General features: G+C 41.0%; 91 protein-coding genes and 1 tRNA gene (1 of these 92 running past the window's edge). 38 read left to right on the forward strand and 54 right to left on the reverse strand.

What is annotated here, in order from left to right; genetic code table 11:
• The first annotated feature begins 199 nt into the window (after window positions 1–199).
• The 4 genes from B3297_RS15320 (at window position 200) to B3297_RS15335 (ending at window position 3,415) form a co-directional block, all read left to right on the forward strand.
• On the forward strand, window positions 200–976 hold the full coding sequence (locus B3297_RS15320) for a hypothetical protein (protein ID WP_286779108.1): 777 nt from the start codon (window positions 200–202) through the stop codon (window positions 974–976).
• Window positions 977–1,087: 111 nt separating this feature from the next.
• Window positions 1,088–1,663 (forward strand): Crp/Fnr family transcriptional regulator, encoded by a 576-nt coding sequence (locus B3297_RS15325; protein ID WP_286769702.1) that lies wholly within the window; start codon window positions 1,088–1,090, stop codon window positions 1,661–1,663.
• A gap of 74 nt (window positions 1,664–1,737) precedes the next feature.
• Window positions 1,738–2,556, forward strand: coding sequence for an alpha/beta hydrolase (locus B3297_RS15330; protein ID WP_286779109.1), 819 nt, complete (start codon window positions 1,738–1,740; stop codon window positions 2,554–2,556).
• Window positions 2,543–3,415, forward strand: coding sequence for an EamA family transporter (locus B3297_RS15335; RefSeq protein ID WP_286769704.1), 873 nt, complete (start codon window positions 2,543–2,545; stop codon window positions 3,413–3,415). Before B3297_RS15330 ends, B3297_RS15335 begins: the two co-directional genes overlap by 14 nt.
• Here B3297_RS15335 and B3297_RS15340 read toward each other — a convergent pair.
• Window positions 3,396–3,821, reverse strand: a complete 426-nt coding sequence (locus B3297_RS15340) for a hypothetical protein (RefSeq protein WP_146753040.1) — start codon at window positions 3,819–3,821, stop codon at window positions 3,396–3,398. The two genes, B3297_RS15335 and B3297_RS15340, sit on opposite strands and share 20 nt — an antisense overlap.
• 360 nt (window positions 3,822–4,181) lie before the next feature.
• Here B3297_RS15340 and B3297_RS15345 point away from each other — a divergent pair, with 360 nt between their 5' ends.
• From B3297_RS15345 to B3297_RS15375, 7 genes are all read left to right on the forward strand, one after another.
• A complete protein-coding gene (locus tag B3297_RS15345; RefSeq protein WP_286769705.1) occupies window positions 4,182–5,360 on the forward strand; it encodes a FecR family protein in 1,179 nt (392 codons plus the stop codon).
• Window positions 5,361–5,545: 185 nt separating this feature from the next.
• Window positions 5,546–8,974, forward strand: coding sequence for a SusC/RagA family TonB-linked outer membrane protein (locus tag B3297_RS15350; protein WP_286779110.1), 3,429 nt, complete (start codon window positions 5,546–5,548; stop codon window positions 8,972–8,974).
• A 17-nt stretch (window positions 8,975–8,991) separates the two neighbouring features.
• Window positions 8,992–10,647: a RagB/SusD family nutrient uptake outer membrane protein gene (locus B3297_RS15355; RefSeq protein WP_112374474.1), complete on the forward strand. Its 1,656-nt coding sequence runs from the start codon at window positions 8,992–8,994 to the stop codon at window positions 10,645–10,647.
• Between the two features lie 55 nt (window positions 10,648–10,702).
• On the forward strand, window positions 10,703–12,226 hold the full coding sequence (locus tag B3297_RS15360) for a sulfatase-like hydrolase/transferase (RefSeq protein WP_286779111.1): 1,524 nt from the start codon (window positions 10,703–10,705) through the stop codon (window positions 12,224–12,226).
• A complete protein-coding gene (locus B3297_RS15365; RefSeq protein ID WP_286769707.1) occupies window positions 12,223–13,713 on the forward strand; it encodes an arylsulfatase in 1,491 nt (496 codons plus the stop codon). The genes B3297_RS15360 and B3297_RS15365 overlap by 4 nt, the downstream gene beginning before the upstream one ends.
• Before the next feature lie 199 nt (window positions 13,714–13,912).
• Complete coding sequence (locus B3297_RS15370) at window positions 13,913–14,506, forward strand: RNA polymerase sigma factor (RefSeq protein WP_070569769.1); 594 nt, start codon at window positions 13,913–13,915, stop codon at window positions 14,504–14,506.
• A 751-nt stretch (window positions 14,507–15,257) separates the two neighbouring features.
• The gene (locus B3297_RS15375; protein WP_046675860.1) at window positions 15,258–15,848 is read left to right on the forward strand and encodes a riboflavin synthase; all 591 of its coding nucleotides are present in this window, start codon (window positions 15,258–15,260) and stop codon (window positions 15,846–15,848) included.
• Window positions 15,849–15,937: 89 nt separating this feature from the next.
• Here the strand turns inward: B3297_RS15375 and B3297_RS15380 are convergent, their stop codons facing one another.
• Entirely contained in the window at window positions 15,938–17,737 is a 1,800-nt protein-coding gene (locus B3297_RS15380; RefSeq protein WP_070569765.1) for a chloride channel protein, read from the reverse strand.
• A gap of 6 nt (window positions 17,738–17,743) precedes the next feature.
• On the reverse strand, window positions 17,744–18,682 hold the full coding sequence (locus tag B3297_RS15385) for a hydrogen peroxide-inducible genes activator (protein ID WP_046675858.1): 939 nt from the start codon (window positions 18,680–18,682) through the stop codon (window positions 17,744–17,746).
• A gap of 226 nt (window positions 18,683–18,908) precedes the next feature.
• Between B3297_RS15385 and B3297_RS15390 the strand changes: the two genes are divergently transcribed.
• A complete protein-coding gene (locus tag B3297_RS15390; protein WP_201639396.1) occupies window positions 18,909–21,071 on the forward strand; it encodes a S46 family peptidase in 2,163 nt (720 codons plus the stop codon).
• A 160-nt stretch (window positions 21,072–21,231) separates the two neighbouring features.
• Here B3297_RS15390 and B3297_RS15395 read toward each other — a convergent pair whose 3' ends face one another.
• The gene (locus tag B3297_RS15395) at window positions 21,232–22,410 is read right to left on the reverse strand and encodes a MalY/PatB family protein (protein WP_286779112.1); all 1,179 of its coding nucleotides are present in this window, start codon (window positions 22,408–22,410) and stop codon (window positions 21,232–21,234) included.
• 203 nt (window positions 22,411–22,613) lie between these two features.
• Here B3297_RS15395 and B3297_RS15400 point away from each other — a divergent pair, with 203 nt between their 5' ends.
• Entirely contained in the window at window positions 22,614–23,006 is a 393-nt protein-coding gene (locus tag B3297_RS15400) for a diacylglycerol kinase family protein (protein WP_286769711.1), read from the forward strand.
• Here the strand turns inward: B3297_RS15400 and B3297_RS15405 are convergent.
• Window positions 22,980–23,468 (reverse strand): hypothetical protein, encoded by a 489-nt coding sequence (locus tag B3297_RS15405; protein WP_286779113.1) that lies wholly within the window; start codon window positions 23,466–23,468, stop codon window positions 22,980–22,982. The two genes, B3297_RS15400 and B3297_RS15405, sit on opposite strands and share 27 nt — an antisense overlap.
• Window positions 23,469–23,734: 266 nt before the next feature.
• Between B3297_RS15405 and B3297_RS15410 the strand changes: the two genes are divergently transcribed.
• On the forward strand, window positions 23,735–23,923 hold the full coding sequence (locus B3297_RS15410) for a hypothetical protein (protein ID WP_112374468.1): 189 nt from the start codon (window positions 23,735–23,737) through the stop codon (window positions 23,921–23,923).
• Window positions 23,924–24,066: 143 nt separating this feature from the next.
• Here the strand turns inward: B3297_RS15410 and B3297_RS15415 are convergent, their stop codons facing one another.
• From B3297_RS15415 to B3297_RS15455, 9 genes are all read right to left on the reverse strand, one after another.
• Window positions 24,067–25,800, reverse strand: coding sequence for a thiamine pyrophosphate-dependent enzyme (locus B3297_RS15415; RefSeq protein ID WP_286754425.1), 1,734 nt, complete (start codon window positions 25,798–25,800; stop codon window positions 24,067–24,069).
• A gap of 302 nt (window positions 25,801–26,102) precedes the next feature.
• Window positions 26,103–27,884, reverse strand: coding sequence for a DUF4091 domain-containing protein (locus B3297_RS15420; protein ID WP_286769713.1), 1,782 nt, complete (start codon window positions 27,882–27,884; stop codon window positions 26,103–26,105).
• Between the two features lie 129 nt (window positions 27,885–28,013).
• Window positions 28,014–28,796, reverse strand: coding sequence for a zinc-dependent peptidase (locus tag B3297_RS15425; RefSeq protein ID WP_286769714.1), 783 nt, complete (start codon window positions 28,794–28,796; stop codon window positions 28,014–28,016).
• 1 nt (window position 28,797) lies between these two features.
• Window positions 28,798–29,559 (reverse strand): hypothetical protein, encoded by a 762-nt coding sequence (locus B3297_RS15430; protein ID WP_139145087.1) that lies wholly within the window; start codon window positions 29,557–29,559, stop codon window positions 28,798–28,800.
• 164 nt (window positions 29,560–29,723) lie between these two features.
• Window positions 29,724–31,007, reverse strand: a complete 1,284-nt coding sequence (locus B3297_RS15435) for a glucose-1-phosphate adenylyltransferase (protein WP_070569746.1) — start codon at window positions 31,005–31,007, stop codon at window positions 29,724–29,726.
• Window positions 31,008–31,013: 6 nt separating this feature from the next.
• Window positions 31,014–32,426 (reverse strand): glycogen synthase, encoded by a 1,413-nt coding sequence (locus B3297_RS15440; protein ID WP_286754422.1) that lies wholly within the window; start codon window positions 32,424–32,426, stop codon window positions 31,014–31,016.
• Window positions 32,427–32,461: 35 nt separating this feature from the next.
• A complete protein-coding gene (glgB, locus tag B3297_RS15445) occupies window positions 32,462–34,420 on the reverse strand; it encodes a 1,4-alpha-glucan branching protein GlgB (RefSeq protein WP_286779114.1) in 1,959 nt (652 codons plus the stop codon).
• 3 nt (window positions 34,421–34,423) lie between these two features.
• Window positions 34,424–36,883 carry a glycoside hydrolase family 31 protein gene (locus B3297_RS15450; protein ID WP_286779115.1) on the reverse strand — a complete coding sequence of 820 codons (2,460 nt, stop codon included), beginning with the start codon at window positions 36,881–36,883 and terminating at the stop codon, window positions 34,424–34,426.
• Window positions 36,884–37,031: 148 nt separating this feature from the next.
• On the reverse strand, window positions 37,032–37,505 hold the full coding sequence (locus B3297_RS15455) for a Dps family protein (RefSeq protein ID WP_286779116.1): 474 nt from the start codon (window positions 37,503–37,505) through the stop codon (window positions 37,032–37,034).
• A 335-nt stretch (window positions 37,506–37,840) separates the two neighbouring features.
• Between B3297_RS15455 and B3297_RS15460 the strand changes: the two genes are divergently transcribed.
• The gene (locus tag B3297_RS15460) at window positions 37,841–39,520 is read left to right on the forward strand and encodes an RluA family pseudouridine synthase (protein ID WP_286768266.1); all 1,680 of its coding nucleotides are present in this window, start codon (window positions 37,841–37,843) and stop codon (window positions 39,518–39,520) included.
• Between the two features lie 376 nt (window positions 39,521–39,896).
• On the forward strand, window positions 39,897–42,419 hold the full coding sequence (locus B3297_RS15465; RefSeq protein WP_286779117.1) for a DUF5686 and carboxypeptidase-like regulatory domain-containing protein: 2,523 nt from the start codon (window positions 39,897–39,899) through the stop codon (window positions 42,417–42,419).
• Window positions 42,420–42,825: 406 nt separating this feature from the next.
• Here the strand turns inward: B3297_RS15465 and B3297_RS15470 are convergent, their stop codons facing one another.
• Window positions 42,826–44,508 (reverse strand): protein-disulfide reductase DsbD family protein, encoded by a 1,683-nt coding sequence (locus B3297_RS15470; RefSeq protein WP_286779118.1) that lies wholly within the window; start codon window positions 44,506–44,508, stop codon window positions 42,826–42,828.
• A 99-nt stretch (window positions 44,509–44,607) separates the two neighbouring features.
• The gene (locus tag B3297_RS15475) at window positions 44,608–45,675 is read right to left on the reverse strand and encodes a PLP-dependent cysteine synthase family protein (RefSeq protein ID WP_286779119.1); all 1,068 of its coding nucleotides are present in this window, start codon (window positions 45,673–45,675) and stop codon (window positions 44,608–44,610) included.
• Window positions 45,676–45,835: 160 nt separating this feature from the next.
• Here B3297_RS15475 and B3297_RS15480 point away from each other — a divergent pair, with 160 nt between their 5' ends.
• Entirely contained in the window at window positions 45,836–46,294 is a 459-nt protein-coding gene (locus tag B3297_RS15480) for an Lrp/AsnC family transcriptional regulator (protein WP_046675839.1), read from the forward strand.
• Between the two features lie 77 nt (window positions 46,295–46,371).
• Here B3297_RS15480 and B3297_RS15485 read toward each other — a convergent pair whose 3' ends face one another.
• From B3297_RS15485 to yihA, 3 genes are all read right to left on the reverse strand, one after another.
• Window positions 46,372–48,048 (reverse strand): PNGase F N-terminal domain-containing protein, encoded by a 1,677-nt coding sequence (locus B3297_RS15485; RefSeq protein ID WP_286779120.1) that lies wholly within the window; start codon window positions 48,046–48,048, stop codon window positions 46,372–46,374.
• 80 nt (window positions 48,049–48,128) lie between these two features.
• A complete protein-coding gene (locus B3297_RS15490; protein ID WP_286754414.1) occupies window positions 48,129–48,983 on the reverse strand; it encodes a UbiA-like polyprenyltransferase in 855 nt (284 codons plus the stop codon).
• A gap of 15 nt (window positions 48,984–48,998) precedes the next feature.
• Window positions 48,999–49,628, reverse strand: coding sequence for a ribosome biogenesis GTP-binding protein YihA/YsxC (gene yihA, locus B3297_RS15495; RefSeq protein ID WP_046676372.1), 630 nt, complete (start codon window positions 49,626–49,628; stop codon window positions 48,999–49,001).
• Between the two features lie 413 nt (window positions 49,629–50,041).
• On the opposite strand from yihA, the gene B3297_RS15500 reads away from it, so the two are divergent.
• On the forward strand, window positions 50,042–50,977 hold the full coding sequence (locus tag B3297_RS15500) for an ABC transporter ATP-binding protein (protein ID WP_115048061.1): 936 nt from the start codon (window positions 50,042–50,044) through the stop codon (window positions 50,975–50,977).
• Entirely contained in the window at window positions 50,970–52,295 is a 1,326-nt protein-coding gene (locus B3297_RS15505) for an ABC transporter permease (RefSeq protein ID WP_286754413.1), read from the forward strand. The genes B3297_RS15500 and B3297_RS15505 overlap by 8 nt, the downstream gene beginning before the upstream one ends.
• Before the next feature lie 164 nt (window positions 52,296–52,459).
• Here the strand turns inward: B3297_RS15505 and B3297_RS15510 are convergent, their stop codons facing one another.
• The gene (locus B3297_RS15510; protein ID WP_286754412.1) at window positions 52,460–52,987 is read right to left on the reverse strand and encodes an Mpo1-like protein; all 528 of its coding nucleotides are present in this window, start codon (window positions 52,985–52,987) and stop codon (window positions 52,460–52,462) included.
• 141 nt (window positions 52,988–53,128) lie between these two features.
• On the opposite strand from B3297_RS15510, the gene B3297_RS15515 reads away from it, so the two are divergent.
• A complete protein-coding gene (locus B3297_RS15515) occupies window positions 53,129–53,779 on the forward strand; it encodes an HAD-IA family hydrolase (protein ID WP_070569715.1) in 651 nt (216 codons plus the stop codon).
• A 334-nt stretch (window positions 53,780–54,113) separates the two neighbouring features.
• Here B3297_RS15515 and rny read toward each other — a convergent pair whose 3' ends face one another.
• The 4 genes from rny to pheT form a co-directional block, all read right to left on the reverse strand.
• Window positions 54,114–55,667, reverse strand: a complete 1,554-nt coding sequence (gene rny / locus B3297_RS15520; protein WP_286754411.1) for a ribonuclease Y — start codon at window positions 55,665–55,667, stop codon at window positions 54,114–54,116.
• A gap of 348 nt (window positions 55,668–56,015) precedes the next feature.
• Entirely contained in the window at window positions 56,016–56,306 is a 291-nt protein-coding gene (locus B3297_RS15525) for a cell division protein ZapA (RefSeq protein WP_046675831.1), read from the reverse strand.
• 54 nt (window positions 56,307–56,360) lie between these two features.
• Entirely contained in the window at window positions 56,361–56,666 is a 306-nt protein-coding gene (locus B3297_RS15530) for a hypothetical protein (RefSeq protein WP_286779121.1), read from the reverse strand.
• 40 nt (window positions 56,667–56,706) lie between these two features.
• The gene (gene pheT / locus B3297_RS15535) at window positions 56,707–59,103 is read right to left on the reverse strand and encodes a phenylalanine--tRNA ligase subunit beta (protein ID WP_070569976.1); all 2,397 of its coding nucleotides are present in this window, start codon (window positions 59,101–59,103) and stop codon (window positions 56,707–56,709) included.
• A 725-nt stretch (window positions 59,104–59,828) separates the two neighbouring features.
• On the opposite strand from pheT, the gene purL reads away from it, so the two are divergent.
• A complete protein-coding gene (purL, locus tag B3297_RS15540; RefSeq protein ID WP_286754409.1) occupies window positions 59,829–63,560 on the forward strand; it encodes a phosphoribosylformylglycinamidine synthase in 3,732 nt (1,243 codons plus the stop codon).
• A 37-nt stretch (window positions 63,561–63,597) separates the two neighbouring features.
• Here the strand turns inward: purL and B3297_RS15545 are convergent, their stop codons facing one another.
• Both B3297_RS15545 and B3297_RS15550 read right to left on the reverse strand, forming a co-directional pair.
• Window positions 63,598–64,044, reverse strand: coding sequence for a DoxX family protein (locus tag B3297_RS15545; RefSeq protein ID WP_046675828.1), 447 nt, complete (start codon window positions 64,042–64,044; stop codon window positions 63,598–63,600).
• A 206-nt stretch (window positions 64,045–64,250) separates the two neighbouring features.
• Window positions 64,251–65,165, reverse strand: a complete 915-nt coding sequence (locus B3297_RS15550; RefSeq protein WP_112374454.1) for an AEC family transporter — start codon at window positions 65,163–65,165, stop codon at window positions 64,251–64,253.
• 108 nt (window positions 65,166–65,273) lie between these two features.
• Between B3297_RS15550 and B3297_RS15555 the strand changes: the two genes are divergently transcribed.
• Window positions 65,274–66,104 carry a helix-turn-helix domain-containing protein gene (locus B3297_RS15555; protein ID WP_286769725.1) on the forward strand — a complete coding sequence of 277 codons (831 nt, stop codon included), beginning with the start codon at window positions 65,274–65,276 and terminating at the stop codon, window positions 66,102–66,104.
• Window positions 66,105–66,158: 54 nt separating this feature from the next.
• Here B3297_RS15555 and B3297_RS15560 read toward each other — a convergent pair whose 3' ends face one another.
• The 12 genes from B3297_RS15560 to B3297_RS15615 all read right to left on the reverse strand — a co-directional run bounded on the left by B3297_RS15560 (window position 66,159) and on the right by B3297_RS15615 (window position 81,191).
• Entirely contained in the window at window positions 66,159–68,558 is a 2,400-nt protein-coding gene (locus B3297_RS15560) for a mechanosensitive ion channel family protein (protein WP_286769726.1), read from the reverse strand.
• A gap of 64 nt (window positions 68,559–68,622) precedes the next feature.
• Entirely contained in the window at window positions 68,623–70,026 is a 1,404-nt protein-coding gene (locus B3297_RS15565; RefSeq protein WP_286769727.1) for a radical SAM protein, read from the reverse strand.
• 11 nt (window positions 70,027–70,037) lie between these two features.
• Window positions 70,038–70,277, reverse strand: a complete 240-nt coding sequence (locus B3297_RS15570) for a hypothetical protein (protein ID WP_286769728.1) — start codon at window positions 70,275–70,277, stop codon at window positions 70,038–70,040.
• Between the two features lie 5 nt (window positions 70,278–70,282).
• Window positions 70,283–71,035 (reverse strand): prolipoprotein diacylglyceryl transferase, encoded by a 753-nt coding sequence (locus B3297_RS15575; RefSeq protein WP_286769729.1) that lies wholly within the window; start codon window positions 71,033–71,035, stop codon window positions 70,283–70,285.
• Window positions 71,036–71,170: 135 nt separating this feature from the next.
• Window positions 71,171–72,331, reverse strand: a complete 1,161-nt coding sequence (gene lysA / locus B3297_RS15580) for a diaminopimelate decarboxylase (protein ID WP_286779122.1) — start codon at window positions 72,329–72,331, stop codon at window positions 71,171–71,173.
• A 15-nt stretch (window positions 72,332–72,346) separates the two neighbouring features.
• Entirely contained in the window at window positions 72,347–73,660 is a 1,314-nt protein-coding gene (locus B3297_RS15585; protein WP_286769731.1) for an aspartate kinase, read from the reverse strand.
• Window positions 73,661–73,784: 124 nt separating this feature from the next.
• Complete coding sequence (locus B3297_RS15590; protein WP_046675820.1) at window positions 73,785–74,732, reverse strand: D-2-hydroxyacid dehydrogenase; 948 nt, start codon at window positions 74,730–74,732, stop codon at window positions 73,785–73,787.
• A gap of 144 nt (window positions 74,733–74,876) precedes the next feature.
• Entirely contained in the window at window positions 74,877–75,947 is a 1,071-nt protein-coding gene (gene serC / locus B3297_RS15595; RefSeq protein WP_070569687.1) for a 3-phosphoserine/phosphohydroxythreonine transaminase, read from the reverse strand.
• Between the two features lie 186 nt (window positions 75,948–76,133).
• Complete coding sequence (locus tag B3297_RS15600; protein WP_286769732.1) at window positions 76,134–76,391, reverse strand: hypothetical protein; 258 nt, start codon at window positions 76,389–76,391, stop codon at window positions 76,134–76,136.
• A 55-nt stretch (window positions 76,392–76,446) separates the two neighbouring features.
• Complete coding sequence (gene icd / locus B3297_RS15605; protein WP_286769733.1) at window positions 76,447–77,709, reverse strand: NADP-dependent isocitrate dehydrogenase; 1,263 nt, start codon at window positions 77,707–77,709, stop codon at window positions 76,447–76,449.
• 25 nt (window positions 77,710–77,734) lie between these two features.
• Window positions 77,735–79,858, reverse strand: a complete 2,124-nt coding sequence (locus B3297_RS15610) for a cation:proton antiporter (protein WP_286769734.1) — start codon at window positions 79,856–79,858, stop codon at window positions 77,735–77,737.
• A 115-nt stretch (window positions 79,859–79,973) separates the two neighbouring features.
• Window positions 79,974–81,191: an ABC transporter permease gene (locus B3297_RS15615; RefSeq protein ID WP_286769735.1), complete on the reverse strand. Its 1,218-nt coding sequence runs from the start codon at window positions 81,189–81,191 to the stop codon at window positions 79,974–79,976.
• A 151-nt stretch (window positions 81,192–81,342) separates the two neighbouring features.
• On the opposite strand from B3297_RS15615, the gene fmt reads away from it, so the two are divergent.
• Complete coding sequence (fmt, locus tag B3297_RS15620; RefSeq protein ID WP_286769736.1) at window positions 81,343–82,260, forward strand: methionyl-tRNA formyltransferase; 918 nt, start codon at window positions 81,343–81,345, stop codon at window positions 82,258–82,260.
• Here the strand turns inward: fmt and B3297_RS15625 are convergent.
• Complete coding sequence (locus tag B3297_RS15625; RefSeq protein WP_046675813.1) at window positions 82,257–82,478, reverse strand: helix-turn-helix domain-containing protein; 222 nt, start codon at window positions 82,476–82,478, stop codon at window positions 82,257–82,259. The two genes, fmt and B3297_RS15625, sit on opposite strands and share 4 nt — an antisense overlap.
• Window positions 82,479–82,867: 389 nt before the next feature.
• Between B3297_RS15625 and B3297_RS15630 the strand changes: the two genes are divergently transcribed.
• Window positions 82,868–83,728 carry a sigma-70 family RNA polymerase sigma factor gene (locus B3297_RS15630; protein WP_028068906.1) on the forward strand — a complete coding sequence of 287 codons (861 nt, stop codon included), beginning with the start codon at window positions 82,868–82,870 and terminating at the stop codon, window positions 83,726–83,728.
• A 129-nt stretch (window positions 83,729–83,857) separates the two neighbouring features.
• On the opposite strand, the gene B3297_RS15635 is transcribed toward B3297_RS15630, so the two are convergent.
• The gene (locus B3297_RS15635) at window positions 83,858–86,713 is read right to left on the reverse strand and encodes a M16 family metallopeptidase (RefSeq protein ID WP_286769737.1); all 2,856 of its coding nucleotides are present in this window, start codon (window positions 86,711–86,713) and stop codon (window positions 83,858–83,860) included.
• Window positions 86,714–86,957: 244 nt separating this feature from the next.
• Here B3297_RS15635 and xerD point away from each other — a divergent pair, with 244 nt between their 5' ends.
• Together xerD and B3297_RS15645 are read left to right on the forward strand one after the other, a co-directional pair.
• Entirely contained in the window at window positions 86,958–87,860 is a 903-nt protein-coding gene (xerD, locus tag B3297_RS15640; protein WP_070569672.1) for a site-specific tyrosine recombinase XerD, read from the forward strand.
• 278 nt (window positions 87,861–88,138) lie between these two features.
• A tRNA-Arg gene (locus B3297_RS15645) sits at window positions 88,139–88,210 on the forward strand.
• Between the two features lie 45 nt (window positions 88,211–88,255).
• Here B3297_RS15645 and B3297_RS15650 read toward each other — a convergent pair.
• The 3 genes from B3297_RS15650 to B3297_RS15660 all read right to left on the reverse strand — a co-directional run bounded on the left by B3297_RS15650 (window position 88,256) and on the right by B3297_RS15660 (window position 91,654).
• The gene (locus B3297_RS15650; protein ID WP_286769738.1) at window positions 88,256–89,335 is read right to left on the reverse strand and encodes an acyl-CoA dehydrogenase; all 1,080 of its coding nucleotides are present in this window, start codon (window positions 89,333–89,335) and stop codon (window positions 88,256–88,258) included.
• Window positions 89,322–89,939, reverse strand: a complete 618-nt coding sequence (gene pnuC / locus B3297_RS15655; RefSeq protein ID WP_070569668.1) for a nicotinamide riboside transporter PnuC — start codon at window positions 89,937–89,939, stop codon at window positions 89,322–89,324. Before pnuC ends, B3297_RS15650 begins: the two co-directional genes overlap by 14 nt.
• Before the next feature lie 215 nt (window positions 89,940–90,154).
• Window positions 90,155–91,654, reverse strand: a complete 1,500-nt coding sequence (locus B3297_RS15660; RefSeq protein WP_070569666.1) for a malate:quinone oxidoreductase — start codon at window positions 91,652–91,654, stop codon at window positions 90,155–90,157.
• Window positions 91,655–92,167: 513 nt separating this feature from the next.
• Here B3297_RS15660 and fabG point away from each other — a divergent pair.
• Together fabG and B3297_RS15670 are read left to right on the forward strand one after the other, a co-directional pair.
• Entirely contained in the window at window positions 92,168–92,911 is a 744-nt protein-coding gene (gene fabG, locus B3297_RS15665; RefSeq protein WP_286779123.1) for a 3-oxoacyl-[acyl-carrier-protein] reductase, read from the forward strand.
• Window positions 92,912–93,185: 274 nt separating this feature from the next.
• Window positions 93,186–94,166 (forward strand): acyl transferase, encoded by a 981-nt coding sequence (locus tag B3297_RS15670; RefSeq protein WP_201639401.1) that lies wholly within the window; start codon window positions 93,186–93,188, stop codon window positions 94,164–94,166.
• Between the two features lie 149 nt (window positions 94,167–94,315).
• On the opposite strand, the gene B3297_RS15675 is transcribed toward B3297_RS15670, so the two are convergent.
• On the reverse strand, window positions 94,316–95,185 hold the full coding sequence (locus tag B3297_RS15675; protein ID WP_070569662.1) for a KPN_02809 family neutral zinc metallopeptidase: 870 nt from the start codon (window positions 95,183–95,185) through the stop codon (window positions 94,316–94,318).
• A gap of 279 nt (window positions 95,186–95,464) precedes the next feature.
• On the opposite strand from B3297_RS15675, the gene B3297_RS15680 reads away from it, so the two are divergent.
• Window positions 95,465–96,046 (forward strand): PhnA domain-containing protein, encoded by a 582-nt coding sequence (locus B3297_RS15680; protein WP_046675805.1) that lies wholly within the window; start codon window positions 95,465–95,467, stop codon window positions 96,044–96,046.
• Between the two features lie 85 nt (window positions 96,047–96,131).
• Here B3297_RS15680 and B3297_RS15685 read toward each other — a convergent pair whose 3' ends face one another.
• Window positions 96,132–97,058, reverse strand: coding sequence for a polysaccharide deacetylase family protein (locus B3297_RS15685; protein WP_070569659.1), 927 nt, complete (start codon window positions 97,056–97,058; stop codon window positions 96,132–96,134).
• A 268-nt stretch (window positions 97,059–97,326) separates the two neighbouring features.
• Entirely contained in the window at window positions 97,327–97,890 is a 564-nt protein-coding gene (locus B3297_RS15690; protein WP_115048048.1) for a hypothetical protein, read from the reverse strand.
• A gap of 209 nt (window positions 97,891–98,099) precedes the next feature.
• On the opposite strand from B3297_RS15690, the gene B3297_RS15695 reads away from it, so the two are divergent.
• The gene (locus B3297_RS15695) at window positions 98,100–98,675 is read left to right on the forward strand and encodes an NADPH-dependent FMN reductase (RefSeq protein WP_070569655.1); all 576 of its coding nucleotides are present in this window, start codon (window positions 98,100–98,102) and stop codon (window positions 98,673–98,675) included.
• A gap of 33 nt (window positions 98,676–98,708) precedes the next feature.
• Here the strand turns inward: B3297_RS15695 and B3297_RS15700 are convergent, their stop codons facing one another.
• Window positions 98,709–99,575 carry an aminotransferase class IV gene (locus tag B3297_RS15700; RefSeq protein ID WP_046675801.1) on the reverse strand — a complete coding sequence of 289 codons (867 nt, stop codon included), beginning with the start codon at window positions 99,573–99,575 and terminating at the stop codon, window positions 98,709–98,711.
• A 19-nt stretch (window positions 99,576–99,594) separates the two neighbouring features.
• Window positions 99,595–100,641, reverse strand: a complete 1,047-nt coding sequence (locus tag B3297_RS15705; RefSeq protein WP_046675800.1) for an RluA family pseudouridine synthase — start codon at window positions 100,639–100,641, stop codon at window positions 99,595–99,597.
• An 18-nt stretch (window positions 100,642–100,659) separates the two neighbouring features.
• On the opposite strand from B3297_RS15705, the gene B3297_RS15710 reads away from it, so the two are divergent.
• The 7 genes from B3297_RS15710 to B3297_RS15740 all read left to right on the forward strand — a co-directional run bounded on the left by B3297_RS15710 (window position 100,660) and on the right by B3297_RS15740 (window position 107,415).
• The gene (locus B3297_RS15710; protein WP_239468705.1) at window positions 100,660–101,607 is read left to right on the forward strand and encodes a 1-aminocyclopropane-1-carboxylate deaminase/D-cysteine desulfhydrase; all 948 of its coding nucleotides are present in this window, start codon (window positions 100,660–100,662) and stop codon (window positions 101,605–101,607) included.
• 188 nt (window positions 101,608–101,795) lie between these two features.
• Entirely contained in the window at window positions 101,796–102,359 is a 564-nt protein-coding gene (locus B3297_RS15715; protein WP_046675799.1) for an NADPH-dependent FMN reductase, read from the forward strand.
• A gap of 78 nt (window positions 102,360–102,437) precedes the next feature.
• Window positions 102,438–103,016, forward strand: a complete 579-nt coding sequence (locus tag B3297_RS15720; RefSeq protein ID WP_070569652.1) for a DJ-1/PfpI family protein — start codon at window positions 102,438–102,440, stop codon at window positions 103,014–103,016.
• 10 nt (window positions 103,017–103,026) lie between these two features.
• Entirely contained in the window at window positions 103,027–103,404 is a 378-nt protein-coding gene (locus B3297_RS15725; protein WP_046675797.1) for a hypothetical protein, read from the forward strand.
• A 243-nt stretch (window positions 103,405–103,647) separates the two neighbouring features.
• On the forward strand, window positions 103,648–105,717 hold the full coding sequence (gene ppk1 / locus B3297_RS15730; protein ID WP_046675796.1) for a polyphosphate kinase 1: 2,070 nt from the start codon (window positions 103,648–103,650) through the stop codon (window positions 105,715–105,717).
• 124 nt (window positions 105,718–105,841) lie between these two features.
• Entirely contained in the window at window positions 105,842–106,522 is a 681-nt protein-coding gene (locus B3297_RS15735; RefSeq protein WP_286754395.1) for a M15 family metallopeptidase, read from the forward strand.
• Window positions 106,523–106,524: 2 nt separating this feature from the next.
• A complete protein-coding gene (locus B3297_RS15740; protein WP_286769741.1) occupies window positions 106,525–107,415 on the forward strand; it encodes a helix-turn-helix domain-containing protein in 891 nt (296 codons plus the stop codon).
• Here B3297_RS15740 and B3297_RS15745 read toward each other — a convergent pair.
• From B3297_RS15745 to B3297_RS15770, 6 genes are all read right to left on the reverse strand, one after another.
• Window positions 107,398–108,105 (reverse strand): HAD family hydrolase, encoded by a 708-nt coding sequence (locus tag B3297_RS15745; RefSeq protein ID WP_070569646.1) that lies wholly within the window; start codon window positions 108,103–108,105, stop codon window positions 107,398–107,400. The two genes, B3297_RS15740 and B3297_RS15745, sit on opposite strands and share 18 nt — an antisense overlap.
• Before the next feature lies 1 nt (window position 108,106).
• Window positions 108,107–109,096 (reverse strand): lysylphosphatidylglycerol synthase transmembrane domain-containing protein, encoded by a 990-nt coding sequence (locus tag B3297_RS15750; protein WP_204990742.1) that lies wholly within the window; start codon window positions 109,094–109,096, stop codon window positions 108,107–108,109.
• Window positions 109,089–110,039 (reverse strand): CDP-alcohol phosphatidyltransferase family protein, encoded by a 951-nt coding sequence (locus tag B3297_RS15755; RefSeq protein WP_286769743.1) that lies wholly within the window; start codon window positions 110,037–110,039, stop codon window positions 109,089–109,091. The genes B3297_RS15750 and B3297_RS15755 overlap by 8 nt, the downstream gene beginning before the upstream one ends.
• A complete protein-coding gene (locus B3297_RS15760; protein ID WP_231585333.1) occupies window positions 110,020–110,904 on the reverse strand; it encodes a hypothetical protein in 885 nt (294 codons plus the stop codon). Before B3297_RS15760 ends, B3297_RS15755 begins: the two co-directional genes overlap by 20 nt.
• Before the next feature lie 13 nt (window positions 110,905–110,917).
• On the reverse strand, window positions 110,918–111,643 hold the full coding sequence (locus B3297_RS15765; RefSeq protein WP_286769744.1) for a nucleotidyltransferase family protein: 726 nt from the start codon (window positions 111,641–111,643) through the stop codon (window positions 110,918–110,920).
• Between the two features lie 167 nt (window positions 111,644–111,810).
• Entirely contained in the window at window positions 111,811–113,139 is a 1,329-nt protein-coding gene (locus B3297_RS15770) for an inositol-3-phosphate synthase (protein ID WP_070569637.1), read from the reverse strand.
• 636 nt (window positions 113,140–113,775) lie between these two features.
• Here B3297_RS15770 and B3297_RS15775 point away from each other — a divergent pair.
• Window positions 113,776–115,343: the 5' portion of a CocE/NonD family hydrolase gene (locus B3297_RS15775; RefSeq protein ID WP_286769745.1), read on the forward strand. Its footprint extends 292 nt past the window's final position; only the first 1,568 of its 1,860 coding nucleotides appear in the window; the start codon lies at window positions 113,776–113,778; the stop codon falls past the right edge of the window.

The raw sequence follows: 115,343 nt of genomic DNA on the forward strand, positions 1-115,343 counted from the left end.
TTCGAATCCCAGCGGGATCACAAAAGAAAAGCTAATCGCAAGATTAGCTTTTTTTGTTTTAAAGCTATTAGGATTCGAAAGAAAGGTCGGCCGGATTCAATCCTTTCGAGGCTCAGCAATATTAAAAATCACTATTTCCATTGATTTTTTTACAGAGCTAATTTAATAGCTTTGTTAGGCACATTAAATAGCAAAACGGATGAAAAATTTTATTTTACTTCTTTTAACCTTTTTATGTATTCCTGCTCATGCCCAAGATAAATTAGCCTCAACAGATTTGGCGTATCCTGATTTAATTCCGACACTCATGCAGAACAGCTTATATGGCTACTCTGACAAATCGCTAAACATTAAGATAAAAGCGCTTTTTGAAAAGGCAGAATTATTCGAGGCTGATTACAATTTCCAACTTTTCCATGTGAATAATGCCGAGATCATTAAATATGGAACAGCAGACTATGCCTGGGTTCTATTCAATGGTGAGCGATACCGCATCGATAAAAAGGGTACACGAGTATATAAATACAATCCAACCGATTTTAAAACAGGTGAAACAACCATTTATCTGTATAAAAATTCAACTGTTTATTATAGCGACAACATAGATCAAAACACACTCTTTCAACACATCAGAGACAACCGGAACGGAAAACAACTATTTCCGGACGAGCAATCCATTCAGGAATTTCGAACAAAAAACAAGGAGTTGATTGAAGAAGGTGTTAAATTGGTTTTTCAGCCCAAACGAAAAGAAATACCCTACATAGATTTTACCAGTGAACACACTTTACTGAAGGGAATAAAAAATAGCGAAACCAATCAGATCGTTGTTAAAGCAAAGTATGCGAATATCGAGGAACTTTATAATAATCCACTACGTGAACAGCAGTATCCGCTATTTATTGGCTATCGCGGTGACCTCGATAGGGAAATCTATGTCGGCTTAAATGGAACAGAGTATTACATCAAAGACTAGTGTAAAAATCATTAATTTCCAAGTTACAGTCCGTAAAGACACTATTGCAGCTGTCATTTCACTAACTTTGTTAATAAGACAGACCAGCATGTACAAAAACAATTGCCCCAGATGATAGAAAAACTACTCTTCGAAATGAATACTTATGCTGCGCTCAGTGCAGAAACAACAGACATTTTGAAAACTATCTTTCAGGTGAAGCAGTTCAAAAAAAATGAACATATTCTACGTGCTGGAGAATATGCCAAGTACTATTATTTTATCTGCAAAGGATTATTAGGCTATTATAAATTAGACGCTGATGGTAATACCATCTATAAAATGTTTTTTGAAGAAAATAGCTTTTGTGCTTCCACCGCCGCCATCATCACAGAAACACCGAGCGCGTTCAACATCGTTGCACTCGAAGATGTTGAGTTGATTCAGTATTCTGCCAAGGCTTTCCGTGAGCTTGTCCGGACAAAGCATGATTTAGCACTCTTTCAGATAGCCTACCTGGAAAAGAATTGGGTGGTCAAAAAAGAACCACTTGAAATCGATTTGAAATGGGAATCTGCGAAGGAACGTTACCTTGAACTTCATCAGAATCAAGTGCTTTTCAAACGCCTCAAACAGCATCATATCGCCTCCTATCTTGGTGTAACTCCCACGCAATTAAGCCGCATCCGTAAGGAATTAAAAGAATAATTCCATCAACATCTGTATACGTTTTTAAAGATTATACTCTTGAATTTTGCCTTATAAAGATAAAATTTTAAGCTATGAAAACAGTATACACCCTCCTATTTTCTGCCCTTAGCCTACCACTGGCGGCACAAAAAGTCGTTAAGACAAAAATCCATAGTGCCAAAATGGACAAAAACATTGAAACCATTATAATTACACCCGACATGCAAGACGGGATCAATTATAAAACAGTTTATATACTCCACGGTTATAGCGGCAACCCCACCCGCACAGTGCAAGAAGATATTCCCGACTTAATCCAAAAAGCAAAAACATTTCAGACTATTTATGTGCTCCCAAATGGCAACTTCAATTCTTGGTACGTAGATAGCCACATCGATCCACATTCACAGTACAGCACCTTTATCGGAAATGAGCTAGTCAATTACATCGATCATCACTACCCGACGCAACAAAACCGAAATGCGCGCGGAATACTGGGCTGGAGTATGGGTGGCTACGGAGCATTGCACATCGGCATAGCCTACCCACAAACATTTTCGATCGTCGGAAGTTCATGCGGCGCACTTGATTTCGACCGCTTTGGACAAGCCTACCAGCAATATCAGGTAGACAAGGTATTGGGCGATTTCAAAAATCTGAACGATGTAGACCGCATCTACAGCAACGAAGATAAAATGAAGCACAATAAACAACGCTATATCCTCGATTGTGGAACGGAAGACCTGCAAATGCTGGAAATGAACCGGACATTCCACAAGCATCTGACCAACAAAAACATCGAGCATCTTTACATCGAATCAAAAGGCGGACACGATACTGCTTATTGGAGCAAATCACTATCACAACAGTTGGCTTTATTTCAAAACTACTTTCAACATGAAGGACTATAAATCGACACTCTATGTTGCTGCAGGCGCTTGCAGCTATGGACTCCTCGCAACGATCGTGAAATATGCAAACCATTTAGGGATACACACAAGTCTGTTGACCTTTCTGCAGTTTATGTTTGGTTTTCTCTTTTTGCTGGCCTTTAATCTGTTTTCAAAGCGTAGTGCAAAAGAACATAACGTTATCAAATTTTCATCAAAAATAAAACTGATGGTATGGGGCATTTCATTGGGCCTAACAACTACACTTTACTATCTCTCCATCCAATATATCTCGGTATCTGTTGGAATTATTTTACTGATGCAATCCATTTGGATAAGTTTGGTTGCAGAAGCAGTGCTGTTGAAAAAGTTTCCTTCAAAAGGCAAGATAACAGGAGTTATTATCGTTTTGCTCGGAACGACCTTAGCAACCAATCTATTCCAAAACAATAATAACCTTGATTACAGAGGAATAATACTGGGTTTCGGAGCGGGAATAAGTTATGCGCTGGCAATTTATGCTTCAAGCACAGTGGAGAAAGAGCTGCCGAGTTCGGTACGAAGCCAATTCTTGGTTTTAGGCGGACTGCTGCTCATCGTCGCATTTTGGAACATGGATATTATTCGGTATATGCAAGTTAATGCAATCCCCTGGGGATTACTGATTGCCATTTTTGGAACGATCCTACCGCCTTTATTGTTTACAAAGGGAATCCCGAAAACTGGAATAGCGATGGGAAATATTATTTCAAGTCTGGAAATCCCCGTTTCAACCTTATCTGCCATGTTGGTTCTGCAGGAAGTTGTTTCAGGATTCCAATGGTTGGGCATACTCCTGATTTTAATGGCTGTCATCATAATTAATGTTGGTAAGTCGTAGTAGCCAGCCAATGACTAAATCTATTATATTGCCATAAGATCAGCCCCCAAACCGGAACTATGGTTGCAGCCATGTGGAGCATTTCAAATATATTAGAGGCTCCACCAGTTTGGATCAGAAAGGATGAAAACAATAGACTAATAGCAGCGGGCAATAAAACAAAGGATAGTGCCCGTGCAAGCCTACTGCTTCTGAATTGCTTATTTAAATTTAGAAAAATAGATATCGTACCAATCGCAATACAGAGTGTCACGAATGAAAGCAACAATTCTGTAAAAAAGGGCATGTAGCAACGTGCTCTTTTTGCCGCCTCATTATTTGCCTGAAGTATGGCTGTAAGGACAAAGGTCGTCGACACACTAAACCCTATAATTCGCAGAAAAATAAAACTTAGCTTTCTTTTCATCGGCACAATATTTTAAAATAAACAAAACCGCGAATAGGCCTGAACTTCTCGTCCCCTCCTATTTTCCCTTAATAAATTTCGACCAGGCCCCTTCCGAGCGCCTCAATTTCAAAACCGAATTCAAGGCTGACTTCTCACATAGCATAACTGCTAAACCCGCGTAACCTTTAAACGACAAGAATCTTTTTAAAGATGCAAATTAATCCTTGAAAGATAAATGCCAAAGCACTATTGGACGTGGTCCTGACGATATTTGACGGATGGACCTTAATATTTGTCGGCATGCTACACCTGAATATTTTTTCATTTTTTTACTAAGGTTTATCCTTCCTGTTACGTATCTATCTAAAATTATACACCATGAGATTGACTGATGATATCAAACAACTAATCATAAAGTACATCGGCGACAACTTAACGTCGGATGAAAAGACCGATTTAAAGCTATGGTTGGACGAATCAGCAGAACACCGTATTTTTTTTGAAGACCTTTTAGATCGCGATGATTTTATCAACGATTTAAATCAATGGAGCCTACTCCAGGCCTCAGATACGATGGATTGGAACGAAAGGTTAAAGACAAAGACCCTAGAGACCATTCGAACCTCCGCCATTAAACCATCTCCTATAAGAAACCTAAAGCGTTTGCTACCCTACGCTGCAGCTTTAATAAGCCTAATTTTAGGTGGTCTGATGTATTTCATAGTGGTAAAAAAACAGGCTACACCGATCAGCGATCGAATGGTCTTAAATGATGTAGAAGCACAGAACAACAACGCTGAAATACGACTTTCGAATGGCAAAGTACTCCAGGTATCGAGTCAGAAAGGAGCCCTTGTTTCAGGAGATAAATTGACCTACGAAGACGGTACTGTTCTACAAAACGAATCTTTAAGAGAAGATCTGATGGCCACAGTTAATACCCCCGCCGGCACAATGCTGAAACTCCAATTGGAAGATGGCTCGGAAATTACACTCAATGCGAAAACAACACTCAAATACCCGCTTCATTTTGCAAAAAACAAACGTGTTGTTGAAGTTGACGGTGAAGCCTATTTCAAAATTGCAAAAAATAAAAAGGTTCCATTTCAGGTCGTTTCCAATGGACAGCTCATCGAAGTCACCGGTACCGAATTCAACGTAAACACCTATTCGAAATCCCAAAGTAGTACCACGCTTGTGGAGGGAAGCATCAATCTATCGGCGCAAGGGCAAACGTTACAGCTCAGACCCAACCAACAAGCGCTCTTAGCTTCGGGTCAACTATCCAAAAAAGTGGTCGATCCCGCTAACTACATCGCATGGCTCGACAATAAATTCTATTTTAATGAAACGGACCTTCATACTGCCCTACAATTGATCGGTCAATGGTATGACCTGCAAATCATCTACACGCAACCGATAAAAGAAACTCTATTATATGGCGAAATTCAACGTACGAAAAGTCTATCGGCAGTCCTAAAAATTTTGGAACGCAGCCATATTAAATTTGAATTGATCCAAGAAAATGGCATCCGTAAACTCTTTGTTTCAAACTAACCAATTATCCATGAAATAACCCAAAAACAACAATTATGAGAAAACCAACCTAAGGAGACAAAACGAGATACTAAAAAAAGCCGACCAATGCTACGAACATTAATCGGCCATAATAGCGATCTCCATTTTTGACCGATTTACCCAATCAGTTTAACAATAGATTATATCCCTAATTCAACAAATTTATGAATTTTAAATTTCTTGTTCATAGAAATCGAATTGCTGTGAACATCCCCAAGCAATGGAAGACCAAAATGAAGCTGAGCGCATTTTTTACTCTTGCATGTGTTGTTAAGCTGTCTGCAGCCAGCTACGCACAATCAATCACGATTAACGCCAAAAAAATGTCATTGGTGCAGGTACTACGTACCATCCAAAAACAGAGTGGCGTCCCCTTTCTATTGAATGGTAAAGAACTTGCTGAACTAAAAATTGAGGCGCAGGTTCGCAATATGCCTTTAGAAAAAGCTGTACCGATCCTCTTAAAAGGCCAACCTGTGGATTGGAGTTTTCAGGATAATATGCTTGTCGTAACGAAGTTAAAAACAAACCACCTAACGTATGACCTTCCAAGCAATTACGTCTTAGTGCAACAAAACCGCACCATCAAGGGAAATGTTCACGATAGCAAAGGAACCGCGCTCCAAGGTGCAACAATTATGATAAAAGGTTCGACAAAAGCAACTACTACAGATGCAAGTGGTAACTTTCAGATTGAAGCAAATAATAACGCCGTACTTGTCATTAAAATGATCGGCTACCAAACCAAGGAAATCCCGTTGGCCAACCAGCCCTACCTCAATATTGAACTTAGCCAGCATATCGACGCATTGGAGGAAGTCGTCGTCGTAGGCTACGGTACGACAAAAAAGAAAGAACTAATCGGTTCGGTTTCCCAAGTTGATGGGAAACAACTCGCCAAACGCTCCGTTCCCCAGCTTGCTCAGGCCCTCACTGGTCAAATGCCGGGCGTGACCGTCATACAGCGATCTGGCCAACCCGGGGCAGCAAACAATACGATACAGATTCGTGGTGTGGGATCATTCGGCGCCAGTACCGACGCACTTATTTTAGTTGATGGTATCCCCACCAATTCCTTTAATGATATTGATCCAAATGATGTTGCCTCGATATCGGTATTGAAAGACGCCTCCTCAGCAGCCATATATGGAGCTAGAGCCGCAAACGGCGTTATTCTGGTAACAACAAAAACAGGCGCAGCTGGCGGAAAATTAACGGTCAATTACAATGGTTATTATGGGATCCAAAAGCCAACAGCATTCCCCGAATTTGTCAACTCTTGGGAGTACGCTTCCTTACTCAACGAAACCACAAGTGGTGGCGGTGGTTATACGGCCGAAGAAATCCAAAAATTTAAGGATGGCTCAGATCCTGACAATTATCCCAATGCCAATTATATGGCAAGCTCATTTAAGTCGCAAGCAACACAAACAGGCCACAATTTAAATATATCCAATACCACAGATAAAATACAATACACCTTATCTGCTGGTTTTTTGAATCAAAAAGGTATTGTCATCAAAAACAATTTTGACAAATACAATGTCCGCCTCAATCTCATATCAAACCTCAATGACAAGCTCAAATTAACGACGCGGGTAGCAGCAATTCAGACCGAAACAGACGAACCGGCAGCACCGGCAACGCTCGACTTCTCCCGCATGACGGATATCATTTCTCAGGTGATTCGCTATCCCGCCATATACCCTATTCGGTTGAGCAACGGTGACTGGGGCGCAGGAAATAACCTGAAAGGGACACCCGTATCTTTCCTGGAGAGCGAATCCTTCTACAAAGAAAAAGTATCCAATATCTCGGGAAACGCAAAGCTCGATTGGAAACCGATTTCAGATCTGACCTTATCCGCTATTGGCGGGTATACGCAGACGAATGGCCGTACAAAACTTTTCAGAGCTTCGCAACGGATCAACAATTCCATAATTCTGGGCCCCTCAAATCTGAACCAAAGTGCGCCCTACGACACTTACAAAACTTTTCAAGCTTTAGCAGACTACACGAAGACTTTCGGGTCGCATAACCTGAAAATATTAGGTGGTTATTCTTTCGAAAAAGGCTACAGCGAAGGTTTAAGCGCTTACCGCCAGAATTTTCCCAGCAATGATCTTACCGAGTTAAATGTAGGTTCACCAGATGGGCAACAGAACGCTGGGACAGCCTCAGAGTGGGCATTAGAATCATTATTTGCACGCGTACAATATAATTATGCCAAGAAATACCTTGTCGAGGGTGTTGTTCGATACGATGGGTCATCCCGTTTTCCAACCGATAAAAAATATGCGACCTTCCCTTCGATTGCAGTAGGTTGGTTGCTGAGTGAAGAATCGTTTATAAAGGACCATTATAGTTGGATCGACGAATTGAAAATCAAAGGATCTTATGGGGTACTTGGAAACCAAAATATTGTCGGTAATATACAACAGCGCGTTGTCTCTAACTACCCATACCAGGATGTTTTAAATCCGGGTTATAATTACCCTTTTGGAAATACCATTTCTCCAGGGGTCGCCAGAACAACAATTGTTGACCCTACGCTACGCTGGGAATCAACCCGAACGGCAGATGCGGGCATGGAAGTGGCTTTATTTAAAAATTTATTGACATTCAGTAGTACATATTATAACCGATATACTTACGATATTTTGGTGAGCCCAGGTTCTAGTGTTTCCAAAGTTTTGGGGTTTGAAGTAGGCGTACAGAATTCTGGAAAACTTCGAAATAGTGGCTGGGAATTCACCTTGGGACATCAAAAGAAGTTGAACGAATTTTCGTATAATGTGAATCTAAACTTCTCTACCGTCAAAAATAGAGTCGTCGATTTGGGTGTCGGCAATATCAACCAGCCAAATGGCTTAGTTGGAAATGGTTCAACCCTATTTATCGGTTACCCCATACAGGCTTACTATGGCTACCAAGCCGATGGCCTATTTATCGATGCTGCTGATATTGCAAGCTGGGCCAATCAAACCAGCATCAACCCAAAGCCACAGCCAGGCGATATCCGATACAAAGACATTAGTGGCCCCGACGGCATACCTGATGGAAAAGTAGATGCCACATATGACCGAACTGTTATCGGATCACGTATCCCCAAATACACCTACGGGATGAATATCGGGATGAGCTATAAAGGTTTTGACTTAGGAATACTTCTTCAAGGTGTAAGTGGTGTTAAAGGCTTATTGGACAATTATGCTGGATTTGCGTTGACACAAAACGGCAATATCCAACGCTGGCAAGCTGATGGCAGATGGACAGCAGCAAATCCCGACCGCAATGCGGTTTACCCAAGAATTGAACAATTGCCAAGCACAGGTACTCCCAATACACTGCTGTCAGACTACTGGCTTTTGGATGCGAGCTACTTACGCCTCAAAAATATGCAATTAGGCTATACCATTCCCAAGAACACCCTTGCAAAATGGAAATTGTCAGGCCTGCGGATCTATGCAAACGCCGAAAACCTATTTACCAAAAGCAATTATAGAAAAGGCTGGGATCCGGAAATCAATTCAAGCGGCGCCTACTACCCTATTATGCGCAATTTTACATTTGGGGTTAACCTTAGTTTTTAACCGATCGATAAAAAACCATGATACATAGCACACACAGACATATAAAATTGGCCCTATGCATTCTTCTTGCATCAAGCCTGAGCATCAGCTGCAAAAAACAGCTGGAAACCAATCCGCTTGATAAATTTGCAAACGAGACTTTTTGGACCAGTGAAACGAATGCGCAATCAGCGCTGACAGGATTATACAAAGCAGAAATCCAAATGAACTCCCTCGCCGAATTCAGCCCCACAGACTGGTGGTCCTATAACGGGCTACTTTATCTGGAGTTTGCTTCGGACAATGCCTACGATAGACGTGGTGATAATTCGGTTTTCAACAAGCTATCCGATGGAACATTAACGAGCAATAACGGCAACTTAGACAATTATTGGCAGTATACCTATAAGAAAATCGCCCGTGCAAATTATTTCCTTGAAAATATTGATAAGACGCCGATTTCAGCTGAACTACTCGCTCGTTTCAAGGCAGAAGCGCGCTTTATACGTGCCTGTCAATATTTCTACCTCTCTCAATACTGGGGTGACGCTCCCTTGGTGACCAAAACCTTAACACCCAATGAGGCAAACCAGGTATCCAAAGCAAAAAAACAGGAATTGGTTACTTTTGTTGAACGTGAATTACAGGAAGCGGCAAACGACTTACCGAGTTATGGCAAATTGACTGCCGCAGAACGGGGCCGCGCAAGCAAACAGGCAGCCCTCGCTTTCCTGGGACGCATCCAACTGGCCGAAAAAGCCTACGCCGACGCGATCAAAAGTTATGAGCAGATCATCAATGCCAATGAAAACAGCATTGATCCCAACTATTCAGGCTTATTTAATGGAACCAACGAAACGAGCAAAGAGATTATTTTTGCCACGCAGTATCTTGTTGATCTCGCTGGAAACGGTATGTTCCAACACAATTTTCCCGCAGTCGCCGGGGGTTGGCATCTCCATTGCCCGCTTGGTAGCCTTGTAGAGAGCTATGGTTTCACCGATGGAACGGCATTTTCGTACGATGATGCGCGATATAATGCGCAAGACATCAGCAAAAACCGGGATCCGCGTTTAGCCTTCACGGTGATAACAAATGGAGACCGCTTTAAAAATTTAAAATACACCTCACATCCAGATTCCACATTGTCTATTGATCAATTGACAACAACAAAACAGGCAACACGCACGGGCTACGGATTGCGCAAGTTCAACGACGAAGGCTTTAGTGGAAACTTACAAAACTCTGGAGCCGATGTTCCTATTATACGCTACGCCGAAGTCCTCCTGAGTTACCTTGAAGCCAAACTCGAAAATGGTGATCCTATTACCAGCGACCTACTGGACAAAACTATCAACGCTGTCAGAAAAAGAAGCAGCGTTAATATGCCAGCCATCACCGTCCAAAGCAGTAGCGCACTGCGTTCGACCTTACGTAACGAAAGACGTGTCGAACTTGCACTGGAAGGACTCCGTTATTGGGATTTATTACGTTGGGGTATCGCAAAAGATGTACTAAAGGGCGATTTCTATGGGGCACCATTCCCAGGTGCGAAAAATCTCCGCATAAAAGCAGGTGGAAACAAAGATCCTTATAGCCGATGGTACGTAACCAGTAAGGCCTTCCGAGCTGGCCAAGATGAACATTGGCCAATTCCACAGAATGAAATTAATATCAATCCAAATTTAAAATAGTACCTTGGGTATCGTCAATTGTCAAACGATACCCTTTAAACAAAATTCAACGTATATGAAGAAGCCACTATCTCTAGCGTTATTACTCTCCGCGAGCCTTTTTGTTACGCTACCCACCGTTAGTTTTGCCCAAAAGGCAAGTAAACCGAATGTCATCTATATTTATGCGGATGATCTTGGTTTCGGTGATTTAAATAGCTATGGTGCCAAACAAATCGAGACACCCAACCTGGATAAGCTCGCCCGGAACGGCGTCCGATTTACCAATGCACATAGTACATCGGCAACTTGCACCCCTTCCCGTTTTGCATTGATGACCGGGACGTATCCATGGCGCCAGGAAGGGACAGGCATTCTGCCAGGCGATGCCAAGCTAATCGTTCCTACGGATAAAATTACATTACCCAAAGTATTTAAACATGCCGGCTATGCTACTGCCATTGTTGGCAAATGGCATATGGGACTCGGAAATCAGGTCCAAAAAGACTGGAATGCCCCCATTAAACCCGGGCCTAATGATGTAGGTTTTGACTATTCATTCATTTTTCCTGCAACAGCAGATCGCGTCCCAACAGTGTTTCTTGAAAATGATCAAGTTGTGGCCGCTGAAGCCAATGATCCAATTCTGGTGGACTATGAAAAGAAAATTGGGAACGACCCTACGGGCAAAGAACACCCCGAACTGCTCAAAATGCATTCTTCACCGGGTCAGGGCCACAATCAGACTATCGTCAACGGTATCGGAAGAATCGGCTACATGAGCGGCGGAACACGTGCCAGGTGGGTGGATGAAGAAGTTTCCACAACATTTCTCCACAAAGCCCAGGACTTTATTTCCCAACATCAAAACAAACCGTTCTTTCTCTATTTCTGCTTGACAGAACCACATGTCCCACGTATGCCCGCAACACAATTTAAAGGGAAAAGCAAACTCGGCTACCGCGGCGATGCTATTCTGCAATTGGATTGGACCGTCGGACAAATTCAACAGCAGTTGCAGCTCTTGGGACTTGACAAAAACACGATTATAATTTTCAGTAGCGACAACGGGCCCGTTCTCGACGACGGCTATATGGATGGAGCTGTGGCCCAACAAAATGGCCATCTACCCGCAGGCCCACTACGCGGTGGCAAATATAGCATCTTCGAAGGCGGAACGCGCGTGCCCTTTATCGTGAGCGGCAAAGGTGTTGCACAGGGGAAAGTTTCCAATGCTTTGATCAGCCAAATAGATCTGTTGGCAACAAGTGCCCAATTATTGGATGTTCCACTAAAAGCAGATGAAGCAAAAGACAGCGCCCCACTCTTGAAAACCTTAACCGGTCAAGATAATAAGGGACGTAGCAGTATGGTACAGCATGCGCAGACACTGGCTATCGTAAAGGACGAATGGAAATATATTGCACCCAGCAAAGGTGCCCCCTACATGAAACTAACCGATACTGAAACAGGAAGTCTTCCGGAAGATCAGTTATACGATCTCAAAAATGATATCGGCGAAAAGAATAATGTGGCTTCAAAATATCCAGAAAAGGTCGCTGAACTCAAGCAGTTATTGGAAGGAGAACGTAAAAAATGAAAATAAAAGCTGGACTCGCCCTCATCCTCCTCGGATGGGGGACTCTTTTTGCACAACAAAAGAAAAAGCAACAAAAATTGCCCAATATTATATTTTTTTATGCGGACGATTTAGGTTATGCCGAAACGGAGCCCTATGGACAGCGATTGATCAAAACACCACATATCCAACAGCTGGCACGTGAAGGTCTACGTTTTATAAACCACTATACAAGTACGCCTGTCTGTGCCCCCGCCCGCTGCATGTTGTTGACGGGCAAGCATGGTGGCCAATCCTATATTCGCGGAAATTATGAATTGGGCGGTTTTGCAGATAGTCTCGAAGCTGGCCAGATGCCACTTCCTGAAGGAACGTATACCATGGCTCACCTATTTAAAAAAGCCGGCTATCAGACCGCAGCCATTGGAAAGTGGGGACTTGGGATGAATAATTCCACCGGAAGCCCCAACAAACAGGGATTTGATTATTTTTTTGGCTACCTGGACCAAAAACAGGCCCACAATTACTACCCAACTCATCTTTGGGAAAATGAAACAAAATATCCCCTTCAAAACAAGGAAAAATTTGTACATACTCCTTTAGATTCCAGTAAGGCCACGGCAGAGGACTTCAAGCAGTTTGACGGTAAGGAATATGCACCTGAACTAATGACAGCGAAAGCGCTGGCTTTTATCGACAAAAACCGAAGTAAACCTTTTTTCTTATACCTTCCTTATACTTTGCCGCACTTATCACTACAAGTTCCCCAGGAATATGTGGATAAATATAAGGACCTCTTCCAGGACAAACCGTATTACGGACAGGACGGCTATACCGCTACCCCCTATCCAAGAGCGACCTATGCGGGTATGATCACCTATCTGGATGACCAAGTCGGTACGATTATGAAACATATCAAATCATTGGGAATAGATGACAATACCATTATTCTGTTTTCCAGTGACAACGGAACTGGTTTTAATGGGGGCATAGATTATCGCTTTTTCCGCAGTGTCGATTCGCTTAGGGGATTAAAAATGGATGTTTTTGAAGGTGGTATCAAAGTTCCGTTAATTGTCAGGTGGCCAAACCATATCAAAGCCAATGCTGAAACGGACCTTATCTCGGCCCAATATGACCTCATGGCAACCTTCGCACAGCTGGTTCAACAAAGCCCCGGACACAGCAATGGGCTCTCCCTCCTTCCAACCTGGCTGGGTCAGAAGGATCAACAGAAACATCAATACCTCTATTTCGAATATCCAGAAAAGGGCGGCCAGCTCGCCATACGCGAAGGACGTTGGAAGGCCGTCAAACTCGATCTGAAGAAAAACCCCAAAGCAAAATGGCAATTGTTTGATTTAACGACAGACCCTTGGGAAGAAAATGATTTAGCTGCACAATACCCACAAATGCTGCGACATTTTGATGAAATTGTTCAGCATGAACACCGACCTGCCCATATTCAGGAATGGGAAATTGTAGCGAATAAGATGATTAAAAAATAAATCGATTTCTTTCTTCATTTTTTTATCTTAAAAAACTTGGGTTGTCCGGATTGAATCATGACAACCCAAGTTTTTTATGTAATTTAGCACAGCAATCCACAGCTGGAGTCTAATGTGAATGTACCTATTGAATGACGTATCGACCATAGAGGAGTACAACATATTCCGAAGGCCAACGTAAAAGGATCAATAACCAAGTATGCGGCAAATAGAATCATACATCAATACACTAAAAGAAGGTGATGAAATGGCTTTATGCTTTTTTATGGATCATTTTGGTCATTCGTTACGCTATTTTGCCTTTTCCTACCTCCGCAACAAAACCGACGCCGAAGAAATTGTCTCCGATGTTTTTGTTAAGTTATGGAATAATCGACAAAAGGTAGAGAATTATGAAAGCCTGAAAGCCTTTCTTTTTATCGCTACTAAAAATGCCTGTATCGATATGCAAAGAACGACGCAATTCAAAATACGGAAAGAGGAGCTCGATATTCTTCAGCATATGTCGGTTCCGGAAGACGATGTACTCAAGAAAATATTCCGGACAGAACTCACCGAATTGCTGCTTGCTGAAATAAATTTGCTCCCCAGACAGCAGGCTCAGATCTTCAAGCTCAGCTTTTTGGACGGCTTGAATACCGAAGAAATTTGTGAAACATTAAACACAACCGCATCGACCGTCTATTATGCAAGGTCTAAGGCATTATACGCATTAAAAGAAAGGTTCAAATCTAAAAAATTTGAATACCTCAGTGTTCTTATGCTATCTGTATGGTATGCCTTCAAAGGATAATTAACTCCCTTCAATTTCCCGCATCCGACCCCTAGATAGACCAATAGGCTATTCACACAGCATACCCTCTAAGGTTAACCACCTTCAGGCAATACTTGCCCTCCAACGTTGGAACGGTTTAAAAAATACAAACAACTGTTTATCAGTAAACTAAGAAAGCAATAATTTTAAAAAACTAGAAACAAAAAAAAGCTTAGCATTCGGTCGGGCGACCTGCTAAGCTTTTATAAATACCTCTTTGTAAGAGGCAATCAACCTAAACCTAGGACAAAGATAGTGCTTCAAATGATATAAACAAAAATTTTGTTATATTTTTTTTCAACTCCCATAAATTTGTTTTAGCATAGCAATCACAAAAGGAATAGTAAGTGTACAATGTACACTACAGTCTTTTTGCATTTTTCAACAAGCTTTTTTTTTGGTAGCTTCGCTCAGCGCCTCCCAACCACAGTATTTAACTCGTGCATTATTTAAATTTACTATGTAATAAGGGAGCACTCCTTTGCTTCGTTTTATCAAGCACTCTTATTTTTTACAGGTTCAATTGGATGCATAAACAGGGTCCGAAATGATGGATTGCCCTTTTTAAAGATCCTTTTAACAATCGCTATAACGATCCTGCTAGTTTGAGCATTAAGTCCAGTTTCAACTAGCATACGCCTGACTTATCGCGACAGTATTTGTGCGACCTTAACAATCATATTTCATTTTTTTATTTAGTAACTTTGGAAACAATCAAAAATAAAATAACATGTTTACTGGAATCATAGAAACCTTAGGAAAAATAGAAAATATCGAACAGGAGAAAAGTAATATCCATTTTTACGTCAGTTCTGCTATTTCAAATGAACTTAAAATAGACCAAAGCGTTAGTCATAATGGCGTTTGTCTTACTGTAGTAGGATTAAACAATGATCTCCATAAAGTGACAGCAATTGACGAAACCCTACAGAAGACAAATCTGGCTCAGTTAAAGGTGGGCGATCTGATCAATCTGGAACGCTGTACTTTGGCAGGCGGAAGATTTGATGGACATATCGTTCAGGGACATGTAGATCAGACTGCGCGTTGTATCCAAAAGAAAGATGAAAATGGTAGTTTTATTTTCACCTTTCAATATGATGTTTCCAAACAAAATATCACCGTAGAAAAAGGATCCATTACCGTAAATGGTATCAGCTTGACAGTAGTCGATTCTAAAGACGATCAGTTCTCCGTTGCCATCATTCCATATACGTTAGAGCATACCAACTTGCAGCAGGTTGAAGTCGGGAGCACAGTCAACTTGGAGTTTGATATCATCGGGAAATATGTCACGAAGATAATGGCTTTGCGCGCTTAAAAAATTCACTGTTCTTCCTTGGGTTTAAAGGTAATCCAAGGAAGTTCATCCTTACACGCTTTATTTCGGGTCCTAACTGTCTACTTGATTTATTCCAAATAGTGCCCCTGACGGATCAGTAATGCGCGATATTTATTGAATACACTCGATTTGGAAACAAAGCCCATATATTTATTTTCGTCCCCTAAAACCGGAAGTATCCACGTATCGTCCTTATTCATTTTAGCCATCACGATTTCCATGTTTTCGTTGATCCCAACGGTATCATTTGGCTTCTGCGCTAATTTCTCAAAGGTGGTATCTCCCCCATCCACTTCGCCCAATAAGACTGAAAATAGAAACTCACTATAAAGAAGTCCCATAAATTTGCCCTCATAATCAACCACGGGAAAGATATTGCGTTTACTATGGATGATGTCTGTTTGTCGACCTTTTGGTGTTTCGTCAGGGCGTAAGATCACAAAATTAGTTTCCAATACATATTTAATCCGCATCATACTTAACACGGATCGATCCTTATCTTCATAAGAAATCAGATCGCCGGACTCGGCCAATACCTTGGTGTAAATGGAATGCTTTAGCACGGCTCGATTAATCAAATAAGAAATGGAACAAACCAACATCAATGGAACCATTAACGTATAACCTCCGGTCACTTCAGCAATCAAAAATATGCCTGTCAACGGCGCATGCATAATGCCGCTCAACGCACCGGCCATCCCCGCAACCACAAAATTTGGCACATTTAACTCGGCTATTCCGGTTAAGTTTACACCATACGAAAATGCAAATCCTAATAATCCGCCCATGACTAAACTTGGTCCAAATACACCACCATTTCCACCGCCATTTAAAGTAAATAATGCGGCAAGGGACTTTCCAAATAAAGTCAATATCGTATAACCCAGGACGACTAATCCCATATCTTTATAGTCTGAAAACAAACTGTTCTTAACAATCGAGTTAAACTGACCATTCAGAATCTGCTGAATGGTAATATAGCCCTCGCCATACAGTGCCGGGAATACAAAAATCATCAGACCTAAAGCAATTCCACTGACCCAGACTTTATTATAGGGATTCTTAATCTTAGAAAACCATTTACCCACACTTCTGGAAACACGTGCAAAGTAAATCGTATAAAGCCCAATCAACACGGCCAACAAGAGGTAAAATATTAAGGCCGAAACCTGCCAGTCGGAATTAAATGTACTGAATAAGGGTTCATTATAAAGCACACGAGAGACAACAGAAGCCAATGCTGATGAGATCAGCAAAGGAATGAACACGGGAATTGAAAATTCTGGAAGCAAAATCTCGATGGCAAAGATCATTCCGGCCAAAGGGCTGTTGAATGCACCTGAAATTCCTGCTGCTGCACCGCAAGCCAATAACATGGTAACTTCCTTATACTGCAGTCCAAAAAAACGGGCGATATTAGAACCGATAGAAGACCCGCCCAAAGCAACTGGTGCTTCCAAACCACAGGAACCGCCAAAGCCAACGGTTATAGCTGAGGTCACTACCTGAGAATAAATATTACTGGGATCCAATCGGCTGCCTTTCCGACTGATGGCATAGATAATGGGTGTAATCCCATGTTCCATCTTCTTCCCTTTTAGAAATTTGCGAACAAAAAACACGCTGAGCAATATTCCGATCAATGGAAAAATTAAGTAAACTGAGTATTTTACTTTCCAGTCGATATCATCTTGTATTGTCGTTGCAATAAAATGGGTTAATCTTTTCAATACAGATGCCATAATACCACCGACAATTCCAACCAAAAATGCGAGTATAATGATAAAGTTCCGATTCGAAACTTTCTTCATCCGCCATTGATTGATCTGGTCTATTTTTTTAAAAAAACGTCTTTTGAGGTTTCCCATATCGTTCTATTGAAAGCTCAACACTTCCTTCTTCTTTTTTGTTTTGAATTTATCGGGTACTACGGCCAATATTTCTCTTTCCAGCGCCTGGATGGCCTGTCTCTTCACATAGTTCTGTGTGGTCACCAATGATATCTCACGTACCGGTTCTGGTGATTTGAAATAACGGATACGATCCAATTGTTCGTCGGAATAATCCCAAATCGACAATTCAGGCAATATGGTGATGCCATCGTTGATATCGACCATACGTTTTAAGGTCTCTACGCTACCGGTGTTATATTCAAATCTTCCTGTAAGATCTTGATTGTGTTTGTGGTGACAAATATTAAGTACCTGCCCACGCATACAATGCCCCTCATTGAGCAACCAAAGTTTATCATCGGCAATATCATCGCCACTCAGTATTTTTTTCGGAAACAGGGGGCTATTGACTGAGATATAGGCGACAAAATTTTCGTAAAATAAAGGCGACTCCAAAATCCCAGGGTCATTTAAAGGAGTAGATAGCACACCACAGTCCAAAAGTCCGACCTTCAATTCATGCACAATCCGTTCTGTGGTATATTCCCATATCTGCAATTGTAGCTTCGGATATTTTTCCATAAATGTGGTCAGCACATTCGGAAGTAAATATGGTGCGATTGTCGGGATAACACCGACCCTTAGTGTACCCTCAATTTCCCCTTTTTTATCCTGTACAATCTCATTGATTTTTCGGCTTTCCGTCAATACCATTCGAGCTTGAAGAATAATTTTCTCGCCGATTTCTGTAGGAACAACAGGCTGACGGCTCCGGTCAAAGATTTTTGCCCCTAAAGACTCTTCAAGTTTTTGTATTTGCATGCTCAACGTAGGTTGCGTGACAAAACATTTTTCTGCAGCTGCAACAAAACTTCGGTAGGTATCAACAGCTATAATATATTCCAATTGGATTAAGGTCATCTTACTATCTTTAAAGCACAAAATTACGATTCCTGTCGTAAACCAATGTCAAATCCTTTACAATTAAAGTCAACAGGGGTATTGGGCCTGCTGATTATACAATAAATACCTTGCCAAAAAGATCCTGTATATCCACTATTGTTACATTAGTTCACATAAAAAATCGATTTCATCGAAATGCTTTTCTTAAATTTGGAGATTTACAACAGTTGATAGTTAAAATCCTATGAAGTTTATAAATCGTACGACAATTGCACTAGCTTTATTCTTAACCATGGCAAACAGTCCTTATAGCAAGGCAAATCCTGATGAGGGAATGTTTCCATTGAGCGAATTAAATAGAGCTGGATTGAAGAAAGCCGGATTAAAGATCAGTGAGAGAGACATCTACAATCCTGGCCAGGTCGGACTGGTAGATGCCCTGGTTCAAGTCAGTGGATGTACTGGATCGTTTGTCTCAAACCGTGGTCTGATTATTACCAATCATCATTGTGCTTTTTCTGCCGTTCAACTTGCGAGTACAGCAATCAACAATTACCTAAAAAACGGTTTTGTCGCACAAAATCAAGAGCAGGAAATTGAGGCAAAAGGATTAAAAATAAGAATTACCGATTCTTATGAGGATGTTTCCGCTAAAATATTAAATGCTGTCGCTAACATCAGCGATCCAGTGGAGCGTATCAATACGATCAAACGTAAACAACAAGAACTGGTTAAACAAGCTGAAAAGGAAGATCCGACGATTAAAGCTGAAGTATCGGAAATGTTTATCGGCAAAAGTTATGTCCTATTCCGTTATAAAACAATTGAAGACGTTCGTTTAGTTTATATTCCACGTCAAAACATCGGAGAATTTGGTGGAGAGACCGATAACTGGGTATGGCCACGCCACACGGGAGATTATTCTTTTCTGAGAGCTTATGTCGGCAAAAACGGAAAATCTGCACCTTATTCTAAAGATAACGTTCCTTACCAGCCCAAAAAACACCTTAAAGTCAATCCAAATGGGGTACGGGAAAATGATTTCACCTTTATCCTTGGTTATCCCGGAAAAACATTCCGACACAGACCAGCACAATATATTCAATATCAACAGGAATATCTTTTGCCCTACGTATCCAACCTGTATGATTTCCAAAATAAACAGATGGAGGAAGCAGGAAAAGACAATACCGATATCGCCCTATCCTTGGCAACACGCATAAAACGTAATGCGAATGTATTGAAAAACTATCGTGGTAAACTCAAGGGCTTACGAGGAATCGACTTGCTATCGACAAAAAAACAAGAAGACGAAGCACTGGCAGCGTTTATCTTAAGTAAACCCGAATTGAAAAACAAATATGGAAGTCTACTCGCTGATATTGATGCCTATTATCAGCTCAGTGATCAAGATGCCCTGAAAGAACTTTGGATCAACAATATTTACAACAGCACAAGCTTATTGAAAGTAGCTCGCGACCTAAACGTTCTGAAAACCAACTTAGCCAAGGAAAAATCATCCCAGGCGGCCAAACAGCTTTTCGATTTAAATATTGAAAAGTTAAAAACAGCACTTAAAGAAACTTACGAAAGCTACAATAAGCAAGCTGATCAGCGTATTTTCTCCCGAATGTTGGAAGATGCCATTGCATTCCAAGGTAAAAATCAATTGGCCTCCATTCAGAAATTGCAATTTAATACGGCTACTGCACAAGAATTTGCAACAGAGATTATTCAGAACAGTAAACTTGGCGATCAAAATTACATACTAAATACCGTCTTGGCCAATGCCGATGCACTTCAGAAATTTGACGACAAATTATTGGATTTCCAGGGCAAATTGAACAATGATATTGTCCAGTTCGCTGCTGAACAAAAAAGACGTGAAGGGGTACTGAACAAATTAATGGGCGATTATGTCGCCGTTAAGGAAATTTTCCAGGCCAAGAACTTTATTCCTGATGCAAATTCAACCTTACGTCTGACTTACGGGCACATCAAAGGCTACTCGCCTGCTGACGCAACCTATATGAAACCGTTTACAACAATCGAAGGGATTATTCAAAAAGGAAATCTTGGTTTAGCAGAATTTGACTATCCACAAGAAATCAAGACAGCTTACCTCAACAAAAATTTTGGTCCCTATGTTCAAAAAGACCTGGGGTCCGTGCCGGTTAATATCTTATATGATATGGATACTACAGGTGGAAATTCAGGATCTCCAATAATGAATGCCAATGGTGAATTAATCGGTGTAAATTTTGACCGTGCTTACGACGCAACAATTAATGATTTCGCTTGGAACGAGAGTTACAGCAGATCCATCGGAGTCGACATTCGTTATGTCCTCTGGGTTGCCGATAAAATTGACAACGCGCATTTTATCCTGAAAGAAATGGGTATCTAATCTGGTCTAAAACAAGGCGCAAGAAAGCCGCTGCATCGAGAGATGCAGCGGCTTTTTTTGTTCACCACGCTATTTCCGATTCGCCCGGCGGCATGCCACTACGAACGAAGAATCACCGTAAATCAGAACCTATTCATCTAACTCAGAATAGCTTCGCATACTATTTTGCCCCTTGGAGCAAAGAAGAGAAAACAGTCTTCAAACGCAACAAGCCTGTTGTCAATACCTCCCTCGAACAAGCAATGTTGAGGCGAATAAAGTCATCACTCCCCTTCCCGTACATCGCACCTACATTCACCTGCACATGCGCTTCGTCCAATAAGAGCTTTCCCAATTTTCGACTTGAAATCCCCAAAGCGGCGCAATCTACCCACACCAGATAAGTACCCTCCAAAGGAAACACATGCAAAGCAGGCAGATGTTCGTTCATAAAGCCTTTCAAATACAGATAATTTGCATGGATGTAGCTTAAAGCCTGATCCAACCATTCCCCGCCCCACTCGTACGCAGCGATCAAGCCCGTAATGGCAAAGGGACTTATGCTACTGATCTCATTAGCTAAGAAAGCCTGTTGCACCTTCCTCTTGAGTTCAGGATCGGCCACGAGAACTGTAGCGACCTGCAATCCCGCCAAATTAAAGGTTTTACTCGGTGCTACACAGGTAATCGAATTCGCCAAAAAGGCTGCACTGATACTTCCAAAAGGAATATGTGTATAGCCTTCAAATACCAGATCGCAGTGAATTTCATCCGAAATGACTAAAACTTGGTGTCGCAAACAGATTTCACCAAGACGTTCAAGCTCAGCTCGGGTCCAAACTCGCCCAGCCGGGTTATGTGGGCTACATAAAATAAATAACTTGACTTTCGGATCACTTGCTTTATGCTCAAAATCCTCAAAATCGATCGTATACTCGCCATTACGATAAATCAGGTCATTGGAAACCACCTGGGCTTGATTGCGTTCTATGGAAGAAAAAAAACAATGATATACAGGTTCTAGCACCAAAACCTTATCTCCGGGTGATGTCAATGCGCTTACCAAAGCCGAAAGCGCCGGTACGACACCGATAACAGGAAGTATCCATTCCGGTTGAAGTACAAATTTATGCCGCTGTGAGGACCAGCTCATCACTGCGCTGTAAAAAGCAGTTGGAATCGTAGCATAACCATATACCGCATGTTGAACCCGTTGCGCAAGTGCATCCACGACTGGTTGTGCTGCTGGAAAGTCCATATCCGCAACCCAGAGTGGAATCAAATCGGCATAATCGTGTTGATTCCATTTGACCGAATCGGTACCACGACGAACAATCGTTTTGTCAAAATTATAGATCATACAGCAATTTAATTAAAATTAGGAGGCATTTGCAAAAAAAATATGATAAAGTAAAAGGGGGTTCAGATCGCACGATAAATTACCTAGTGAAGGCTAATATACATAACAAAACTCGCGGACATAATAGACAACATGCAATAAAAAAATCCAGTATACCTGGATAAGCAGAAAGCGCTATCTTTACAGAAAATAGCATAACAACTATGGCCAAAAACAACTTTTCATTCCGTGCCAGATTAAAGAGTTTTCACTATGCTTTCAGTGGGTTGAAAACAGCCTGGCATGAAGAACATAATTTCAGGGTGCATTGTATAGCGGCCATTATGGCCATACTGCTATCCGTTGTGCTTCACATCAGTACCCACGAATGGATTGCTGTACTCTTTGCCATTGGTTTTGTATTCGTCTGTGAGTTGTTAAATACTGCATTGGAAAATATGGCTGACTTTATCTGTCCAGAACATAACCCAAACATCAAAAAGATGAAAGATGTCGCCGCAGCGGCAGTGATGATAAGCAGCATCACCGCGCTATTGATCGGCCTATTAATTTTTACCCCCAAGCTGATCTCATTGGCCCTTCGTTACATTTTCTAACGCGAATTTCTCATCAAATGCAATCTTCTTCAGATCAACAAAAGACATTTTTCCAGCTTTCTCCTCCATCGCACCATAACCTTCCATTGCACGAGCCTTAGATAATTTAAATATCACCTGGCGGACCGATTCCTGTCCCTCAGAAGAAAAAGTATAATCGGCCGTTAAAATGTCCCCCTTCAAGACACCATCAATATGTCCGCTATTACGATCTTTTTCCTTCCAGGCATAGCTAAGATCACCCTGTACCTTTTCTCCATCAACAGTGATTGACAGTGAAATGGTATCGCCATTTTTAAGGTACTGATATGTACTCTTTCCACTAAAAAACCCCGCGGTATCCAACGGTTGAGTAGTTTGAACAGTATCATTGCGTTTCGTTGAAGTAACTTGTTTTTTTTGTTCCTGATGGCAGCCAGCACAACACAGCAACGCTATAAATCCGAAATTGATTATTCTCATCGTCTATTTTTTGTTTGATCGTATAGATAGCAATTCAAAAGAATTTTTGTTTTAAATAACTACCATTTAAAATTTTCAAATTCAAAAAACAAAAAGCAAGCGAATATTGTTTATAAGTTAGATAGCAGTCTACTATTTTAGCACGATATAAGCTATTAAAAATAAACAATTTAGTAACAATAAAATTATCGTAGGCTTATTGTAAAGCTAATTTTTATTAGTAAATTGTACATTATAAAATTCAGGAATTCTTAACCAATATTAGTATGAAAGATGTAAGCTTTAAGAAATTTGATAGTGGATGTACATCACTCACAAAATTGTCCATTGAAACAGACTTGGCTATTATTGTTAAAGAGCAAGTTACGATTCCTTCCGAATCCAAAATTGAAAAACTCAGACGCTGTAAAGAAGAGTTACTTAAAAGCCTTTGGTTTGTTCAACGTCAATGTTGAGATAACATTTTCCTTCAAATTTCGACTATCCGCCGATCAGCCTCTTATGGTCTGACCGCCACACATTCAAGTCACTTTTAACACAAAATAAGCCCCTCTGCTTTATGCTTTTTGGGGCTTTTAATATATTCGATGACGAGGGATCAAAGCGATTTCAAATGTTTATAATTAGACTTAATGGTATCCCACACCTCTTCGAAATTACCCGACAACATTAATTTTGCCATACTTTCTGTCATCCCTTTCATTTGACTGAAGGATATCTTGGGTGGCATAGCCAATGCATTGGGATTGGTATATAGATCAATTAGGACAGGCTCATCGACAATCCCAAAAGCCTCATGGATAACACCATCCACCTCCTGGGGTTGAGTCACCGTAAATGCACGTATGCCCATCGCCTGGGCGATCATCGCAAAATCTGGATTGACCATATTAGTTTCCTGATCTTTAAGACCTGATACCTGCATCTCCAATTTAACCATACCAAGTGCACGATTGTTGAAGACGATGATTTTGATCGGTAAGTTATATTGTTTTATTGTTGCAAGATCCCCCAACAACATGGATAGGCCTCCATCGCCACAAAAAGCAATAACCTGGCGCTCAGGATGTGTCAATGCAGCTCCAATAGCCATTGGCATGGCATTAGCCATAGAACCATGATTGAAAGACCCCAGCATGATTCGATCCTTTCGCTGATTAATATAACGTGCTCCCCAAACACAGCACATCCCGGTATCAAGCAAGAAAATAGCATCATCACTGGCTTTCTGATCAATGGTATGAGCGACAAATTCTGGCTGTATTGCGCATTCGCTGCCTGAATCCTCCACATACGTCATGAGATCTTCCTTGACCTTTTCATAAGAAGCAAGCTGCTTCTCCAGAAATTTCGTATCCGAACGCGCTTCTACAAAGGGCAATACCGCTTTTAAGGTATGCTCAATATCGCCAACAAGCCCATAGTCTACGATGGATCTACGCCCTAGCTTTTCACCTTCAATATCAATCTGGATAATGGTTTTGTTGGTCGGTATAAAATCCTTGTAAGGAAAATCAGTCCCTAAAAGTAAAATAAGATCGGAATGATGCATACTTTGAAATGCTGAAGCCATTCCTAGAAGTCCTGTCATCCCGATTTCATTGGGATTGTCGCGTTGGATATCCAACTTTGCTTTAAATGAATAACCTACTGGCGCATGGATCTTTTGTGATAATGCTACAATTTGCTGCTGTGCTTTCTTGGCCCCCACACCACAGAACAAGGTTATCTTTTCTGCTTGATTGATATATTGTGCCAATCGCCCAATTTCCATCTCCGAAGGTCTAATTTGCGGCTCGGTAAAAAACACCTTCGTTGAAGTATTCATTTGAACCGCTTCCATTTCTGATACATCACCAGGTAGGCCGATAACTGCAACATCCCGTTTAGAGATAGCCTGTTGTAATGCATTTTGCACCATACGTTGCACCTGCTCCGGCCGAGTGATCATTTGGTTGTAGCAAGAACAATCATCAAACAGTTTGATTGGATTGGTTTCTTGAAAATAATCGGTTCCAAATTCGTAGGTAGCACATGTTGATGCGATCACAAGCATGGGTACACGAGTCTTGTGTGCTTCATAAACACCATTGATCAGATGCACATGCCCAGGCCCACTGCTTCCCGCACAACAAGCGATCCCGTGCAAATCAGCTTCTGCCGTTGCAGCAAACGCCCCCACTTCCTCATGCCTGACATGTATCCATTGCATCGTTCCATCTGCATGAACAGCTTCGTTGAAAAAATTTAAACTATCGCCCGTTACGGCATAAATACGCTGAATTCCCGCATCCTTTAAAAGACCCACAATCTGGTGTGCTACATTTTTCATACTTATACTATAATTTAAGATTTTGTGATAGCGGCATCGTACAAATTATATTGCCGCTATTTAATAACAACAATAATGTAGCGTAATGGTTTGGGACATTAGCTGAACAGGTCTGTCGTTTCCCAAGCGTATAATCTGGTCGAATGTGCAATAACAGCCTCAATTGGGAGCAGGTATATACTGGGCTCAAATTAAAGCCAACAATTCGCTATACTTGAAATAAAAAGAAATTGTATTCAACAAAAAAAGCTGTTTCAAATTCATTGAAACAGCTTTTTAAAAATGATAGCTTGGATAAATCCTTAGTTGATTTGTCGCGACAACTCATCGACAAAACGCTTTGCATCATTGAGATCTTTATTCCAGTCCGCATAGCGTTTAGCGGTATTTAATTTTGCAATTTTTGCATTTAGCTTCGCTAGGTTGGCTTGATCTTTTGACTTCTCCAACTTGGCTTTCAGAATGCCGACTTTGGTATAATCCTGAATACCTTCCAACATACGCTCGTAACGGATAGAGCTTCTTCCTTGCGGATAAACAATATAGGTGTCTCCTGCCGGCCACGTACGGAACCTTGAATCATGCAGTGGATCCTTCACCCAGGAGTTGAATGCCCAACGCAGTGCCCCATCGAAACCTGCCGCCAGCGCATACCAAGCCATATAGGTGGATTCTGCTGGATCCGAGAACGTAAATTGATTTGGAAATTCGTCCGAACAGCACACATAAAATGTCGTGATATATCCTTTTTTACGTCGCTCAATAAGATCGTTCTGATCAAAAGGATCGCCAGCGGCGACGCTGATATCTGTACTCTTATGATAGCGTTGGTAGCTTTTGTGATTATCAGCAAATGCAACACCAAATTCGGGCGCTACTTTTTCCAACAAGGCGATCGCTGGATCCATTTCTTCCCGGCCTCTTTCATCCATCGCAATATTGGTAATCTTTAACCAGCCCTTTGCGGTAATGTGCTTACTAAAATCCTTTAAGAAAGGCGTCCATAGCTCCTCAAATATTGCTGTACCGGGTTTTGCAATCACATTGACCAGTTCATTTTTGCTCTCATCGAAATAATGTACCTCGTTATTCCATGGCAAAAGCGAATAGCAATTGATCTGTTTGTTGACCCCTAGATCCATCATAAAGTTTACCCACCGATCAAAAACAGAATAATCATAAGCCCAGGAACCGTCTTTTGCTTTCTTCCAGGTGATCATATCCGCATAGGGATCATAGGTCTGTACGTTCCACGCATCCTTATTTAAAGTCGCTGTAATCACTTTTTGCCCAGCAGCTGCAAGCTGTTTCATGGTCGGCTTCAACGCTTCAAAATGTTCATCGCTCCACATCTTCACATTATTGACACGAGCTACAGCAGAAGGATGCTGCCATTGGTCCAAATGATAAGTCCACTGCGACGATGGCGGCAGCACATGATTTTGAACATTGACGATAAGCTGTAATTGCTCTTTCACCTTACCATTTTGCTGAACCGAAATTGTCGTTTTATATTGTCCTGCGGCAGCTTCCTTGGGGACCTTTACGGTAATCCATACAGGACGGACTTTCTTCGCTTCAAGGTCATAGCTTTTGAGATCATCCAACATATCTGCCGAAAGAGAAGCTTTAAAATCTTCTGGCTTACGATGGCCACAGCCACTTGCAAATTCATCAGTCATGACATAACGAACAAAACGCGCTTGTACCGCATCGCTGCCGATCACCTTGCCTGTTGTAGATTTTAATTCACTTGCTGATACAGCGACATGCGCTGTGGCAACACTGGTCCATAACAATACCTGCGCCGATACTTGTTCACCTTTCCAGGCATCTACAGTCGCCGTACGTTGTGTTGTCAGATTTGGATTGACGGATTTGGGATAACGTTTGTCTATCGATACAAACGAAGCATGTAGGCCGGCTTTAACATTCGACCAGTTGGATAACGTATCCTTTGTCGGATCGGCCATTTCAGTAAATGTTGTCCCTGTAGCAAAACGCTGCTGGGAAAATCCCGGATTACTGCCGCAAAATAGCATACAAGCCAGGGCAATAGAAGAATAAATTGTAGTTTTAGGCATAACAGTTATAATTAACAAAACTTTAGCGAAGCGATGATCTTCTTTCCAGCCCAGGAGCAGGGTGCTCGCAGAAAAAAGGCAAACAACTTCTGTTTGCCTTAAAAATAGTAAAATTTTATTTATCTATAACTAACTTTGTTCAAAAATTTCAGAAAGTGCTTTATACAGTTCAGGATGATGGGTCTTGAATTTCGCTGGGTCCTCAAAGAAATATTCAGAAGCAACTGCAAAAAACTCGGCTGGATTGGTCATGCCATAGACATCAATATCAGATTTATTCGCCTTTATTTTGGCAATCTCTTCCCGTATCAGATTCATAAAAGGAATGACTGAAGCTTTATCCATCAGACGTGTTGGAATGCCATCCACAGTACCATCGGTTTTATCGATCAAGTGTACAAATTCATGTATCGCTGTATTCTGTCCATCTTTTGGGTTCCTAAAACCATACTCCAATGCCGATTTGGACAATATCATTTGTCCGTTCATGGCTCCCTCACCTACCATTCCCATTATATTTCGGTCAGCATGGCCTTCAAATTCATACGCTGTATTGAACTGGGAAGGATAAACCATAATATTGGTCAAATTGGGATAAGTCCATTTCTTAAAGGCAAATATTGGGATAATTGCACTGGCGGCAATCATCATATAATCTTTCAGCTCAACCGCTACGCCCACACCTTCAATTTTGACTGTATCCAAAAATTTTAAACAGCGGGTTTCAAATTCCATTTTATCCGCATCGGACAGATTGCGGTAATAGGCAACTTCTTTTTCCAGAATTTCCTTTCCTTCATCGCTTAATACACGTTTAATGGCTTTGCTGTTTTTGGCCGTACGATTTAACAGGTAATAAACAACATAAATGGTTACTGGTATAAGCAGTATAATAAATAGTTTTCCTAACATATTAGTTGATCTGTATCCATTTGGGATCCCGAGCCTGCAAATTACGCAAAAAGCCTTTAAAATGTGAGGTTCCGAATAAGATTAAAATCTTTTGCTGTGGGGCGTCAGCAACTAATGATGCCAGGTTTTCTTCCCTTTTTTTCATGACAAATTCTTTATCAAATTTGTTCTTTAAGGCTGCTTTGATCGGTTTACAGGAATAAGGTTCTTGGAGCGGTGTTTTGTAATCACAATCATCCAGTTTGATCGTACCATACAGGTATTCAAACTCGTCAAGCAATTTATTTTTGGGAATATCCGCATTCACCGCCGTTTCATAATTCACCAGGAAAAAGGAATAATCGGGCTGACTGATGATTCGTTGCCCCAGTTTACGGTACATGGGCGCCCGAAGAACCCGGGAGGTATCGCCCGGTATTTCAATACATTGCTGCAGCCCGAGCCGATTGCCTGTAAGTTTTCTAAATTTGCGGTCATACAGATCACGTTGTGCCGCACTATCCACCTGATAGGCGATACTTTCATAAAAAACAACATAGCCCGAACGTTGGAGGGAATCTACAGCGCGCTGAATTTGATCATAGTACACCCGCGTACCCAGATGCCGCATTGGAATATAAACGACTGATCGATCGCCATGGCGAAGCTCGAATTTTCGTGAGGCATCACGCAAGACACCTGTACCTTGAACCATCAATGACGTTTGGCAGCCCAAAAGAACAAACAACACAAAACAAAGGGAGATAATCTGTCTCAATCGCATACTATTCATTATAATATCTATTCTTTGCTAGCAAAGACAATACCATCTGACGTTAATTTGCCGGTATAAGGCAAAATTTGACTTCAGGTAATTACTTTTCAAGATACTTTTATATGAATAACATGAAATGATAACAATATATTATCTCCCTTGTTCTATAAATTTTATAAGCTTGTCAATCCTATTGTTGTTCCATTTGGAATTACAGCATTTTTTTTGATGACAACAATGCCGTCACAAATGGTATAGGTGGGGTGATTGGCGTTCAGCAAATGAGGTCCACCATTGATCCGGACATCGTTGCCGATACGACAATTTTTATCCAAAATAGCATTCTCAATATAACACCGTTCTCCAACACCGACCACAGGTATATTTTTACGCTTTGCTTCCTCCATATCGACGAGATCCTCATAATAATCTGATCCCATCATATAAGTACCGCGCACAACAGATCCTGTACCAATCCGAGAACGAACGCCCACGACGGAACGGTCTATTTTATCAGCTTGGATAATACAGCCATCCGAAATGACCGAATTGATTAATGTTGTACCCGAAATCTTAGAAGGCGGCAACATCCTTGGACGGGTGAAAACCGTATTTTTATCAAACAGATTGAAGGCCGGAATATTATCGGTCAAACCAATGTTGGCTTCATAGAAAGACCCTATGGTACCGATGTCTGTCCAATAGCCCTCAAATTGATAGCTAAGCACCCGACTTGTATCAATGGCATCGGGAATAATTTCTTTACCAAAATCCATTCCGCGATTCTCTTCAAGCATACGTTTCAGGACGCCTTTTGAAAAAACATAAATACCCATAGAGGCCAGGAATTCTCTGCCCTCACCCTTTAAATGATCGCTCACTTCTGAACTCCAGTCTACCAGCTGCTCGCTATTCGGTTTCTCGATAAAAGAGGTAATATGATTCTTTTCATCCGATTTCAGTATACCAAAACCGGTGGCATCTTTGGCGTTTACTGGTATAGTCGCAATGGTCAGGTCGCCTTCGTTTTCGACGTGGAAGTCAACCAGTGCATCAAAATCCATTTGATATAGCTGATCCCCTGATAAAATCAGTACATAGTCATAATCAATACTCGCCAGCTTCCGAAACGATCGTCGCACGGCATCGGCCGTACCCTCGAACCATTTGTCGCCATCGTTGGTCTGTTCAGCAGCCAGAATATCGACAAAGCCCTTGCTAAAAATACTAAAGTTGTAGGTATTCTTAATGTGGGAGTTGAGCGACGAAGAATTGAATTGTGTCAACACAAAAATCTTGTTAAAACCCGAATTAAGACAATTCGAGATGGGAATGTCCACCAAGCGATATTTCCCGGCAATGGGAACTGCTGGCTTAGACCGTTGATCGGTCAATGGATACAGACGTGAGCCCCTTCCTCCGCCCAAGACGATAGCTACTACATTATGACGTGACATATCAAATTACATTAATTGGTTATATAGACTTATATACTTCGCTGCAGATTTATCCCAAGAAAAATCCAACTGCATCATTTTACGTTGATTCTCCTCAAACTGCTTTTTACTATCGTAAAAATTTATAGCCCGAACAATCGCTGCACTAATTTCAGTGATTGTCAGACTATCAAAACCTATACCGTAGCCATCATTTTTCAGATCGATTACCGTATCTTTTAATCCCCCCACCTGATGCACGATCGGCAATGTACCGTACTTCATAGCATAGAGCTGATTAAGTCCACAGGGCTCAACACGGGAAGGCATTAAAAGAAAATCCGCACTGGCATAAAGCCAATGGGCCAGATTTTCATCATAACCAAAGAACACATCAAAATTATCAATTCCATCATCGACGAGTGATTTCACACGTGACTGGATCGCTGGGTCTCCGGCACCCAGTATAAATATACTTAATCTATCGTGATATTTCTCCGTCAAATCCAAAATTATCTCCGGAAGTAAATCCGCTCCTTTTTCTGTTGCAAATCGGCCGATAAAAACAAGCAACGGTCGATCTGGATTGATTTTATACTGCTTCGCCAAAGCCTCCTTATTTTTCAACTTTCCGGAAAAAGCTTGTACAGCATCATAGTTTTCTAGCAAGGTATAATCAATTTTAGGATCCCAGATTTCCCAGTCAATTCCATTGACAATACCGACAGATTTATTTCGCTCATCATAAAACAGCTGCTGCAAACCATTTGCTTCCACATAAAGCTCTTCCAGATAACCTTCGGAGACCGTTGTGTACGCATCGCAACATTTAATGAGGGCTGCAAGCGGATTAATTAAACCATCCCAGTCCAATAATCCCCATTTCCAACTATCGAAAGCGGGCAACAGAATAGCTTTACTCCAATGCGTCCAGCCCTGATACTGCCCATTGTGGACGGTGGCCACCGTTTTAACGTCGGCAAGAAAGTTATAGTCATTGCTATACCTCATCAAAAAAGGCATTAAGCCGACATGATGATCATGGCAATGCACAATATCAGGTACTATATTTTTATCCTTAAACCACGCCAAAACAGCATGTTGAAAGGCGATAAACTGCTCGCCTTCATCCGGATAACAATATACCTCCTGCCGATCGAGTTTACCTGGAATCTTAATCAGGTAGAGCTCAAATCCAAGTACCTGATGATCTTCCTTATAAACACTGTAGCGCAGCAATTCAGATCCTTGATAAAAAGTACCTTCATGAACTAGGCTAAAAGCATGATCCCTAACAAAAGGACGATCATACCAAGGCATGACAACCGCCGCCTCCCATCCCAGTTTGGTTTGGTATTTGGGCAGCGCGCCCACGACATCCGCGAGACCACCTACTTTGGCCACGGGATAACATTCTACACTCAAGTGAAATACGTTCATTCTTCTTTTACAGCATGAGATTTAATAACAAGATTTTATACAGGGATACGCTCGCCTTGTTTAATGGGATTGACTTCCTTTACCGCTCTCTTCCTTTTCAAAATATATCCGCCAAGCGGAGGTAAATGAACTTGAGCAGACTGTACCTGGTTCATCCAATGCAGGTGTTCACTATGAATGAGCAGCTGATGTATTCCAGAACCGAAATAGGTCAAATCATCCGAATTCAGCAGCACTTCCCATTCACCAGCGTAAGGTAAACCAATACGGAAATGTTCCCGAACAACAGGCGTTAAGTTAAGTACAACAACCGTATCATCCCAGGCGTCAAATCCCTTTCGCCAATAGACCACAACCGAATTTTCACGATCACCAGCATCTATCCATTCAAAGCCCGAAGCGTCAAAAGCCTTCTGGTAAAGACTTGGTTGGCTCCTATAAACCGTATTCAGGTCGGCTACAAATTGCTTCATACCCTGGTGTGGCGCAAATTCCAAAAGATGCCAATCAAGCGATTGGTTTACATTCCACTCCGAAGTCTGCCCAAATTCTCCGCCCATAAACAGCAATTTTGTTCCCGAAAAAGTATACATAAAGAGATACAATGCCCGCAGGTTGGCAAACTTTTGCCATTCATCGCCCGGCATCTTATAAATTAATGAATGCTTTCCGTAGACAACCTCATCATGTGACAGCGGTAGCATAAAATTTTCATGGAAAGCATATACTGTCGCAAAGGTCAGTCGATCATGATGATAGCTGCGATTAATCGGATCCTCTTTAAAATAATCCAATGTGTCATGCATCCAGCCCATCATCCATTTCATTCCAAACCCCAATCCACCAGCATAGGTTGGGCGACTGACACCCGGCCAGGAAGTCGATTCTTCCGCGATGGTCTGCACATGTGGGAAATGTCCGTAAACGGCCTCATTCAGTTCTTTTAAAAATTGTACTGCTTCAAGATTCTCATTTCCACCAAACTCATTGGCAATCCACTCGCCTGCGTTTCGACTATAATCCAAATAGAGCATAGAAGCAACCGCATCGACCCGAAGTCCATCGATATGAAAACGATCCAACCAATAAAATGCATTACTGATCAAAAAAGAACGCACTTCATTACGTCCGTAGTTGAAAATATAGGATTGCCAATCGGGATGAAACCCTTTCCGGGGATCTTCATGCTCGTATAAGCTCGTGCCGTCAAAACGATAAAGACCATGTGCGTCACCTGGAAAATGCGACGGAACCCAATCCAACAATACACCTATCCCGGCGGCATGCAGCTCCTCAATCAGATACATGAGATCTTGTGCCGATCCGTAGCGTGAACTCGCAGCAAAATAGCCCGTTATCTGGTATCCCCAAGAAGGGTAATAGGGATGTTCCATCAGGGGCATAAATTCTACATGGGTAAAATTCATTTCCTTCACATAGGATACGAGCGCCACAGCGATTTCGCGGTAGTTGAGCAAAGTATCCGGACTTTCGGGATCCCGCGACCAAGATCCTAAATGCACTTCATAGACAGACCATGGTTGATCCAGCCTGTTTTTAACAGCCCTTTCCTGCATCCATTGCTTATCCTGCCACTCGAACCAGGTCGAATGAACAATGGAAGCAGTCTTTGGCGCGATCTCCCACTGAAAAGCAAAGGGGTCTCCTTTTTCAAGTTGTTCGCCAGTATAAGTCTCAATAACATACTTATACGCCTCCCCATTGCCAAGCCCCGGAATAAATCCCTCCCAGATTCCGCTACCATCCCAGCGCACATAGAGCGCGTGACGCGCTTTATCCCAAAAATTGAAGTTGCCGGTTACAAAGACCGATTTTGCATTTGGAGCCCAAACCGCAAAATAAACGCCTTTTTCACCATTGACTTCCAGCTCGTGTGAACCGAACTTTTCGTATAATTTGAAGTGCTTACCCGACTGGAATAAGGCGACATCAAATTCAGAAAATAGACTATGCGGAATTACTTCATTGGTCATGTTTTAACCTTCTATCAATATGTTATCAAATTCTCGTGCGACATTAATCCAATACCGCCCCTTATCATCTACTTGTACTTTTGTCTCAATACCATCAGTCTTCACCTTCTTAACCTGAAAAGGCAAGCCGATTAACTGTAATTTATATTCCTCATACCGCTCCGTAAAAAGCCCATCTTGCGTCTGTTTAATCGACAGGGATTCTTTGAGCCCCGATACGGTAAAGCATTTTTCAAGATAAATATCCTGCTCATAGGCAAAGGTGTCACCATGATCCGAATACACATACGAACGGGTTACACCTTCAGCGAAGTAAACATTGAGCTGCAGCTCCTCAATTTTCTTTTCACCAGTATATTGCATCACTGGATATTCGGGGATAACAGATCCCCCACGAATGAAAATCGGCATCTCATCAATCGGCGTAGGAACAGTATGTTCTTTACCGCCCACGTAGGTTTCATTATTGAAATAATAAAACCAAGTACCTTCAGGCAGATAGACAATCTTGCTTTTTTGTCCCGGCTGCAATACTGGGGATACCAATATTTTATCCCCAAAACAGAATTCCTCCTCACGTTGCCAATTGGTCGGTATATGCTGTTCGACCATGGAAATCGGACGTAATATGGGAAAACCATACTTCGTTTGCTCCCAAAAACAGGTATAGATATACGGCAACAACTTATAACGGACTTCGATAAATTTCCGATTGATCTTTTCCCAATCCTCCCCAAAACTCCAGGGCTCCCGGTCGCGGGTATCGCCAGCGGAATGCACACGCATAAAAGGCGAGAAAACGCCAAATTGCATCCATCGCGTAAATAACTCACCGTCGGGTTCACCCGTAAACCCACCGATATCCGTTCCACAAAAGGACATGCCCGAAGTCGACAAACGCTGTAACTGCAAGGTTCCCAACTTGAGATGTTCCCAACTCGCCAAATTATCGCCGGTCCAGACCGAAGAATAGCGTTGTGTTCCCGCATAAGCCGCTCGGGTGATGGTAAATGGCCGTTTATTTTTATACAATTTCTTTAAACCATCATAGGTTGCCCGGACCATCTGCATGCCGTAGATATTATGTGCCTTACGATGCGAACCCCGATGCCCGTCATATTGGTGACGTACATCGTCGGGGAATGTTCCGCGGCCAAATACGGCCGGTTCATTCATATCGTTCCAGAAGCCAGCCACGCCATCTTCCACAAGGCCCTGATATAAGGTGCCCCACCATTGACGAACCTCCGGATTGGTAAAATCAGGAAATTGACAACGTCCCGGCCACACAAATCCTTCCATAAAATAATCATCCCCGCGGCGACAGAAATACCTATTTTCCTTTCCTTCCCTGAACACCCAGTAGTTCTCATCAACCTTGATGCCCGGGTCGATCATCACCACCGTTTTAAAGCCATCATTGGCCAAATCGCTGATCATATTCTTAGGATTGGGAAAATACTGCTTGTTCCAGGTAAAACAGCGGTATCCTTCCATGTAATCGATATCAAGATAAATCGCATCACAGGGAATCTGTCGCTTCCGAAACTCCTCCGCAACCTTCCGGACATTCGCTTCGGGATAATAACTCCAGCGACACTGATGGTAACCAATTGCCCACAGCGGTGGCAGGTAATGCGTACCTGTCAGCGTATGATAGCGACGGATGACGTCGATAATATGTGGACCATGGATGTAGTAGTACTGCAGTTCCCCTCCTTCGGACCAAAAGCTTGTTTTTCCCGGATCTTCCGCGGCGAAATCAAAATACGTTTTAAAGGTATTGTCAAAGAATATACCGTAGGCTTCACCATCTTTTAAACCAATATAAAACGGAATAGTTTTATAAAGTGGATCCTGATCGTAAGCAAAAGCATAAGTATCTGAATTCCAATTTTTAAGTCTTTTACCTCTCAGGTTCAATTTAGTGGCCTTATCCCCCAGTCCATAAAAAGCTTCATTTTCAAAGGCCACTTTTGTGCTATATACATAATAGCCTCCAAAATCAGGGTTTTCCTCCCAGTGCATCGGCGCCAAATCTGCATTGAACAGTTTACCTGAACGATCAGCAAAAGAAATCAAAAAGTCATTCTTATTGATCTTACAGGAAATAGTATTCGTATGCACCAGATAATGATCTGCCTCTTCCTTGCATTGATGTATACTGACGCGGTGATCTTTCTTGGCCAAGGCATACGAAAAATCCTCCAAAAAAGTCCCTTGTGGAGCCAGCCGTACTCGCACGATCTCATCCGTGACGATCTTAATTTCTACCTTGGCTTTGCCGTCAGAAAAATAATAAGACTTATCGTTTTGATTGTGGGCTACTATCGTTTCAAGGTATTTCTTTTCAATTTTCGGTAAATCCAATACCGGATTATTCACATGATGCATACTTTCCAAAGTACCATCATTTTCCTCCTCATGTAGTGTGGTTTGATTTAGGTTGTCGTCTTCAAGCATAATTGTAATATGTTAAAAAGTTTCTGAAGGCTTAATTCCTCTTTAAGATAGAAAATTAATCCTGCGCTGACAACAAAACACAAAAAAAAATCCCGCCTATTGGGATAGACGGGATTTTTTTCAATACCTGTGGATAAACTTCTACAGCTTACTTAACAAAATGCGCACGAAGCATCCAGGCTATCTTTTCATGCTTTTCCAATAGTCCAACCAAAAAGTCCTCCGTACCATTATCCGAAGTGCCTTCAACCACAGAAATGTCGGCACGAATTGACATCGCTATAGCTTCATGGTCAGCCAACAATTCTTTGTAATAGGACTGACTGTCGGTTTTTTCTGAAGTAGACTCCGTTAAACGAGTCAATTTCAAATATTTATCAAAGGTACCTACCGCATAATGCCCTAAAGTACGTACACGTTCTGCTACTTCATCGATCACTTCAGCTAGTTCATCGTATTGTGATTCCAAAAATAAGTGAGCAGCATGAAAATCCGCACCTTCCACATTCCAATGCGCGTTACGCGTCTTCATGTAGACAATGTGTTCATCTGCCAACAGCACATTTAACAACTTTGCAACTTTTTTCAAGTCCGCATCTTTAATTCCAATTGAAGTTTTCATATTATAATCTTTTGTTAACTATTTGTTTTAAATGCTTAGTTAAATTTACCCAAAAATGCGGTAAAAACCAAATAAAAGCCAGTCAAATTCACAACAATTACCTCACCCTACTATACCAAACCAGACTTACATTTCGTATTACTGCAAAGCGTTTGCTAGACTGAAAAATGAAAAGCGAAGGCTGCACCGACAGTGTTCTTTGTAGAAACAGATAAGAACTAGATTGTACCTTATGAACGAAACATTTTAAACAAAAATCGATCAAGCTATTATTTAAAGCACATAATGTTGTATTTTTGCAGACATCTTTATTTTGAGGGAAAGCTGCGGACAACATGGACAACAATACCTATTTTCACAAATTCAAACAGGATATTTCAGCGATTGAACTTCCAACACGATTTACCTTCCCATTTTGCTATGAACCGCACCCCCTTGCCGTAACCGCCGCAAAAGAACTTCAATATTACATCGAAACACAAGAGGACTGGACCCACAATTTTGGCCTGGACAGCGCCATGGAGGGCCTCGCTATTGGAAAAATGTTCGGTGTGCTGGTTGTCAGAAACCAACACAATGAGCTTGGCTACCTTGCCGCTGTTTCGGGAAAACTGGCCGGAAGCAACAAACACCGCTATTTTGTACCGCCAATATTCGATATGTTGGAAGAAAACAGTTTTTTTCTAAACGAAGAGGTGCATCTCAATGCACTGAACCGCAAAATAGAAAGGCTTGAAAATAGTGAAGAGCTAGCAGACACTCAGCGTAATCTTGACCGGTTAAAAAATGAATGGGATAAGTCGCTCGATGAGCTAAAATCGAAATTAAGAATCCAAAAGAAGGAACGAAAAGAAACCCGTACAAAACTGAAGGTCAGTTTATCCGATGCGGAATATGAATTATTGATGGAAGACATGCGGAGCCAGAGTTTAAAAGACAAACAACAGCTTCAGCGCTTTCAATATGACATGCATTTGGCTCTGGAAACAGAGAGTAACCATTTACAACAATTGCTATCTACGATTACCGCGCTAAAAGAGGAACGCAAAACACGCTCAGGCAATCTGCAAAAACAGCTTTTCGAACAATATAATTTTCGCAATGCAAAAGGGCAACGCAAGAATGTCGTCGACATATTCCATGAATTTGACACGATAACTCCGCCTGCGGGATCGGGGGAATGCGCTGCGCCAAAACTGCTGCAATATGCATATGAAAACCAGTTAACACCCCTAGCTTTGGCCGAATTTTGGTGGGGCTGCTCCCCTGCATCTGAAATACGCAGGCACAAAAACTACTATCCGGCATGCCGCAAAAAATGTGAACCGATTTTAGGGTATATGCTCCAAGGCTTGGTCGTAGATCCGAATCCCATGCAGCAGGAAACGACCTTGGATATCGCACTTCCTCAAATTTATGAGGATGAAGATATTATCATCATCAACAAACCAGCAGAATTTCTTTCTGTACCAGGAATATATGTCAAGGATTCGGTCTACAACCGTATTCTTCAACGTTATCCAAAAGCAGGCCCGATTATTATCCACCGCCTGGATATGTCGACATCCGGCCTATTGGTTGTTGCCAAAAACAAAGAAGCGCATAAATTTATTCAGGATCAATTTATTCAGCATACCATCAAAAAAACATACATTGCCTTACTTGATGGTATTATCGAAGCTCCATCCGGCTTGATCGACCTCCCTCTTCGCGTAGATCTGGATGATAGACCCCGACAAATGGTCTGCTACACCTATGGCAAGCCAGCGCAGACAAAATGGGAAAAAATTGCGATAGAGAATAATCAAACGAGGGTCAGGTTTTATCCCTTGACTGGCCGAACCCACCAGCTCCGCATGCATGCCGTGCACCCCAATGGGCTAAATACACCTATTGTTGGTGACGATCTCTATGGCAAAAAAGCTAATAGATTACACCTTCATGCCGCTTCAATTACCTTTATACACCCTCGTTTCAAAAAAGAAATGACCTTCGAAATCGAGCCAGATTTTTAATAGCGCTGACTATATCGTTACAAAAGTCAGTAAATAAAGTAGCGGAAAATCATCGCCAAGTCAAAATGTAATGTGAAAATTATTGACCCAAATCAATAATTTAACATAAACAACTCACAAACAAAGACTTACAAACAAATGTAATTCAACTACTTTCCTTTATTACATTACAATAAAATTTTAATTATTCTTAATTTTTTGTTTCCTTTGTTCACTGATTTTTTGATTTTAATACCTATAAAGTCAAAAATAAAGTAGAAACAGGAAAACAATTTTGAATTTTCAAGATTATAGCAATATAATGAGAGCTAAAATAGACGCAACAACCTTCATAACTAAACTCTTTTTTTCGATAACGCTCGTACTAACGGTGTCCATGGCTTTTGCCCAAAACAAGACCGTAACCGGTACAGTTAAAGATGCAAAGACCAAGAATCCTATACCCTATGCTACCGTAGCCGTCGTTGGCGCTCCGGCTTCTGCTGGAACCACGACGTCGACCAATGCAAATGGTGAATTTAAACTTGTCTTTCCAACATCGTATGTAAAAATCAGAGCAAGTTACATTGGGTATGACAGCAAAGACGCTTTTGTTACGAATGATGCAACGCAAACAAAAGAAATTCTGATGGATCAACAAGACAACATGCTGGAAGAAGTTGTTGTCAAGGCCACAAAGAAAAAATACAGCAACAAAGATAATCCTGCTGTCGCACTGATCCGAAAAGTCATCGAGAATAAGGAGAAAAATAGACTTTCAGGACAACAATATGCTGAATTTGACCAGTATGAGAAGATGTCTTTAGGACTGAGCAATCTTTCGGAGAAATTCGTCAATAAAAAAATATTCAAAAACTATCAATTTCTTTTTGAAACGGACGACTCCGCTAAAACAGCCAACAAATATGTTTTGCCTGCCTTTATTGAAGAAAAAATGTCCAAGGTATATTACCGTAAAGATCCAAGCAAAACCAAACAGTATATCCTTGGTGACCAACGGGCACAATTTGACCCTAGATTTATTGATAATGATGGTCTGACAGCCTACTTCAATAAACTTTACGAACAAGTTGATATTTACGACAACAACATTTCATTGGTTACCAATCAGTTTTTAAGTCCAATTGCAAATTCCGCTCCTACTTTTTATAAGTTTTTTATAACGGATACCATTAAGACTGTTCAACCCTGGTTGGTCGAATTAAGCTTCTTTCCACGCAACAAGGCCGACATGTTATTTAAAGGTCAACTGTATGTGACGCTAGACGGCAATTATGCAGTGCAGGGCGCCAATATGACTGTGGCCGATGATATCAATCTAAACTTTGTACGTGACCTTCAGATACAGCTTAAATTTGAGAAAGACAGCAAAAGTCGCTTCTACCTAAAAACAAGTACCCTGGGTATCGATTTTTCTTTAACGGAAAAAGGCATGGGGATCCGCGGAAGTCGTACAGTTGATTACAACAATTACAAAGTCGGCATTCAGCGTCCTGATAGTACCTATGATGGTCCATCTACGGTCATTGCCTATAATGTAGAAAATAAGAAAGCGATTAAAACATTGTTTGAAACACAACGTCCGCTTGTCCTTGCGCAAAACGAACTGAATATTTATCATAATATTGATACCTTACAAAAGATTCCTTCATTCCGTTCGTTCATGGATATCGCTGCCTTATTGCTGTCAGGATACAAACAGGCCGGCCCAGTTGAGATCGGTCCAGTCAATACATTCTATAGCTTTAATCCCGTAGAAGGTTTCCGTTTACGTGTCGGCGGACGTACAACAGAAGCGCTAAGCAAGCGTTTCTATGCTGAATCGTATGCGGCCTATGGTTTTAAAGATCAGAAATGGAAATACTTTTTCAGCGGTACCTACGCATTTAACAACAAATCGGTCTACTCCTTCCCAATGCACTACATCAGGGCCTCTTATAAAAAGGATACGAAGATTCCAGGACAAAAACTGGAATTTATTCAGGAAGACAACTTCTTGCTGTCTTTCAAACGCGGTGATAATGACCGTTACATCTATGAGACAAATTACGGCTTAGAGTATAAAAAAGAATTTTTAAACCACTTGGCTATTGGCGCGGCATTCAATATCAACAGACAAACACCTGCTGGAAGCCTTACCTACCAGATGGTAGATGCCAACAATGAAAGTAGACTGTTTAATGAATTAAACTCGACAGAAGTATCCGTAAATTTCAGATATGCTCCACATGAAGAGTTCTATCAAGGCAAGATTTACCGGACACCTATATTCAATCAATATCCGATCTTCACGTTCAATTATACTGCTGGAATCAAAGGATTGGCTAAAGGTGAATACAATTATCACAACTTTAATGTTGGTGCATTCAAACGCTTTTATTTTAGTCAATTTGGATTTGCTGACGTAACAGCTGAAGGCAACTATATTGCAGGTAAAGAGATCCCATTCCCTTTCTTGACAATCCATCGTGCCAATCAGACCTATGCTTATCAATTGAACTCGTATAACTTAATGAACTTCCTGGAGTTTGTTAGTGACCACAATGCCTCATTGAACGTGCAGTATTACATGAACGGTTTTCTGTTGAATAAAATTCCTTTGATCAAAAAGCTTAAATTACGTGAAGTATTTAGCTTCAAAGGTGTATATGGCGGACTGCGCAAGGAAAACAATCCTGACGATCCTAACTATGGCTCAAAGGTATTCACTTGGCAGCACAATGCAGAAGGTGTACAGAGTTCTTATACCTTCGGTTCAGAACCTTATATGGAAGCCAGTATCGGTCTATCCAACATTTTTAAAATATTACGCGTGGACTACGTAAAACGTCTAAATTATCTTGATCACGTCGATGCACCAGCTTGGGGTATTCGTGCGCGGGTCAGATTTGACTTCTAATAGTTTCCATAAATTTATAGTATAATTTGAAGCCCTGTTCATATAAATGACGGGGCTTCTTTTTTTGCCCTAGGCTTCCGCAACATCGGCTCCCCCGCCAACAATTTCTGGACGAAATAGCGGGGAAAGCTTCGTACCTGCTTCGTACCTTATTCGGAGATACAACAGATGTTGTACAGATGTTGATCAGATTCCGACCAGCCCCTGACCAGGAATTACCTGGTCAGGGGCTGGTCAATATTTATTGCAAGATTGTCGCCTTCCGAAGCTGGTACGAAGCAGGTACGAACACGATACGAGGAAAGCCCCACTGCATCAGGCCTGCAGACACAAAAACCGATGGCTTATGAACAAAAAAATCCCCCTTGCATAGTACAAGGAGGATAAAATTAGCATATGACGATGGTTAGTTTTTATGTTTAAATGCATCCACACCACTTTGTAGGAATGCCTTGTACTCTTCTACATTGTAGTTGGCACCACTCTGGGGCACCAGTTTTTTGCCCGTCGGATCGACAATAACGTACAGCGGCTGCGAATTGCTATCGAATGTAGCCGCTTGAAAATCGCTGTTTTTCTTGCCGATGGTATTGATCTTTTTGCCACTATACTTTGAAACAAATTGTTCGTTTGCAGCCAGCTCGGTTTTATCATCCACAAAAAGTTCGGCCATCACAAATTCTCCTTTTAATAATTTTGCTACAGCTTTGTCCGTCCAGACATTCGCTTCCATTTTACGACAATTGACACAATTCCAGCCCGTAAAATCAATTAAAACAGGCTTGTTTAATTCTTTAGCCGTAGCTAAGGCCTGGTCGTAATCATAATAAGGATCAAATCCCTTAGGCGTGCCTCTGTCATGAAAAATTTCAGCATATTTTTTCACCTTTCCATCTGAATGCGCAGCAGCTCCGGCACTTACGCCCGAAGAAAGATCAAAATCTTGTGTTGCCGATGGTGGTAAAAAAGCGGAAATTGATTTTAAAGGCGCTCCCCATAAACCCGGCACCATATAGACCACAAAAGAAAAAACAACAATGGCCAAAATAGTTCGAGGAACAGACAGAAATTTCAGCTCACTATCATGGGAGAACTTGATCTTGCCAATCAGGTATAGCCCCATCAACGCAAAAATAGCAATCCATAGCGACAGGAACACCTCTCTATCCAACAAGTTCCAGTGGTAAGCTAGGTCGACATTGGATAAAAATTTCAACGCTAAAGCGAGTTCCAAAAAGCCTAAAACGACTTTTACACTATTCAGCCAACCGCCAGATTTCGGCAAGGATTTAAGCATCGAAGGAAACATCGCGAACAAACCAAAAGGAATGGCCAGGGCAATGGAGAATCCCAGCATCCCAACTGCTGGACCCAATCGCTCGCCTTTCGAAGCTGCCTCAACCAACAGTGTCCCTATAATCGGTCCCGTACAAGAAAATGAAACCAAGGACAAACTGAAGGCCATAAAGAACAACCCCACTAATCCACCTTTATCCGATTTGGCATCCATTTTATTGACAAAGGAGCTTGGCAAGGTAATTTCAAAAGCACCAAAAAAAGATGCCGCAAAGCCCACCAACAACAAAAAGAAAATGAAGTTGAAGATACCGTTGGTGGAAAGTGCATTGAGTGCATCAGACCCGAATGCGATCGTGATAATCATCCCCAGAGCCACATAAATCACAATAATAAATAATCCATATAACAGGGCTTTACTAATACCACTGGCACGACTCCCCGCCTGTTTGGTAAAATAACTCACCGTCAGCGGTAACATCGGAAAAATACAAGGCATCAATAAAGCGGCAAAACCGCCTAAAAGGCCCGCAATAAAGATACTCCACAGCGATTTTTTGCCTTCTGCCCCAGCTTTGTCTACGATTGTCCCAGCTACCGATTTCATCTGGGCGGAATCGGCTTTTACGGTAGCGGTATCTGGAGACTCCTCAAAGGACAGTGAATCGGGACTTATCGTACCATCCGTAAACTCAAGCCCCTCCAACGTGTTTGTTGTATCCGCTTGGGCAAACATTGCCACAGGCGCAACCAACAACAACAAAAGGATTAATAATTTAAAATTGACTTTCATGTTGTGTTATTCTTAGGTATAAATTGGTTTTTGAATAAATGAAACCCGAGGAGCTAGAGACTCCCCGAGTTAACTATAAACATATGAAACTAAATCTTTTTAAGCACCAAATACTGGATTTGCCAATCTGCAAATAGGTTGAAAACCCGAAAAATCAACGTCTGTAGAAAGATACCCTTCTTTTACCGGCTCCTCTTTCACCAAATCGGTACTTAGGTATTTTTTGTTATCATCACAAAGTAAGGTCACCACGACAGCTTCATCGCCCAGCTGCTGCTGTAATTTAATCGCTCCGATTACATTTGCTCCCGAAGAGATTCCAACAGCCAATCCCAATTGGCGCGATAGCTTCTGCGCCATGATAATGGAGTCGCCATCGTTGGCACATACGACCGTATCGAGTTCATCCAAATCCACAATGGCAGGAATAAACTCATCAGATATTCCCTGAATACGGTGTGAACCTACCTTATGCCCTGTAGTTAAGGTTGGACTTTCTGCCGGTTCTAGCGGATGGACGCGGACATTTGGGTTTACCTTTCTTAAGCTTCTACCCACACCCATGACCGTACCACCAGTTCCCACACCAGCAACAAAAGCATCAGCAACTAAGCCCTGTTCTTCCAGTTGCTTGACAATTTCATAACCGGTGGTTTTCTCATGCGCTTCGGCATTATATTGATTCTCGAATTGTCGTGGAAGAAAAACACCACCTTTTGCAGCAAGCTCTTCACTTAAACGAATACTTCCTAAAAAACCGCCTTCTTCTTTGCTTATCAGCTGTATATCGGCACCCATACTGCGAATAATATCGGTACGTTCCTTACTCAGCCAATTAGGCATAATAATCTTTACCTGATGACCAAGTGCTTTACCGATTGCTGAAAAGGCAATCCCTGTGTTGCCACTTGTGGCTTCAATGACAACATCACTCGGCCGGACCTGACAATTCATATACGCTTTGTATAAAATATAAAGCGCCATCCGATCCTTAATGCTACCAGTCAGATTGTAGTTCTCACATTTCACGAAAATTCGTCCGGGTTTACCTTTGTAAGTATACTGTAGTTCCAACATCGGTGTATTTCCGACCAATCTCCACAGATGTTTGAATCTCTTGTCCAATGCAGGTGACAAACACGCACTTAATAATTCTTGTTCAGCCATTTCTTATAAATGATTATTCTGTTGCAAAATTGACCATTGACAAGATAATATTCAACACATCACTATAATTTCAATAAAAATTAAATTAAAAGACATAAAAACCAATAAATAATTCAGAACAATAGCGTATTTTTACAACCGTACCGAAAATATTCAGATTATGGAATTGGATGAAATAGATGTAAAATTATTACGCCTCCTACAACAAGATGCCTCCATGAGCAATAAAGCGCTATCCTTTGAACTTAACAAATCTATCGCTGCTGTTCACGAACGCGTTAGAAAGCTAAAGCGGTTGGGCTACATCAAAAAAACGGTGGCAATTTTGGACCGCCACAAGATAGGTATTGGGTTAATTTCCTTTTCTCAGGTCTTTCTCAAGGCGCATACTTTTGAAGTGTTGAATGAATTCGAAAAAGAGGTAGCTAAATTTCCCGAGGTGATGGAATGCTACCAAATGGCGGGTTCTTACGACTTTATGTTACGTATCGCAACCAAAGATATGGATGCTTATCATATTTTTCTGCGGCATCGACTGGCCGTACTACCGCAAGTAAATACCGTACAGACCTACTTTGTATTATCGGAGACAAAAAGCGAGACGGCCTACCCCCTTTAATCTTTGTCTTAAAAACCCAAGGAATATTGCTGTCATATGCAATAGCATTATTGCATATGACAGCAATGAAAAACTAATTAATCGAACAACAAGGTTCCTGTCACATTCCAGCTACTAAAACTTGTTCCTTCAGGAGCTCCCTGTGGAATCTGCACCTGCATTGTATGGTCGCCTGCTTTTAAATCCCCCAGATCAATGTAGATTGGTGGTGTTACTGTACCCGGGCACCAATTGGAGCGGCTTAGATCGGATGAAGACAGACCTGTGGCAAAATTGCCTGAAGCTGGGTTTGACAAACGGTACGAGCCACAATCATTACGCCACGGCGTGTATTTAAAGCGTAATGAATTGTCTAGGAAAATGCGGTTTTCCTTCGGCACAAACTCATCACCATTGCCCCAGCCTCCATGCCCTGTGGTAATGTAGCGTAATTGCACGTTTTTAGCGTCCTGGTCCAAATGAAACGAAACAGTAAGACCTTTCTCCTTATCAAACATAGATCCATACTCCTGGCCGCCCATTTCCATAACGTTGGTTGTGGTGAATAAAGACATCGTCTTTTTCAGGCTGCCTTTTGAATCGGCATCGAAACCCGGATGCACCGTCAGCTCAACACTCACCTCATGTCCATTTTTATCATAATTGCCAATGAAGGCGCCCACATAGACTTCCTGCTCGCTCAACAGACCAGCCAGTTCCGTTACGTCCTGACGGTATAGCACCGAGTCTTGCCAAACCTTATCCTTTAACTGAAGATAGTTAAACTGCTTAACACCAAAGGGTGTAAAGAAACGCATCAATTCAACAATAGGTTCAAAAGATGCTGTTTTTACAACGCCTTGATAAGCTTTACCATTTCCATTTTCGTACTTAGGCAGGGTACCCATACCATTTTTCATGCCATCCAAAAAGCTTTGCGCCTTGTTGGTCGGGATGATAAAAACTGATCCCGTACGGTCATAGGCATCACCTTTCGATTGTTCGACCAACTGCACAAATACATTATCGCTAGTCTTTATTTTTGGGATTTTCACCTTTTTTACCAAAACAGTCCCATTGGCAAAACGCAAAACAGAATCCGACTTTACATCATCCGCAAAACGTATGCGCTCCTTCCGAAAAACAGGTATTTGGATAAAACGATTTTTCCAGATCAGATCTTTATACGAGAGTTCATCGTACAATTTTTCATTTCCTTTTAATCGCAGTTGCTCCGGTATCGTCTTGACCTTTTCTACTTTGGTGGCAAAAGTCCGTGTATTCCCATTGCGGATCACCTCGAGTACCAAACCAAGGTCCTGACCAAGTTCCGTGGGTGCACCTTTTACCCCTAATTTATCGGTATACCAAACTTCTATTTTATTGGAATTGATGCTGGTCTCCACTTTTTTGCAGGGATAGCCCAAGATTGTTTTAGTCTCGTTTGTCGTGTTAAATTTTTGCTTCGAAAGTGCGAGCGAATCTTTGGTTAGAATGATTGATCCATCTTTGAGTTTAGCAATTTTAAGTAATGCATTGCCTCCGGAACGCTCCACCACAACCCGTTCGTATGGCGGCGCCAACTGTCCCTGCATTTCCTTCGCTGAACTGACAAAAGTCTCCTTTTCATTGGCATAGACGAGGATGGCATTTTGATTGGCAGCTGTATTCCCATTGAAACTTTGGTTATATTGAATGACATAACTCGACAGCTTTTGCCCCTGCGTCGACAATGACAAACATAAAATAGAGGTAAAAAGAATACTTTTCTTCATAGCATGTGTATTGGTTTAGATGCAAAAATAAGAAAGGCTTTAGGAATTCCTAAAGCCTTTCTTATTTTATGCTAAAACGTTTATTTGATCAACCAGATATCCAAGAGGTAGAATACCGCAAAAATCACCGAGGCATAACCATTGGTTGTCATAAAGTCACGATTGACCCGACTTAAATTAGTCGATGAAAACAGGGTATGCTGGTAAATCAGCAATGCACCGTAAAAGGCCACCCCTAAATAATAAATCCAACCGACAGGCATCAAAAATGCTGGTATTAAAATAAATATAAAAGAAAACACATGCAGACCTTCCGAGACGCGCATGGCTCCCTTCGTTCCCAACCAAACGGGTATAGAATTCAGCTGATTGGCCCGATCAAACGCTTCATCCTGCAACGCGTAAATAATATCGAAGCCGCTCACCCAGGTCAACACTGCGAAGCCATAAAGTACCGGAACCGTCGCAAACTGTCCTGTAATAACCATATATGCACCTATTGGAGCCAATCCTAGCCCTGCTCCCAATACAAGATGGCATAAGGGCGTTATGCGCTTCGTATAGGAGTAAAAAAGCACAACAAAAAGTGCAATGGGCGACAACATAAAGCAAAGAGAATTGATAAAATATGTCGCTGCGATAAAAATAAGGCAATTTACTAACGTAAAAATCAATGCATTTTTAGCAGAAATTTTTCCGGCAGGAATATCACGCATGGCCGTTCGCGGATTAATGGCATCAATATCGCGATCCAAATAACGATTGAATGCCATAGCGGCATTACGGGCCGTTACCATACACACGAGCATCAAAACCAATAATTTCCACGAAAAGGTGTAGTCCGTTGTATGCAATGCCAAAAAGAAACCGATGAAGGCAAATGGTAATGCAAATACACTATGGGCAAATAAAACTAAGGACAAGTATTTTTTCATCTGAACTTGATCTAGCTAAAACTGTTCGTTTCCTTCGGGTTCAGGGCGAACAAATCGGCCATTAACTTCATCAATAGCTTCTAAAATAGGCTCATGCCCCATTTTCTTTTCTGCTGAAGTTAGGAAAATCGGCGGCACCTCTTCAAACCATTGAAGCAATGATTTTTTAAATTTCGCAATATTCACATCGGATTTGACAGTCGATTGCTTGTCTGCCTTGGTAAAAACCAACATAAAGGGTAAACCACATTCGCCCAACCAATAGCAAAAATCCAAGTCTATCTTCTGTGGTTCATGACGGCTATCTACCAATACAAAAACACATTGCAAATTGTCCCGATGGGTAAGATACCTGCGGATGAACTTCTCCCATTCCGTGCGACTTGTTTTAGAGGCTTTGGCAAAACCATAACCGGGCAAATCCACCAGATACCAGGTATCGTCGATGATAAAATGATTGATCAACTGAGTCTTACCAGGCTTTTGGGAGGTCTTGGCAAGTCCTTTCTTGTTGGTCATTGCATTGATCAACGATGATTTACCGACATTTGAACGTCCGATAAACGCATACTCCGGCAAATTGGGTGCAGGTAATTTGTCAACTCTCGTGTTACTGCACACGAATTCGGCTTTTTTCACTTCCATGGAACAAAGGTACGTTAAATGAATCCCTTTGACAAGATGTGTACCGCTTCTATTCCATAAAAAAGCTCCGTCTCCTATTTAATTGGCCAGGGACTAAAATGTCCCCAATTATTTTTAACTTTCACTTCAAACGATTCATCAAACAACTGAGCGCATCCCGAAGATGCACTATGCGGTTGGGTATACGTCTTATTAGCCAAATAAAAGAAGTCCTGCATGCCATAAAAAAAATAAATCTTGTAATAAGAAGTCCAGTAGGTAAAATGGAAACATCACCAAACAAGAAATTTTTCGGAGCTGCTGTAACAATTCAGCTGCTCAAGATACTAATCACATAAATAAACGTCAGTCTTTGGGAAAAAAGGAATATTTCTAACAAACTCAAAGAACGAATTAATTAAACCTTAAAATAGATGTTACTCGAAATCAATCATGTCACCAAAGATTACGCCAATCACCGTGCATTGGACGACGTATCCATTCAAATCCCAAAGGGTAAAATTTTCGGACTATTGGGGCCAAACGGGGCTGGAAAAACGTCCCTGATCCGTATTATTAACCAAATTACCGCGCCCGATTCCGGTGAGATTTTGTTTAATGGCGAAGCGCTGGGTCCACAGCATATTGCACAAATCGGCTATTTACCCGAAGAGCGGGGGCTGTACAAAAAAATGAAAATCGGCGATCAAATGTTGTATTTGGCGCAACTTAAAGGACTTTCCAAGCGAGAAGCCCTAGCACGCATCCAAGATTGGTGCCAGCGCCTGGACATCACATCCTGGTTGGACAAAAAAATTGAAGATCTCAGTAAAGGTATGCAGCAAAAAGTACAATTTGTCGCCACGGTCATCCACCAACCACAATTGATTATCTTGGATGAACCCTTTTCGGGATTTGATCCCGTCAATGCCAATATCATAAAAGAACAGATTCTCCGATTGAATCAAGAGGGGGCGACCATTATATTCTCCACACACCGTATGGAGACTGTGGAAGAGCTTTGCGATAATATCGCCCTCATCAACCGATCCAAGAAAATACTCGATGGTTCCGTACAGGCGATTAAAAAAGAATACCGAAATCAAACCTATCGATTAGAATATACAGCCAATGAAGATAATTTTCTTCTATCCGAAGACAGCCTATTTAAGGTCATCACGTCCACAAAGCACGACAAAACATACAACACTACAATTCAGCTAAATAACAATATTCATATCAATAATGTCTTAATGCGTTTCTTACCCCAAATACAGCTCAACCAGTTGATCGAAATCGTTCCCTCTATGGCGGATATTTTCATTCAAAAAGTTACTCAAGTCTCACCCCTATCTCAAGATCATGCATAAAATACTACTTATCATTCAACGGGAATACCTATCCCGTGTCAAGAAAAAATCTTTTATTGTCATGACTTTTGCCGTGCCATTGTTCTTTTTTGCATTGTATGCAGGCATGTTTTATCTGACAAAAAAGAGCTTTAAAGATTCACACACCGAAGTCTTTATTTTAGATGAACAAGGCGACTTTGCGGGAAAACTGCAAAGCAATAAAAATGTAAGTTATACAATCAGTAAACTGGATCTCCAGGCACAAAAAGCGCAGCTGACCCAAAGTGAAGGAAAACAGTCGATCCTTTATATCCCAAAAGATATTTTAACAAGCCAAAGAGCCGAACTGATTACCGGAGGCAAGACCAGCTTTGTCATACAGGAGATCATTAGTGGACAGCTGGAAGAGATCATCCGTGAAAAGGAATATAAAGCCAAGGGAATTGACCTGCAGATTATCCAGTCCATTAAGCCGAAAGTCAGCATCGATGCAAAAGAAATAACTGCCGACGGCGAAGAAAAGAACAGCAACACGGCCATTGCAATGGGCCTTGGTGTCGCTTTGGCTATCTTAGTCTATCTATCCCTGTTTCTTTATGGTGCCCAGGTAATGCGTGGTATTATCGAAGAAAAGAGCAATCGTATCATCGAAGTTATTATTTCCTCGGTCAAGCCCTTTCAGCTCATGATGGGTAAAATTGTTGGAATCGGTATGGTTGGACTGACACAGTTTGTCATGTGGCTTGTACTTACAGGAGGCCTGTTTATCACAGCAACGCTACTCTTTGTCAATCCGCAGGACATGCAGGAAGTCGCCGCAAGCCAACCTGGAGCGGGTAATATGAGTACCGTATCAAAAGCTATGGCCCAGAATGATTCCGCTTCGATCCTTACGTCGATCCAAAGCTTTAATTTCACGGAGGTCATCATTTTCTTCTTTCTGTTTTTTATTGCCGGATACCTATTGTATAGTGCTATTTTCGCTGCTGCAGGCTCAGCTGTCGACAACGAAACAGAGGCCAATCAGTTTTCCATGCCCATTACCATGCCCTTGCTATTGACCTATATTCTTTCTTTCGGCGTCATTATCAATGATCCCAATGGACCGATTGCAACATGGTTGAGCTTTATTCCATTCACCTCACCGATCGCCATGCTCGTTCGCATACCTTTTGGTGTACCCCTATGGCAGATCCTGACCTCGTTGACCTTGCTCATACTGACCTTCTTATTGGTAACCTGGGTCGCTGCACGTATCTACCGCGTCGGCATTTTGATCTATGGAAAAAAGGCAAATCTCAAAGAAATCATCAAATGGTTCAATTACAAAAGTTAGTTATGTACTGAACTAATTACGCATGGCTGTCGGATATCCCCGATCTATGTCAGCGCTCAACTAAAAGAACGGGGCCAAATTGCAAGCAATTTGGCCCCGTTCTTTTAAGCCCCCGATTAGGATGCGATCAGATGCAATGCGATCAGCTCCTAAGGACAGCTCAATTAATATCTTAATTTCAATTTTTTAAAGACAAAATGCCACAGCCATATCGGTCCGACAAGTAAAAACTGCAGAAACTGTTGTCCTGTGATTTTCTTCTTTTCCTTTCCCTTACCGATAAACAGCGCGACAATAGATAGCAATGCGATTCCCAAACACACCCAGATGACAGCCGGGCCACCGTTCTTCTGTACGTATTCCAGTTGCACGATAAAGAAACTCATACCCCCGATCGAGAATAATATCGCATAGGACAAGGTTGCAGACAGCTTTAAATAATAATAAATGACAATAGCGATGAAGAAAGAGCCCCAATTCAAAAAGGTATGCCAATTGAGTTTGACCAAGAATTCGAACTGTGGAAATGGAATCATCCAGATGCAGCCCATGATACCAAAAAATAATAATGGTAAAAAGATGGCCTGAATCAGGCGGTTGGTCGGATCCTGAAAATTAGCATCCAGCTCCGCAAAATACTTATCTACGGGACGTAAAGGTTCGACTTCTTGAACTTTCTTCTTTTGTTTCATTCGGCAAATTTAACAAATATTGAGCATGCCTTAGGTCTTAAAAATGATAATATTCCCTATTTTTTGGTCTGCCGTAGGTCATTATCTGCTTTCAGGGCAAACAAACTCGCTTACTCCTATTCTATTCCGTAATATTGCAGCATGAAGTCTTACAAACATATCTTATTCGATCTGGACGGAACCCTGACCGACCCTGCAGAAGGGATTACAAAATGTATTGCCTATGCCTTGGAGTCCAAAGGCATCCATACAGCCGATCTGAATAGCCTCAAACCCTTGATCGGTCCGCCCCTTAAAGATTCTTTCATACATACCTTTGGATTTGGGGAAAGCGAAGCAATTGCCTGTGTAGAAAAATATCGGGAGCGCTTTTCAGCCATAGGACTGTACGAGAACATCCTGTTTGATCGCATACCCGAGCTTTTAACGCTCCTGAAAACAAAAGGGTACAGCATCTATCTGGCGACCTCCAAACCCGAAATATTCGCCCACAAAATATTACAACACTTTGAAATAAATACCTATTTTGATTTTGCTGGTGGAAGCGCTTTGGACGATTCCAGACCGACCAAAACCAGCGTCATCCAATATGTCATGGAAAAGGCCAAACTAACAAATCCACAGGAATGCCTCATGATCGGCGATCGTAAACATGATCTGATTGGCGCAAGGGAAACTGCCATGGATGCTGTTGGCGTACTGTATGGCTATGGTAGCCAAGCCGAACTCGAGCAGGAGTCACCGACCTATCTCATCCAGACAGTGCCTGACCTGATCGAATTTTTCAATTAAAAAATAGGGATCCTAAATTAAAGACAATTTAGGTTGAGTCCATTTAGGTCAACTTGATTCAAGTCTAGTCTATTCAAGTTCAGTCTATTCAAGTCTGGTCTATTCAGATCAATTCCAATACAGTCTATTGACACCAATTCAAGTCCATTCGCCAGGCAAGACACAAGTCAATTCAGGCTAATTCTACTCAGGCCAAGTTTATTGAGAACAGTTCAAGTCAATACCCAAACACCTTGAATAACTGAAATCATCCTGTTGAGGGAAAGCTGTAGAATTCCATAAAAAAAGCTCCAATCATTTTAATTGGAGCTTTTTTTAAGATGGATCCTTGGATCTATTTTGCGTAAGACACCGATCTTGTCTCACGGATAACAGTTACTTTAATTTGCCCTGGATACGTCATTTCCGTTTGGATACGGTTAGAGATATCAGCAGCGAGTATTTCCGACTGCGCATCAGAGACCTTCTCACTCTCCACGATGACACGTAGTTCACGACCAGCTTGTATCGCGAAGGTCTTCTCAACCCCAGGATACGATAAAGCCAAGTCTTCCAGCTCTTTTAAGCGCTTGATATAACTTTCTACAACCTCACGGCGTGCGCCCGGGCGTGCACCAGAAATCGCATCACAGGCTTGAACAACCGGAGATATTAAAGCCGTCATTTCGATCTCATCATGGTGAGCACCAATTGCGTTACATACATCAGGGTGTTCCTTGTATTTCTCTGCAAGTTGCATACCTAAAATAGCGTGTGGCAACTCTGGATTGTCATCAGGCACTTTACCAATATCGTGTAGTAATCCAGCACGTTTCGCATGTTTAACATTCAGGCCCAGTTCTGCAGCCATTGTCGCTGCAAAATTAGCAACCTCACGCGAGTGCTGTAAAAGATTCTGTCCGTAAGATGAACGGTAACGCATACGGCCTACCATACGAATCAATTCGGGGTGCAAACCATGGATCCCCAAATCGATCGCTGTACGTTCACCGATTTCAACAATTTCATCCTCAATTTGCGTCCGTGTTTTTGCAACAACTTCCTCAATACGTGCCGGGTGGATACGTCCATCGGTTACCAAACGGTGTAAAGCTAAACGTGCGATTTCCCGACGTACAGGATCGAAACCGGATAGGATAATTGCTTCAGGTGTATCATCTACGATGATCTCTACGCCCGTTGCAGCTTCCAATGCACGAATATTACGACCTTCACGACCAATAATACGGCCCTTAATTTCATCATTTTCAATATTGAAAATTGAAACGGTATTTTCGATTGCAGATTCCGTAGCGGTGCGTTGAATCGTCTGTATAACAACCTTTTTCGCCTCTTTAGTCGCTGTCAATTTTGCCTCATCCACAATATCTTTGATTTGAATCATGGCTTGTGAGCGGGCTTCTTCACGCAACGAATCCACCAATTGATTTTTTGCTTCGTCGGCAGTTACGCCAGCGATGCTTTCCAATTGCTTAATCTGTTGCAATTTTAACGCTTCTACTTCCTCGGATTTCTTTTCATTCAGTTCAACCAATTTATCCAATTGCTTTTTCTTGGTATCCACCTCCTGCTTGTCGCGGTTGATGTTTTCCAATTTTTGGTTAATTGACTGCTCTTTTTGTCTTAACGTATTTTCCTTCTGGTTGATGGCATTGTTACGTTGATTGACCTCCTTTTCATGTTCAGATTTTAATTGAAGGAACTTTTCTTTGGCCTCTAACAGGCGTTTCTTTTTAATGTGTTCCCCTTCCTGCTCTGCATCTTTCAGTATGCTATTTACCTTATCCTTGGCTTCCTGTTCTTGCTTTTTAAACAACAAAACCAATAGATAACGACCTATAACAACACCAACAATCAGAGAAATTATGCTATAAATTGCGATGTCCATGTATGTATAATTGTATTATTATGTTTGTTTTTATTAATTATATTCAAATTCCAGTAAAATCATGAATCGTCCTATTCCCCTTCTTTGGTATGCACCAATGTGGCGAGCCTGATAAGCTCATAAGACTTCATGACAAAAAAAAACCGCAATTAAATTTAAACAGGTCTCATGTATTATTAAACTTCGTGATTACATAATTAGGCTTAGATTATGACCCAGATGGCTTTCGCAAAATGGCCTATATCTTTTTGCGCCTGTAATATTGAAGCGTTAAGTTTAAAATAGTGACAACCCGAATTTAATTGCGGCAAATTCGTCGTTTAAGCTCTAAATATAAAGAACGTAAATTTATTTTTTAAAGAAATCCGTCAACAACTGATCAAGTTCCTGTACTGAATTTTCCAAGCCCACTTCGTGGTTTTGGGACTGCCGCTCTGCATTAAGCATACGCGTCGCAAATTGCAATACACACATGGACAACAAATCCTGCTTATCTCTCACAGTATAGTTTTCCTGCAATTCCTTTACTTTTTCATTTATCAATTTCGCAGCATGTCGAATTACTTCTTCTTCCGCGCTCTCCACCCGAAGGGGATAAACACGATCTGCGATATTTATTTTTATGGAAATCTCTCCCATTTCTTTGAGCTTTTTAACGTTGTATTAGTTTGAATCCGATAACACTTCTCCCAACTATTTCAACAAACTAATACATTTGTCTATTTCCCGCACAAAATCGTTAATTTTTTGTTTTGTGTCAAGTATTTTTTCATTAATTGCTTCATTATCCGTTTCAGAATCTAACGTGCGGGCAACTGCCAACGCTTTGACCTTCTCTTCCAACTGCTTGCTCTTATCGTTGCTCGCATCGAAAGCCACTTTTAAGGATTGTACCTCTAATTTAAGCAAATCATTTTCTTCTTGCAAGACTTCGCACAATTGAATTAAATTTTTCGTTTTCTCAACGATCAGATTCATTTGTGAAGACAATGTTGCCATAGTATAAATTGAATATTACCAATTAATGTTGTATCTCTCGTTAACCACGCACTTCCGCGCCTAGTTCCTTCTCAAAATTAACAATTAATTTTTGAACTATCGCATCAATTTGCTTATCCGTAAGTGTTTTTTCTTCATCCTGCAAGATAAAGCTCAGAGCATAAGACTTTTTCCCTTCCGGAATTTTATCACCTTTATACACATCAAACACATTTACCTCCTTCAAAAGCTTGCGTTCGGTCTTTTGAGCAACAAATTGTAGCTTATCGAAGCTCACATTTTCATCGATCAAGAGCGACAAATCTCTGCGCACAGCCGGGAATTTGGAAACTTCTTTGTATTGAATGCTATTCTTACGAATAATTTTCATCAAAACATCCCAGTCAAAATCAGCAAAGAAAACCTGACCTTCAACATCTGCTTTTTTCAAATCTGCGTTCGCGATTGCACCAAAAGAAACTAAACATTTCTGCCCTTTCATATAGTTCAAACCATAGGCGAAATGTGTACTTGTAGCATCTTGTATCTGAATTCCTTCAATTTTCAAGCGTTTGATAAGCGTATCTACAGCCGCTTTAAGGTTATAGAAATTAACCGCGTCTTTTTTGCTGTTCCATTGCTCAGCTTCATTTTTACCTGCCATGGCAAAAGCCAGATGCTGCGTTTCTTTATAGCCTTCACCATCCAGCGCATAAGTTTTACCGAATTCGAAGAACTTCAGGTCAAAGTTTCTTCGTTTTTGGTTATATTCAATCGCACTCAAAACAGAAAAAACCATATTTTGACGCATTGTATCCAAATCCGAGCTCAATGGATTATACAATTTGACCGCCGTTTCGCTATCATCCGCATAATCCAGCTTCGTTAGGGAGTTGGACAGAATTTCACGAAACCCATTGGCGATGAGCAGATCAGCCAATTGATTTAAGACAACTTCCTTATCCGGCTTCTCAACCGTATTTAAAGAGGCCTTAATTTGTGACTTCAACTCGATATTGTTATAACCATAAATCCGCAACACTTCTTCCACAACGTCTACCTCGCGTGTGACATCAACGCGGTATGCAGGCACCAACACATCAAGTCCTGTTTCAGTTTCTGAAGCGACTTCAATGCCAAGAGCGACAATAATGGATTTAATTTCTTCATTTGGGATCGCCTGACCGATCAAACGAACCACATTCGCATAGCTCACGTGAAATGAAAACGGGTTAATCACCACGGGATACTCATCTTTTAGCGTCGATGAAATCGTTCCACCCGCAATTTCCTGAATCAATAAAGCTGCGCGCTTCAAGGCTTCAACCGTAATATTCGGATCGGTACCACGTTCGAAACGGAAAGAGGCATCTGTTTTTAAGCCATGTCTTTTGGAGGTCTTCCGTACAGAAACAGCATTGAAATAGGCCGACTCCAAAAATACATTGGTCGTTTCGGCTGATACACCCGAATGTGCTCCACCGAAAACACCCGCAATACACATTGGTTTTTCAGCATCTGCAATCACCAAGTCCTCTGCAGACAAGGTACGCTCCACACCATCCAGCGTAACAAATTTTTCACCCTCAGTCGCCAAACGAACAATGACTTTATTTCCCGCAATTTTATCAGCATCAAAAGCATGCAGTGGTTGACCTAAATCGTGTAGTATATAATTGGTAACATCGACAATATTATTGATCGGACGAACACCGATAACATTTAATTTCTCTTTTAACCAATCGGGAGATTCGCCAACGCGAACACCGGTAATATTGATACCACTATAACGTGGGCTTGCCTGTGCGTCTGCAACGACCACTGTCGTTCCCTCCGCCTCAGCAGCCTTAAATGCAGAAACATCTGCCTTTAACACGTGTGTACGAAAATGTGCCGCAATATCTCTTGCAACGCCTAAATGCGAAGCAGCATCTGCACGGTTTGGTGTTAAGCCAATTTCATAACGGTAATCATCCTGGATATTGAAATGATCTTTCACTAAGGTCCCCACAGCAACGTCAGCTGGTAATTCAACGATACCGGCATGAGATGTACCCAAACCGATTTCATCTTCTCCACATAACATACCTTCGGAAACTTCACCACGAATTTTAGATTTGGTAATTTTAAAAGGCTCTCCGGTAAGCGGATGGCAAGTAGTACCTACTGTAGCAACAATAACTTTCAATCCTGTACGACAGTTTGGTGCACCACATACAATGTGCAATAACTCCGGTCCACCGACATCAACAGTGGTTACTCTTAATTTATCGGCATTAGGATGCTGTTCACAAGTTTTCACTTCACCAACAACCAAACCATCCAATCCACCTGGGATACTCTGCACGACGTCCAAAGCTTCTACTTCCAATCCTGTATTTGTTAAGATCAGCGATAGTTCCTCCGGTGTCGAATCTATATTAACGTGTTGTTTTAACCAATTATATGAAATATTCATCTCGAATCTGATTTGATGCACAAACTTAGATAAATTTGAGTTTATATCCAACGTCAATTTGCCGATCATCGCCGGAAGTCCTGAATTTGAAGATAGCTGGCAGCCCCTATCCTCACCGGCTGTATGACAAATTACCATATGATCTAAGGGGTTGTTGGGCTTCGGCGAACAAACCGACTTGCCACAGGGCGTTTTTCTTGCGCTATTGCTTATGCTTTTTCAGGTTTTCCGCATGGACAAGGTGCTTTGGGCTTTGGTCGGCACATCGTTGGCCTTGGTTCGGGGCAGCTTCGGGACATGGCCTGAACATGGTCGGGATTGCTTCGCCTGCTGTTCGGCCGTTGTTCGGCTCCTTGCCGAAGCGGACCCGAATCTTTCCCGAAGCCCAGTCGAAGCCCAGCCGAAGCTGTCTCGAAGCTGTCCCGAAGCTGTCCCGAGCCGTTCCCGAAGCAATCCTGATCCGTTGCCGAATAGCGTACGGATTTGAACGGACTTGAGCGGATTTAAAGGGAATTAAACGGACTTTAGGCATATACACTCCGCTCTTGAATAAGCAAGCCCCAACACAATTTCATAAAAAAAGCCTTATCAGATTGTACCGATTTTTATCCTTTTTATGTCCAATCTTAAAGACCTATTTTTTAATCAAAAATCCCGTCATTTCCATAAAAATAATATGTAACTTTGTGCTTTAATTTGAAGAACGTTCAAAACAAACATTTATAATGATTCATTTCTTTGAGAACCCATCGAACACTGTATATGGTGTTCAAAGCGTAAACTCTTTATCACAAGAAGACATTACTAAACTCAACTGGCTATTCGGCAACGCCAAAAAACTAGACGACCAAAACCTTAACCATTACTTTGTAGGACCCCGCGCCGCGATGGTTACTCCCTGGAGTACCAATGCAGTAGAAATCACGCAAAATATGGGAATTGCAGGAATTGTTCGTATAGAAGAATTTCAACCGGTACCAGCGGATTTCAATGACTTCGATCCAATGATTTCACAAAAGTTCAGTATGTTGACACAGGACATGTATACCGTCAACATTACACCTGAGCCGATATTGGAAATTGAAGACATCGAGGCCTACAACAAATCTGAGGGCCTAGCGCTAAATCCAGAAGAAGTAGATTACCTCAATAACCTTTCGACCAAATTGGGTCGTCTGCTTACAGACTCGGAAGTATTCGCTTTTTCACAAGCAAACTCTGAACACTGTAGACACAAGATTTTCAATGGTACCTTTATCATTGATGGCGAAGAGCAACCCACTTCCCTCTTTAAATTAATTAAAAAGACTTCTGAAACCAATCCGAACGAGATTGTTTCTGCTTATAAAGATAACGTTGCCTTTGTCAAAGGTCCACGTGTCACACAATTTGCACCTAAATCGGCCGACAAACCTGACTTTTACGAAGAGAAAGCATTTGATTCGGTTTTATCCGTAAAAGCTGAAACACACAATTTCCCGACTACTGTAGAACCATTTTCGGGTGCTGCAACTGGGTCAGGTGGTGAAATCCGCGACCGTATGGCCGGTGGCCAAGGAGCGATTCCATTGGCGGGTACTGCCGTATACATGACTGCTTATTCGCGATTGGAACAAAATAAATTGGACCTTCAGGCAGGAACAGTTACTGAACCGGCAAAGGAACTCAACAAAACGCGGCCATGGGAAAATGCGATGCAAGAGCGTCAATGGTTGTACCAGACCCCGGTTGACATCCTGATTAAAGCTTCCAATGGTGCTTCTGACTTCGGTAATAAGTTTGGTCAGCCCTTAATTACAGGTTCTGTATTGACCTTCGAACATGAAGAGGATGGCCGTAAACTTGGTTACGACAAAGTCATTATGCAAGCGGGTGGTGTTGGTTATGGAAAACTGGATCAAGCGAAAAAACATACGCCGAAAACTGGCGATAAAGTTGTTATCCTAGGTGGAGAAAATTACCGCATCGGAATGGGTGGCGCTGCTGTATCTTCTGCAGATACAGGGGCATTTGGTTCTGGAATTGAGCTTAATGCCATTCAACGTTCCAATCCCGAAATGCAAAAACGTGCAGCGAATGCTGTTCGTGGCTTAGTAGAGTCTGATCATAACCCTATTGTCTCTATCCACGATCATGGTGCAGGTGGCCACTTAAACTGTTTATCTGAACTTGTTGAAGAGACCGGCGGCTTGATTGACCTGGATGCACTTCCTGTAGGCGATCCTACACTATCCGCAAAAGAAATTATCGGTAATGAATCGCAAGAACGTATGGGACTTGTGATCGCCGAAGATGATATTGACACCTTAAAACGTGTTGCCGATCGCGAACGTGCACCAATGTACACCGTAGGTGATGTCACTGGCGACCACCGCTTTACTTTTGAATCAAAAAGTACGGGTGAAAAACCAATGGATTATGCCCTTGAAGATTTCTTTGGCTCATCGCCAAAAACTTTCATGCGCGATAAAACCGTAGTTCGCAACTACGCTGATCTTGCTTATGATGCAGCTAATATTCCAAGCTACTTAAACCAAGTATTACAACTGGAAGCGGTTGCTTCCAAAGATTGGTTAACCAATAAAGTAGACCGTTGTGTTGGTGGCCGTGTTGCCAAACAACAATGTGCGGGTCCATTGCAATTGCCGTTGAATAACGTCGGTGTCATGGCATTGGATTATAAAGGTAAAGAAGGTATTGCGACAACAATAGGTCACTCCCCTGTGGCTGCCTTAGTGGATCCGGCTGCGGCAAGCAGAACGGCTATTGCGGAATCGCTTTCCAACATCGTATTTGCCCCAATCAAAAACGGTCTTGCAGGAATCTCCCTATCGGCCAACTGGATGTGGGCAGCCAATAATGAGGGTGAAGATGCCCGCTTATACCAAGCTGTTAAAGCATGCTCGGATTTTGCCATTGCATTGGGAATCAATATCCCGACGGGAAAAGATTCTTTGTCGATGAAGCAAAAATATCCAAACGGCGAAAACGTCATTGCCCCTGGCACATTGATCATTTCTGCCGCAGGAAACTGTACTGATATCACCAAAGTGGTTGAACCTGTGCTAAACAAAACAGCCGGATCGATCTATTACATCAACTTATCAAAAGATCAGTTCAAATTAGGCGGTTCGTCATTTGCACAAATCATCAATAAATTAGGTACTGAAGTACCGACCATTCAAGATGCTGCTTACTTTAAAACAGCATTCAATACCGTACAGCAATTAATTCACGAAGGACAGATCGAAGCTGGGCACGACGTCGGATCGGGTGGCTTGATTACAACCTTATTGGAAATGACCTTTGCCGATGTTAATCTTGGTGCCAATTATGATCTTTCGGCATTACATGAATCGGATAGCGTAAAAGCCTTCTTTAATGAGAATATCGCACTTGTCCTTCAAGCAAAAGACGACGCTGCTTTCGAAGCAATCGTGAAAGATGCCGGTGTAGACGCGGTTAAAATTGGTCAGGTGATCGAAGGTAATACAGTAACAATTAAAAATCAAGAAGCGGTATTCAGCTTTGATGTAGCAGCAACACGTGATGTATGGTTTACGACATCCTTCCTTTTGGATTCCAAGCAATCTAAAAATGGAACTGCACAACAACGTTTTGATAATTATAAACACCAACCCCTAGCCTTTACTTTCCCAAGTCAATTTGATGGTAAGAAACCAAAAATCGACGGAACTAAAGCACGTCCGAAAGCGGCAATCCTTCGTGAGAAAGGTTCCAACTCCGAACGCGAAATGGCAAATGCCATGTTCCTGGCAGGCTTTGATGTGAAAGATGTTCACATGACCGATTTGATCACTGGTCGTGAGACATTGGAAGACATCCAATTTATCGGTGCCGTCGGAGGCTTCTCGAACTCAGATGTATTGGGTTCGGCAAAAGGTTGGGCCGGTGCTTTCCTTTACAATGAAAAAGCGAAAAAAGCCTTAACCGACTTCTTTGCTCGTCCGGATACACTTTCGGTTGGTATCTGTAATGGATGTCAGTTATTTATGGAACTTGAAATGATCAATCCTGAGCATGAAATCCATGGAAAAATGCTACACAATACTTCAGGGAAACACGAGTCAAACTTTGTGTCTGTAAAAGTTCAGGAAAACAATTCGGTCATGTTATCGACACTAGCGGGAAGTACCTTAGGGGTTTGGATTTCACACGGGGAAGGAAAATTCAACCTTCCGTATGGGGAAGAGCAATACAATATCGTGGCAAAATATGCTTATGAGCAATATCCGCATAACCCAAATGGTTCGGACTATAATACAGCAATGGTCTGCGATAAGACTGGACGCCACTTGGCTACGATGCCACATATTGAGCGTTCGGTGTTCCAATGGCATTGGGCAAATTATCCAAAAGGTCGTCAGGACGAAGTTTCACCTTGGATTGAAGCATTCGTTAATGCACGTCAATGGATTGACGAGCAAGGCAAATAAAAAAAGAAAAACTCCTTCATGTATGAAGGAGTTTTTTTTAGATATCCCTTTTGTATCCTGGTTTGTTCATCATTTGATCTAGGGAGTATTTTCCAGAGCCCATGACCATAAAAAAGATCAGCAAAAAGAATACGACTATAGAAAGCCACAATTCGGAATTCAAATAACTAAACCCGTGGGTGATATTAACAAAAAATACAGCCCCTACCAATACCGGAAATAATAGTAATGAGGCTAAACGGGTTTGAAAACCTAAGATAAGGAACAGCCCGCCTACCAAATGGGTAAAAACCACATAGTGAACCGCACCCCATGATGATAAGTGGAAACTACTTTGCTCAATCATGTGTTGAACAACGTCCCTATCATTTACGAAACTTACACCTTTGGCAAAAATAACGATCCCTAAGGCTATTCTTAGGTAATCGATCCATTGTGGGTGATGTGCATCGCCCCAATGCTCAATTTTGTGTATCAGGTTCATAACATACCTCCTTTTTATAGATGGTTATAGCCTAATAACAATTGAACAGTAAAAAAGTTGTTTGTATGAGATGATTCACTATCAAAATGTTACGAAGTGAAGACAGCCCACTCCTACGCAACACTTCTGCTCAAACCAATCGTTGGCAAATGAGGCCCCACACTGTTTCCAAAATCAATCAATCAATCAATCAATGCAACCATAAATTAGGAGAAAAAAAATCGAATAACAAAATCCCAAAACGCGGTTGTCAGCAGCCCCACAACGATACTAAAACCGATCACCAGATTGACCAATTTGGTATTCAGATGGTATTGCTCGGCAATGATCCCTGAGGTTACCAAGGTTGGCATAGCCGCTTCGAATATACTAATCCGCGCAACAGCGCCCTTTACACCAAGTAGTAAAGCAAATAGTAATACCAATGCTGGGGCAAGAATCAATTTATAACTCATCGCTGTACTGATCTGCGAAATCTGTTGTCGCCAGCCATCAAACTTCAACTGTAAACCAATAGAAAATAAGGCCAAGGGTCCAACGGTCGCCACCAGCTTATCGAAAAAAGGCTCGGCAACTGAAAGATCAACCAATTGCGACAGCATTAAGGCTGTTATACAACCGATCAGGGGTGGAAAGCTGACTAACTTTCGAAGCATAAATTTGACATCGATCGCCTCGCCATCTTGGGCATTCGCTCGCAGTGCATTGATAAGTCCAGCTGTAGAAAGTAGAATAAATGTGGTTTGGTCGCAAATAATCGCAATCGGCAACTGGGCTTCGCCAAAATAGGCGATGATCAATGGAAAGCCAATAAAGGACGTATTGCTATAACCAGCGGCCAATTCCAAACTACTGCGCGAACGCTGTTTATAGTTTTTACGCCTACAGTACATTTCCATAAATAACCAACTACCTGCCCAAACGAGGATTGCCGAAAACACCGGAAACAGTAATTGCGATGACCATACAATCTTCGGAATATATTTGAAAGACACCGCTGGAAGGGCAAAATAAAGAATCCAGGTATTGATCCCTTTATGTGCTTCGGAATGAATTAAATTTGTTCGCTTTAACAGCATCCCTGCCGCGATGCAAAATGCAATCATTATAAAATTGACCATGTTTTATTACCATTTTATACGACACAAAGGTGCAATAGTACGGCAGGCAATAACATGTACAAATACATTATTTTTATGTACATTTACGGATATATAATCAGGAGAATAATGCGCAAAAAACAGTTTGAGCCTTTGCGGATCAGTGAATTTATTGAGGATAGCTTTCATTTACCTCCACATGAGCAGAATTATTATGAGCTTGTTTATATTCGTTCAGGCAAAGGAACCCATGTGATCAACAGATTTGAACTGAACTATGAACTTGGTGATGTATTCTTAATTAGTCCGGCAGACAAGCATTATTTTAACATTGAAGAAAAGACACATTTTCTGTTTATTTTATTTACAGATACCTACTTCCTGCAGAATAAACGCAATCAAAAGCGCTATGCCTGGATTATGGAGCTGATGAACGACAGGGGATTAAAGGAACGCAAATTGGATATGGACGAGCATTATCGCCTGATTTACACTCATATCCTGGAAGCGGTCCGACTGTATAGTCATACCACAGTCAGCGAGCATTCGGACTGGCTATTTGACCAACTCGTCGCGATCTTTGGGCTCTTCAAAGAAATAGCAGAGACGCAACGTTTACCCCAGCAGCAAGAACTATATGTTGACCGATCGATTTCGGCTTACATTCATCAGCATATTTTTTCGCCCGAACAACTTCAGGTCAGCCTACTGGCTCAGAAATTCAATATTGCCCCATCCTATTTTGGGACCTACTTTAAGAAGAACTTCGGCAGCAGTTTAAGAGCGTATATCAATACCTACCGGATCGAACTCATCGAGAACAGACTTAAATCCAAAGATTATACCTTGAAACAAATTGCTGCAGAACTCGGATTTACCGACGAGAGCCATCTTTCCCATTTCTACAAACGCGCCAGGGGATTTAGTCCTTTACATTATCGAACTCAGCGGACTAAATAGTAGGCTTTCCAGATAATACACCCTGTATACGCGGAAAAATTGCAATTGAATGGGCTAAATCTTGGGTGGAATGACGCTATAAAACTTCAAGCCCTCAGCTTCAAACTTCTTATACAATACAAGTAAGACATCATTTTTAAAGGCAGAAGCATTGGCAGCAAAATTTACCCAGCCGGAAACACTCAGGTAAATCATCTCAGCACTGATGTCCTGTATACTGATTCCGCTATCTCTATCCTTGATAAAATGGTCACTACTTTCCATAGCGTCTTTGATCCATTGTTTGGCTTGGTCCAAATCTGCTTTCCGATCGATATGGAGAACAAAACTTGTCTTGCTGTATTCTTGGGATAAGGTCCAATTGACAACCCTTCCCGACAGCAAATCACCATTTGGAATAATGACATCTGCACCATCACCTGTTTTTAAAACACTGGCGCGTATACCGATTTCCTTGACGCGCCCTTTTTTGTCGGCAAGCTCAATTTGATCACCAACGCGAAACGGCTTATCAAAAACCAAAATTATGCCCGAGACAAAATTATTGATGATATTCTGCATGCCGAGTCCGATACCAACACTCAATGCGCCAATCACGACCGTAAGTTTGTCCAAACTCATACCCAGGGCCGAGATGGCCATAAAGAAACCGATCAGAATAATGGCCAAGCGAAAGAGCGGAAATAAGGTCATCTTCTGATTATAGACCTGGCTGAGCTGACCGTCTTCACCACCAAGAACGATCAAACTAATATTTTTCTGAAACCAATTGGCCACCAACAGCAGTAAAACCGCTACACCAAGATTTCCTAAGGTAAAAGAGATGCTGCCGATGCTGCGTACTTTTCCGAAGAATGTTTCGCTCAATGCCAATAAACTTTCAATAAACTGTAAGTTATTTGCCAGGACAATGATCGCCAAAAGCACACAGACAATACGCAGAATTTCGGTGATGATAGCCAAGGTGCGCTGCTCGTTGAAACGCATCCAAAAACCGGAAGTCAGCCGATCTTTTTTAAACTGATTGCGGACATCCGCCTTAATCATATCCGAAAAATACTGCAGTGTAAAAGACTGTACCAGCCCCACAGCACAGGCAATACTAAAACTACGTGAATGCTCCACATGCCCGATAATATTCAGTGTAATTGCGGTCACGTTGAGTATAGCAAAAATCACATAAATAAAATTACTGATATAACCCGGACTATCCGCATTCTTTATACGCCGTTTCGTATAACTGACCAATCCTAAAGCAATCAAATTGAAGGCAATACAAACGATACGTAAAAACAGGTCATCGCTTACGATCATATTGACAAATACATCCAGGATATAGAATACAACAAGGATAATGGCAATTTTACGCTGCAATCCACTCATGCGATGCCTGAGCAAAAACATGAAGATTAACATGATGACCAATTGGGAAGCCTGCAAAATGAAACTTGGTGTAAAGAAGTTTACAAAAGGCAACAGTGTCAGGAGAAAAATAATGGTTTTCCCAACGATCGCATCAATCGCAAGTTTATGTTCAGGATCATTTTGCCGAAGGATATAAGACACCCGTACAATCCAGTAGCAATACCCCAATCCCAGTACAATCAACAGGATACGGCTCGCCCAATCTGTCCGATTCACATATTTGTCTATCGACTTATTGTTACTGTAATTACTCCGGATATTATTTAAGATCACATCTTTAGAGATGACTGCCGTATTGGCTTTCCATATCGAACTTTTAGCGGTCACGGAATCGGCTTTTTTGTTTCCGCTTTTCATTTCGTGAACGGTTTCGATCCGAATCAGATGACGTTGATTTTTAGCTATAAGTTCATCAATCGTCCGATTGATCGCTTCCAGCGAATCTTGTTTTGCAGCTAGTTTAAGCTGCGCATTGTCGAGATATTGATACGCTCTACTGTGATTATTGGCACTGATATCATAGCGGTTGATCAGCGTCTTGATCTGATCTGCTGTCACATTGAGGCTATTGGAATAATTGCTGATACTGCCTTTAATTGACTTCAACTGGCTGATTTCTTCATGGATACTATTTTTTATTAAAGCAATACTATCTTTAGCCGATCCAGCATTCGTTGTCAAGTAGCCATTGGATTTTTCATTCAGCTGCGCGATAAGCTCGGCCATGGAAGCCGTACGAATATTGGATAAAAAGTTTAGATTTACTTTGCGCAGATCATTTCGTAGCTCATTCCGCAGTGAGTCATTTCCAACCCGCGTCGAATCCACATTCGACCGTCTACTTAGGCTGCTATGGCTCGCCGTGCGATCGCCTATCTGATTCTTCCGAACCTGAACGGAGTCCTGTGCAAATCCGTGCAGCTGAAAAGTCAAGAGACTTAAGACAAAAATAAAACGCTTAACAATGCCCAATTTCATACTTCTAATTTTGTTGACTTTCTTTCCTGGCAACAGGTAGTCAAATGCCATGGAAACTACAAATTGCAAAGAAAGGACCAAAGGTTTTTCTCCGACAAAAATAACTTATCTCCTGTTAAAATCGAATAGCATCGGAGAGTTTTAGTTCTTCCAGCCGTTTTATTTTATCATCACGATAAAATAAATTCATCGTCTCAAAAGGAATCAACTTCAAGTCTTTATTGACGATGTGGACACAAGATTTCTTAACAGCACGAACATCAAAATCGTAGGCATCCATAAAATTCATAATGATAATGCGGAAAAGATTGTCGTAATCAAGATCAGGTGCGCACACTTCTGGCAAACAGCAAAGTAACTGGTTTACTTTTGGCTTTACCTTATCCACCGAAATTCCGGTACTAAATATATCCAGCAATTGCATCTGAACACCTTTGTCCTGTTCATAGACAATGGTATTGCGCGATTGGTTATTTAATAAAATAGCCGGATCAATATGCCGGGTCAAGGGTATCCGCTCATCGCCTATCTTCAGGATATAACCCATCGCCAACGCATCAGGATTACAAGGAACAGGAATAATATCATGTGGATCCAATAGGGAATATTGATTCAGGATTTCCTGACGCACCTCGGTCAGTGTCATTTTATGTTGCTGTGCATCGGTCGCATTTCGCCCGGCAATTTCCACCGGTTGAAAGGTTACCCCGCGTACACATCGCTGTTGTAAAGCATAATCTAAGATTTCACCAATTTCATCATCATTGGTTCCCTTTTCCAGGACCACCACCAATGTTGTACTCAGATTGAGCGCATTTAATTTGTCAATGGCCTTTTTTCGGACATCCGTGAGATCTTTTCCCCGAAACTTTTCAAGCACAGAAGGGCGAAAAGAATCAAACTGGAGATAGATTTCAAATTCAGGCGCATAGGTGGCGAGTTGCTCAGCAAAACCAGGATCGTTGGCAATTCGGATACCATTCGTATTGAGCATGAGATGCTTAATAGGCTTTGTCTTCGCAATGTCTAAAATCTTAAAAAAATCAGGATGTATGGTTGGCTCTCCACCGCTGATCTGAACCACATCTGGTTCGCCTTCACTGGCTACAATTTTGTCAAACATCTGTTCAATCTCTTCCAGCGAGCGATGTCGCCCGTAGTGGGGTGACGACATGGCATAACAGGTTGGACAGGTCAAATTACAGCGGTCGGTCACCTCAACAATTGACAGGCAGCTATGCTGCTCGTGATCGACGCATAAACCGCAATCGTATGGACAGCCATAATGTACTTCATTGTCAAATTTCAAAGGTGTTTCGGAGGCCTTATTATAATTCCGAATGTTCTTATAATAGTCAACATCCGTAGCAATCAATGTTTTGAAAAAGCCATGATCAGGACAGTTTTTGGTCATAAATACCTGTTCATCCTCAATAATAATCTTGGCACCAACACGCGAAAGGCATGTTGGACATAGGCTAATGGTATAATCGTAGTAGGTATAGTTTCTAACTGGCATCGTTCTGATTTCTAGTTCATAAAGGTAAGTCCACAGGCAAGCCCTCCTGCTAGCATTGCTCCAATTCCACCCAACAATACTTTAAGCCAGGGATTGACATTGAATTTTGAATCTTTATTGCCCGCTTTAATAATCGAGCCGATGATAATAACCAAAAGTGCAATCCCAATTACAATAGCACCTAAAGTAAGTAGAAAAAGTCCCAACATCGCGGTACTTTCCGAACCAAATGACCCTTCAAGCAAATACATAATTTCTATTTTTTGATTAAACGTTCATTTTTTAATAAATAAATATAATAAATTATCACCACGATGCAGGTAATTTGTATGGTACTTAGCTCCAAAAGTATAATTGCCCGGGGCTTGATAAAGTCCAGCAGGAAACGAAAACTAAAATAACTAAGCATAAAAAGTTGAAACAACACACCATTTCGATAATTGTATCGTCGTTTAAAAAGTTGGAGTCCTACAAATAAGAGCAGTAAAAATGCGATTTCATACAGCGCTACCGGATGCCGTTTATAGGCATCACCGAGGTACATTCCCAAGGGAGAGCTTGTGGGCAAACCATAAGTCTGTTCGAACACCCCCGTGTAAAAACATCCTATCCGACCAATGGCAATTGCGGTAATTAAAGGAAAGACCATCCTATCCCCGGTACTCTCTTTTTTGCCCATGATCTTCTTCATCCCTTCTACGGCAACCAAACCTCCGGCCAAACCACCGATTATTGTATTATTTACCCAGATGTAGGCCCATTTATGTGTCGCATTGAGCAATTCAGCCGGACGCTCGAGGGAACCGATAAGATGCGAGCCGATTAAAGCGCCTAGACCTGCTGCGATCACAATAAGCAGTGAATTGCTATGCCCTAAACTTTCCTCATCCTTCCATTTGAGCAGTTGATAATACCGCATACCTATAAACATCCCCAAGCCTTCCATAAAAGGATGTAATAGAAATGTTTTTCCAAACAACGCTATCGTAACCGGAAATTCAATCGTCATAAGCATAAACAAGTATACGAAAGACGATCTAGAAAGTCATAAACAAAAGTTGCAGAGCACACGGTATAACAGTTAAAACGAAAAAGCCAGCCCAAGAAATGGACTGGCTTAGAAATAATTATTTTGCGACAGCAATTATAGCTGATTGTTGTATACAAAGCGTATTTCTTCACGGAGGTTATAACGCGAGGCCATCACTTCGCCATAAGCACCTGCAGAACGAATGGCAATTAAGTCGCCGCGTTTTGAAACCGGAAGTGGCACTTCTTTTCCAAAGCAATCCGAAGATTCACAGATTGGCCCAACCACATCGTAGTTAATGGATTCGGCGCTGTCTGTCGCACTGATATTCTCAATTTTATGGTAGGCCTGATACAAGGCTGGGCGCATTAATTCAGTCATTCCGGCATCCAATACCAAGAAATTTTTTTTGACACCATTTTTGACATACAACACGCGGCTTACCAAGCTTCCGCATTGCGCGACCAAAGCCCGTCCCAATTCAAAGTGCACTTCTTGCTGTGCTGTACGCTCCAGGAAGCGGTCGAAAATATCAAAATAGGCTTCAAAATCAGGAATTGTATTTCCATCCGGATTTTTATAATCAATCCCCAATCCGCCACCGACATTCAATACACGGATTTGTGTACCGCGTTCTTCAAACCAGTTTTTCCATTCATTGACCTTTACGCAAAGGCTTTTGAATACGGTCATATCCGTAATCTGTGAACCGACGTGAAAATGAAGGCCTACCAATTCAATAGACTCACATTTTTTAAGCACGGCTGCACACTTTTCCAAATCGGCATTGGGCACACCAAATTTGTTTTCGTCAAGCCCTGTTGTAATATAATGGTGGGTATGTGCATCCACATTTGGATTGATCCGTAAAGCCACATTTGCTTTTACACCTTTCTTTGCGGCAAGCTCATTGATGACTTCAAGCTCCTGAATAGATTCAACATTAAACGCGAAGATATTTTGATCGAGCGCGTAATTGATTTCCTTATCGGATTTACCAACTCCTGCAAAAGTAACTTTTTTGGAATCAAAGCCACATTCAATGGCTTTCTTCACCTCATTGCCGCTCACACAATCCGCACCAAAGCCGACCGCTTGAATCGCCTTCAATAACTCGTCATTAAAATTGGCCTTTAATGCATAATGAACATGAAATCCCCGTTTGTGCGAAGCAGCATGCGCAGCCTCCAGGGTCTTGTTTAACACATGCAGATCATAATAATAAAACGGCGTTTCTTTCTCTGCAAACTTCGCCGCGATACCTGTATTTATCATATAAAAACCTAATTCTTAAAATAAACGATTGTGCAATGAACGTAATGCTTCAGTTTTATGATCTGAATTCAATAGAATTGACACGTTAAAGTCTGAACCACCATACGAAATCATACGAACTGGAAGGTGTTTTACAGCATCAAGTACGCGAGCGGCATAGCCATGGCTATTCAAACCAAAATCCCCTACAACGCATACAATGGTCTGATCACCATCAACTGTTACTGAACCAAAATCTTCCACTTCTTTGATAATATCCGCCAAATTTGTGGTATCATCAATCGTCAAAGACACCGCCACTTCCGAAGTTGTGATCATATCGATTGGTGTTTTATAACGCTCGAATATTTCAAAGACACGGCGCAGGAAACCGTAGGCAAGTAGCATTCTCGACGAATGGATATGAATTGCTGTGATACCGTCTTTCGCTGCTATAGCACGAATACAACCTTTCTGCGCACCGTCTTTACTGATCAATGTCCCTTTTGCATTGGGTTCCATCGTATTCAACAACCGAACTGGAACGTTATATTTTTGCGCTGGGAACACCGATTGTGGATGTAAGATTTTAGCACCAAAATAAGCCAGCTCCGCAGCTTCATCAAAGCTTAGATGTGCAATCGGTGTGGTTCCTTTGACAACACGGGGATCATTGTTGTGCATCCCGTCGATGTCAGTCCAGATCTGAACTTCCTCGGCACGGATTGCTGCCCCGATCAAGGAAGCCGTATAATCTGAACCTCCACGGCGCAAATTATCAATTTCACCAAAAGAATTACGGCAAATAAAACCTTGCGTGATAAATAGGGTATTTTCTGGACTCTGGGCCAAAATATGGCTTAGCTTTTCGCCAATGTAATCAACCATAGGCTCATTGTCTTCATCAATTTTCATAAAGTCCAGGGCTGGCAACAGCACGGATTTTACGCCAATTTCATTCAGGTAAAAATGCCATAAAGCGGTAGACATCAATTCGCCCTGTGCTAAAATAACTTTCTCCTCGATGGGTGTAAACAATTCGTTGGCCAAGGTAGAAATCAGATTAAAATGGTAATCGATCAATTCTTTACCATTTTTATATCCCTGTTCAGTACTGAAAAGTTCTTTAATAAGGTCTTCGTACTTATCCTTATGCTTCTTGACCAACTCTTTAGCTTCGTCCTTCTTACCTGCTGTGTAAGCTTGACCGATTTCAACCAAAGCATTTGTCGTTCCAGCAACTGCGGACAACACGACGATCTGACGTTCAGAAGGGTTTACAATATCCAACAACCCTTTGATACGTGCTGCACTCCCCACGGAAGTACCACCAAATTTTAAAACTTTCATACTGAAGTTACAATTATTAAATTTCTGTGTGCCAATATAGGCAATTCATGAATTTATATTAAAAAAAATGCGGCACAAAATCATGAAAGTTTTGTGCCGCATACCTTTATGTTATGCGGAAGAATTACTTCTTCAAGTTTTCGATCAGTAGACCGGCCAATTCTTCGCCGATTCTTTCTTGAGCTTCATTAGTTGCCGCTCCAATATGTGGCGTCAATGAAATTTTCGGATGTTTTAAAATCTCCTCACGTGGAGTAGGTTCGTTGTCGAATACATCTAAACCAGCAAATGCTACCTTGCCCGAATCCAATGCTTTCACCAATTCCAACTCATCAATAACGCCACCTCTAGAAGCATTGACTAAGCCTACACCATCTTTCAATAATGGGAACTCTGCAGCTCCAATCGCTGGTTTATCCAAAAATGGAACGTGTAAAGAGATAAAATCTGAAACTTTCAATAAGTTGTCCATCTCCACTTGTTGAATAGGCACGTCAACCTGGATACCACCTGAAAGTGTTATGGTCAACGCTTTTGGTCCTTCGAACAAATCCGTATAAACCACATCCATTCCTAGACCAATGGCGATTTTGGCAACTTCGCGACCGATACGGCCAAATCCAACGATACCGATCGTCTTACCACGAAGCTCCGTACCGGCACCATAAGCTTTTTTAAGGGCGCCAAATTTTGTGTTGCCCTCAACAGGCATTTTTCTGTTGGCATCGTATAAGAAACGGACACCATTCAATAGGTGAGCAAACACCAGCTCAGCGACGGATAGCGAAGATGCCGCCGGGGTATTGACAACAGCAATGCCTTTTGAACGGGCATATTCTACGTCAATATTATCCATGCCTACTCCACCACGGCCGATAACTTTCAAATTAGGACAGCCATCAATCAGGGCCTGACGCACTTTAGTTGCGCTACGTACCGTGATTGCGTCATAAGCAAGAAGCTTTTCTGGAAGCTCTTCTTGTGGAATATGCGTTGTATCTACACTATGACCGGCATCTTCCAGCATTTTTTTTCCTAGTGGATCGATACCGTCATTCGCTAATATTTTCATCTTTATAATTCGTTTTTAAAGGTATCAGTACCATTCAACTTATCGGAAGATCCAATCCCGTGAATACGATACGACCTTTATAATTCGTAATCTAACTAATTATTTGTTCGTCAACTGTTAAATTCCAGCAACATTCATACGACATTAGGCCGTATGCGTGTCCTCAAATTCTTTCATGGCATCAATCAACGCATTTACGCTGCTTAATGGTAAAGCATTGTAGATTGAAGCTCTAAATCCACCGACAGAACGGTGACCTTTGATGCCAATCAAATTACGTTCTTTCGCCAAAGCCAAAAATTCAGCTTCCAACTCTGGTGTATCCATCACAAAAGTAACATTCATGCGTGAACGGTCTTCTACAGCAGCAGTACCTTTGAATAATGGGTTGCGATCGATTTCATCGTATAAAGCACGTGCTTTGATGATATTCTCTTGTTCCAATACCGAAACACCGCCTTTTGCTTTTAACCAACGAAGGTTTAACATCGAAACAAAAATCGAATATACAGGTGGTGTATTGTACATTGAACCACCGTTGATATGCAATTGATAATCCAACATCGATGGAAGAATACGTCCTGATTTACCTAAGATATCATCTTTAACAATCACGAGTGTAACACCTGCAGGTCCCATATTTTTTTGAGCACCAGCATAAATCAAATCATAGTCAGCAACGTTGATCTCACGTGAAAAAATATCAGAAGACATGTCAACAACCACTGGCAATGCAGTTTCGGGTTTATCAAAAACCTCCGTACCGTAAATGGTATTGTTGGCTGTATAATGAAAATATGCCGCATCTGTTGGGATGGCATATCCCTTAGGGATATAGGAATAATTTTTATCAATCGACGAAGCTACAACATCTACTGTACCGAATTTTTTAGCTTCTTTTAATGCTTTTGTAGCCCATACACCCGTATCCAAATAAGCAGCCTTACCGCCTTCAGGTAAAAGATTCAACGGCGCCATTGCAAATTGCAAACTTGCCCCTCCTTGAAGGAAAAGAATCGAATATCCCTGAGGGACTGCCAATAACTCGCGTACTAATTGTGTGGCTTCATCTATCACTGCTTCAAACTCTTTGGAACGGTGAGAGATCTCTAAAATTGATAAACCGGTGTTGTTAAAATCAATTACAGCTTCTGAGGCTTGTTGAAATACTTCCTTTGGCAGAATACATGGACCTGCTCCAAAATTATGTTTCATTGATGTTATAGTTTGTTTGATTGCTATTTTTTAACCCTAGCTAAGCAATCCGTTGTTTAAAAACCAAAGGTAAAATAAAATTATATATTTTTCAACTAATCTGTTTTTTTATTGAAAATTTATAAAATTCTAAATGATTTCAATAAAAAGATCGCACAACAAACAGCTAATTCAATGCAAAAAACATCAAATAAGCAACACTTTCCATGCCATATCTACCTGATTATCTTGCAAATACTCCTTAGCCTTGAGCTGAAGATGGGTATTACGAGAAGATTGATCACCAATAAAGGCATTTAGCAATTCGTAAATTTCAGGGAGACTCGTTATATCGTCTACCTCCTGTGGCGTGGGTAAACGGTCGATCTGAGCCAACTTCATTTTTTCGTTCTCCGTAAAAACGGTCGATTCCTTTATAAAAAGTGGCAGCTGATTGTAATCCATAAAAAAGCAGAAATTTTATTCAAATTTCTGCTTAATATCTCAGAAAATAAAATTCTTATATTTTTTCAATAATTCGATCTGCAAATTCGCTTGTTTTGACCAAGGTCGCATCATCCATCAAATTGTAAAAATCCACCGTCACCGTCTTAGCCAGTATCGTTTCTCCTAAGGCCTTAACAATTGCCGCTGCAGCTTCGGTCCAGCCGAGGTATTCGAATAGCATAACACCGCTTAAAATAACCGATGAAGGATTCATGGTATTGGTATTTGCAAAGCGAGGTGCAGTACCATGGGTGGCTTCAAAGACAGCGTGCCCGGTTTTAAAATTGATATTAGCACCCGGTGCGATCCCTATACCGCCAACCATTGCTGCCAGCGCATCAGAAATATAATCACCGTTCAGATTCAACGTTGCTACAACAGAAAAATCCCGTGGATTCAGCAGGATCTGCTGTAAAAAATTGTCGGCAATCATATCTTTAATCAAGATTTTACCGGAATCCAAGGCCGCTTTTTGCTCTTGGTTAGCAACCTCAGCACCCTTTTCCTCTTTCGTTCGCTCCCACTGTCCCCACGTATAGGTTTTGTCGGCAAATTCCGTTTCAGCAACCTCATAAGCCCACATCTTAAAAGCCCCCTCCGTAAATTTCATGATATTTCCTTTGTGGACAATCGTCACGGAAGGCAAATTGTGATCAATAGCATGTTCTATCGCTGCACGGACTAATCTTTTGGAGCCCTCTTCAGAAACCAGCTTGACACCGACGCCTGTCGTGGCCGAGAAATTGTAATCAATATCAAGCTCATCATGCAAGAAATCCTGGAATCTGTTGGCTTCAGCTGTTCCTGCCTGAAACTCTATTCCAGCATAAATATCTTCGGTATTTTCGCGAAAAATCACCATATCCACATACTCGGGATGTTTGACTGGCGAAGGTACACCCTCAAACCATTTTGTCGGGCGTTGACATACATAGAGATCCAAATCCTTACGCAACGCAACATTCAACGAACGGATTCCCCCGCCTACTGGCGTGGTGAGCGGCCCTTTGATTCCAACCAGGTACTCTTTTAATACATTCAACGTATCTTTTGGTAGCCATTCGCCTGTTTCGTTGAAAGCTTTCTCACCTGCCAACACCTCCTTCCATGTAATTTTCCGTTGTCCGCCGTACGCTTTCTCCACCGCCTGATCAAAAACACGCACTGCCGCATGCCAGAGGTCAGGACCAATGCCGTCGCCGATAATAAAAGGAATTGTTGGAAAATCTGGAACCTGTAAAGTTCCTTCACTTGACATTGTAATCTTATTTGACATAACCTTCAATTTTAACGGACAATAACTATCCCTTATTAAACATATTTCCGATTTCTTTGCTAATTTTTCTAAAGATTGGTGCAGCTTCAACATCTTCATATTCGTCGATGTGCGCATTTTCCACTCTACTAGGAAACACTAAAACAAGATTTTCGTTTGCATAAATACGATCTAATTTCTTTGCTACTCCATCCAGCGAATCCCGATAGGAAACTTCTCCATTTCTAGCCGACACAAAAATAAACATCGCATCCTCCTCCTTAAACGCTTTAAGGCCCTGTAAATTGTCCCAGTTGTCGTAATGTTTGAATGTGACAGGAACAGAATTTTTCAATTCGACGAGATGTTCTTCAATGGCAGCGGCAGAACGTGTATCAACCACAAAAGTGATGGACAGGGATAATTCCTGGGCAAACTTAACTACCTTTTCCAGCCAGTATTCGAAACCAAATTCCGCCTCGCACATCGGTGGTGCAAAAACGACAATCGACTTATTCGAAATAAAAGGTTTTTTAAAATGACATAACATCACATTAGCCGAGGTTCTATTTAAAATACTTTCCGTTTTCTCCCCGACAAACTTATCCATAAAATTGGCCGCACTTGGCCAGCCTAAAACAATACAATTGGCAGAAACCTCTTTTGCCGAACGTGCAACCCCGCTGGCAATGTTTAAATCTATAGTAGCACTTATATTCACATTTGTTTCACTACCCGAAGCATACCTGACCATATTGTCCAGGTTCTTCCGTGCTTTGGACATGTTTAATTGTGCCTGTTCATTATCTTTCACAACGGACACAATATTGACAGGATAGGAACATTTCTTGCTTTTAATATAGGTTGAAAAATCCAAAATCGGCTCCATATTATCCATATTAGCGATAGAAATCAAGATGTTTTCATCTTTTTCCTTTACCACATCAGTATGTTCTTCGTCCTGTTCGCCATCCAGAACCACTTTACGTGAGGCATTTCCCGTCACCACCGTGGCGACAATGCAGGTCACCAAAATCAGCAGAATCGTACCATTAAGCACATTCTCATCGATAATGCCGTTCTTATGTCCAACCATAATAACGGCCAGTGTTGCCGCAGCATGTGCACTACTTAAACCAAATATTAGGTTACGTTGACCACGGCTGTATTTAAAAACGATCTGTGTCAGCCAGGCGGCCACATATTTTCCGACGATAGCCACAACGGTCAGTGTTCCGGCAATAATAAGGGCCTGCGGCCCTTTCAAGATCACGCTGACATCGACAATCATGCCCACAGATATCAAGAAGAAAGGAATAAAAATCGCATTACCGATAAACTCGATCCGATTCATCAAAGCCGAAGAATGTGGAATCAGTTTATTGAGGGCCAGACCGGCCACGAAAGCCCCAATAATCGGCTCAAGGCCGGCAATTTCTGCCAAAAATGCCGCAAAAAACACAACCGAGAGAACGAAGATATAATTGGACGTCTTCTCACTCCCCAAGCGCTCAAAAAACCATTTCGCGATCCTCGGAATAACACCAAACATGATAAACAGAAAGATAGCAAAGGAAATCGCCAGGGTAATCCAAAATTCATTACCTATATTTCCCTGAGAAACGCCGGTAATTACAGCAAGAATAATCAGCACGGCCGTATCGGTCAGGATTGTTCCACCGATCGTAATCGCAACGGCCTCCATTTTTGAAATACCATAGCTATTGACGATGGGATAAGAAACCAGCGTATGGGTAGCAAACATGCTTGATATCAATAAACTCGGCAAAACATCGTAACCCAATAAAAAGTGACAAACGGGATAGCCAATACTGATCGGCACGATGAATGTCAAGAAGCCAAAGAGCAAGCTCTTATTTTTTGTCTTTTTAAATTCATTCATGTCCAACTCGAGCCCGGCAATAAACATGATATAGAGCAGGCCTATTGTTGAAAAAAGCGTTATGGCCGAGTTTTTTTCCAGCCAATTTAGTCCATGCGGCCCAATAATAACGCCGGATATAATTAATCCTATAATCCCCGGAACCTTAATCGGTCGCAGTACAATCGGTGATAACAGGATAATAAAAAGTACCAGTGAAAATATAAGTACAGGATTTTGTAAAGGTGCTTCAAAGGCGTGGGAAATATGCTCAAAAGTTTTATTCATATGTGCTTGTATACTAGCCGTAAAATATAAATACTTATTTTTCTATACAGCTCGAAAAATAGTTAACAGCATTAAAAATACGATTTTTTAAAGAAAGCGAAGCCTAAAAAGAGTGTTACTTAAAAGAAATGGCTTTAATCGGACTAATTTTGGTAATTAGCATTGACGGAATAAATAAAGAGATCATTCCGATAAACACAACAGCCAAATTGACAAGAATCACATCAGACCATTGAAGTTGAACGGCCACATAGGAGATATAGTAGGTCTTCTCATCCAATTTAAAGAAATGGGTAAAATCCTGAAAAAAGTAAAAACCGAGGCCAATAAGATTACCGATTAACAATCCGAGGCCGATCAGGTACAAGGCACTGTACATGAAGACGCGGCGAATTCCGGCATTGTGATACCCCAACGCCTTTAAAATACCGATCATTGAAGTACGCTCAAGAATGGTGATCAGCAAGGCGGAAATCATATTGATAATAGCCACGACCGTCATCAGTATAAAAATGATTTTGGTGTTCATATCCAGCAGTTCCAGCCATTGAAAAATATCGGGAACCTGATCCTTGATATTAATTGCCTGCATATCGATAGGCAACAGATCTTCAACCTTGTTTGTTGTCCGTTCGAGCTGACTAAAATCTTTGATCCGAATCTCATAGCCTCCTACCTCATGATCATCGAGGTTGCTCAGTTTGCGGATGACATTGAGAGACCCGATTACATAGACCTTATCTAATTCTTCAGAGCCTGTATTAAAAATGCCCTTAATGACAAATTTACGTTTGCGTATAGGATCCTGCACGAAATACATAATAAAATCGTCACCGACTTTTAAGAGCAATCGATCTGCGAGATACTTAGAGACTAAAATTTGATTATCGGCATTATCCGATTTAAAGTCTATCATATTCCCTTCCACCAGCATACGTTGAAACGGCTGCTGATTGTACAATGAATCGATACCCTTGAGAACCACGCCTTCCACTTCATTGTTGACATTGATGATTCCGGCCTTGGTTGCAAAGGAACTGATGGAATTGACTTGAGGAATCGCCAATATGGACTTGCGGACCTCCGGTGCAAGTGATATGGGCGAATTTTCGTAAGACTTATTCAGGTCGTAACGTAAAACCAATACATCGGCAAAAAAACTCCGTTGCTTACTGATAATCTCTCCCTTAAATCCGCGCAATACCGCAATAGATATAATAATCGCTGCAATAGCAAGAGCAATGGCACCAATAGTCACCCGAACGATCAATTTTGAGAACGTTCTTTTTCCAGAAAATGCGATCCGATTTGCTAAAAAATAAGGAAAATTCAAGCTTTCAATATATTTATGTAACTTCGCAAAGTTATAAAAATTTGTTATTTACAAAACTGAAATGACAAATTATTAGGCGTTTTTCAGTAGGCTATTCAACGAGGAGGCCCCTGCACTGGTTTAAAGAGTTTTATAAAAATTTTCAAGTATTATGCGTATTATTTTCATGGGTACTCCCGATTTTGCTGTAGCTTCACTTGAAGCACTGATTCAGTCTGGCGAACAAGTTGTCGCTGTGGTTACTGTACCGGATAAACCTGCAGGACGCGGACAAAAAATACATGAATCTGCGGTGAAAATATTTGCTAAACAACATAACATCCCAGTTCTTCAACCCGTGAAACTTCGCGATGAAGCATTTCTGAATGACCTCAAAAGTTTTCAGGCGGACCTACAGGTTGTGGTGGCATTTCGTATGCTACCTGAGATCGTCTGGAATATGCCTAAATTTGGAACGATCAACGTCCATGCCTCACTCCTTCCACAATACCGGGGTGCAGCACCGATAAATCATGCCATCATCAATGGAGAGAAAGAATCGGGCGTAACGACATTTTTACTACAGCACGAAATCGATACGGGAAACATCTTATTGTCGAAGAAAGTTGCCATCAAAGAAACAGATAACGCCGGTGATCTTCACGATAACCTCATGGTGGCTGGAGCAGAAACGCTCCTTCAAACCATCCAGCAATTGAAGGCCGGAACCTTGCAGCCTAAACCTCAAGACGTCCTTCTCACCACGGAGCCGCTCAAACATGCACCAAAAATTTTCAAAGAAGACTGTAAAATAAACTGGGATCAGCCCACTGCGCAGGTTTATAACTTCATTCGCGGTTTAAGCCCTTATCCAGCGGCATTTACCCTCTTAAATGATAAGGTACTAAAAATCTATCGCACAGAAAAAGAGCTTGCCCATACAGCTACAATACCGGGAACCGTAGAAACTGACAAGAAAAGTTTCTTAAAAATTGCGACACAAGACGGCTATATTGTCATTTCTGACCTTCAACTCGAAGGCAAAAAAAGAATGAATGTAGTCGATTTTTTAAAAGGCTATCGATTTTAACCTTTTTCATCACCACCATCATAATATTGCAGCAGATCACCAGGCTGGCAGTCTAGCGCTTTGCATATCGCTTCAAGAGTATCTAATCGCAATGCCTTCGCCTTTTGATTCTTGATGATTGAAAGATTGGAAAGGGTAATTCCGACGTTGTCACTCAATTGGTTAAGCGACATCTTTTTCTCTTTCATTATTTTATCCAAGTGAATTAAGATTGGCATAATATAATTTTTATTCTTTTAAATTTATTTAATGTCACTAATAAAACAAAAGATCCATCTTTTTGTTTTATCATAAAATTATCATTTTAAAATAAATTTGAGGAATGCATGGTGCATAATAAATCAGCTGCCGACGAGTTAAATTGTTTAGAACAATAAAAAAAATTAAACCTTTTAGCTCTTTAAATATCAAACAGTTGAATATTACAGCAACAGATAAGAGGAAAAAAAATATTAAAATGGAATAGTTTTTGATGATTAAAAATTGAAACTCAAAAAAGCCTAACTCATTAAATATGAGTGGCTAGATAATCAATTTTCCATTAATAATTCAAAAATTTTTCGTATTTTCGCAAACATTTCTTAGAGAGGAGAATTAATTAAAATTAATGAGACAGCTCAAAATTACACAATCTATCACCAATCGTGAGTCACAGTCTTTGGACAAATACTTACACGAAATTGGTAAAGTAGACTTAATTACAGCAGAAGAAGAAGTAGAATTAGCACAGCGTATCCGCGAAGGCGATCAAGTTGCCTTGGAAAAATTGACTAAAACCAACCTTCGTTTCGTAGTATCAGTAGCAAAACAATATCAAAATCAAGGTTTAACCTTAGGTGATTTAATCAATGAAGGTAACCTGGGCTTAATTAAAGCAGCTAAACGTTTTGACGAAACAAAGGGGTTTAAATTCATTTCTTATGCCGTTTGGTGGATTCGCCAATCTATTCTTCAAGCAATTGCTGAACAATCGCGTATCGTACGTCTGCCATTGAATCAAGTTGGTTCATTGAGCAAAATCAGTAAGGCTTTCTCAAAACTAGAACAAGAATACGAACGGGAACCATCTCCAGAAGAATTGGCGGATATCCTTGAAACCACAGTAGACAAGGTTTCGGATACGCTAAGCAACTCTGGCCGTCACGTATCTATGGACGCTCCCTTTGTTCAAGGTGAAGAAAACACACTTTTGGACGTTTTGGAGAACCATGATCCAGACACAGACAGTTCTTTGATTGATGAATCTCTGTCAGAAGAAATCAAACGATCATTGGCAACATTAACAGAAAGAGAACGTGAAATTATCGTGCTTTTCTTTGGCTTAGGTTCCAATCACCAATTGTCGTTAGAGGAAATCGGAGAAAAATTCAATTTAACACGTGAGCGCGTTCGTCAGATCAAAGATAAAGCTCTTCAACGTTTGAGACACACTTCAAGAAGCAAAATCTTAAAATCCTATTTGGGTTAACAAGAGATACTTATTAGACATTTTGGCAATCCCAATCAGAAATGGTTGGGATTTTTTGTTCCTAATTTTTGGCCAATAAAAAAGGGTTGCCTACTACGCAGGCAACCCTTCTATTTTCCAGGACTCCTGTTATTTAGAATCCGGCATCAAAATAAATTCAAAAAGTCGATCTCTTTTCAAATATTTTCCGGCAACATCCTGCACCGACTTCGAAGTTACCTTCTTCAAATTGTCTATTCTACGTGTATATCGTGCAAGATCAAGATCATTCTGATAAGAACTTGATATATAATTCAGCCAATAACCATTTTCACGAAGATTTAACTCATTTTGTCGCTGCTGTTCTGCTAGGAACTTTTCGATATCTCCATTTTCAGGGCCTTTTTCCTGAATCTTTTTTACTTCATCCAAGGCCGAAGTGATTAAAGCATCAGCCTTATCTACTGCCGAACCAAAACCAATGGAAAAAGCATAACGTGCTTTTGGCAGCTTACTGAAACTCGCCCGAGCGCCCACGCCGTAAACTCCACCTTCTTTTTCACGGAGTCTTTCCAACAATTTGATCGTCAACACACTCTCCAAGGCTTCCATATTCACATTTTCAATTTCATTATAGGTATAGTCCCCATAGTAGGCCAATTGCGTACTTGCCTTCTCCTCTTTGCCTTTATGAACAACTACGCGCTCGCCCTTGCTCGGCTCCAGAATATTTAAATCCTTGTAGCTTTCTCCTCTTTTAAGGGCCGGCAATGAAGCCAGGTAGGTTTCTAAATAAGGCTTGATCTGATTCTCGTCAAATGACCCCACAATTGTAAACACAAAATCCGAAGCATCAGCAAATCGTTCTTTGTAAATTGCCAAAGCACGTTCCCGATCAATTTTATTGATCGTTTCTACCGTTGGGTTTTGCCGGCGGACATTGTTGCCATAAAGCACTTCTTTCACTTTATCCGAGAATACATTATTTGGATTGCTCAACCTATTTTCCAAAGATCCTTTTGCCCGGGTCATGGTACTCTGGAAAATATCCTGATCCAATCGAGGCTCGGTAAAATAACCATAAATCAATTCAAAAGCATTCTTCAAGCCTTCTTTATCTGTACTACCTGAAATACCTTCGTAACGTTCGGAGATATACGGAGAGATGGAGACATCTTTTCCTGAAAGATACTTCGTAAGCTCAACGTTGTTCATTTGTCCAACGCCGCTTGCATCAATTAAAGAAGACGCATTGGAGGCTGAGAAGTAGTCTGCATCACTATAGCCTGATGTTCCACCCGGACTATACGCCATAATCTGTATCTCATCATTTTTAAAGTCCGTAGGCTTTAAGATTACTTTCACACCATTGCTTAAGATCAATTCTTTCGCTTGAACGGCGTCAATACTTTTTGACGATACAACAGTGCCTTTTACGGGCTCTTTTGAAAGCAAGGGAAGATTGGAAACTTTATCTTCATATGCTGTCACGGGACTCTCTTCCACTGCCTTTACCCAGCCCATCACGGTAGACTCAGCGGGTAAATTGGCCTTATCCTTTTCTGGCCCCATAACTAAAACATCGCGATTCAGATCGGTATAATATTTTTTCACCAAACCATTCACTTCCGACAGTTTCAAGGTTGGTAACAGCTGTTTTGTCAAACGATAAGCGTTTTCATTACTTAAAGCAGGTTCATCATCAATAAAATAATTGAGATAACGGTTTACATAGCTATCCGACTTCTTTTTATCACGCTCGATAAATGACATCTCGTTACCCTTTTTCATATCGGCGATGGCACGATCCAACTCCGTCTGTGTAAAACCGTATTTTTGAATGCGCTCAAATTCGGTTAACATCGCTTTAAATCCGGATTCCAACTCGCCTGGTTTAGGCACTACCAACAATGAAAAAGTATTAAGGTTAGCTACAAAATCGCTGATACTTCCACCTGCCTGCATAAAAGGAGGGTTCGGTTGTTGCATCAATTCAGAAAAACGCCCCGCGATCATCTGATTGAACACATTCTTCAACAGCTCGTTTCTGTAATCTCCTACCGTGGAAACCTTTTCTTTTTCGCTTTTGATCAAAATCTGTGCAACAGTGTAGGGCAGTTCCGGATCTGAAATAGCCAAGAACTGGTTCTTGTTTAACAGATCGACCCGATATTTTTTACGCTCCAACGCTTTTTTGGGCATTTTCATATCGGAAAACAATACTTTCACCCTTTCTTCCATCTCCTTGGGATCAATATCTCCAACGATGATCAGGGCCTGTAAATCCGGGCGATACCAGTCTTCATGGAATTTGCGTATTTCTGTGTAGGGAAATGTTTTCAGTATCTGTTCAGTTCCGATCGGCAAACGCTTGGAGTAAAGGGAACCATTGAGCAACATCGGAAAGTATTGATCCTGTAAACGCTGCTGTACTCCTCTTCCACCTCGTTTTTCTTCGAGAATAACACCCCGTTCTTTATCAATTTCTTCGCCATCCAACAAAGCGTCCTGAGCCCAATCGCGCATTACCTGCAAACCATTTTTTAAAAGTTCAGGATCGTCAGAAGGAATGGGCAGCTGATAAACGGTCTGATCAAAGCTGGTATAGGCATTGAGGTCCGATCCAAATCGAACCCCCGCTTTCTGCAGGTAGTTAACCAATTCATTCTTTGGAAAGTGCTTCAGGCCATTGAAGTTCATATGTTCTAAAAAATGGGCCAAACCAAGCTGTTTTTCATTTTCTAGAATAGAGCCGGCCTTCATGCCCAAATACATGGTAACACGACCTTTAGGCTCGCTATTTTTACGAATAAAGTATGTAAATCCATTTTTCAGTTTCCCTGTGATGACTTCATTATCGAAGGGTAATTTTTGATTCAGGGCCAAACTATCTTGGGATAGAATCGCGCGCGCTTCCGCAGTTAACGTGGTTGGCATTTTTGCTTCTGCTATATAGAACGTAGCCGGTAATAGAAAAGCTAATGCGAGTGGTTTAATGAATTTCATACAAAAAAATGTCTTTTTTCAGTTATTTTTGCTAATTGTTTTATATTAGGGTAAACGGAACAGGAGATCAATTGTCCCGATAAATCGTAAAATACAGATTAATACTTTTTTCATTATCCAAGGAGGAATCGGGACCCGCTATAAGGGAACGTCTCTTTGTATTACTTATAATCTGTAAAAATTCCACTTAAAAATACAGAATAACTTTCGAAAAGAACAACAGTTAATTGTAATTTTGTTGCAAATGGATTTTGAAAACTGGACTGATATAAAAAAAGAATTCGAACAATTCTTAAAGTTCGAAAGAGGCTTAAGCGTTAATTCAATTGATGCTTACTTAAATGACGTATCCAAATTTCAGATCTACTGCGAAGACAATCATTTGGTTTTAAATACTGTAACGAGAAAAAATATACAGGAGTTTTTGGCTTGGTTGCAGGAGTTTAATATTTCACCCTTCACACAATCCAGGCTGATCTCTGGCCTGAAGACTTTCTTTAGCTTTTTGATGATCGAGCATGAATTCGTCCACAATCCGACAGATCTTCTTCAGGCGCCACGCTTGGCACGCAAGCTGCCCAGCGTTTTGAGCATACATGAGATCGATCAATTGATCGCGGCAATCGATCTTTCTTCACCCGAGGGTGAGCGCAATAAAACGATCATCGAAATCTTATACGGATGCGGTCTCCGTGTTTCCGAACTTGTCACACTCAAGATATCGAACCTTTTTTTAGATGTTGAATTTATCAAAGTTGAGGGCAAGGGAAGCAAAGAACGCCTCATTCCAATTGGTCAACACGCCATTAAACACCTCCGTATCTACTTAGAAACGATCAGACCTCATATCAAGATTAAGGCCGGAAATGAAGATATTGTATTCCTCAACAGAAGAGGCGCCGCATTATCTCGGGTAATGATATTCCTGATCATCAAAGAACTTGCCTTAAAAATCGGTTTACAAAAAACCATCAGCCCACATACCTTTAGGCATAGTTTTGCATCACATTTAGTGGAAGGCGGGGCAGATCTAAGAGCTGTACAAGATATGCTCGGTCATGAAAGCATTACCACGACCGAAATATACACACACATCGATAGGGACTACCTTCATTCCGTTATTACGCAATATCATCCACGGTCGTGATGAATGTCCGATCACCTTTTGCCAGCTCGGTCATCCAAATGAACTATACTGCTTTATTCAGGGGCAATCGTGCTAGCCTCCTCTCATTCCACATTGCCCGCCCGATGCTAAGCATATATGGAAACTATTATAGCATTGACGTAAAAAAATAGAGAATTGACAAAAGCTAAACGCTAAAATACTGACGATAAGATGCCTTAAAAATTGATTGCTAAAAGATATAATTTTATCACAAAGATTGTTTGTAAGATCTAGAAAATAGTATATCTTTGCCAGACGTTCCCGTAGTTCAATGGATAGAATTTCAGATTCCGGTTCTGACGATGTGGGTTCGACCCCCGCCGGGAACACATCCTATTTAACAACAAAGACTATCCTAGGATAGTCTTTGTTGTTTAGAAGCTCTTTTGCAATAACTTGTGTTGCGAAGCCGTAAAAATATTCCGGAAGATGATATTGATTTCATGGTCAATGGCGGCCCCCGAAATTCCGGTGTGTGGATAGAGTCTTATCGTATTTGTTAAGATAGATTCCACAAAATCTCTACTTTGTATCCCTATCTGTTCATAAATCGCTGCATTATCATTTCCATCGTGAAGATTTTCCCAAGAAAGAGCGGCCAAATTCATGATTGCTTCCCTCCGATTAACATAATCTTGCTGAAATTCATCGAGTACCCTAAACGCTTCTTTACTTTCAGTCTTCTCCCATTTGGATTGATTGCTTTTTAACACAAATAGTTTTTCGATTAAATCCAAAAAGCGCTTATACATTCCCGTAAAGTTGGCCAGTAAAGTCAATTCCGCAAAAGGCATAAAGGGATATTGATACAACAGCTCGCGACGTGTACTTTTTGCCGCATCAATCTCAAAAGACTGCCTGCTATCAACGAGAACGTCTTCCAGCGAAAAAGAATGCGAAGCTGTAGCTTCCAATCCAAATGTATCCCAGTCATAGTGAATCAGTACATGATCCCGATCGACAAAAAATGATTTTATCAGCGGTTCACCTTTTTCGTCCAAAACGGGTTTTCCCGCCTCCTGAATTGCGGCATTTAATGTGAAGTGCGTTAAATGTGGCGCTCCGGTAGCATATCTCCAGAAACCACGGAGTCGATAGTGGTCCCCTTCACGCGTAGCAGTACCAGATGCCTGTCCACTACCTCCGAAACAAACCCGATCCGTTTCGAAAATTTGATTTCCTATAAGGGGATCAATAAAACCGACAAACAGATTTGCTCCTGAACATAAGGTTACTGTCCAGGCTAATCCCCCATCCCAATAAGCCAGATCAGCCAATAAACTGAGTCCTTCAGGTACACTTAACCCCAATCCACCTAATGCACGGGGAACCCAAATCTTAAACCACTTCCGACGGTAAATCAGCTGCAATTGTCCATCTGGCAACGTTTTCTGCTGAATTCCTTTTGCCTGATTATCTTTCAGTATAGCGATATCTTCGCTATTGAATTGCATATCTTTCTTCACGTATTATTCTCCTCCAATTAAAATACCCACTAAATGCCATAACAAATAAAAATAACGTCAAGCCCGAATAAAGAAACAGCCCTTTATGGATCAGTAAAGGAATTGCCATCAGATTACTGATATTCAACAATATCCAGTTTTCTATCTTCCGCTTTGCCAATAACCACATCCCTGCCCAAGCTGTACAGGAAACTGCAGAATCCCAAAGCGGTACATCAGAATCTGTTAAGTGTACCAATCCGAAATAAAACAACAGAAAACCGACAGCACATATGCCACCTACTATCCACCATTCTTTCGGCTCACAGTGTGTTATGGGCGTAGCTACATCACGACTATATTTCCAATAGATCCAGCCATAGATGCTCATGATCAAATAATAGAGATGTAGCAATATTTCGGCATATAGTTTCGCATGGAATAATACGTAAACAGAAATTAAGATACCAATAATCCCAAAAATGTAATTGATCGATTTATTTTGCCGGGAAAACCAAACTTGTAAAACACCAAAGGATACCCCTAACCATTCCGCAATGGTGGCCTGTTGAATCTGTTTTACAAAAGCTTCGAAAATTGTTTCAGAAGTCATCGCCTTGTTTATTATATCGTGTCATTCATAATAAACCTATGGGAGAGAAACGGCTATTTTTTATTGAAATTAAATCCCTACGCCAGCATTACCTGGATCAGGTATATAAAAGCGATTGTACAAGGAGGTACAATCGCTTTTATTGGGTATAATCTCAGCCGAGAATGACCATGGTCATTCCAAGCACCCCATAAGTATATTTTCGGTCGAATTGATTATTCTATATCAATCAATTTCAACGCTTTGTGCGTACGCGTACGCGTTTCTTTACAAAGTTGCGCATCATCGTTCAATGATTTCCCGTGTGAAGGGATCATTTCACGTAGTTTTTTACGGTATTCATCTGATTTGGCACGTTCAGGGAAACATCTCTTCAACAAGCTGATCATAATAGCTACTGACGTCGAAGCTCCAGGAGAAGCTCCTAATAGCGCAGCAATAGAACCATCGGCACTCGAAACGACCTCTGTACCAAATTCTAAAATTCCACCTTTCTTTTCATCTTTCTTGATGACCTGAACACGTTGTCCTGCTTTCTCGATAACCCAATCCTCCAATTTAGCTGTAGGCATAAATTGTTTTAAAGACTCCAGTTTATCTTTTGGTGACTTCATGACTTCAGTAATAAGATACTTCGTCAACGGTAAGTTGTCAAGTCCGGCTGATAACATCGGACGGATATTGGACAATTTGATAGAAGCCGGTAAATCGAAGTAAGACCCCTGTTTTAAGAATTTAGTTGAGAAACCTGCATATGGTCCAAACAATAACGCTTGCTTGCCATCAATATAACGTGTATCTAAGTGCGGTACAGACATTGGAGGCGCACCGACAGAAGCTTTACCATACACCTTCGCATGGTGTGTATTAATGATCTCTTCATTCACACAACGCAGCCATTGGCCTCCCACCGGGAATCCGCCATAGCCTTTCGCTTCGGGTATTCCAGATTTTTCCAACAATAACAACGAGTGCCCACCGGCTCCAATAAATACAAATTTTGCCTTGATTTCTCGCTTTGTTCCTGTCTTTAAATCTTTGACTTCCACTTCCCAGCGACCGTCATCTTCACGTTCGATGTCAATTACTTCGTGGTTTAAGGAAATCGAAATATTTTCTTTATTTTCAAGATTAGCGATCAAATCACGTGTCAACGACCCAAAATTTACATCAGTACCCAGATCCATTTTTGTCGCAGCGATTTTTTCGTCTGCCGCACGTCCTTCCATCATCAATGGAATCCACGATTTCAACAATGCTGTATCTTCGGTATATTCCATCCCTTTGAACAAGTTTTGGGTCGTTAGTGTTTCCCATCTTGTCTTTAGAAATTTAGCGTCTTTTTCACCAAAAACCGCACTCATGTGTGGAATACTACGGATAAAATTTTCAGGTTGGGCAATAATGCCTTTATCAACGAGGTAGGACCAAAATTGCTTAGAGACTTCAAATTGCTCGGCAATTTTCACTGCTTTATCAATCTTGACAGAACCATCTTTCTGTTCGGGGGTATAATTTAACTCGCATAAAGCAGAGTGACCCGTGCCAGCATTATTCCATGCGTCAGAACTTTCAGCAGCCACAACATCCAAACGCTCAAGAATTTCAATATTAACGTCTGGGCTTAATTCATTGATTAGAGTACCCAAAGTAGCACTCATAATACCGGCGCCGATCAGAACAACGTCAACTTCTTTATTTGATTTTTTGCTCATGTTTTTGTGATTGATGCAAATTTAATATAGTTTTTGGTAAACGTCCAAGTCTTTTGTCAAAAAACTGTACTTTTTAGAACCACTTATTCAAAAATACCATTGATTTATTAAAATAATCCTAAGTGAGCAATCGCTTACCGTAAAATTCTAAAAATGTTACCTTAAAACACTCCCCCACTCCAAGATAAACACCGGGTCAGCACACAATGTTTTTCTATTTTAAACCGTTATTTATCGAAAGATTTTGTGTTATAATATAGTTTTAACATTTTTGCAGAACGTCGATAGGCAATAGTGTACACGATGGCTAAAAAATAAGATCATTTATTCGCTCATATTATAGCATCGAGAAAAACACAAAGACTGTGGCATAACCAAGATAAACCTAATGGAAGCGAGTTCATGTATCGTGTTGAATTCCAAGATCAGACGGGCCGTGAGCGAAAGAAAGCACGAGGAAAATGGTCATAAATGCCATAGTGTAATTAATTGAAGAACAAATAACTTATACAGATGAAAATACTTGAAGGAAAAATTGCTTTAGTAACAGGAGCATCAAAAGGAATCGGAAGGAAAATTGCAGAAGTCTTTGCACAACATGGTGCTAACGTCGCTTTTACGTATCTTTCTTCTGTCGAAAAAGGACAGGCGTTGGAGCAGGAGCTTCAGGCTTTTGGCACCAAAGTGATTGGTTATCGCTCTGACGCTTCAAAATTTGAAGAAGCAGAACAATTGATCAATGCGATCGTCGCTGATTTTGGCGGATTAGATATTGTTGTCAATAATGCTGGTATCACAAAAGACGGCCTGTTAATGCGTATGACCGAAGAGAATTGGGATGATGTATTAAATGTGAACTTAAAATCTGTCTTTAACGTTACAAAAGCTGCTTCAAAAATTATGATGAAAAACCGTAAAGGTTCATTTATCAATATGTCATCCGTTGTTGGCGTTCAAGGAAATGCTGGTCAGGCAAATTATGCTGCATCAAAAGCTGGTATCATTGGGTTCACAAAATCGGTCGCTAAAGAAATAGGTTCTCGTAATATCCGTGCAAACGTAGTTGCTCCAGGCTTTATACGTACCGAAATGACAGATGTATTGGATCCTAAAGTCGTGGCAGGATGGGAAGCTGGAATTCCATTGAAACGTGCTGGCCAACCAGAAGATGTTGCCAATGCATGTCTTTATTTAGCATCTGACTTATCGGCATACGTAACCGGACAGGTTCTTCCTGTTGATGGTGGTATGTTATAAAAAATAACAGGCTTAGGTCAAGTTTTCTTACCTTGACCTAAGCCTGTTCTCTAGTTATGTTTTACGACGATCCCGATCTATCTACCCCTCTAACCTGGATATACCGGACAAAGACACTATACTTCTCCTTCTATTTACAGAATTTTCTGTCTCCGCATACCTGTATTGTTAATAATACCAAACATCTTCAATAGGCTTCTGATAAGAAGGAATCTATAGATCGCCTCCAATATTTACAAATTTTCGTTAATTTTGTCGATCAAATTTAAATGCTATGGCGAACTGGAAGGATTTTTTTGAAATTAAAACCGAGGATGATTTTAATCAGCATTGTTTAGATACCTACCAATTCCAGAGCCAGCATTGTAAGGTTTATCGTGACTATATCAGCCTCCTCGGCAGAGAAAAAGACCTTATTCAGCACTATACGGATATTCCTTTTATGCCTATTGAATTTTTTAAGACGCAACAGGTTATTGCTGAAGGAATGGAGGCTGAAATCGTATTCTCGAGTTCGGGTACAACGGGTATGGTCACCTCAAAACATTTAGTCGCTGACCTCCGTATTTACGAACGCACTTTCCGTCGGATTTTTGAAGACTTCTATGGTCCACTAAGCCATATCGCCGTACTGGCCCTTCTACCCTCATACCTTGAAAGAAGCGGTTCATCTTTAATCTACATGATTGATGATCTCATGAAGCAAAGTGAGCAGCCTGAAAGCAATTATTTTCTCTATAACCACCAAGAGCTTTACGATACACTTGTGGCGCTCAAAAATAAAGGCACAAAAACAATCCTTTTCGGCGTAACGTACGCCCTACTCGACTTCATTGAACAATACGCCTTTGAATTTCCTGAACTGATTATTATGGAAACTGGCGGAATGAAAGGTAAACGCAAGGAAATGGTCAAACAGGAAATCCATAAACTCCTGGAAGAAGCCTTTTCCGTCCATGGAATCCATTCGGAATATGGCATGACAGAATTACTCTCACAAGGTTATTCTTCAGGTCAGGGAATTTTCCATCTTCCCAAATGGATGAAAATCTTGATTCGCGACACCAATGATCCATTGAGCCTAATTCCCATGAATAAAACTGGTGGTATCAACGTCATCGACCTTGCGAATCGTTACTCGTGTTCATTTATAGCCACGCAGGATTTGGGTAAAGTATATCCAGATGGATCTTTTGAAATATTAGGACGTTTTGACCAAAGTGATATCAGGGGATGTAATTTGTTGGTTCAATAATGATCCAACATGATTCAGCACGGGTTTTGTGATGACCCTTTATATTCCCAAATAAATGAAAGCGTAGGTGGTGAAACACATAGGGCAATTTAATTAAACCACCTGTTCATGATGTGTGAACAGGTGGTTTTTCATTCGAAATATGATCTTTATTTCAGACTCGGATCTTCAAAGGTGTTGCCCGATCGCATATCCCCCGAATCATATCCCTTTTTAAACCATTCCATACGTTGAGCGGACGTACCATGCGTAAATGATTCAGGAACAGCATAGCCCTGTGCTTCTGTCTGTAATTTATCATCTCCCACTGCTTCGGCAGCTTTCATACCGTCCATAATATCATTATAATCGATTTTTATATCGGTATATTCATTGAGATAATGCGCCCATACTCCAGCATAAAAATCAGCTTGCAGTTCGGTCATCACAGAGATCCGGTTATTTTCGCGTTCACTCATTTGCCCACGGGCCTGATTGGTCTTTGGTAATAAACCCACCAACTGTTGGATATGGTGTCCAACCTCATGGGCAATTACATACGCCATGGCGAACTCTCCCTTCGCCCCGAATTTATCCGACAGTTCTTTACTAAAGCTCAGATCCAGGTAAATCTTTTGATCGCCAGGACAATAAAAAGGTCCGTAAGAGGCCTGTCCCATGCCACAACCATCCGTTTGTGTACCACCATCATAAAAAACAAGGGTAGTAGGCGTATAACTCTTCTGCATCTGCTCTTTAAACAGCTTTGCCCAAACATCCTCTGTACTTTGGAGTACAGTCAAGGAGAATTCGGTTAGCCTTTTTTCTTCAGGATTTAACTCACGTGGCTGCCCGGACTGTTCGGTTTGCGCCCCCATATTTTGAGCCTGCTGTAAGAGTTGACTCGGATCTCCACCCATCAAAAATCCAATGACCAAAACAATAATTCCACCAATTCCTCCTAAAGCAATTTTTCCTCCCCCCGACATTCCTCTGCGGTCTTCAAAATTACCACTTTGTTTACCTCCTTGCCATTTCATAGTATTTCTATATTACAGTTAATAATCTTTTCTAATGTTGGATAAACACAAATTCGGTACCAATGTTCTACATGAAGTAGATTTATTTGAAGAAAAAACTCATGCTACAATTTACATCATAGCTCGCTCATATCATAAATTTACCGGTAAGAAAAGATAGTCATTAGCAAAAACAATGCTTTAAAGGGACAAAAACAGGAGTTATTTCTCTAAGTCGTGATATTCGTCATTGTACATCAAAACAAATTTGGCTAAGTTTGGGCTTTCAAAAAAACTGACATGAAATTAGAAGAACAATTACAAGCGAGAGCTGGCGGAAAATGTGAGCTGACAGGCGAAGATGCCACTTTAATTGCTTATACATTACCACCGGAAATAACATCAAATTTGGACAATACTTTACTGATTTCAGAAACATTGGTCAATCAGCTCAACAAAACGGAGCAATTAAATCCGGACGATTGGAAATTCCTTCCAAATGCAATGTGGTCCGAGAACCCATCGGTACAAATTGTATGCTGGCGTATGTTAAACCGACTAAAAAATGAAGGTTGGGCGTCTGAAGCATTGGATATTCTATATTTAGACGATGAGACACTAGCTGAAGCTAAGAAAACTGGAGACCATGAAAATGACGGCTATGTTTCATTTCATGAAGATAGCATCGGGCAACGACTATTGGAGGGCGACACTGTTGTTCTGACAAAAACGCTTGATGTGAAAGGTTCCTCTTTAAAAGCGACTTTAGGTACCGTGGTTAAGAATATTAGACTGGTAGCAGACAATATCGAGCAAATTGAGGGAAAGATTGAGGGCCAAACCATCGTGATACTGACCAAATATCTCCGTAAACAAAATTAAAATAGACTTTTCGTCTAAATAATTAAGGCTTAAACTGGAGAACTCCCGTTTAAGCCTTAATTATTTAAATAGATACTAGTTGCCACTATTGCGGATAATTCCGCACAAATTCGAAACGATAGTTTGGATGTTGTTTGAGACTATCGATCAAGTCCGATAATAGCCGCTGCCCTTTTTTCGTTTGGTACATATTGTCATGAGTCAATAGCACAACATTGTTCTTTGTATAAGACGTACCTTTGCGGAGTAAATTCTTCATTTGGGTATACAATTGATTCACCGATAGGTCCGGTTTCCCCGTAACACCATTAATCTTCCACTCACAATCCCAACCAATTACTTTATAACCATTCTGGTGTAGTAGCTCGGCCGTCGAAGCCCCGCTTTTCAAATCAACCTTTTTGCGGTCTCCGATATACCAGATATTTCGCCCCGGCAGCCGCACTATCTTATGTGTTAAGCCCAGCGATTGCTCAGCAAGTTCAAAATCTTCAAAGGCCGTCTGCGCATTCGAATAGAACGTACTGTACTTATTATGTGCATGCCAGTAACTGTGGTTGTAACAATCTACTAATGGATTATTTTTATAACGTTCTGTAAAGCCGTGTAACTTCTTACTCATCTTGTCATGATTGCCAATCAGAAAAGCATTGATTTTAATGCCTTTTGCTGTCGCAATGGAATCAAGGTGCTGACTTCCATTTAAGGGTCCATCGTCAAAAGTGAGATAAATGTAACGTGGAGAAACAGTATCAGTCAACAATACCGTTGTATCTTTAGCTCCTTTGTAGTCCACATCTTCTTCCATTTTTGTAATGGTGTCTTTCCGTAGCGAATCTACTTTACTTATTGAATCCTGCACGGCAAGTAAACTATCCTTTTTTGGTGGCATAGAGTCAACAGCCCCCACATTTTGAACCTTATTTGTCCCACTTTGATTGCAGGAGTAAAATCCCAAAATAGATATACTTAACCCTACCCATACAACACCCGAATTAACTACTTTTCTCATTACAAAAATTAACTTACCATCACAATTATTTCACAAATACTCAAAATCATCTAAAATAAGCTGATTTCAGTCCCGTGTTGCGCAAAATTAATATATTTTTCATTAATAAAGCTGTTATGTTATTTAATTTATTGTGCATGGCACTCAAAGCGTCATGATTTCGCATGCCTCCAGCGCTACGAAAGCAGACCAGCTGTTATTTCCGGCCAAAAAAAAGGAACCTATGTTGATATAGATTCCTTTTTTATTCTGTTATTCAGCTACTCAATTAATCCCGATGTCTTCCGCCATGACCGTTACCTCGCCCGTGTCCATGTCCCTGATCATTGCCACGCCCGTGACCACCTTCGCGACCTCGTCCATAACCGCGGTCGTTTCCTCTATCGTATCCCCGACGCTCACCCCATGAATGTTCGCGGCTTACCCGACGCTCGCTTGCAAATGAATATCCACCACCATGATGACTGTCTCGAATGGCGACCTGCCTTCCCCGATAACCGCCATAACGGCTTCTGTAGCGATCGTGATGATGCCAAGGTGTGCGATCGTTGATTACTACTTTATGCACCCGATAAAAATCGTAATGTCTATATCGTCTCGGTAAACTTGCTCTTCTTATCCAGCCGCCGTTATCATAATAAACGTAACATCTCGCGGGTACATCGTAATACATATTGTATTCTGGCATATAATAATAACGCGCGTAATCATAACCCGCTGGTCCCCAACTAGGCTGACTTCCAATATTGACACTGATACTCACTTGCGCCTGTGCAGCTCCCGCCGTAAAAAGGCCTGCAATGATCGCCGCCGCATAAAACAATTTTTTCATAAGTAGCTCCTCCCTTAGTTTGTAATTTCTTCTTTACAATACGACAACAAACAGTATGCAAAAGATTAATGTTCAAATGTTAATTTTTGTTAACGCAACAATAAAAACCTCATTTTGAACAGGTTGAAAATAGTGTAATTCACAAAATACCCCAAACCTTTTTGAAGGATCCGTTGTTCAGATTGATAGGACTTTAATGAATAATTACCATGAGTATATATAACGTAGGCATATTTGTCGGCAGCTTGAGAAAGGAATCTTTCAATAAAAAGATCGCACAGTTTATCCTCGACCAGGAGGAATCGAAATTTAGCTATCGCATGATTGATATCGGCGATCTCCCCTTATATAATCAGGATTTTGACGATGCTGGTAACCCACCGGCTAGCTATACCCGTTTCCGTCAAGAGGTCGCGTCCTTGGATGCTGTGCTTTTTGTTACCGCAGAGTATAACCGTTCGATTCCGGCGGTATTAAAGAATGCGATTGACGTGGGTTCGAGACCCTATGGAAAAAATAAATGGGATGGTAAACCTGGCGCAATAATTTCCTCATCAACGGGAGTTTATGGGGGCTTTGGGGCCAACCATCATTTGCGTCAATCACTTGTCTTCGTCAATATCCCAACGATGCAGCAACCTGAAGCTTATCTGGGCGATATCGGCAGCTGTATCGGTCCAAGTGGAACAGTGGAATTAGCAAAAACCAAAGATTTTCTCCGCAGCTTTAAAACAGCATTTGAGCAATGGGCTGAGCGAATCATTCATACAAAAAGGCAGAATTAAGTTCTGCCCTTTTGTATGAATGATCAAATTAAACTAGTCTTGTTCATCACTGAGGTCATAGTTCCAATGCTGTAATTTTTCCTGTAAGATCCGCGATATCTTATTGAAATAGCGCTTTTGCTTATAGCCCATTACCCATTGTACCCCCTGTACAGCATTGGTACAGAAAATCTCATCTGCCCGTTTCATGATTTCGGGGCTTATCTGTGCTTCCACCACTTCTATACCTTCATCCTGTGCCATGTCCATGACTACCCGACGCATCACCCCTTCAATACATCCTTCGGATAATGCTGGTGTATAAAGCACCTTTTCATAATAGACAAAGATATTTGAAATTAAGGATTCACATAGGTAACCTTCCTGATTTAGAATTAACACATCATCAAAAGCCATTTTCTTTTTATAGATGCCAGCTAACACATAAATCTGCGCATTTAAAGATTTAATCTTTGAAAGATCGCTATAAGGTTTTTTGAATTCATTGTACAGCCCTACAATCAAACCGACCTTCTTATCGCGAAGATTAGGTTCTATGCGCTGCACCTGCAAAACAAAACCAGGTTTATTACTCGTCGGACTATACAATCCGCCACCAGATCTAAATACGATCAACCGGATACGAACCTGCTGTCCCAACATATTGTTTTTACGGATTAATTCTTCGGATCTCGAACGAATAAAAAATGCATCGAAAAGGTTTGCATCATCCAAATGAATCAACTCCATTCCTTTTTGTAAACGCTCGACATGAAAATTTAGAAAGCGGATATCACCATCCTTATACAACATCGTTTCGAACAGTCCGTCCCCATAACGAAAACCTCTATTCTCAATGCTAAATATTTCCTGATCTTCCGGCACTACATTGCCATTGAAATTGATATAGTTTGTTGGCATCTTAATTTTGTTCTAAATTTTAATCATGTTCTATAGCCATTGAATTTGCCGCATATCCGCGCCACTTTTCTAAAGCTAAACGAAAATCTTCCGGATATGGTACCTCAAAATACATATTTTCTTTTGTAGAAGGATGAATAAATCCCAATACTTGCGCATGAAGTGCTTGTCGCGGCAGCAATGAAAAACAGTTATCCACAAACTGCTTGTACTTTGAAAACACGGTACCTTTTAAAATCTTATCGCCGCCATACATGGCATCATTAAATAGCGGATGACCAATAGATTGCATATGCGTACGAATTTGATGTGTACGTCCCGTTTCTAATTGACATTCTATTAGGGTAACATAGCCCAGTCGCTCCAAAACTCGGTAATGTGTCACTGACCAACGCCCCTTGTCTTCACTATCATACATCGCCATGATACGTCTGTCTTTTAGATGACGTCCAATATAACCTGTGATTGTTCCGTCCTCTTTTAAATCTCCCCAAACTAATGCAATATATTTACGGGTAATGCTGTGATCGAAAAACTGCTTTGCCAAAAAGGCCATTGATTTTTCATTTTTAGCAATGACCAATAATCCGGAGGTGTCTTTATCGATTCGATGCACTAAACCCGGGCGATCGGAGTTTCCAGGTAGCTGTGGCAGCTGCTGTATATGATACGTTAATGCATTGACCAAGGTTCCTGTATAATTATTATATCCTGGATGCACGACCATTCCCGCCTCCTTATTCACGATCAACACATCGTCATCCTCGTATTTGATATCTAATGGAATGTTTTCAGGATAAACTTCGTTATCCCGTGGCGGATCAGGTAGCACTAATGTAATCACATCATCAGGTCTAACCTTATAGCTCGCCTTGATCTCCTTACCGTTAACCATGACAGAACCAGCTTCAATAGCATGCTGAATTTTGCTCCGCGTAGCATTTTCCACCCTGTTCATCAGATATTTATCAATGCGGAGTAATGCTTGCCCCTTATCCACCTCAATACGTAGATGCTCAAATAATTCCTGTTCTTCCTGATCTTGCGATCCAATTTGTTCTGTCATGCTACAAAAATAAACCAAATGAAACAATTTTCGTTAAATTTGTTTTCATTTAATGTTATGTTGCCGTTCAAAATCCATAGTCCCGAAACTGAATTGTGCCTTCCGGCCTGGGAGAAGAAGCATATTAAAGTAACGCTTAAGCGGGATGACCTCATACATCCGTTTATTTCGGGCAATAAATGGCGAAAATTAAAATATAATCTGGAAGAAGCAGTGCAGCTAGGGAAAAGCCATCTGGTTACATTTGGCGGGGCATGGAGCAACCATCTTTTGGCTACTGCTTGCGCCGGCGCTACCTTCAAGTTTAAAACAACTGCTTTTGTTAGAGGTGAAGAAGGGGTTAACAACCCTGTTTTAACGATGTGTCGTCTTTTTGGGATGCAGCTTATTTACGTCGACCGCGAATCTTACCGAAATAAAGAAAATTTATACGAGCGTTATTTTGGTCAGGATCCGACGACATTCTATATACATGAAGGCGGTTACGGTATGCTCGGAGCGAAAGGTTGCGCCGAAATCGTTGACGAACTCCAACATGAATATCAGCATATTTTTACAGCCTGTGGTACAGGAACAACATTAGCGGGAATAGGCAATGCTGTCGAAAAACGAGATCTATTTACCCATGTACATGGCGTTCCTGTTTTAAAAAATGGTGGCTTTATTCAAACGGAAGTCGATCAACTTTACCCCAACATCCCCCCGCCTATTTTACACCTTGATTATCATTTTGGTGGTTATGCCAAATCCAACGCCGACTTGCTCGTCTTCGTTCAACATTTTATAGCATCCACAGGAATAATGATTGAACCTACTTATACCGGCAAATTGCTCTATGCCGTGGATGACCTGATCAAAAAGGACTACTTTACCCCCGCCGATCAGGTACTCGTAATACATACCGGCGGACTTACAGGCCTACTTGGCATGTACGAACGTTTTAATTTTCTTGATCTACATCAATAAATAAAGCAGAACACCCCACAGAGACATTTGATTGACATTTATTCAGCAATTATATTGTAAGTTTGACCCGATTTAAAAATAAATCAAATCGAAAACATGCGAAAACCATGATTTTCCAAAGGTAACAGCGAGGCCAGTATGGGGTATTTTTAACCCTATGCAGCACCTCATAAATTAATGATATAAAGATGAAAATATTAGCATTTGCAGGCACAAGCAACAAAAACTCAATCAACAAAACATTTGTCACAAGTACTTCAAAATACTACAAGGAAGCCGACGATACCATCGAATTGCTAGACTTAAACCATTTTGAAATGCCGATCTATTCTTACGACAAAGAAGTCGAGTTGGGCATTCCTCAATTAGCGCATGACTTTGCAGCTAAAATGGATGCCGCAGATTTCCTGTTGATTTCTTTGGCCGAACATAATGGATCCTATACCACAGCTTACAAAAATATCGTTGACTGGGTTTCACGGATTCCTAACCGTAAATTATTCAACGGCAAACCTGTTTTCTTATTGGCAACTGCCCCTGGTCCAATGGGAGGTGCCACAGTTTTGAACACTGCTGTCAATCGAATCACTTGGGACGGTGCCGATATATTAGATTCCTTTTCTCTTCCCGAATTCCACAAAAACTTTGAAGAAGGTAAAGGTATTATCGACCCGACTTTAAGAAGTCAATTAGAAGCTAAAGTACGTAAAACAAAACGTGCACTTGCCGAAAAATTATCCGTTCAGGGTTAACAAAAGATTAACAAATAATCATTGTAAAAACCTCTTTTAATATGTAAATTGAAAACCTATTAAAAGAGGTTTTTTGATATGGCAAAAAAAATATTACTACTTGTAGGAGACTTTGTAGAAGACTACGAAGCAATGGTTCCATTTCAAGCAATGGGTTCTATAGGGATAACGGTAGATGCAATTGCTCCAGACCGCAAAAGCGGGGATGTAGTTCCCACAGCAGTACATGATTTCACTGGTGATCAGACCTACAAAGAATTGCGCGGGCATAATTTCGCAATCAATAAAGATTTCGACCAGGTAAATGTTGAAGACTATGACGGTCTATATATTGCTGGCGGACGATCGGCAGAATATATTCGACTCAACAAACGTGTTTTGGAGATTACGAAACACTTCTTTGAGCACAACAAACCTGTGGCGGCAATATGTCATGGTATCCAGGTGTTAACAGCTGCAAAAGTACTCGCAGGTCGTACATTGACAGCCTATGTTGCTGTAGGTCCAGACATCGAACTAGCGGGCGGCACATGGAAAAATATCCCTGCCGATCAAGCGGTCGTAGACGGAAATTTGGTCACCTCTCCTGCTTGGCCAGGACATCAGGCAATTTTAAAAGAGTTTTATAAGTTATTAGGTATTACTATTACAATTTAAGTGTTTTTTAATGAAGAAGAATAAAAGGTTATGGCTTTTGGTCATACCGATTTTAGTGCTGCTGGGTTTTATTTTAAAAGATAGCTTCAATCAGAAAAGTATTGAAGATTTACCGGGAGGTTTTAAGGAAGTCGCTTTCGTCAGAAATGAACAAAATAAAGGCGGTATCATACGCATCTATGCCGTTACAGTAGGTGACCTGTTGAACGCAGATTATACAGGCTGTCTTGACTTGATGCCTGTCAATGATTACGGAAGCACAACAACGGTGTATTTCTTTGATCGAAGCGCTCCTTATCCGACAAGCTTATCAATTGACACACCCCATTTTGACACGACAAAATACAAAGCTATTCAAATTTCCAAAAAGTACGGAAAGAAGAAATAGACGAAATCAAACATAATGACATGTCCCTCAAAGTCTGCAAGACTTTGGGGGATTTTTTTTCCATGCAGTGCACGACCTTGTAGCGGTTATTTCTAGGGAAGAAGAATGATGGCAAAAATGCACCTTAAAACGACGCTCGAAATACATCAACAAAAAATAACTTAATAATTCTTTAACACAAAAAAGTTCGATTATCCCCTGCAGAGCTATAGTTTTGCTTTTTAAATTTACGTATATTTAGCTATGGCGAAAAAATTTATTCCTAGAGACGTTAGTTGGTTGAGCTTTAATGGCAGAGTACTTCAGGAAGCTGCGGATGAGACTGTCCCTTTACCCTTAAGAATCAAATTTTTAGGTATATTTTCCAATAACCTCGATGAATTTTTCCGCGTGCGTGTTGCAGGTCTAAAACGGGCTATAGACCTCAAAGATAAAAGTGCCAATCAATCCTTCTATGAAGATCCTCAGCTTATCCTAGAAGAGCTCAATATCCGGGTCATCAAGCAGCAAAAGAAATTTGACAGTACCTGGAATCGTATCCAAAAAGATATGGCCAAACAAAATGTCTATATTAAGACCAGTGAGGAACTCAACCCCGAACAACAGAAGTTTGTGAGTGACTATTATCAGGATGACGTAGAATCGAACGTCATTCCGCTGATATTGGACGATGTGCGGCCTATGCCTTATATTCGGGATAAGAGCCTTTATTTGGGCATTGCGATGGGAAAACAGGAATGGCAGTACGAAACCAAATTTGCACTCATCGAAATCCCGACCAGTCAAAATGGACGCTTCGTCCAGTTGCCATCGCCAAAAGATGAAAAACACATCATACTTTTGGAGGATGTTATCAAGTTTAATCTTCCTCTGATATTCTCCTATTTCGGTTTTGATGTATTCAATGCACATGTATTTAAAGTCACAAAAGACGCCGAATTTGACATTGACAATGACATCAACACGACGCTGGTCGAAAAGATAAGCAAAGGGGTAAAAAACAGAAGAAAAGGTAAACCTACCCGATTTATTTTTGATCAAGAGATGGACCATAAATTGGTAGAATTCCTGATCAAGAAACTTAACCTTTCAAAAAAAGACAGCATCATTCCAGGACAAAAAATACACAACTTCAAACACTTCATGGATTTTCCCAATGTGTTTAAATCCTATAATCAGCCCTTGGAACGGACGTCCTTTCCACACCCCTATTTCAAGAACTACGAACGTGTAACGGATACTGTATTGAAAAAAGATGTGCTGCTCTCCTTCCCCTATCATGAGTTTAGACCGATCATTGATCTACTTCGTGAAGCAGCGATGGATCCAGATGTGAAAACCATCCAGATTACGGCATACCGCTTAGCCTCGAATTCAAAAATTGCAAATGCCCTGATTAACGCGGCCCGCAATGGAAAGGAAGTCACCGTGATGCTTGAACTTCGGGCAAGATTTGATGAAGAAAACAATTTGGACTGGAAAGAGAAACTTGAACTGGAAGGCATCAAGGTATTGACCGGTATCCCAAATAAAAAGGTCCATGCAAAACTATGCGTCATCAAAAAACGTATTGGAATGAAAACGATCCAGTATGGTTTTGTCAGCACAGGAAATATCAATGAAAAAACGGCTAAATTATACGGAGATTACTGCCTATTAACGAGTAATAGGGATGTTATTGCCGATATAAATAAGGTTTTCAATTACCTGAGACGTCCTAAGTCAAATCCGGCTGAAATTATCAAAAATTGCAAAAGTCTGTTGATATGCCCAACGGATATGCGCAGGGAACTTCTACACTACATCGATCAGGAGATTACCGAAGCCAAGGCTGGTCGAAAAGCATATATTATTGTCAAGGTAAACTCACTGAGCGATAAAGAAATGATTAAAAAGCTCTATGATGCCGCAACAGCTGGTGTCAAAATAGACCTTATCATCCGGGGAATCTACTGTGCAACAAATCAAAAAACCTTTAAATTGCAAATGAATGCCATTTCAATCGTCGATGAGTATTTGGAACATGCACGTGTGATGTATTTCTACAACGCTGGCCGAGAGCAGCTATTTATTTCCTCGGCAGATTGGATGACAAGAAACTTGGATCATCGCATCGAAGCAGCGGTCAAAATAACAAGTAAAAAAATCAAGGAAGATTTAAAAGAAATGCTTCAGATCCAGCTCAATGATAATGTCAAGGCCCGTATACTCAACAATTCACTGAGCAATCATTACGTTGAGAATAAAAAGGCGCCATGCCGTTCGCAGATTGAAATATACAATTATCTGAGAAAAAAATTAGCGGATCATTAGTGGGCTGTTGATCAATACGAGCACAAATTGGTCAATAAGCTGAATTCAAGATCATTCTTGTCATTACGAACGAGAATAACGTTTTATATTATATTAATTAAGACACAAGTTGTATCTTCATTCCATGAAATTTAACTTGTGTCTTATATTTGCCTTAAGCCTTTCCACGCTTTCTCTCAGTGCGCAGGAAAAGACCATGCCTTCAGATTTTGTATACGTCAAGGACATTATTCCAACAATAAGTTTAGAAATGCGTTATTTTGGTAGCCACAACTTCACCGGAAGGCCAATTCAAGGTTATGAAAAACCAGTCGCTATTTTAACGAAGCGCGCAGCGCTAGCACTGCAGCAGGTCGAGAACCATTTAAATAAAAAAGGTCTTGGCCTGAAAATATTCGATGCCTACCGTCCGCAACGTGCTGTTGACAACTTTAAAACATGGTCCTTAAACACCAAAGATACCATCGCAAAAAGGGAATTCTACCCGCTTATCAATAAGAAGAACTTGTTCAATCTAGGCTTTATTGCCTCCAAATCAGGCCACAGCCGTGGCAGTACAGTCGATCTAACGCTCATTAGCTTAAAAGATCATAAGGAGATTGATATGGGTGGACCTTTTGATTTTTTCGGCGCAGTCTCCCATCATCACTATGCGCATCTGACCGTCCAACAGAAAGAAAACCGGAAGATTTTAAAAGAAGCGATGGCTAAATTTGGCTTCAAAGCTTATGATAAGGAATGGTGGCATTACACTTTGCAAGATGAACCTTATCGTAAAACCTATTTTGATTTTATCGTAAAATAAACATGTCTGTAAAGGAAACTCCCATCAAAAACAAGGGTTTTTATGTCTTTCATTTTAAGGGCAACAAATCGAAACCTGTCTTTAGTTCCGAGCAGCAGCAGATTTTAACAAAAGGTGACCTCTATTCGCTCTGTTTAATAAAAAAAGGTGAGACTTCCTTCATGATTAATAATGAACGGGTACAAGTTGCTCAAAATCACCTATTGTTAACCAATCCATCCTCCCGAGTGAATGGCTCTTCGGTCGTCAAATCTTGGGATTGTGAGGTATATTTGATTTTCTTTACGCTGGATTTTAGCTTCAAACTGGATTTTCAAGAAGATTTCTTCGAGGTCACCAAAAAATCTCTTGCCTTAAGTGACAGTTACATCTGGTCGCTATCGAACCAAGATTCGATCAACTTATCTAACTTATTTAAACAGTTTATTCATTACGACCGACAAGACTCTAGCTACCTTTTCCAACATCAGATTATTAAGTCATTAACAGAAATATTATTTTGTGAAATAGCCCGTCTAGGAAGCCAAAATATGCGAAATACACCCGCTATTCCCTCCCGGAAAAGAGAGATTCTGGCCAATTTCCATTTGCTATTAAAAAAGTCGTTTCATAAAGAACACATGGTGCAATTTTATGCGATGGAACTTGGCATCACAGCGAAACACCTATCGGTGATTACCAAGGAACTAACTGGAAAATCAGCAATAGAACTTATTCAGAACGTTTTAGTGGAGGAAGCAAAATCATTACTTTGCCAGGGGCTTCCTATCGGAGAAATTGCAGTGAAATTACATTTCTCGGATCAATCTTTTTTTGGTAAATTCTTTAAGCGAAATGTTGGAATCTCGCCTAAAGAATTTCGTCAGAATCTCTACTTAAACAAAGTCGATTAAATCGAAGATGCTTGTAAATTGCTGGTCTGCAGCTCCAGTATCCTGCAATTTATCCTCGCCCCAAGTCTGCCCTTTCAACCATAAGGTTTGGCAGCCAACCGCTTTGGCAGGTACCATATCTTTACTATAGGAATCACCCACCACCAATACCTCTTGTGCAGGAAGTCCTATTTTAGTTACACCTAAGGCATAAATGGCAGGATCAGGTTTGCGCACACCGACGACAGCCGACTCCACAACTTCCTGAAAATAAGACAGAATCCCAAAATCATCAAGGACCGATTTTAAATTACCATAAAAATTGGAAACCATGACAATCGGATATTTTTCATGGAGTGAATTTAACAGTGGTTTTACCTCTTCAACCGTATTCTTCGCCAATGAATAACCGTCAAAGGCTATTCTATGCGCTAATGATCGGTCTAAGTCGTACCCTGCAGCAATAAGATAATCAAATTGCACATTGAGCTTTGCTTCAAGCACTTCCAAAAAATTAAACTGCGGTTTAATAATAGGTTGTAAAGCCATCTGACGTTCCGCGTAGGTATAGGCCTCCTGAAAAGCGTTCAAATTTACGGGAACCTGATATTTTTCATAACCCGACCAGATAACAGCTCCCCAGTGGCCGCCATTGGTGTCTAAGGTTCCACCATAATCAAAAATAATTCCTTTAATATTAAACTTATCCATGTTATTTCTTTTTTACTAAACTCATCCACCCCAAACCGATCATAATCCACACAATTTCCCTAATTCGTGTCACAACACCCATAAAAATACCGACTTTCGCAGGCAATCCTATACTCATTACGGCCATTGCCAATCCACCTTCCCGGGTTCCCAACTGCATTGGAAAGAAAAAAACAAGATTGGCAAATAGGGAAGATCCTGAGCTAATGATCATAGCATCAATAAAATCAATATTGATATCTAAAGCCAAACCAATAAAATAAATCTCAAAACAGCCTACAACGCGTGCTACAAATTCCCAAAAAAGCGCCGTATAGAAACGATCACGACGATTTTGAAAGAGGTTTTTCACCTGTTGATCGACGTCATTCAAAGTTTCATATTTCGTATCCAGTACATCACCCACTTTCTTGCCTACCAAAGGCAGTTTAGACAAGGCTTTCAATAGTGAAACGGTAATTCCCTTCTTATAAAATTTTGTAAATAGCCAAGTACAGATGATAGCCATTACAAAAATCGCAGCACAGGCCACATTGACCATCGTGCTAGCAGGCACAAACCAAAGAATTAGAAAAACAGAAGCGACCCAAAATAAAATATGCGATAGGATGTGCATGACACCGTATAACAGCACAGATGAACCTGCCTTCGAACCACCGACATAGTTTTTAAGCTCCATAATACGATAAGGCTCCCCTCCTAACGCAACAAATGGTGTTATATAATTGATGGCATACCCCGATATTGTCAATTGTAAGACCTTCCAAAAAGGGACGTTTGTCTGTGGCAATTCCGGTTCCTGAATAATTGCCTTAAATGCCATAGCATTCATCCAGTAGAGTACTGCCCAGCTACCAAGTACAGGCAGAAACCACCAGCCAATATTTTCAAGGTTGTTCCAAATCTCATCAATTCCCATTGCATGAATCATATAGGCCAGTGTACCTATACCGATCAGCATAAAGAGCACTTTATAGATTTTGCTACCCATAGGTTGGATCATTTGTTAATTTATCAACAAAATAGCCACTTACCTTTTCTTGTCGGTTACACATATAGATCAATATCGGATTTAGGACAAACATGTCAAAGAAAAAGTAAATCCAAGGTTGGCCGATAAACAACCAAACAAATAGGAAAATCACCCTTGTATTGAACTGTACAATATTTGTATACTTCATCAATGGTTTATTTTGAGTTCTAAAGTCGACCATTAATTGTTTTGGCAATTCGTCTTTATAGCGACTTTTCACTAGGCGCAGTAGCTTTTGCAGTTTTGGCGAAAGCTTTTCCTGGTTTCGTGTATAGCCCATATAGCCATTTAACACAAATTTGCTGAAAAAATTCTTGCTCCAGGACAAGGCATCGTAGTCAACTTTCAAATCACGTGTATTGTCCAGCTCACTTCCAGCTTTACCTTTTATAAAATACAAATGCACGTTACGATAATAATCAGCCATTGCTGACTGAAGCATATGCGATACACCTGCAAGCACACAAAATACCCATAGCCATTGTGGCCACCCCTCGTTAATACTGCGTAAACAGATCGCAATATGAATAGAAGCAAACCAAAAATCGCCAGCAAAACCATCCAAGATACGACCAAAGCGACTTTTATTGTCCGTCATTCTGGCCAGCTGTCCATCGGCACTATCTAGAGAATTGGCAAAAACCAATAAAAGCATGCCGATCACATTAATCCATAACGCCGGGTAATAGAATAAAATACCCGCCGCAACGCCAAAGAAAATACTAATAATGGTTACAGCGTTGGGTGTAATACCAATTTTTGCACAGACTTGCGCAATGCGATAACCTATAGGTCGATAAAACCAAATATCAATTCGTTCCTCAGTATCATTAGATTTTAAAGATTGTTCGAATGCACTCAAATTATCTTCTTCGATTACATTAACTTGTTCTTTCTGCATTGTGGTTCTTTTCAGTAAATTTATGGTAAACCATTTGAGCAATGGCCTCTGCAGCCTCTGCCCGACAAGGCGCAAAACTTGGCCAGTCATTTAAGTCAATAATATGGAAGTCTCCATTTGCATCAATAATCACGTCGCCGCCGTAGATATGTACATCCAGGACTTCTGCCGCACGATTAGCGACTTCTTTTAGCTTGTCGAGATCAAAAGGAAAGTGTACGACCTCATCATTAATTTGTTCATACAAATCATATTTGTGATGATTGTGTTCATAGGGGTAAAAATAAAAAAAGAAATCCGTTCCCCGCACCGCATAAAATTTTAGTAGGTCTCCGGCAAGATGTTCAGAAATCACCGCCTCTTTAATCCCGCGGAGCGCATATTCATTCAAGATATGTTGCGCTTCTTTCAGACTAGCGGCAAAAGTAACATCTTCTTTATGAATGGCGTGAAAGTCGCCACGTTTGATCCACACACCCTTTCCTTTCAGTTTCTCAAAAATAGATTGAATATCGGCAACCGTAGAGATCACGATACTTTTCGGATAAGGAACTCCACCTTCCAAAAGCTTAAGGGTCATATTTTTCCGAAAGCAATTTTCAATTCCAAATCCAGAATTCAAAACATTGACCCCATTATTTTGAAGAGATTGCAACTTTTTCACTAAAGTCTTTGTTCTCCCCATAGTCAGAATATTATCCTGCTTCACGGATGCTGAAGACAAAAATTCATCCTCGTTACAAAGCTCTACCGAGGCACCTTTTTCAGTCAGTTTTAAAACTACTTCATTGAATATGGCGGCATCATTCCCCACATGGTTGGGTGAAAAGCGATTTTTTCGAGTTACGCCTAAAATAGAAATCATATCGCTCATTTTACTAACTAACCTCCTCACTCAAAAATTGTTCTGCGACAACACGATCTTTTAAATGATCAATATCGACCACCTTTTCAAATACAAATGCTTCTACTTGTAAATCGTTTTCCAATAGAGCACGCTGAAAATTACGCATTCTGGAATTACCTGCTTCGACGGAGCTCAACGCACAGTCCATCGCCGCCTGACGAAAGCAGTAAATTCCCCCAGAAACGTACTTCGTTTTGGCGGTTGCCGTATCCAAAAAAGCTTCCACCCGAAGCTGCGAATTGGTGTTCACATAGAGCGGACTCTCATCGTCAACAAAAGGAGTTACAGCCATAAAAGCATCGGCCTGTTGATGTTGCTGAAATGCTTCTAAATAGGCATGAAATTCATGTGGCCTAAAAACCGTATCTGTTGTGGTCAGACAACAGGACGACCAATCGGGGTTGTTTTTGACAAGCAAGGCAAAACTATGCAATGAACTTGCAGTATCTTCCTCTATAAGCAGGATAGGTAATTCAAACGTCGTTTTTTCCAAAAACAATTTCAGCTCCGGAGATTGTTTATTGATAATAACATGAACTCTTTGCGCTCCTTCTTTAACAAACACGCGAATCAATCGTTCAATTAATGGAACTCCATGTAATGGTAGCAAGGGTTTCGGTAAATTGAACCCCTCTTTTCGCAATCGAGAACCTTCTCCCGCCGCTATAATTGCAAATTCCATTTCTTCTAATTGCAAAATAAAATCATTTATAAAAAAGCAAAACCCCCGTCACTATCTCAGCGTTCGTAAGCGCAAAAGTCTACAGAGGGTTATATCACAAATCTTCAATACCGTAAAGATGTTGAAGAAAAAGGGGAAAAACTGTTTTTAGACAATTGTTTCCCCGCTCTTATTAAGTTAGCTTATTGAATACTATCGACTAGCTCCTGGTAATAATCCAGTCCTAAATGTGTGATTAAATCTTCACCCATAATGTGACGCAATGTATTTTGCAATTTCATCAATTGTTTGAAGATATCGTGTTCAGGAGGCAATCCTGGAGCTGTTTGAGGCGACTTCAAGTAGAATGACAACCACTCTTGAATACCCGACATGCCTGCACGTTGCGCCAAGTCAATAAACAAAGCCAAATCCAAGGCAACCGGTGCTGCTAAAATTGAATCGCGGCATAAGAAATTGATTTTAATCTGCATTTTGTAGCCCAACCAACCGAAAATATCGATGTTGTCCCAAGATTCTTTATTATCACCGTGTGGAGGATAATAGTTGATACGTACTTTATGGTAAAGGTCACCGTATAACTCAGGGTTCTTTTTCGCATCTAGAATTTCTTCCAATACCGATAATTTAGACACTTCTTTTGTTTTGAAATTTTCAGGATCATCCAATACTAATCCGTCACGGTTACCTAAGATATTCGTCGAAAACCAACCTTCAACACCCAAAGCTCTCGCTTGAAGACCAGGTGCCACAATTGTTTTCATCAATGTTTGACCTGTTTTAAAATCTTTACCTGCAATTGCTACACCATTTTCATGCGCCAACTCAACAATCGCTGGAACGTCACATGTTAAATTTGGTGCACCATTGACATACGGAGCGCCCTCTTTCAATGCCGCATAACAATAGATCATACTCGGTGGAATACGTTGATCATCATTATCTAACGCTTCCTCTAATTTAGCTAAGGTTGAAAAAGCTTCGTTTGTCTCAATATAACGCTCTGTAGATCCACACCATACCAAGACAATACGGTCTAATCCGTTTTTCTCTTTGAATTCACGAATATCACGTTGTACAGCATCTGCCAATTCACGGCGAGTTTTTTCAGATTTGATGTGCGTTCCGTCCAAATTTTTCACAAAATTACGGTCAAACACAGCTTTCATCGGTTGGATAGCCTCCAATTCAGCCTTAACAGCATCCAATTGACCTTGCTCCAATACCTGTGCTTTTGATGCAGCCTCATATACGTTATCTTCGTATACGTCCCAGCCACCAAAAACAACATCTTCCAGTTTTGCTAAAGGGACGAAATCTTTAATTAATGGATTTCTGTTCTCAGTGCGTTTACCCAGACGGATTCTGCTCAATTGAGAAACAGATCCGATTGGTTTTGAAAAACCTTTGTTTATAGATGCCACACCAGCGATTAATGTTGTAGCCACAGCACCTAATCCCGGAATAAGAATACCCAATTTTCCATTGGCATCTTTCACTTGTTGTCCCATATTAATTCTATATACTTAAATTGTTATTTAATTGATGTATTATGATAAAATAATTCTTAAAATTAGCTTAAAAAAACATATTTCATACCACCCCGCACTTAATTTATAAAATCGTGACAAATAGCGATACGAAGCCCATTCGAAACCTTAAGAAATAATCCGAAAATGAATTATTATTTAGTATTCTACTAGTCCATCTAACTGGAATTTAACGTTTTTAGCTAAAGTTGTTAACCAAAAAACAATTGTCCTTAATTTTACTCAATATATCAAGATTCGAAAACTAATCCAAATTCAATCCAAAAAAAGTTTTTCTTTCTTAAAAATTGGTCAATTTTTCTTTTTCTATTTCCCATAAATATGACAATAAAATTGGAAAATGGTTTTAGTAGCACTAACTTTAGCCTAAAATCTAAATACAGGCAATGAGTCTATCGTTCAATTTATAAACCAACAGCATTTGACCTGCGCATTGTTATTGGATAAATGGTCTGCCAATCGGTAGCGCGATGACAAATTTAACGGTATCCCCTATAGCCTAAGGTGCATAAGAGTATCCATAACATTGCAACGAACGAAACCAAGTGTAAAGTAGAGTTTTACACCAAAGAATGTACTGAACAAATAATTATCTGAATGAAAAATACAATTTCGTGCCTAACTTTGGCGCTTTTAAGCGCAAGCCAGTTACATGCTCAAACCGCTGCCGACTCGGCTTATGTTAGAGATCATTATGAAAAGACCGAAGTAGCAATCCCCATGCGAGATGGGAAAAAATTATTTACTGCGATCTACAGTCCAAAAGACAAATCGAAGAAATATCCAGTTTTGCTCAATAGAACGCCCTACACGGTTTCTCCTTATGGACAAAACGAATACAAAAAAAGCCTGGGCAACTTTCCGACGATGATGCGTGAAGGCTATATTTTCGTCTACCAAGATGTGCGGGGCAAGTGGATGAGCGAAGGTGAATTTGAAGATGTACGTCCGACCACCTACAGCAAAGACAAAAATGCCATCGATGAAAGTACAGATACCTATGATGCGCTTGAATGGCTACAGAAAAATCTCAAAAACTATAATGGCAAAGCCGGACTCTATGGGATCTCCTATCCAGGCTTCTATTCTACCGTTGGATTGGTCAAAACGCACCCGAGCTTGAAAGCGGTCTCCCCACAAGCTCCGGTAACAGACTGGTATATCGGCGATGACTTCCACCATAATGGCGTACTGTTTCTTCAGGATGCATTCACCTTCATGTCAACCTTTGGTGTCCCGCGTCCAAAACCCATCACCCCAGATCAATTCAAGAGCAAAATTCAGATTAAAGAAGCCGATAAATACAACTTCTTTTTAGAAGCCGGAACAGCATGGGAACTGAAGGAAAAGTATTTTGGTGACTCCGTACAGTTTTGGAATGACCTGTTTAAACATCCCGACTATGATAATTTTTGGAAGTCGCGTGTGATCACCAATTCTTTACAGGAGGTAAAACCAGCGGTGATGGTCGTCGGTGGTTTCTTTGACGCGGAAGATGCTTATGGAACATTTAAGACCTATCAATCGATTGAGGATAAAAGTAAAAAAAACAACTCGATTTTAGTCGCGGGACCTTGGTATCATGGCGGCTGGGTTCGTGCAGAAGGAAACTATTTAGGTGATATCCAATTTGAGAAAAAAACCAGCGTTACCTATCAGGAACAATTTGAACAGCCTTTTTTCAAATATTATCTAAAAGATGAAGGGAACTTCGCACCATCGGAAGCGAACATTTTTGTCTCTGGAAGCAATGAATGGAAACATTTCGAACAATGGCCACCCAAAAATGTAGAAACAAAAAAACTATACTTCCAACCTCAGGGGAAACTTGGATTTGACAAAGTTCAACGTACAGATTCTTGGGATGAATATGTCACTGACCCCAATAAACCGGTTCCGCACCAGGGTGGGCTAATCCAAAACCGAACGCGGGAGTATATGGTAGATGATCAGCGTTTCGCCGCTAGTCGCCCTGATGTCATGGTTTATCAAACGGAACCGTTGACAGAAGACCTGACTATAGTTGGCCCCATCAAAAATTTCCTTAAGGTTTCTTCAACAGGTACAGATGCAGATTATGTTGTCAAACTGATTGATGTCTACCCGAACGATGCAGCAAGTTATCAAGGAAAAACAATGGCTGGATACCAGATGATGGTACGTGG

Source organism: Sphingobacterium sp. UBA3519, from assembly GCF_002377215.1.
GTDB classification, from domain to species: domain Bacteria; phylum Bacteroidota; class Bacteroidia; order Sphingobacteriales; family Sphingobacteriaceae; genus Sphingobacterium; species Sphingobacterium multivorum.

Excerpts from the sequence above, each read along its gene's own strand:
- B3297_RS15320 (WP_286779108.1), top strand. The coding sequence starts at position 200 with ATGAAAAATTTTATTTTACTTCTTTTAACCTTTTTATGTATTCCTGCT.
- B3297_RS15325 (WP_286769702.1), top strand. The coding sequence starts at position 1,088 with ATGATAGAAAAACTACTCTTCGAAATGAATACTTATGCTGCGCTCAGT.
- B3297_RS15330 (WP_286779109.1), top strand. The coding sequence starts at position 1,738 with ATGAAAACAGTATACACCCTCCTATTTTCTGCCCTTAGCCTACCACTG.
- B3297_RS15335 (WP_286769704.1), top strand. The coding sequence starts at position 2,543 with ATGAAGGACTATAAATCGACACTCTATGTTGCTGCAGGCGCTTGCAGC.
- B3297_RS15340 (WP_146753040.1), bottom strand. The coding sequence starts at position 3,821 with ATGAAAAGAAAGCTAAGTTTTATTTTTCTGCGAATTATAGGGTTTAGT.
- B3297_RS15345 (WP_286769705.1), top strand. The coding sequence starts at position 4,182 with ATGAGATTGACTGATGATATCAAACAACTAATCATAAAGTACATCGGC.
- B3297_RS15350 (WP_286779110.1), top strand. The coding sequence starts at position 5,546 with ATGAATTTTAAATTTCTTGTTCATAGAAATCGAATTGCTGTGAACATC.
- B3297_RS15355 (WP_112374474.1), top strand. The coding sequence starts at position 8,992 with ATGATACATAGCACACACAGACATATAAAATTGGCCCTATGCATTCTT.
- B3297_RS15360 (WP_286779111.1), top strand. The coding sequence starts at position 10,703 with ATGAAGAAGCCACTATCTCTAGCGTTATTACTCTCCGCGAGCCTTTTT.
- B3297_RS15365 (WP_286769707.1), top strand. The coding sequence starts at position 12,223 with ATGAAAATAAAAGCTGGACTCGCCCTCATCCTCCTCGGATGGGGGACT.
- B3297_RS15370 (WP_070569769.1), top strand. The coding sequence starts at position 13,913 with ATGCGGCAAATAGAATCATACATCAATACACTAAAAGAAGGTGATGAA.
- B3297_RS15375 (WP_046675860.1), top strand. The coding sequence starts at position 15,258 with ATGTTTACTGGAATCATAGAAACCTTAGGAAAAATAGAAAATATCGAA.
- B3297_RS15380 (WP_070569765.1), bottom strand. The coding sequence starts at position 17,737 with ATGGGAAACCTCAAAAGACGTTTTTTTAAAAAAATAGACCAGATCAAT.
- B3297_RS15385 (WP_046675858.1), bottom strand. The coding sequence starts at position 18,682 with ATGACCTTAATCCAATTGGAATATATTATAGCTGTTGATACCTACCGA.
- B3297_RS15390 (WP_201639396.1), top strand. The coding sequence starts at position 18,909 with ATGAAGTTTATAAATCGTACGACAATTGCACTAGCTTTATTCTTAACC.
- B3297_RS15395 (WP_286779112.1), bottom strand. The coding sequence starts at position 22,410 with ATGATCTATAATTTTGACAAAACGATTGTTCGTCGTGGTACCGATTCG.
- B3297_RS15400 (WP_286769711.1), top strand. The coding sequence starts at position 22,614 with ATGGCCAAAAACAACTTTTCATTCCGTGCCAGATTAAAGAGTTTTCAC.
- B3297_RS15405 (WP_286779113.1), bottom strand. The coding sequence starts at position 23,468 with ATGAGAATAATCAATTTCGGATTTATAGCGTTGCTGTGTTGTGCTGGC.
- B3297_RS15410 (WP_112374468.1), top strand. The coding sequence starts at position 23,735 with ATGAAAGATGTAAGCTTTAAGAAATTTGATAGTGGATGTACATCACTC.
- B3297_RS15415 (WP_286754425.1), bottom strand. The coding sequence starts at position 25,800 with ATGAAAAATGTAGCACACCAGATTGTGGGTCTTTTAAAGGATGCGGGA.
- B3297_RS15420 (WP_286769713.1), bottom strand. The coding sequence starts at position 27,884 with ATGCCTAAAACTACAATTTATTCTTCTATTGCCCTGGCTTGTATGCTA.
- B3297_RS15425 (WP_286769714.1), bottom strand. The coding sequence starts at position 28,796 with ATGTTAGGAAAACTATTTATTATACTGCTTATACCAGTAACCATTTAT.
- B3297_RS15430 (WP_139145087.1), bottom strand. The coding sequence starts at position 29,559 with ATGCGATTGAGACAGATTATCTCCCTTTGTTTTGTGTTGTTTGTTCTT.
- B3297_RS15435 (WP_070569746.1), bottom strand. The coding sequence starts at position 31,007 with ATGTCACGTCATAATGTAGTAGCTATCGTCTTGGGCGGAGGAAGGGGC.
- B3297_RS15440 (WP_286754422.1), bottom strand. The coding sequence starts at position 32,426 with ATGAACGTATTTCACTTGAGTGTAGAATGTTATCCCGTGGCCAAAGTA.
- glgB (WP_286779114.1), bottom strand. The coding sequence starts at position 34,420 with ATGACCAATGAAGTAATTCCGCATAGTCTATTTTCTGAATTTGATGTC.
- B3297_RS15450 (WP_286779115.1), bottom strand. The coding sequence starts at position 36,883 with ATGCTTGAAGACGACAACCTAAATCAAACCACACTACATGAGGAGGAA.
- B3297_RS15455 (WP_286779116.1), bottom strand. The coding sequence starts at position 37,505 with ATGAAAACTTCAATTGGAATTAAAGATGCGGACTTGAAAAAAGTTGCA.
- B3297_RS15460 (WP_286768266.1), top strand. The coding sequence starts at position 37,841 with ATGGACAACAATACCTATTTTCACAAATTCAAACAGGATATTTCAGCG.
- B3297_RS15465 (WP_286779117.1), top strand. The coding sequence starts at position 39,897 with ATGGCTTTTGCCCAAAACAAGACCGTAACCGGTACAGTTAAAGATGCA.
- B3297_RS15470 (WP_286779118.1), bottom strand. The coding sequence starts at position 44,508 with ATGAAAGTCAATTTTAAATTATTAATCCTTTTGTTGTTGTTGGTTGCG.
- B3297_RS15475 (WP_286779119.1), bottom strand. The coding sequence starts at position 45,675 with ATGGCTGAACAAGAATTATTAAGTGCGTGTTTGTCACCTGCATTGGAC.
- B3297_RS15480 (WP_046675839.1), top strand. The coding sequence starts at position 45,836 with ATGGAATTGGATGAAATAGATGTAAAATTATTACGCCTCCTACAACAA.
- B3297_RS15485 (WP_286779120.1), bottom strand. The coding sequence starts at position 48,048 with ATGAAGAAAAGTATTCTTTTTACCTCTATTTTATGTTTGTCATTGTCG.
- B3297_RS15490 (WP_286754414.1), bottom strand. The coding sequence starts at position 48,983 with ATGAAAAAATACTTGTCCTTAGTTTTATTTGCCCATAGTGTATTTGCA.
- yihA (WP_046676372.1), bottom strand. The coding sequence starts at position 49,628 with ATGGAAGTGAAAAAAGCCGAATTCGTGTGCAGTAACACGAGAGTTGAC.
- B3297_RS15500 (WP_115048061.1), top strand. The coding sequence starts at position 50,042 with ATGTTACTCGAAATCAATCATGTCACCAAAGATTACGCCAATCACCGT.
- B3297_RS15505 (WP_286754413.1), top strand. The coding sequence starts at position 50,970 with ATGCATAAAATACTACTTATCATTCAACGGGAATACCTATCCCGTGTC.
- B3297_RS15510 (WP_286754412.1), bottom strand. The coding sequence starts at position 52,987 with ATGAAACAAAAGAAGAAAGTTCAAGAAGTCGAACCTTTACGTCCCGTA.
- B3297_RS15515 (WP_070569715.1), top strand. The coding sequence starts at position 53,129 with ATGAAGTCTTACAAACATATCTTATTCGATCTGGACGGAACCCTGACC.
- rny (WP_286754411.1), bottom strand. The coding sequence starts at position 55,667 with ATGGACATCGCAATTTATAGCATAATTTCTCTGATTGTTGGTGTTGTT.
- B3297_RS15525 (WP_046675831.1), bottom strand. The coding sequence starts at position 56,306 with ATGGGAGAGATTTCCATAAAAATAAATATCGCAGATCGTGTTTATCCC.
- B3297_RS15530 (WP_286779121.1), bottom strand. The coding sequence starts at position 56,666 with ATGGCAACATTGTCTTCACAAATGAATCTGATCGTTGAGAAAACGAAA.
- pheT (WP_070569976.1), bottom strand. The coding sequence starts at position 59,103 with ATGAATATTTCATATAATTGGTTAAAACAACACGTTAATATAGATTCG.
- purL (WP_286754409.1), top strand. The coding sequence starts at position 59,829 with ATGATTCATTTCTTTGAGAACCCATCGAACACTGTATATGGTGTTCAA.
- B3297_RS15545 (WP_046675828.1), bottom strand. The coding sequence starts at position 64,044 with ATGAACCTGATACACAAAATTGAGCATTGGGGCGATGCACATCACCCA.
- B3297_RS15550 (WP_112374454.1), bottom strand. The coding sequence starts at position 65,165 with ATGGTCAATTTTATAATGATTGCATTTTGCATCGCGGCAGGGATGCTG.
- B3297_RS15555 (WP_286769725.1), top strand. The coding sequence starts at position 65,274 with ATGCGCAAAAAACAGTTTGAGCCTTTGCGGATCAGTGAATTTATTGAG.
- B3297_RS15560 (WP_286769726.1), bottom strand. The coding sequence starts at position 68,558 with ATGGCATTTGACTACCTGTTGCCAGGAAAGAAAGTCAACAAAATTAGA.
- B3297_RS15565 (WP_286769727.1), bottom strand. The coding sequence starts at position 70,026 with ATGCCAGTTAGAAACTATACCTACTACGATTATACCATTAGCCTATGT.
- B3297_RS15570 (WP_286769728.1), bottom strand. The coding sequence starts at position 70,277 with ATGTATTTGCTTGAAGGGTCATTTGGTTCGGAAAGTACCGCGATGTTG.
- B3297_RS15575 (WP_286769729.1), bottom strand. The coding sequence starts at position 71,035 with ATGACGATTGAATTTCCGGTTACGATAGCGTTGTTTGGAAAAACATTT.
- lysA (WP_286779122.1), bottom strand. The coding sequence starts at position 72,331 with ATGATAAATACAGGTATCGCGGCGAAGTTTGCAGAGAAAGAAACGCCG.
- B3297_RS15585 (WP_286769731.1), bottom strand. The coding sequence starts at position 73,660 with ATGAAAGTTTTAAAATTTGGTGGTACTTCCGTGGGGAGTGCAGCACGT.
- B3297_RS15590 (WP_046675820.1), bottom strand. The coding sequence starts at position 74,732 with ATGAAAATATTAGCGAATGACGGTATCGATCCACTAGGAAAAAAAATG.
- serC (WP_070569687.1), bottom strand. The coding sequence starts at position 75,947 with ATGAAACATAATTTTGGAGCAGGTCCATGTATTCTGCCAAAGGAAGTA.
- B3297_RS15600 (WP_286769732.1), bottom strand. The coding sequence starts at position 76,391 with ATGGATTACAATCAGCTGCCACTTTTTATAAAGGAATCGACCGTTTTT.
- icd (WP_286769733.1), bottom strand. The coding sequence starts at position 77,709 with ATGTCAAATAAGATTACAATGTCAAGTGAAGGAACTTTACAGGTTCCA.
- B3297_RS15610 (WP_286769734.1), bottom strand. The coding sequence starts at position 79,858 with ATGAATAAAACTTTTGAGCATATTTCCCACGCCTTTGAAGCACCTTTA.
- fmt (WP_286769736.1), top strand. The coding sequence starts at position 81,343 with ATGCGTATTATTTTCATGGGTACTCCCGATTTTGCTGTAGCTTCACTT.
- B3297_RS15625 (WP_046675813.1), bottom strand. The coding sequence starts at position 82,478 with ATGCCAATCTTAATTCACTTGGATAAAATAATGAAAGAGAAAAAGATG.
- B3297_RS15630 (WP_028068906.1), top strand. The coding sequence starts at position 82,868 with ATGAGACAGCTCAAAATTACACAATCTATCACCAATCGTGAGTCACAG.
- B3297_RS15635 (WP_286769737.1), bottom strand. The coding sequence starts at position 86,713 with ATGAAATTCATTAAACCACTCGCATTAGCTTTTCTATTACCGGCTACG.
- xerD (WP_070569672.1), top strand. The coding sequence starts at position 86,958 with ATGGATTTTGAAAACTGGACTGATATAAAAAAAGAATTCGAACAATTC.
- B3297_RS15650 (WP_286769738.1), bottom strand. The coding sequence starts at position 89,335 with ATGCAATTCAATAGCGAAGATATCGCTATACTGAAAGATAATCAGGCA.
- pnuC (WP_070569668.1), bottom strand. The coding sequence starts at position 89,939 with ATGACTTCTGAAACAATTTTCGAAGCTTTTGTAAAACAGATTCAACAG.
- B3297_RS15660 (WP_070569666.1), bottom strand. The coding sequence starts at position 91,654 with ATGAGCAAAAAATCAAATAAAGAAGTTGACGTTGTTCTGATCGGCGCC.
- fabG (WP_286779123.1), top strand. The coding sequence starts at position 92,168 with ATGAAAATACTTGAAGGAAAAATTGCTTTAGTAACAGGAGCATCAAAA.
- B3297_RS15670 (WP_201639401.1), top strand. The coding sequence starts at position 93,186 with ATGGCGAACTGGAAGGATTTTTTTGAAATTAAAACCGAGGATGATTTT.
- B3297_RS15675 (WP_070569662.1), bottom strand. The coding sequence starts at position 95,185 with ATGAAATGGCAAGGAGGTAAACAAAGTGGTAATTTTGAAGACCGCAGA.
- B3297_RS15680 (WP_046675805.1), top strand. The coding sequence starts at position 95,465 with ATGAAATTAGAAGAACAATTACAAGCGAGAGCTGGCGGAAAATGTGAG.
- B3297_RS15685 (WP_070569659.1), bottom strand. The coding sequence starts at position 97,058 with ATGAGAAAAGTAGTTAATTCGGGTGTTGTATGGGTAGGGTTAAGTATA.
- B3297_RS15690 (WP_115048048.1), bottom strand. The coding sequence starts at position 97,890 with ATGAAAAAATTGTTTTATGCGGCGGCGATCATTGCAGGCCTTTTTACG.
- B3297_RS15695 (WP_070569655.1), top strand. The coding sequence starts at position 98,100 with ATGAGTATATATAACGTAGGCATATTTGTCGGCAGCTTGAGAAAGGAA.
- B3297_RS15700 (WP_046675801.1), bottom strand. The coding sequence starts at position 99,575 with ATGCCAACAAACTATATCAATTTCAATGGCAATGTAGTGCCGGAAGAT.
- B3297_RS15705 (WP_046675800.1), bottom strand. The coding sequence starts at position 100,641 with ATGACAGAACAAATTGGATCGCAAGATCAGGAAGAACAGGAATTATTT.
- B3297_RS15710 (WP_239468705.1), top strand. The coding sequence starts at position 100,660 with ATGAAACAATTTTCGTTAAATTTGTTTTCATTTAATGTTATGTTGCCG.
- B3297_RS15715 (WP_046675799.1), top strand. The coding sequence starts at position 101,796 with ATGAAAATATTAGCATTTGCAGGCACAAGCAACAAAAACTCAATCAAC.
- B3297_RS15720 (WP_070569652.1), top strand. The coding sequence starts at position 102,438 with ATGGCAAAAAAAATATTACTACTTGTAGGAGACTTTGTAGAAGACTAC.
- B3297_RS15725 (WP_046675797.1), top strand. The coding sequence starts at position 103,027 with ATGAAGAAGAATAAAAGGTTATGGCTTTTGGTCATACCGATTTTAGTG.
- ppk1 (WP_046675796.1), top strand. The coding sequence starts at position 103,648 with ATGGCGAAAAAATTTATTCCTAGAGACGTTAGTTGGTTGAGCTTTAAT.
- B3297_RS15735 (WP_286754395.1), top strand. The coding sequence starts at position 105,842 with ATGAAATTTAACTTGTGTCTTATATTTGCCTTAAGCCTTTCCACGCTT.
- B3297_RS15740 (WP_286769741.1), top strand. The coding sequence starts at position 106,525 with ATGTCTGTAAAGGAAACTCCCATCAAAAACAAGGGTTTTTATGTCTTT.
- B3297_RS15745 (WP_070569646.1), bottom strand. The coding sequence starts at position 108,105 with ATGGATAAGTTTAATATTAAAGGAATTATTTTTGATTATGGTGGAACC.
- B3297_RS15750 (WP_204990742.1), bottom strand. The coding sequence starts at position 109,096 with ATGGGTAGCAAAATCTATAAAGTGCTCTTTATGCTGATCGGTATAGGT.
- B3297_RS15755 (WP_286769743.1), bottom strand. The coding sequence starts at position 110,039 with ATGCAGAAAGAACAAGTTAATGTAATCGAAGAAGATAATTTGAGTGCA.
- B3297_RS15760 (WP_231585333.1), bottom strand. The coding sequence starts at position 110,904 with ATGATTTCTATTTTAGGCGTAACTCGAAAAAATCGCTTTTCACCCAAC.
- B3297_RS15770 (WP_070569637.1), bottom strand. The coding sequence starts at position 113,139 with ATGGGACAACAAGTGAAAGATGCCAATGGAAAATTGGGTATTCTTATT.